The organism is Spiroplasma phoeniceum P40, from assembly GCF_003339775.1.
GTDB classification, from domain to species: domain Bacteria; phylum Bacillota_I; class Bacilli_A; order Mycoplasmatales; family Mycoplasmataceae; genus Spiroplasma; species Spiroplasma phoeniceum.
On the sequence record NZ_CP031088.1, the window covers coordinates 1 to 115,343 of the forward strand.

Consider the following 115,343-nt stretch of genomic DNA (forward strand, 5'->3'; position numbering starts at 1 on the left):
TTTTCCACATCTTTTATTTATAATTAATAACGATGAAAACTATTGGAGATGAAATTAATGAACACAAAAGAATTATGGATTGAAGTTAAAGAAATATTATCTCGTGATGAATCAGTTTCCCCAGAAATTTACAACTACTATATTAGTGACGCAAACTTATATACTGTATCTGATAATAACTGCTTAATTACAACAAAATCAGAAATTGCAATTGGTGTTTTTGAAGCAGGATTAAATGAAAAAATTAAAAATATCTTAAAAAAACTGACTGGAATCCAATATAATATTTCTTTTGAATTAGAAAAAAATATTAATAAACAAGCATCTGTAATTAGTAAAATTGATACATTAACAGAAAACAATAACATTGCTTATTATGAAAATTATACTTTTGAAAATTTTGTTCGTGGAGATTCTAATCATGAAGCAATGCAAGCAGCTTTAGCAGTTGCTCTAGATCTTGGAAAAAAATGAAATCCATTATTCATATATGGAGACTCTGGACTAGGAAAAACACATTTATTACACGCAATTGAAAATAAGGTAAATGAAATTTATAAAACAAATAACCGAGTAAAATATTTAAAAGCTGATGAGTTTGGAAAAATTGCTATGGATATTTTAAATCAAGGACATGAAATAATTGAAGCTTTTAAAACATCTTATGATATTTACGACTGTTTATTAATTGATGACATACAATTATTAGCAAAACGCAATAAAACAAATGAATTATTTTTTCATATTTTTAACTCATATATTGAAAAAAATAAACAAATTGTAATTACTTCTGATAAATATCCTGATGATCTAGGTGGTTTTGAATCTAGAATTATTTCTCGTTTTTCATATGGTTTAAGTATTGGTTTAGATTCACCAGATTTTGAAACAGCTCTTAAAATATTAGAACAAAAACTAAAACATCAAAATAACTTAGGATTATTTTCAGAAGAATCACTAGAATTTATTGCTTTAAATTTTAACAGTGATGTTAGAAAGTTAGAAGGAGCAATTAAGCGATTATTATTTTTAGCTGTTATGAACAAAAAACCAAATGAAATTATTACATTAGTTGATGTTGAAAAAGCATTTAAAAATGCTCCTCTGCAAAACAATGAAAAAATTACCCCTAAAAAAATTAAACAAATTGTTGCTGATAATTATAATATTACTATCAAAGCAATGATGAGTAAATCACGAGTTAGTAATGTAATGCAAGCACGACAATTAGCAATGTATTTTTGTCGAACATTATTAGATGAACCATTTACAAGAATTGGAACTGAGTTTGGTGGTAAAGACCACACAACTGTTATGAATAGTGTTAAAAAAGTTGAAGCACATATTAGCACAAACAAAGAATTTAAACATTTAGTAAATGCAATTCGTAGAAAAATTGAAGGAAAATAGCACAATGTTTTCCACGCTTGTTTTTTAATAAAAAATAATATTATTTAAAACTTTATCAAGTTTTCCACATTTTCTACATTATAATAGTAATAAATAAAAAACAATATTTTAACAATAGTATATAATTATTTATATATTACAGAATATACTAAAGTAAGGAGTAACAAAATGATTGTAAACATTAAAAGAGATAAAATATTAGATGAATTATTGAAAGTAAGTCGAATAATTTCTCAAAAGACTTTAATTCCTTCACTACTAGGAATTTTAATTGAAGTTAAAAAAGACAAAATTACTTTTACTACTTCTGATGGTGATACATCAATTAAATCAGAAATTATGGGCACTGATTTAAGTATTACTCGAATTGGAAGTGTCTTAATTAAAAATAAATTTATTGTTGAAGTTATTCGTAAAATTGAAGATGAATTTATTACTTTGGAAGTAGTTGAGGGTAATTTAATTAAAATCAAAGCAAGTAATTTTGATTCAGTTTTAAATACATTAAACTCAGCAGATTATCCACATTTATCATTTGAAACAGAGGGTAAAGAAATAAAATTTACAAGTATAGTATTAAAAGAAATTATTTCACAAACAAGTTTTGCAATTGGAGAAAAAGAAAAAAGAATAGTTTTTAATGGTTTAAATATTAAAACAGATCAAAATAATAAAGAATTAATAATTACTGCCACTGATTCATTTCGATTATCATGTAAAAAGATTGCTTATAGTAATAATTATAATTTTGATGTTATTATTCCTGGAAAATTTATTAATGAAATTGGTCGTTTAATTTCAGAAAATGACCAAGAAATTAAAATGAAAATTACTGATAAGTCAGTTAGTGTTATTATTAATAATACAATTGTTCAAACAAAAATTATTGAAGGAAAATATCCTGATACAAGTAAAGTTATTCCAACTTTCTTTAATACTTCATTAACAATCAATAATCGTGAACTAATTAAAATTATTGAGCGAGCTAGTGTTTTATCAAATGAGGCGATGACAACAATTGTTACATTAAAAATAAAAGAACAAAAAGTTTTAGTTACTTCATTTACTCAAGAAATTGGTAACACAGAAGAAGAAATTAAAGATTTTAAAGTTGAAGGAGCAGACCAAACAATTGCTTTTAATTCAAAGTATATTTTGGATGCTTTAAAAGCCTTTAAAACAAAAAAAATTATAATTAAAATGATTGATGAAACAAAACCATTAATTATTACTGCTAATGATGATCCAACATTACAACAATTAGTTTTACCAATTCGATCATATTAAAAACTCATTATTGAGTTTTTTTATTTTATAACTTTTTTATAGGGTTAAATTAGACACTAAAAATATAAAAATATTTTTTAGAATATTTAAAAATATATTTGATAATTTAGCCCTAAAATTAGGTAATAATGGTAAAATAAAAGAAAGCAGAAATGGAGAGAATTATTTATGAATGATAATTATAATTCAGAATCAATTCAAATTTTAGAAGGTTTAGAAGCAGTTCGAAAACGACCAGGGATGTATATTGGGGCGACAAATGCTAGAGGCTTACATCATTTAGTTTGAGAAATTGTTGATAACTCAATTGATGAAGTTTTAGCTAATTTTGCTAATAAAATTAAAATTATCATTAATAAAGATGAATCAATTACAGTTGTTGACAATGGCCGTGGAATTCCAATTGAAATTCATCCAAAAACAAAAGTTTCAACATTAGAAACTGTTTTTACTATTTTACATGCAGGAGGAAAATTTGATTCAAATACATATAAAATTTCTGGTGGCTTACATGGAGTAGGAGCCAGTGTTGTTAATGCTTTAAGTAAATATTTAAAAGTTAAAGTTAGAAAAAATAATAAAAAATATGTAATGGAGTTTCATAATGGTGGTCAAATTTTAACACCAATTAAAGAAGTTGGTTCAACTTCAGAAACTGGAACAACAGTAACTTTTTTACCAGATGAAAAGATTTTTAAAGAAATAACAATTTTTAGTTTTTCAACAATTCAAAATCGAATTAAACAATTAGCTTTTTTAAATAAAGGATTAGAAATATCATTAGTTGATTTACGAGAAGATGATGAAGAAAAAATGGTTGTTTATCAATTTAATAATGGAATTAAAGATTATGTTTTAGAATTAAATAAAACAATTGGTACACCACTAAACGATGTTTTTTATGTTGAAGGAATAGAAGATAATATTGTTGTTGAATTTGGGTTACAATATAATGACAATTATTCAGAAAATATTTTTTCTTTTTGTAATAACATTAATACCCATGAGGGTGGAACCCACGAAGAAGGTATTAAATTAGCCATTGTTCGTGAAATAAATAATTATTTTAAAAATATTAATAAAAATAATAAAGGTAACGAAGATAAATTTACTTGAGATGACATTAAAGAAGGAATGACAACAATAATTTCTATTCGTCATCCGGATCCGCAATATGAAGGTCAAACTAAAAAAAAGTTAGGAAATAGTGAAGTTAAAAAAATTGTTTCTAATATTGTTGGAAAAGGATTAAGTAGTTATTTGTTAGAAAATCCAGAAGATTCAAAAAAAATTATTGAAAAAATAAGTTTATCATTAAAAGCAAGAATTGCTGCACAAAGTGCAAAAGAAACAACACGTCGTAAGACCGTAATGGATAGTTTTTCATTACCAGGTAAATTAGCAGATTGTGAAACAAAAGATTCTAAAATAGCTGAACTTTATATTGTTGAAGGGGATTCTGCCGGTGGAAGTGCTAAATCTGGTCGAAATCGAAAATTTCAAGCAATTTTACCATTACGAGGAAAAATTTTAAATGTTGAAAAAGCAAAACAAATTAAAATATTTGAAAATAATGAAATTAATTCAATTATTACCTCATTAGGAGCAGGTATTAAAGATAATTTTAATGATAAAAAATTACGTTATCAAAAGGTAATTATTATGACTGATGCTGATGTTGATGGTGCACATATTCGAATTTTATTATTGACATTTTTTTATCGTTATATGAAAGATTTGATTGAAAATGGCAATATTTATATTGCTCAACCACCACTATACAAAATTCAAAATGGTAATCAGATTGAATATGCTTATAGTGATAATGAATTAGAACTTTATAAAGAAGAATTATTAAAACAAAATAAAAATTATACAATTCAACGTTATAAAGGATTAGGAGAAATGAATCCAGAACAATTATGAGAAACAACAATGGATCCAGAACAGCGTTTATTATTGAAAGTTTCTGTTAATAATGCATTTGAAGCAAATTTAATTTGTAATGAATTAATGGGTGAAAATGTTGAACCACGAAAAAAATTTATTCGTGAAAATGCAAAATATGTTAAAAATTTAGATGTCTAGAAGGGAGATATAATGATGAAATCAGAAAATGATGGATATGATTATGATGGTAAAATTCGTGATATTGATATTGCTGATGAAATGAAAAATGGCTTTTTAGATTATGCAATGTCAGTTATTGTTTCACGTGCAATTCCTGATGTTCGTGATGGATTAAAACCAGTTCATCGCCGTATTATTTATGCAATGTGAGATTTAAAAATGACTTACGATAAACAACATAAGAAATCAGCTCGAATTGTTGGTGAAGTAATTGGGAAATATCATCCCCATGGTGATACTGCTGTTTATGAAGCAATGGTTCGGATGGCACAAGATTTTTCTTATCGTTATCCTTTAATTGATGGGCATGGAAATTTTGGTTCAATGGATGGTGATGCTCCAGCGGCAATGCGATATACGGAAGCAAAAATGAGTAAAATTGCTGGTGAACTAATCAAAGATATTGAAAAAGAAACAACAATTTTTATTGACAATTATGATGGCAGTGAAGAAGAACCGACTTTTTTACCAGGATATTTTCCAAATTTATTAGTTAATGGTGCTAGTGGAATTGCTGTTGGAATGGCAACTAATATTCCACCTCATAATTTAAATGAAGTAATTGATGGTGTTATTGCGGTAACAAAAAATCCTGAAATAACAACTGTTGAATTAATGAAAATTATTAAAGGACCTGATTTTCCAACAGGAGCATTAATTACGGTTGGAAACGGCTTAATTAAAGCTTATGAAACAGGGAATGGAGCAATTACAATTCGTTCAAAAATTGATATTGAAGAAAATAATAATAAAAGACGAATTATTGTGTCAGAGATTCCATATCAAATTAATAAAGCAAAATTGTTGGAACGAATTGCAGAATTAATTCGCGACAAAATTATTAATGGAATTAGTGATCTTCGTGATGAATCAAACATGGAGGGAGTTCGTATTGTTTTAGAATTAAAACGTGATGCTCAAGAAAATGTTATTTTAAATAAGTTATATAAATTAACACCACTTCAAACTAATTTTTCGTTAAATATTTTAGCATTATACAAAAACCAACCAAGAGTAATGGGTTTAAAACAAATTTTAAAATATTTTATTGAACATCAAATTGATATTATTATTAAACGTAGTCAGTTTGAATTAAAGAAAAATTGTAATCGTTTAATCATTTTAGAAGGATTAAAAATTGCGCTTGATAATATTAATGAAGTAATTACAATTATTAAACAATCACAAACAACACAGATTGCATCAAATGCTTTAATTAATAAATTTAATTTGGTAGTTGAACAAGCACGAGCAATTTTAGAAATGCGCTTACAAAGATTAACTGGATTAGAAATTGAAAAAATTATTAATGAAATTAAAGATATTAAAGTAGCAATAACTGAATTAGAAGAGATTATTAATAATAGTGAAAAACAAATTAACATTATGATTAAGGAATTAACAGAAATCAAGAAAAAATATGGTGATGAGCGGCGTAGTCACATTATTAAGGAAGAGTTAACAGAAATTGATCCAGAAGAATTAATTCGCCGGGAAGACATTTTAATTATGTTAACACAAGATGGTTATGTTAAACGAGTAGCTGATGATACTTTTAAATTACAAAATCGTGGTGGAAAAGGGATTATTGGTTTAGCAAATATTGAAGATAGTTTAAAAAAAATTATTAGTGCTAATAGTATTGACTCATTATTAATTTTTTCAAATTTTGGAAAAGTGTATAAATTACGAGCTTATCAAATTGAAACATATTCACGACATGCACGGGGGTTACCAATTATTAATTTAATCGCAATTGATAAAACAGAAAGCATTCAAACAATTATTGCTATAGATGAGTCAATTTCAAAAGAGGATAATTTATTTTTTGTGACAAAAAAAGGTCTTATTAAAAAAACAAAGATAAGTGAATTTAATCAAATTCGTCAAACAGGAAAAGTAGCAATTGAGTTAAAAGATAATGATGAATTAGTAAGCGTGATTATTACAAAAGGACATGATGATGTTATTATTGGAAATAATATTGGAAAAGTAATTCGATTTAATGAAGAAGAAATTAGGCCAATGACACGACAATCAGTAGGGGTTAAAGGAATTGCTAACGATGCTGTTGGAGAAACCATTGGAGTGAGTTCAGGACGGTATGGTAAATATGTTTTATCAGTAACTGAAAATGCTTATGCAAAAAAAACAGCAATTGAAGATTATCGTTTAACAGGACGAAATACTAATGGTGTTAAGTCAATGAACTTAACATATAAAACAGGATATTTAAAATTTGTTCAAGCTGTAAATGGTGATGAAGATATTTTAGTAGGAACAAAAAAAGGAAATATTATTCGTGTTTCGCTAGAACAAATTCCATTATTTGGTCGAACAACATCGGGTGTTAAAATTATGCGATTAGAACAAGGTGATAAATTAGAAGTTATTGAAATTTTAAAAAAGAAAATTATCATTGAAAGAGAAAGATAAAAATGTTAGATCAGAAAAAAATTGTTGAAAATTTTGACAAAATAATGAAGAAATTAAACCGCCGGCATGATGATTTTTCATATTTACAAGATATTAAAAAATTATCAGTTCAACGTCGCGAATTAATTGTTAAATCAGAAAAATTAAAAGAAAAACGAAATATTGAATCAAAAAAAGTTGGAATTTTAATAGCAGAAAAAAAAGACCAAGAAGTACAAACAATTAAAGAATTAATTAGTACTATTAAACAAGAAGTGGAAGTAATTGATGAACAACTAAATAAAGTTGAAGAAAAAATTAAAGCAATTTTAGAAGTTACGCCTAACGTTCCAGATGATTTAGTTCCTATTGGGAAAGATGAAAACGATAATGTGGAAATTCGTAAATGAGGTAAAATTCCAAATCATAAGAAAGTAAAAGAACATTGAGAAGTAGCGACAGCATTAGACTTAATTGATTTTGATCGGGGAACTAAAATATCAGGTTCACGTTTTGTAGTATATAAAGGAATGGGAGCTAAATTAGAACGTGCTTTAATGAACTTTATGTTAGATGAACATGCAAAACGAGATTATATTGAAATTGAACCACCAATTTTAGTACAACCACAAATTATGTATGGAACAGGAAACCTGCCAAAATTTAAAGAGGATTTATATTATATTGAAAAAGATAATTTATATTTAATTCCAACTGCAGAAGTACCAGTAACTAATTTATACCGTGAAGAAATTTTGGAGAAAGATCAGTTACCAATTTATCATACTGCTTATACACCATGTTTTCGTCAAGAAGCTGGTTCTGCTGGACGTGATACAAAAGGAATTATTCGTTTACACCAGTTTAAAAAGGTTGAAATGGTTAAGTTTACTACCGAAGAAGCTTCATTTGAAGAATTAGAAAAAATGGTATTAGATGCAGAAAATATTCTTCAATTATTAGAAATTCCATACCGTGTAATCTTGTTGTGTTCAGGTGATATGGGATTTTCTTCAACAAAAACATATGATGTAGAAGTATGAATGCCTGGTCAGAATAAATATCGGGAAATTTCGTCTTGTTCAAATTGTCTTGATTTTCAAGCACGTCGGATGAAATTACGTTATCGTGATGATAATAATGAAATAAAATATGTTCATACTTTAAATGGATCAGGTTTAGCAATTGATCGTTTAATTGCTGCCATTTTAGAAAATTATCAAAATGAAGATGGGACTATTACAATTCCAAAAAAATTGCAGCCTTATTTTCAAGGTCAAACTGTTATTGTTTAAAATGTTTCACGTGAAACATTTTAAACAGTCAAGGAAAAGAAAAACCAAAAAACTGCAATGTTTCACGTGAAACATTGCAGTTTTTAATAAATAAAAGATATGCAAAATAAAATTATATGCTATAATTACTTATGTCATTACAATAGTTACATTTGAAATTGGTCAGGACCGGAAGGTAGCAGCCATAAGACTAAGGGCTATGTGTAATGACATTTTTTATGATAAGGGTGAATTTATGACAGATACTACATTAATTTTCAATAAATTATATAAGTTATCACAACGAGCATATAAGAAAAAACATGTTCCAATTTCTGCATTAGTTGTTGACCAAAATGGTAAAATTATTGCCATTGGATATAATAAAACAACAAAAAATTCAGTAACAACACACGCTGAGATTTATGCTTTAAATCAAGCATGTCGAAAAAAACGAACAAATAAAATTAGTGATTGTTCAATATGAGTTACTGTTGAACCATGTATGATGTGCCTAGGAGCAATAATTAATTCAGGAATTAAAGTTATTAATTATTATTTATCAAATGAAAAATATGGTTTTTTAAAGTCTAATCATACTTTTGATGTTTCAAAATTAAAAGTTCAACATGTTAGAAAACATGAGGAAAATATGATTTTAAAAGATTTAATGAAGAAATTTTTTGAACAATTAAGATAGAATATTTTTAATTAAAGGAGTAAAATAAATTTGTTATAACATAATATTGGACGGGAGCATAAAAAATGGATTATATTTCTTTATATCGTAAATATCGACCAAATAATTTTGATAAAATTTTTGGACAAATTGAAATTAGAAAAGCTTTAAAAAATGCAATTATAAATAATACATTTTCGCATGCATATTTATTTTCAGGACCACGTGGGACAGGGAAAACTTCGATTGCAAAAATATTTGCAAAATCAATTAATTGTATTAATTTAGATAAAGGGAATCCGTGTAATGAATGTGCTAGTTGTCAGGAAATAAACCGCGCCGGAGCAGTTGATGTATTTGAAATTGATGCTGCTTCAAATAATGGTGTTGATGAAATTCGAGAAATTAGAAATAACGTTCAGTTACTTCCTACGATGACAAAATATAAAGTTTATATTATTGATGAAATTCATATGTTAACTAATTCAGCTTTTAATGCATTATTAAAAACATTAGAAGAGCCACCAAAACATGTTGTTTTTATTTTAGCAACAACTGAAAGTCATAAGATTCCTGCAACAATTATTTCACGTTGTCAACAATATAATTTTCGTAAGATCTCAAAAGTTGAATTAGAAAATAATATTATTAATATTTTACAAAAAGAGGAAATTAAATATGATTTGGCTGCGATTAAAGAAATTGCTCTTTTGGCTGATGGTAGTGCTCGCGATTCATTAAGTATTTTAGAACAAGTAATTATGTTTTCTGATCGAAATGTTACCTTAGAAAATGTAAATATTATTTTTGCAACAGTTTCAAAAACCATTAAATTAAAATTATTAAAAGATATTTTAGAATATAAAACAACAGAAGTTTTAATGGCTAGTAAAAAAATTTATCAATCAGGTTCTGATTTTGAAATTTTAACATTAAATTTATTAGATATTTTAAAAGAAATTTTTGAGTTTAAACAAACAAATAATTCAATTTTTTTAAATTTATTATCAGAAGAACAAGCAAAACAATTTGCTGAACAATTAAGTTCAAAAGAATTAATTATGTTACTTGATTTGTTTACTGAAGCAGCAAGCAAAATGCGAAATAGTAAAACACAAGAAATGTATTTTGAATTAATTTTATTAAAAGCTTTAGCAATTTTTGAAAATAATACTAAGAATTTACAGAATTTAAAATTAAGTGATTTAGTGATTTTAGAGCATACAGAGGAAAGAGAAATTAATCATGATAAAATAGAACAAATTTCTAAAAATATAGAAATAATAGAAAATAATTATGAAAAAGATCAAGTGATACCATTAAAAAACAATGATGAAATAATTCATTTAAAAGAACCGAAATTACCTAATAACCAACCATTATTTCATAATTTTTCATTATTTAATGATAAAGAACCTAATGATAGTTCTTTTAGTAACATAGAACAACAACAAGATAAAATAATATTAGATAAAAATGATCTTCAAACTAATTTTGAACAAACAAAGGAAAAAGAAAGTTTTCAGTCAGTTGGATCAGAGCAAATTTCTTATGGAAAAGAATTAGAAGGAATAACTGACTTACAAAAATATCGTGACGATATGAAAAATAAAGTTAATATCTATGAATTTTCTAATATTAATTATTCTAATAATCAAATTTTTAATATTTTAATTAAAGCTAGTAAAGAAAAGCGAGAAAAATTTAAAAATAAATTTATGGAATTAATTAACGAAAAAGGTAAAGTAGTTCAATTAGATAAATTAATTAGTTTCTATGATGTTAAATATGCGGCTGCATCAGAACAAGGACTGATTATTGTAACTAATACAAAACCAGAAGCAAATTGAATTAGTTTTGAAATGTGTAATTGAGAATTTCGCAATAAGATTTTCCAAGCATTTAATTTTGATTTTATTATTATTGCCTTAAGTGAAACTGAGTGAACTAGTGTTCGCAATGATTATGTTAAAATTAGACAAGCAAATAAATTACCAAAGCCAACATTAATTGATGTTGAAGAGTTTTACCAAAATTTATTAGTTAAACAAATTGATAACTATGAAGAACATAAAGATGTTCTTGAAACTGGTAAACAGATTTTTGATAACATTAAGATAGTAGAATAATTGATTGGAGATTTGAAATGAACTATGAAGAATTAATTATGGAATTAAAAACTATTTTATGTGTTGGTAAAAAGACTGCGGAAAGGATTTTTAATAAATTAATTATTAAACCATCATTATTGGAATCATTAGAGCATGTTTTTAATAAAATCAAAAATAATTATCATCAATGCTCAATTTGTTCAACATTAATGCAAAATAATGTTTGTTTGTTTTGCCATAATAATTTACGTGAACAAACAAAGCTTTGTGTTGTTAGCATTTTTTTGATATTATAAAAATTGAAGCAACAAAAGTTTTTAATGGAGTTTATAATGTTTTAAATGGTGAAATTAATGTAAAAAATGGCATTACACCAGATAAATTGAATTTTTCTGCGTTAGAATCCCGAATGAATGATAAAATTATAAAAGAAGTAATTATTGCTGTTGGTACTACTTTTGAAGGAGAAGTAAAAGCTCAATACTTAAAAACATTTTTGCAACCTTTTAATATAAAAATATCACTTAATATAAAAATATCACGTTTAGCCCAAGGGATACCAATTGGTGCTTCCTTAGATTATATTGATGAGGTAACATTAAAACAATCTTTATAGGGACGTAAAGATGTTTAAGAACAGGGAGTGTAATGATGCTATTTATAACATTAGAAGGAATTGATGGTTCTGGGAAAACAACGATTTCAAAATTATTAAAAGAAAAATTACGGTCAGAAGGATATCAAGTTGTTTTAACACGAGAACCAGGGGGCAATGAAATTGCTGAGCAAATTAGAAATGTTATTTTAAGTAAACATAATTTAGGAATGGACCCATGAACAGAAGCTTTATTATATATTGCTGCTCGTAGGCAACATGTTGTTGAAGATATTTTTCCGGCGTTAAAACGAGGAGAAATTGTAATTTGTGATCGTTTTATGGATTCTACTTCAGCATATCAAGGATATGCTCGTGGATTAGGAATTCGAACATTAGATGAAGTACAATCCATTGTTTTGGGCACAACAAAGCCAGATTTAACTCTTTTTTTTGATATTCAACCAACAATGGCAAGTGAAAGAATGAAAGTTCGAAATGAGGTTGAAATGAACCGTCTTGATTTAGAAAAAAATTCGTTTCACAAGAAGGTATATGAAGGGTATCAAGTTTTAATTAGTGAAAATGCAGATCGCATTAAAGTTATTGATGCTAGTAAACCAGTGAATGAAGTATTAGAACAAGTATATTATTATGTTGATGAAATTATTCAAAAAATAAAGGACAAAGAAAATGGATAATTTATTTACAAAAAATGATGTTGAGAAAATGACACTATTTAAAAATTTAATTTTAAAAAATAATTTATCAAATCAACTTTTGATTTCTTGCAATAATAAAGTTAAATTAGAAAAATTTACAACAGAAGTTATTAAATTTTTATTGTGTTTAAAAAAACAAGGAGAAGATTGTGAATGTGATATTTGTCACCGCATTAATAATAAAACTTATTATGATTTAAAAATTAAAGGTGATTTTGAAACAACAATCAAAAAAGAAGCAATTCAAGAAATTATTCAAACCTTTAATTATTCTGCGTTAGAACAAACAGGAATAAAAGTATATGTTATTAATGGTATTGATTTATTAACATTAGAAGCTGCTAATTCATTATTAAAATTTTTAGAAGAGCCTAGTAAAAATACATACGCTTTTTTGTTAACAACTAATAAAAAAAATGTTATTGATACTATTAAATCACGTTGTTTAAATATTATTTTAGAAAATACAACTGATTTATTAGAAGTTGATGATTTTAAAAATGAATTTATTTCTACTTTTTTTAACAATTTTGCAAGTAACTCGACAAATAACTTTATTCATATGCGTCAGTTAAATAATTATGATAGTGTTGAATGCCGCCAATTTTTTTTAGCAATTGCTAATGTTTTAAAAAAGAAAGAATGAGAAAAATATCAAATTACAAATCAAGATTTAATTCAAAAACTAAATCATAAAAATAGCAAGTTAATTGAAATTTGTTATACTATTGCCAATTTATTATTGGAAAATTTAAATAAAGAATTAATTTTAGAAAAGGGATTGATTGATTGATATAACGAGGTGTAAAGTGAAAGTTTTAAATGATTTATTAGATTATGAGGGAATTAAAATTAACCAACGAACTGATATGTTTAATTTTTCATTGGATACAGTCCTACTGGCTCGTTTTGCAACATTAAATACAAAAATAAAAAATATTTTAGATATTGGTACTAATAATGCGGTAATTCCGTTAATTTTATCAACTTTAACTTCAACACCAATTACTGGCATTGAATTGCAAAAAGAAGCTGTACAATTAGCAGAGGAAAATGTTGCATTAAATCATAAAATTAAACAGATTAAAATTATTCATAATGATATTAATGAATATGTTAAAACTAATGCTAATGTTAAATATGATTTAATTGTCTGCAATCCGCCGTTTTTTAAAGTTGATGGAGCAAAATTAAATGAAAAAAATAAATTATTAATTCCAGCACGCCATGAAACAGATGTCACATTAGAAGAGATTATTTTTGCTGCTAAGAAATTAGTTGCAAATCGAGGGTATTTTGCGATTATTCATCGTACAACAAGATTATTAGAAATTACTGCATTATTAATTAAGTATGGTTTTAATATTAAGCGACTACAATTTATTCATCCTTTTGTAGAAAGTGAAGCAAATAATGTTTTAATTGAAGCTCGTTTTCAAAGTGGGGCAGGCCTTATTGTTGAAAAACCAATCATTGTTCATAATAAGAATTATCATTATACAGAACAAGTTTTAAAATTATTTCGAAAATAGGTGATAGAAATGGAAACTAAACTTTTAAAACAGAATGAAAAATATGTTATCGGGGTGTCTGGTGGTCCGGATAGTATGTTTTTACTTGACAATATTTATAATAATTCAGAGTTAGATATTAATAATTTCATTGTATGTTTGGTAAATTACCAGAAGCGAAAAGATAGTGACTATGATGAACAAATTGTTGTTGAATATTGCCAAAAACGAAATATTAAGTTCTATGTAAAAAAAGTGACAGCGAAAGACTATGAACAGTATCAGACTAATTCTCATAATTTTCAAGCAGTTGCTCGTAGCATACGATATGATTTTTTTTTACAAATTAGTGAAAAATATTGTTGCCAGGGTGTTTTAATTGCCCATAATTTGACTGATCATATTGAAACATATATTTTGCAAAAACAACGAAATGCGATTTTTGAATATTATGGTCTAAATAAAACTAGTTATTATTATTCTCAATTATTTAACAAAAAACTAAAAATATTGAGGATTATGTTAGAAATATCAAGAGAAGAAATTATTGAATATTTATTTCATCAGCAAATTAATTATGCAATTGATTCAACTAATATCTTAGCGATTTATAATCGAAATATTATTCGTAATGAAATTCAGGATATTAATTTACAAGATATGTTATTAGAAATTGAGGAAAAAAATAAGGAAAATGAACAATTAAAGTTAGTTGCAAAAAATTATTTGATTGAAAATTTTGGGCAAATTAATGTTACTAGTTTTAATGCTCTTAATAATATTCAGTTGCAAAAAATTATTATTTTTAATTATTTTAAAATTAATAAGGTTGTTTATTTAATTAGGAATAAAAAAAGAAAGTTTTTAGATGAAATAATTAAGGAATTAAAAAGTTTAAAACCAAATATTATTCTTAAAATTAATTCAAGATATTCTTTAATTAAATCATATGATAATTTTGAAATTGTTAATACTGAACTTTTAGAATTAACAACAATTCAAATAACACCAACAACTGTATTACCAATAAAATGAAAAGAAAATATTATTAATTGGGGAACTAAAAATAAGTATGATTTTATGATAGCAGCAGCACAATGACCAATCACAATTACCAACGATTTATTTTTGCTAAGAAATGCAATGATTAATAAGATGCGTTTAAATCGTTGATTTATCAAAAATAAAGTACCGCTTTTAGCACGAAAAAGTTATTTTGTATTAGATAAGGATAATAACCTTATTTATGCGAATAATTTAGTTGATTTAAAAATTAATAAATTTATTAATAATACTTTAGCGGAAAAATACAATTTATTTTTTTTTATGATAAAATAGTCTAGAATTGGGTCATTGTTTCAAATGACCGAAAAAGATTAATTTTAAAAGTCTTAATAGAGAGGAAACAGTTATGAATAAAAAAAGAATGTGATTTGCAATTATAAGTTCATTAATTTTTATTGGTTTGATTATTTTAACAATTGTATTATGAACAAAATCAGATATTACAAAAATTAGCGAAGGAGATATGCAAAAAATTGGTAATACTCAAAAGTATAACAATCAAAATATTGATGAAATTACTATTAAGGCTAATGTTGGTAAAAATACTGTAGTTATGGAAGGAGTAATTCGATATTCTGAGGGTGGTGTTATCAAAACTGTTCGCTATAGTTCGGAATGAAACCGTGAAGGTTTTAGAACTTATACTTACAAGGGCGAAATACCAACAAATACATGAGATGAAAATTTTAAAAATAAATTAAAAGGTGGTTTTGTTTCAGTTGACCGTGAGTTTGTTCCAATGTGACAAGCGATGTTAATACAATTAGTACCATGATTATTAATAATGGGAATCGCCGTCTTTATGATTGCTCGTTTATCAAAAATGTCTGGTGGGATGTCAGGTGCTAATCCCTTTTCAATGGGGAAAAATAAAGCACGTCAAATTCAATCGACTGTTAAATTTTCTGATGTTGCAGGAATTAATGAAGAAAAAACAGAGTTAGTTGAGTTAGTTGATTATTTAAAGAATCCACAGAAATATTCAAGTATGGGTGCTCGTGCTCCAAAAGGAGTTCTAATGGAAGGACCACCAGGTACAGGAAAAACTTTATTAGCAAAAGCTGTTGCTGGAGAAGCTAGTGTTCCATTCTTTTCAATTTCAGGTTCTGAATTTGAAGAAATGTTTGTTGGAGTTGGTGCTTCAAGAATTCGTGAAATGTTTATTGCAGCTAAAAAAGCTGCACCATGTATCATTTTTATTGATGAAATTGATGCTGTTGGTCGAAAAAGAACTGTTTCAATTGGGAGTGGTGCTAATGAACAAACATTGAACCAATTATTAGTTGAAATGGATGGTTTTGGAACTAATACGGGAGTTATTGTTATGGCAGCAACAAACCGAGTTGATGTATTAGACTATGCCTTATTAAGACCGGGGCGTTTTGACCGCCAGATTCAAATTTCATTACCAGATATTAATGAACGAGAAGCAATTTTAAAATTACATGCTCGAAATAAAGCAGTTTCAACAGAGGTTGATTTTAGACGAATCGCGGAAAGAACGCCAGGATTTTCTGGAGCTCAATTAGAGAATGTTTTAAATGAAGCAGCAATTTTATGTGTTCGTAAGAATTTAAAAATTATTACTGTTAATATTATTGATGAAGCGATTGATCGTGTTGTTGGGGGACCAGCAAAAGAATCACGTAAATATTCAGTAATGGATAAAGATATTGTTTCTTATCATGAAGCTGGTCATGCTCTAATTGGTTTACGTTTAGAAGCAGCTAGCAAAGTTCAAAAAGTTACTATTATTCCACGTGGACAAGCAGGTGGTTATACAATTATGACACCAAAAGAAGAAACAATGTTTCATAGTAAAGAGAACTTATATGCGACAATTACTGGTTATTTAGGTGGGCGTGCATCAGAAGAGATTATTTTTGGAAAAACAAAAATAACAACAGGAGCACATGATGATTTAGAAAAAGCAACTAATATTGCACGTCATATGGTTACTGAATATGGAATGAGTTCTTTAGGATTAGTTCAATTTGAATCACCAAAAGATGAATATACTGGAACAAGAAAACGTTATTCAGAAGATATTGCGGCTAAAATTGATACTGAAGTTCGTAAAATTTTAGATGATTGTTATGTAACAGCAAAAGCATTAATTTCTGAAAATCGTAGTTTATTAAATTTAATTGCTGAAAGTTTAAAAATATTAGAAACAATTACGGCAGAACAAATTGAATATATTGATAAATATCATAAATTACCTGATGAAGTAATTCATGAAAAAGAACGTGCAGCAAAGCATAAAGAAAAAGAAGCAAAAGGTGAAATTTTAGAAGTTAAACCAAAAGAACGAAAAAAAGATCACCCAAAAGATGATAAAAATAATGATCCAAATAAGAAGTAGGCTAATTAAGTCTACTTTTTGTTTTACTTTTAACGATGATTATACTATAATTGCAAAGTAAAGAAATTTATAAAGGAGTTTAAAGGAATGGACAAAGCAACGAAAGCAATTAGTAATGTTCATAATGTTAAAATGACAGTTGTTGATGCAACTAAATCATTAAACGATATTATTAAATTACATGCAACTAATCCGCTTGCAACAATTGTGTTGTCAAGAGTTGTTCTAGCCACTATTTTAATTGGTAGTGATATGAAAAATGCAACTGATAAAATGACAAGTATTATTAATGGAAATGGTCCAATTGGAACGATTATGGCAGAATATACTGGTCATAAAGTACGAGGATTTTGTGCTAATCCACAATTTGATGTTGATGAAATTGATCGTGAACATAATGTTATTTCCCAAGTAGTTGGTACAAATGGTTATTTACGCGTAATGAAATATTTAGGAATGAAAGAAAGTTTCTCAGGTCAAATTCAATTAATTTCTGGTGAAATTAATTTAGATTTTACTTATTATTTAGCACAAAGTGAACAAATTAAATCAGTTATTGCATGTTCAATTAAAATGAATGAAGATAATACAATTGCAAAAGCAGTTGGTTTTTTCGCACAGTTGTTACCAGAACATAAAGAAGAAGATATTGACTATTTAGAAGAAAAAATTGAAAATTTAGAAAACATTAGTCATAAATTAATTGCTGAAGATAATTTAATTAATATTTTTAAACTAATTGATCAAAATGCCAAAGTGTTAGAAGTTGATGAAGTTAAATTTGAATGTAGTTGCTCATACGAAAAAGTTTTAGAATCAGCAAAATTATTAGGTAATGAGCAACTTAATGAAATTTTAATAAATAATGGTGAAATTGAAATTGCATGTGATTTTTGCCGCAAAAAATATCATATTAGAGCAAGTGATTTAAAAAGTTTACTTAAAGAATAACGGCAAGATATCAGGGCAAGATATCTTAAATAAGTTTATAAAATTATAATAATTTTGTTATGATATTATTATGATAAAAAATAATTGTAAAATGTATTTTAGTATTTAAAGGGGAGGCACAACACAAGATGGCTGAAATTAAAGATGTACCTAGTACAGACCAAACAAAACCACATGGAAAAGAAGCTAAAGCAAAAAAACCAAATGACAAAAAACCAAAAGAAAAAATTGATTATACTTCCGTTAAAAAATTTAAACAAAAGTTAAAAGAGCAAAAGAAACAAACAAAGTTATATTCAAAACGAATTATAAAAGGGGAAATTATTTCAACAACAAATAGTAAACCAGATACAAGTAAATATGTAATTGAACTAGTTGATGTGAAAAAATCATATATTACTGGGGAAGTTGAAACACCAGTTTTAAAAGGAATTAATTTAAAATTAGAAAAAGGAGACTTTATTGTTATTCTAGGTCCTTCTGGATCAGGAAAAACTACATTACTAAACATTATTTCAGGTTTAGATAAAGTTTCAAGTGGTGATGTTTTTGTTATTGGCTATAACTTATCGTTATTAAAAGATGTTGATTTAACAAAATTTAGACGAGATAATGTTGGTTTTATTTTCCAACAATATAATTTATTAACTAATTTAACTGCCAAAGAAAATGCTGAAGTTGGGGAAAATTTAAGTAAAAACAAAAATAAGGATATGACAATTAAAGATATTTTTGAGACAATTGGAATGGAAGAACAAATGAACAAATATCCTCACCAAATGTCAGGGGGACAACAACAACGGGTTTCAATTGCTAGAGCATTAGCAAAAAATCCAGATATCTTATTTGGTGATGAACCAACAGGAGCTTTAGATGAAGAAATGGGTCGAAAAGTACTTGAAATTTTAGTTGATGTTAATAAAAAATATAAAACAATGGTTATTATTGTTACGCATAACCCAAATATTGCTGATATTGCTAATACAGTTATTCATGTTCGTAATGGATTAATTGACCAAATTAAGAAAAATACACATCCAAAGAAACCAAGTGAAATTGATTGATCTTAATTTGTAAAACGCTATTATGTGTTTTACATTTTTTTATTAAAATTATTAGAAATATTTTTTAAAATAATAAAATAATTTTACAATATCTTTAATGAATTATTGAAATTTGTTACAATTAAAAAGAAGTTATCGTTTAACTATTTACTTACAAGTAATATTTATTAAGCAATATTTTTGTAAGGAGGAAATTCAGATGACAGATTGTAGGTTATCTTGCCATGCTTGTAAATGTTCATGTTCAGGTACAAACAGTGATCATAAATGTTTTGAATGTGATTGCAACAAACCACATGGACGAAAATAATATTTTGTTTCTCATTTTTGAGAAACTTTTTTTGTAATATCATATATGAACTATAATAAGGAATAACTAGTCTTAAAAATAGTTTTTTTATTGAATTTATTGTTATTTTTGATTAAGATTTATCTAATGACTGTTAATTAAAGAAGGAATTAGAAAAATGAGAATTGGAAATATTGAAATCAAAGGGCAAGTTTTTTTAGCACCAATGGCCGGAATTACGAATGAAGCATTCCGAATTATTTGTCATGAATTAGGAGCAGGATTGGTTTATGCTGAAATGGTTAGTGATAAAGCAATTTTACAAAAAAATGAACGAACTTTACAAATGATTAAGGTAAATAAATTAGAACATCCAATTTCAATGCAAATTTTTGGAACATATATGGAAACTTTTGTTGCAGCAGCAAAATATGTTGATCAACATAGTGATTGTGATATTATTGATATTAATATGGGTTGTCCTGCATCAAAAATTGGGTAGTAAGAAAAAAGCTTAGGTTTTATAAAAAATATAAATAAAGTAATTAAATACAAATTAAAGTAATCGCTTATTAAAGCGTTTTTTTATTTGCATTATTCATTAGATAGTATCTTTAAAATTAAAAATTAACCCATTTTTCCCTACAAATTAGTTAATTTTTATAATTTCCTTTCTGTGATTTATTATATTTTTTTTCGGTTTAACAACTAATAATATCATTTTTAATAAAGGTACTATCTGATGAATAATGCAATCTAAAACTTAATATTTTGATGCTTAAAGATGGATAACTCATCTATGGCACGAAACCTTAAAAAAGTGTGAAAGCGATTGGATTTACTACTCCTATTTATTTCTTTAATTCTCGGCGGGGTTAGTCGCCCGCGAAATGTCAGAGCGTGTGTTTTTGCTTGTTTCATAAAAAGAGTGCTGTTAAACCGAAAAAAACAATATCGGACACTAAAAAACAAGAGGGAGGAGCTCCAAAAGGTTATTTTCTTTATATAAAGTTGTGTAGGGATGGATGAAGCGTAATTAATAACTGGGTAAACTGTTTTTTTGTTTATTTCCGTGGGGGGTAAACTCTATCAAAATATCCTATCCGCCCCCGCTCACCCCCGAAGTGAAGCGGGCGGAGAAGTAATTAAATACTAAAATAAATTATCTACTAAATATCAAAATATTAACCAATAAAGGAATATTATGTTTTTTTACAAAAAGAAAATTATAAAATGAAAATATTACAAGATATGATTAAAGATTTAACAGATATTACTGTTGAAGAACAAAAAATAAATGAATATTTAAGCAGAGAATTTTTAGATTTACAATGTTCTAAATTAAACGGTGCTGTTTTACGATGTGCTAAATTACAAGATGCTGATTTAAGAGGTGTTAATTTATCTTTTGCTGATTTACGAGATGCTGATTTAAAAAATATTGAAATCACTAAAAAACAATTAGACCAATTAATTGTTATTGAGGATGATGAATAATGAATATAACAGAATGAATTAAATATGAAAAGTTAGAAAAAGAAAATGAAGCACTTAATAGTAAAATACGAACACTTAAAGAAGAAAATGAAGCACTTAAAAAAGAACTTGCTGAGTTAAAACAACAACAATTATATAAAGAAGATTTTAAAGAATTTTATTATTGTATTAATTGTGTAGATAAATTATCTTTTGATCGGTGCAGAAATTGTGATTGAAAAAGAATAATTGATTTAAAAGATAATTCAAAATATAACAAATTACTTAGTAAGGATGTGAAATATGAAAAAGTTAAATAAAAAAACTATTAACAAAATAAATGAATTAATGCTTAGAAGTTATCCAGTTTCAAAAGACAAAATTACTGATGAACACTGAACATTAGGTTTACGCAAAAAGAATTAAGGAGTATAGATAAAATGACAGAATATAAAAGTTTGTATATTAATAAAACTTGAGATGAAATAACAACATCATTTGATTGAGTTAATTGTCAACCTATTAATTGCCGTATTTAACATCATAAAAAACATTATGATTTGCAATGTTTAGAATGAGCCAAAATGTATTTAAATTTATTTAAAAATAAATGAGATGTTATTGTTTCATATATGAAACATTATAAAATTAACGATATTTTAGATTTAGCATCAGATGAATGAAAAATATTACAAATTGACCAAAAAATCAAAGGAATAAATTAAAATATATTATTTCAATTGACCCTGCTGGAATTGGACAAACTGGTATTATTATTTATAATGTTTTGCAAAAGAAAATAATTAATAATATTACTTTTAGTTCTAATTCTGAAGAAGAAGCAATAAATAATATGTATTTAATATTAAATGAGTTCAAAAATAAAATTTGTTAAGAAAAATTATATTTATACTGGAAATATTAAAATGACAGAGCATGAATTAGATGCTTGGAAACATTTACAATATTTTTTATTAAAAGGAGTTGATAAAAATGGCACAAACAAAAAGTAATTTATCTAAAAAATCAATAACTAATAAACCTAAAATAAAAAATAAAAAAGTTAATAAGTTAGAATTAACTGTTAAATTATATGAAAATCCTATTAAAACTAAAATTAAAGCACTTGTTGCTGCTGGTATTGAAGTTGATGCTTGTTTTTTATCTTTTCGAGTAGATAGTTTTGAAATTATACAAAAAGCGATTAGAAAAAGAACAAATACAAATATTAAAAAATAGGAGGAAAAGCAATGGCATTAAAAAATGTAAAATATGTTCTTATCAATGAAGATAATGAACCAATTAAAAATGAAGATGGTAGTTTAGATATTAAAACTGCTGAAGTTGAAGAATTTAATGCAAGTAATTTAGAAAATAGTAATCAACAAATCAACGAATTACAAACAAAAAATACTGAATTAACTTCTCAAATTGAACAACAAACTATTCAATTAAAACAAATTGAAGTAATTGACTTTATTAATTCTTTAACTGATAATGAAGAATTTAAAAATGTTTTATTAAAGTCTTATGATATTAACGATGATATTGAAGTTATCAAAACACAATTACAAAGTGTTTATGATGAATTAATTAAGGTACAAACAGTTAATACTGGTGGAGTACCAAAAACAGAAGAACAAAAAAACAATATTTTAGATATTGACAATGTATTTAATAAATAGAAAGAAGGTATAAAATTATGGCACAAAATCCACAAAGAATTTTCGGTGATATTGCTAATCAAGCAACAAAACGAGAACGAGAAGCATTTGAAGAATGATATTTACAAACATATCAACAAAAATTTAGTTGAGAAGATTTATTTGCGTGAAAATAAGCAAATAAATTTGGTTTAACATATAAAAGAAAGAAAAATATTAAATATAAACAAGGCCTAGGAAAAGGTGGTCAAGTATTTAATACCGATGATAACTTATTAAAATACTCAACTGTTGAGTTTGAAGATGGAATTGTTGAATTAGATACAATTTTAACTTTTGCTCGTAAATTAGACCCAGTAGAAAGTGATTTTAATCCTAATCTTTGATCCGCTGATATTGAACAAGCAATGGATACTGAAATTGCTTATAAACGAAATAAAATTTTAGAAATTATTAATAATGGAGAAGTTACAACTATTCAAGGAAATAAAGCTGATGATACAAATGCTTTACAAATCCACGATGAAATTATGGACAAAATATATGAAAATGGTTTTACTCCATCAGAAACAGTTGTACTAGGTTCAGCAGATTTTATCCGTGGAATTCGTAATAAATTACAATTACAACTTGGATCAAATGACCAAATTAATAGTGTAATTGAAACAAGTGGAGCAATGAAAACTGTTGAAGGAACAACATACTATATGGTTCCTAAAAAATTACCCATTATTAATGAAGATGGTTCAGAAGGAACAATTAATCTATTACCAAATGGTGTTAATGCAATAGCTTTTAAATTTAGCAAAAAATATGACCCACTTATTTTACGTAAAAAAGACCATACCCCATTAAGAGTTGGTGCGGCAGATTTAGGTACTGGAATGGGTAATACTTTAATTATGGAAAGAGTTTTATATTTGGGTGGAGCAGTAGTTGAAACAAAAGGAATTATTAAACACATTTATTCAAAGCCTGCTTTATCAAAAGTTATTACAGTACCTAATTTAGGTCAAATTACAATGGCTGGTGATATCCCAAAAACAGCAGAATTAGAAACTGCTATTAAAGTAAAAATTCCTAATTATCAAACTGGAGATGCAACATTCTCTAATATTACATCTACTGGCGCATTAGCAACTGGAAATCCAAATAAATATAGTGGAACAGTTTCTCTAATTTATTCAAAGTAAGTAGCGCCATAGATATCCACGATAAAATTAAAAATGTTGATAGTTTAACAAACGATGAAATAATTAAAGGAATTATTGTACCGCAAAAAGTAGTTAATGAAGATTTAAGACAACTTTTAAATGATAAAGTTTTAAAAGCAGTTAAAACAGTTGATGCAAGTTTAACAGTTGATGATTATGATTGATGACCTTTATTTTATCAAGGTTCGCCTTCAACTTACGATATAACTACAACATATATTTATATTGATATTTATATTGAAGGTAAAAATAATGCCACTGGTTTATCACAAATTCAATATTATAAAGTTCAAAAAGTAAATCAAATGAGTATTAAATCTTTTAATAAAGATAATATTGGGTCTTTAAAAAACCTTGATATAGTGATGTACCTGATTTAATTAAAAAAGCAGATGTAATTGCTGAAATGAATACTGGTATTATTAAAGCAATTCAAAAACTTAATGCTGGTTTAAGAACATCAGATTATACTGTTAATATTTTAGATTATGAACATAAAATCTTTAATGATCGCGATGAAGGTAATGTTACATCGGATGTAACATTACCATATAGTTTAAATGGTAAAAATTGATTAAATGAAGAAACTGTGGGAATGGAAATTATTGTTCCTGACGCTACTAAAAAAACCAAAATAAAAAATAAAAATGCCAATTGGAACAACAAAAACTTCTCTTATTTATAGTATTAAAACTCCATCCAGATTATCAATTCAGCAACAACAAAAAAGTTTTGCTTTACAATTATTAGAATTTTTAGGAATACAAGTTTTAGCACTTGGTTTATCAGTTTTAACTGGTGGGATTGCTTCTGCTTTTGGATTAGGTGCGGGATTATCTAATTTTGCTGCTGCTCTTATATAGTTTGGAGTAGAAACAGCAACTGATTTTACAGTTAATCAAATATATGATAAATTAACCGCAGAAGTTACGGCAAAAAGTACCGCTTTAAATTTATTGCCAGCAATTGGGGGTATTGGTAAATTAAATAGTGCTGCTAGAATAACAAAAGTTTTAAAATTAGCAAAAGAAACTAAACTACTTGAAAAATTAGGAATAGTAACTGCTAAAAACTTAGAAGATGTTGTAAGACAAGTTGCGGGCAAAAAAATTTTATTTAACAAATTAATATTTGATTTTACTAAACAAGCAAATAATGATATTTTATCATATACAATTGGGAAGTTAGCACGTAATGATTTTGCTAAAGGTTTTAAAATTTCTAATTTAGGAAAAATTAACAATCTATTAAAAATTGAAAAAAACTTACAAAAAATAAGTCCAAAGTTGGTACAAAAAGCACCTAGATTAACAAAAAAATATCAAGGATATGTTAATAATTGATTATCTGAGTATGGTTTAAGTTTTGAAAAAATAACAAAAATAAGTACTGATGAATGATATAAAATTATGACTGATTTGCATAAAAAAGGTATTGGTAAAAAATTACTATTAAATTTTAATTTAATGCGGGCAAATAAAATATATAAAAATAAATTAGTTAATTTTATTCATAAAACACCAATTAAATTAAATAAAATTTTAGACAAATTAGATAAAATAAACCCAAATTTTTATATTCAAAAAGTAACTAAAAAATTATTAGCACCAATTGAAAAAAGAATAATTAATATTAAACAAAAAGCAATTAATAAAATTAATGAACAAACTAGAAAAGTATTATCTAAATTTGAAACCAAGGCTATTCAAAAAGGACAATTAAAGATTTTTTTGATAATATTACAAATGAAATTGCTTTTAAATTATTAGGTGAAATTGTTAAAAAAATTAAATGAGAAAAAGTAAAGATATCATATAAGCCTGATAGTGCTAAGTATATTGATATTCCTGAATTTTCAGAAGAATATCGTTATCAAGTTTGATTATCACCAACTAATCGTAAAGGTGCTGAAGGTATGTTATGACTTGAACCACCTTATTTTACAGAAACAAAAGAAAATAAAACTTTATCTAAACATCAAGCAACTTGTTTTATTGATGATATCGATAAAACCCCTTATAGTATTGCTTTATATAATGCTACTGGTCGGGTTTATTTAACTAATGGTTCAGAGGGTTCTAATATACCAATTAATAGTGTTCGGGTTTTACGACAAGAAGTATAGAAAGAAAGTGAGGTGTTATAAATGGATTTAAAAGAATATAAATCAGAAATTTTGTTATTAATTCTCAAAGTATTTATTTGAGGATTGGGTGCTATTTTAATAATAAGTGCAGTTGTATTATTTTTTTGTAAGGTATTTAAAGTAATTGATATTGAATGACCAGAATATTTTTATATTGGATTATCGTTGCTTATTACTGGGTCTTTTATTTATTTAATTGATAAAGTTTTTGATTTTTTTAAAAAAGACAAAAAACAAGATAGTATTGAAGATGTTATTAAAAAAGAAGATACAAAATAAGAGGTGCTATAAATGGGATTATTACCAGCAAAGAAAAAAATAAAAAAAGAATATGATATTGATAGTTATTATCTTAATTTAGCATCAACAATTACTAATCGTAAAAATGTTAATGTTCAAAAACATAATGAGATTTTAGAAAAAAGAATATGTGAGGATAATGCTAATTTTTTAAATCTGCGTGAATTAGAAATTAGCATTATTAATCCAGTTACTAATCAGCAATTAGATACTAAATTAATTAATAACTTTTTAAAAATGCAAGATTTTACTAATAAAAATTGATATAACGAATATAAAATTAATAAATATGGTAAGGGTGCATATTTTATTTTTGTTAATAATTCAAAACTTAATTTTATTACGATTGTTTTTTACAATGACAAGTATGACGAATTGGGCAATTTAGTTTCTTGTACTTTTTATTATGACCCATATATTAAAAATAATCAAAGTATTTTTATTACTGAAAAATTAGAAATTGATGCTATAACTAAACAAGTAAAAGTTATTAGAACATTAAAAACACGATTATATAGTACTATTACCGATTTATATATTGATGATACTAAATGGAATAACTATACTTCTTTACAACGCGAGGAAATATTACCACTTAATTTTATTCCGATTGAAATTATCCCTAATAATCCTAATTTTGAACCTTCTGCTCGTTATGGCAAACAATTTGCTAGTATTTTAGATATAACCATTTCTTTTGGTCATTTATTTCAAGGTAAATATTCACTATTACCACTAGGACTACTATTTTTTAAACGATCAATATCTGCTTTTCTTAATAAAATACCTTGATAATTTCCATTTTTATCTTTTGCAAAAGCATAAGCACCAATAATTTCATTATAATCACTAGTATTTGCATTAAAATTAATTTCATGTATTTTAGGGCATGAATTTAAACTATCTCATTCAAATTTTTCACCTTTAAATATAATTTCTTTTCTTGGACTATACCCTGCTTCTTCCATTCTTTTACAATAAACTTTACTATCAATAACAGTAGTTAATTTATTTTTAAATGGAATAATATTAAAATCTTTACCAAAAATTAATCCTTTATTACTTAATTTAATAATTCCTAATGCTGTTATTTTTGCATTATCAGCAGTATTAACTAATTGCATATAACTTTGTCCATTTTTCATTTTTAATTCTTCAAGTGCTAAAATATTTTCTTTTAAATATTTATCATTAACTTTTAATTCATATTTAATAATTGAACTTTTAATATATTGTTGTAATTCATTTACCATTTTATTTCACTCCTTTAATTTGAATATTTATTCCTTTAATACCAACTACTTTATTATCAGTATTTGTATATCATTGTGCTTTAATTGTGTTTTTAACTAACTTTTCATCAACAATTAAATATTTAATTAATTGTTTTAATTCATATTGATTATCATTTTCTAAAAAATCATCATCAATCCCTAATACTTCAATATCTTTTATTAATAATTTTTCTTTAATTAAATTAATACCAACTTTTTTAATTCTTTTGGTTCTAATGATTTATCAATTTGCTCAATTTGTTCCATTACACGAACTTGTTCATCTTGAATTTGGTCTATATCAAGACCCATATCTGGTGTTAAACTATTTGCTTTTTCAAGTAATTCTTGTTTTTTTAATTCTTGTTCTTTTAAAAACTTTTGTTGTTTTTGTTTACAAGCTTGTGTTAAACTATTTGCTTTTTCAAGTAATTCTTGTTTTTTTAATTCTTGTTCTTTTAAAAACTTTTGTTGTTTTTGTTTACGAGCTTGTGTTAAATTATTATTAATTTCAACTCTGTATCTTTCAATATAATTTCTATAATTAGTAATTATTTTACCGATTCTATTATGTTCATCTAATAATTTTTGAACAGGTTCTAATCATTCTTTAAAAACAAAATTATTTTTAGTAATAGCACTTGGAATATCTTTTAAATGCACACCTTGATAACCATTTAATGCATAATAATGATTAATATGTCTAAAAATATACTCAGTTAATTCTTGTTTATTTTCTTCTTTAAATTTTTGAACATTATATGCTAAAATACTTTCATTTTTAAAATCATCTCCTTTTAAAGGAAATTGAAATGTAATACTATTTACTCTATTTTTTACAATATCATTCATTATTCACCCTCCTTACTAGGTAATTTGTCATATTTAGAATTATCTTTTAAATCAATTATTTTTTTTAACCACAAGTTAAGCACCGATTAAAAAAATAATCATCTCCACAATTCATACAATGAGCAAATTCTTTAAAATCTTCTTTATATAATATTTGTTGTTTTAATTCATCAAGTTCTTTTTTAAGTGCTTCATTTTCTACTTTAAGTTTGTCAAATTTAATTGATTCTGTTATATTCATTATTCATCCTCCTCAATAACAATTAATTGGTCTAATTGTTTTTTTGTAATTCTAGCACCTACTAAACAAGCATTTTCTAAATTAGCACTTCGTAAATTAGCATATTCTAAATTAACACATCATAAATCAGCACCTCTTAAATTAGCACTTTTTAAATCAGCATCTTTTAAATTAGCACCTTGTAAATTAGCACCAGCTAAAACAGTACGATTTAAATTAGGGCAATTTAAAAAAGCATCTTGTAAATCTAATACTTCACATAATTATTTATTTCTTTTTCATTCAATATCTTTTAAATCAATAATTACCGTTGATAAGCCATAATTATTATTTTCAATTTTTTCTCGTACTTTTGCTTCTTCTAGTGTGTAATAAGAATAAGTAGTTAAATATTCATTTTTAATAATTAATAAGTATTTTTTATTCATAATTTAATTCCTCCTAATTCTTTTTATTTAATGCTCAATGTTCATCAGTAATTTCATTGTGGGTAAGGATATATTTATTTTGTTTATCACATTTAAAGCAATAACCTCAATATCTTTTTTTAAGACAATATTTCTTTTTCATATTTACCTCCTGATTATTAATTTTGGTAATTGTTGGTATATTAACTACAATGTTCTACAATTTGTAGTTTTTTGTATAGTTAAGACGCCATATAATTACATTTCTTTATCCGCACCATTTCAGGTCAAAGCGTTCAGTTTTTAAAATAAATTCACTCGCACCTTGAAGAACCTAATGCTAATCGCAAATTTATTTATAAAGCGACCATCTCTATTTTTATTTTGGTTTGATGTTGACCTCGCACTTATTACCACTATCGCTTATTAAAGCGTCTATTATTTCCAGACTGATTACTGTTGGGTTAGACCACCAAAATATCTATTAAATTGTTAGATTGTTTTTCAAATAAAAAAACAACCCTTTAACAAGAGTTGTTTTGTCCTATTTCATCCTTTATTCTACATAAATAAAAATGGTTTAGATAAAGTTTTATTAAATTATTTAACATATCGCTACAATTATGATAGAAAATTTCAAGGTGCAAAATACGATGAAAAAGGTAATCCCACAAATAAAGCGGCTGAATTACGCCAACAATTTGAAGGACAAAAGCAGATGATAATTATTATTTTGTTGTGTGGCGTGGTGATGAAAATGGTAATTGAAGAATTATTAAATTTCAAAATATTAATTTTTCAGAAAAAAGAAAAAGTTTTAGATACACAACAACCTTATGTATTAGCATTAACAAGAGTGGGCGATAACTTATTTCGTGTTAAAATAGGAGCTGTAAGACCTATAACATCTTGGTCACAAGATGATGGAAGTTATTTTAAATTTGTTTATCATTGAGAAATAAAAGGTCAACCAAATACCATAATCATTGACCCCAAAACAGGGCAAATTATAGATTGAAATTTAAAACAACAAACAAATGTTAATAACAACAAAGACAATGAAATTAAAGTAACTGTTAAAAACAAAGATATTTCAGAAAATCCTATTTATCAATTAGAAGCAAATTTTTTTAATTGATTATCAATAACAAGCGAATTAGAAACAAATAACATTCCTTCTCTAATTCCTGCTGAAATTAAATTATCAGATGGTGAATATGGTAAATATTTAACTAGTTTGATTGTTTCTAATGACAAAATAGAAGATTATTTAAACTATTTTTCGCAATGATATATATTACTTTATTCAAAAGCAAATTGAATAAGTATAATTAAAAATTTAGTTGAAGATAGTATTAAAATAACTTTTTTTAAACACAAAAAACTATTTATTTTAAATAAAGTTGAAATATCAGGGATATGGGGTTATGGTAACTATGATATTATAATTTTTACAGAAAAAGAACAAATTAATATTAATAATTTAGAATTATTTCATAGAAACAATGAAAAAATATCATTAATTACATTAGAAATATAAAAAGTCACTTATTAAACTGACTTTTTATATTTCTTCATTAACTTTTATATTACCATTATAATCAATAATTAAATAAGGTTGTTGTGTATCTAAATTTCAACGATAAACAAATTTAAAATAAGTTCCATCATCTTGTGACCAAGATGTTACAGGTCTTACAGCTCCTATTTTAACACGAAAAAAGTTATCGCCCACTCTTGTTAATGCTAATTCATAAGGTTGTTGTGTATCTAAAACTTTTCTTTTTTCTGAAAAATTAATATTTTGAAATTTAATAATTCTTCAATTACCATTTTCATCACCACGCCACACAACAAAATAATACTTATTATCAACTTCATTAAATGGTTTTTCTTGTGGTGCTATTCATACTAAATTGTCTTTAATTTCTTGGTTATCAGTATTTATTTTGTTTTCTGCTTTTAGTTTTGCTAATTCTTCGAAAGCGATATGGATAATAACCATAAAACAAAGCATCGTATGGATCGTGGTACATTTTACTATCGGGTATATTTGTTTTTGTATCGCTAAATCTTAATTCACTAATACATTTATCTAAAAATGGTAAATTATCTAATATGCCATATATCTTGTCTTGAACAAACATTTTTCGTATTCATGTTACACGATTAATTATTCCCGCTTCTTTATTAAGTGATGTTTGATGTTTTTTAGCTTTAAACATTTTAATCTTATAACCTAAATACGGGTAAATATCTTCTTGTAATTTTTGCATAAAGTCGTGGGCATTAATGTCATAATGAAATGTGGCATATTCAAAACCATCAAATTTATCAAATTTATTAATTATTCATTGTCCGTAATGCTCTACTAACTCATTTAAATTCATTGCATTTTTTGGTGTAATAACATTTTCTTCAATTAAATATTTATCATACTCGTTATTTTCATTAATTTTATATCCACTAAATAAAAATACGGTATGGTCTTCAGTTCCATTAGCATAATCAACACCAATTGAATAACTATCAAATTGATACTGTTTTGTATTTGCATTATAAAAATCCTTTTAAATTATATTCTTTAATATATTTACGATAATTTCGTAAAACATAAATACTATGGTCATTGTCGTTATATTCAAATCCGTAATATTCAAGTTCAAATAAGTCTGGTCTTTCTTCTTTGTTGGTTAAAACAAGTTTTTTAGTGATATTAGGTATTTTACTTCAAACAGCACCCATTGTTAATCGTATATTAAAAACACCTAAACCATTAAATGCTTGTTTATTTTCTGATTATATTTGGTTATGTTTCTTTAAAATATTTTTAATTCTTTCATTTAAAGGTAAATACGGTGTTATAAATTTTTCATAAAATACATGGTATTTATCAAAAGGATTAAAAGTAAATTGATTAGAATATGTTTTATGAAAATATGTTGTTATTGTTGTGTATTGTTTTGTTATATTATCTCATTCTTTAAATGTCCAGGATAATTCTTTTATAGGAATAGGATTGTCTAAATTATATTGTTCATTTTTATTTTCATCGGTGTATTTCTCGTAAGACACTTTTAAACTTTTAGAACGAAACATTGAAACTCTTAAATTATTATATCTTTTATCTAATTCTTTATCAGTTAAGATTTCTTTTTCTTCGGCATGTATAATTTCATCAGTTCACGCTGTTATAATCCCGCTACCTTTACCAACTTTACCCATAATTTTATTACCATTAGCATAACCAGCAAAAGCAATACGAACACCACTAGGAAAAACAATTTCTCCACCTTCTTTAACATTTTTGGGTCAAATAATACCATTTTCATTGTCTGGTCCTAAATCAATACCATATTTATCATATAAGTAATTACATACATTAATTGTATCTCCAAAAGTAGTGTCCTCATGTGTATTAGTATATCTTCGTAAAATATTAGATGAAGCATCAGTAAAATTACAAGCATAAAATAATTTTTCTGCTATATGATTTCATGTTTTATTAGTACCACGACCAGCAGAAACAAACTTAAAAAAACTTGGTGAAGTAAAATAACGGGCATAACTATCGCCAACAAAGTCTTTAAATACTTCTCAGTCAAAACCAAAATTATAGTCACTAAAATTTAAATCATATTTTTTTATTTAAATGTTCATAACTAGTAATTCGTTTTTTATTATTAATTTTAGTAAAGTCTTGCATTTTTTAGATATCCTCGCTTTCAAATTATGATACAATAATAAACATTATCAAATATCAAATTAAGTATTATTAATATCATATTAAAAATATTTTTTAAAGATAGGGAAATAATAAGATGGGGTTAAAACAAAATTTGTTAGGAAATTATAAAGAAAATAAAACAATCGAGACACAAAATGAAGTTAAAAATTTATTAATTAATAGAGATAATGAGATATTTAAATTATATCAACAAGGACAAATATTACAAGGATATAAGGTTGTATCAAAATTACCAAAAACAATTAAAACAGAATATGGAAATATTCCTATAAAAAGACGAAGATATGTTAAATATGATGAAAATAAAAAAGAAAATATTAATCGTTACCCATTAGATGAAGAATTATGTTTAAAAAAATATGAAAGAATTGAAAAAAATTAAAAGATAAATATATTTCTTTTATAGGCGATGGAAAAAGATATAAAGATGTTTTGCATACAACAGAAAATGCTAACATTAATGAAAGAACAATATCTAATATTTTTAAAAAAGCTGATTTAGAAAAAGTTGACTATATTAGCAACAAAAATAACAATAAAATTAAAATTACAAATAATGTTTTATATATTCAAATTGACGGTGCTTTTGTTCCTATGTGAGAAAATAAAAAAAGAGTTGAAAAGAAAATATTTTTTTCAACTATGCATATTGGTATTGATGAAGAAAAATCAACTAAAACAAGAAAAGTAATTAAAAAGAAAAAAGGTGTTTTTCAAATAATGGATAAAAATACTAATAAAAATGAAAAATATAGTTTTAATAATTTTATTGATAAAATTTTTAAACTAATGGATACTTATGATATTAATGAAAATACTATAATATTAGTATTAAGTGATGGTTAAAAACAAATTAAAAAAATTTACAAAGCCATAAAAACAAAATATAAAAATAACAATGTATTATATAGTTTCGATAAATTTCATTTAGTAAAAAGATTTAAAGACTTATTCCCATATAGAAATAGAAACAAAATTCGACTGTATAAATTATTTAAGGGTATTTAGTATATTTAAGAAATTATGGAATAAATAATCCATCTACTTAACTTAAAGATACCATGTTTAATTTTATTGTCAACAAATTTTTATATTTTTTTAAATTTAATCACAGCAAAAAATGCATTTTTATTAAAATTATTTAATTTAAAAATAAAATTAATAAAGATGTAAGTTTTGTTGTTCAGTTTTATTAAAATTATTATATAAAATACTATTATTTTCTGGTGGTTTTTCTGGTTGTTTAAAATCCTTAATATTATTTCTTAATTTTAGCATACTAGTATTCAATTTATTTTTAACAGTTTTTTCGCTATAAATTCCTTTTTTAGAAAATATGCCCTTACCATAATGGGAAACATCACCCTCCATATGACAACCAATATTATTTCATAATGTTTGATTTTTAATACCCTCTTCGTTATTTTTAATTAAGTTAATTGTTTCTCTTAAAAACTTTTTAGAACTAGGAATAAATGACTCACTTTCTTTTAAACATTGTAATAATTCATAATATTTTCCATTATAAAAATAATCAACAACTTGTTTAAAAGTTTCTTTATTTTCTTTAATTTTTCTTCGGTGGGGTAATAAATCCTTAAATCTTTTTACTAAATGAAATTTGTCTATTGTATAATGAACTTTGTTATTAGGAAAACGATTTGCAATAACTTTTTTAACCCCTTTAATTCAATCTGCTCCATCACCTAAAATCATAATTTCGGTATCATCTTGAATATTATAATTACTTATTATCAAAAGTATTAATTTAACAACAAAACGGGTTAATTTTGTTTTTTTAGAAATATAAATTGGAATATTATCTATTTCGTAAACACCTAACTTATTTGCAATTACATGTCTTTTTTCGGTTGATTTTTCTTGATCATATCCAGTGTGAACGGTAGAAATTAAGGTGTGTTTTTTAATCTTTTTTCCTTCATATCACACTTTCATTTTTAAGTATGTTCCATCCACTTGAATATATAAAGTATGCGGAACATTTATTTTGATATTGGTATCATTAATATAATATTTGTCGTTTGTTGTTGCGTTTTTTATTGTATTTGAAATTGTCATTAAACTAATTTTTGCTTGTTCTAATGCATCTGAAATATCGCGGTATTTTTTATCATCACTTAAAAACAATAAAATTCTTTCTTTGACGTCATTCCCCAGTCTTTGTCATTTTTTAATTCCTAAAAATTTATCTAAAATAAAAATATATTCTTCTTTCCCTGTTATTGGATTAATTTTATAATATCGTCGTCTGCGAAATGTTATTTTACCTTTTAAAGTAATTAATGTTTTTGTTCTTATTTCTTTTACTCGATAATGTTTAAATTTATCATATTTTTGATAATTTTGAAAAATAAGATCATCGTACTTTTCTAACCTATATGCAATTTCTCCAACAGCATATCTATTCAAATCTTCATATGTTTTATTAAAAAAGTTTTCACCATTAATAATATTATTAATATCCATTTTAAAGTTGTTTCCTTTCCTGATTTAAAAATAAATCATCACACACATTAAAATAAACACCTAAAAAAAGCAAGTTATTTTTAACTTGTTTTTCCAATATTTAATTTTTTTAATATTATTTAATACAATTTTGATAATTTTTTGATAACAAATATATTATATCTTAATTTAAAATAAAAAAACAAGATTTTTAATCTTGCTTAATTATTATTTTTTTGTTTATTTTGTAAATTCATTAATGTTTGATAAAATTTTTTAACGACTTTAAAATCTAAATAAAAATCATCATCTTTGTCTTGTTCCTTATATGTTTCTATATTTTCTTTTAAATCATTAGTTATTTTTCCTTTTTCATCAAAATTAACAAATATATAGTCATGATAAAAACTTCCCTCAGGAGTTATTTTAAATTCAATACCTGAAACATTATCATTTTTATCAAGATAAACAGTAAGAATTTGTATTCAAATATCTTGCTTAATTTTTTTGATTTCTTCAAAAAGTTCTAATATGTTGTGGTTTCAATTAATATCTTTAAAAAAACCACTTTTTTCGTCTTCTTCGTTATCATTTTCTTCATTATCATCATCTTTGTATATATTAAATTTATCCATAAAATGTTCTGATTCGGGTTCAAAAATTGCTTGTGGTGCCATATATATAATTAACTTCCTTTCTTAAAATTAAAATTGTTTTATAATACTAATATATTATCAAAATAAATATTATTTTTGAATATTTATATTTTAATATTTTAATTATATTTTCGATAAATAATCATTAAATTTGCATAATTCATTATATAATTTTTATATAAATAAAATATCAAGAAAGGACTGGGTTATTATGAAAAAATGATTAAGTTTTTTAGGAGCAATTACATTACTAGGAACAAGCACAACAAGTCTAGTTGCTTGTAATAATATACCACAATATAACGAAGATGAATTACAACAACTAAAAAAAGAAAACCAAATATACACAAATTGCAAAGAAATAAAAGAAAACTTAGAATGAATTTGCTCACAAGAAAAACCATTTAATACAGTGGATAATAAATATTATTTTGTAGTGTGGCGTGGTGAAAAAAATGAAGAATGAAAAATTGTTAAATTTTTAAATAATAGTAATTTATTAAAAATTGATAATTTTAATAATCGCCAGTTAGAAAAAACGGATTTAGCATATGGAAAGGATTTATATATTAGTAATAATTCTGGTTTTATTAAATATGTATCAAATTGACAAAGAGATGATGGAGCTTATTTTAAAGCAGTTTATCGTTGAAATGGTGATGAGCAAAAATTACCTGATTTAATTGTTGATAATAATGGCAATGTAAAAGTTAATAGTGAATAAAAAAAGCAATTTTTACTAAATTGCTTTTTTTAATTTATTTAATTTTCTTTTTCATCATCTTTTTTAATTATTTTGTTGATATTATTTTCTTTATTTTCATCTAACAAAATACATTCATTATTAATTTTTTCTTTTAATTTTAGCATTAGTTTATTAATTTCAGTGAATAAAATTGGCAATCCCAATGTTAAACCGTGAACTATTCAATATGCTAATCGTAGAAAAAATAACTTAGTCTTTTTCTTTTTCATTTTTATTACCATCCTTATTTTTTTGTCTGATATTTATTTTATTGTTATTAGCAAGTTTGTTATTTATGATTGTAATAACATCTAATTTTGTATTAATATTATTAATTTCAATTTTAATATCATTTATTTTTTCTTTTAATTCTTTGTTTTCATCTCTGATTTTTTGCTGTTTTTTACTCAAAATAGTTGCCGTTATGCCGGTTGTTCCACCAGTAAAAAGTGATATAACCAAAACAATAATTTCTAAAATAGTTTCACTCATTTTTTAATTCTCCTTATTATCAAATTAATGGTTCTCAACTTCCAAACGATAGCAAACCAATAGCGGCTGTTGTCACAATACCACGCTGTGCTTTATCTCATGTTTTAAAATCTTTTCATACTCAAAATTTAATCATCCCACCATCATATTTTAATATCGGTGATCATTCTTCTCCACCATTTCAACGATAAACTGCTTTAAAATAAGCTCCATCATCTCTTTGTCAATTTGATACATATTTAATAAAACCAGAATTATTACTAATATATAAATCCTTTCCATATGCTAAATCCGTTTTTTCTAACTGGCGATTATTAAAATTATCAATTTTTAATAAATTACTATTATTTAAAAATTTAACAATTTTTCATTCTTCATTTTTTTCACCACGCCACACTACATAATATCATTTATTATCAGTTGTTTTAAATGGTTGTTCGTCTGGTGTCATTTCTTTTAATCTGCTTTTGACATATTTGACGCTGCTTTCTATTTTGTAGGGCATTTCTCTAATTCTTTTGTCTAGTTGTGCTGTTTTTTGATCCATTTTTTCCATTTCTTTGGTTCATTTTTTATTGAATTCTTCTTTTTTTTCTTGGGCATATTCACAAAAATTAATAAAATTGCTAGGGTCTTTGATTGATTGATAACGAATGGGAACTCGTGCGGTATATTCTCAATTAAAGGATTTTATTTTTTCGCCTTTTAGGGGTAAATTAAAACTAAGGATAGGGAATTCATAAATTCCGTCTTTATGTCTTGTGTTTAAGTTATCTTGGGTTAATCTTCCTTTGTCTGTTCATACAAAATATTCGCTAGCACATTTATTTTGATAAATTGCTTGGTATTTAAAATCATTTACTTGATTAATGTTATCGATTATGGCTGTTGCTATTGTTTTTGAATTATCGTTTCAAGTCATGGCACTTTTAATATTTTTTCATGGTTTGTTTTCTTCTTCGTTGGTTTTTTCAAAATAGAATTTATTGTCAATTTCGCTTGGTTCAACTTCGTCAATTTTAGTGTTAATGGGACATTGTTCTAATAATTCTGTTAATTTTTCAATTTGTTCGCTTTTGTTTTCTCCTAAACTTTCAATAAATTTTTTATTAATATATTGGTAGTTTTCATCTGGGTTGTCTATATCGGGGATTGGATATACTAATGGTGCTTTTGACATATCTATTTTAATTGTTAAAAATATTGTTGTTGTTGTTTCTGCTTGGTTTTTTGCATACGGTATTAAGTCGTTGATATCGTTTGTGGTGTTGTTTTCTACTTTAATCATTCTTCCGCAAATGCTTAAATAAAAAAATGGTATTTCTTTGTTTCCTTTTTTTGTTTTTATTTTTGCTTGAATTCCGTTGTCTTCATATTTGAATTCTGCTTCTAAGTTTTCTTGTTCGCCAAATCCGTAAAATAAAAAACCAGTTGAATTGTTATCACATAGTTTTAACATTTCTTCGTTATAATTATCGCTATTACCCAATAAGTTTATAGCGTTTTTATTGCTTAATTCTTTATTAGCATAGTAGGGGATTGTTTGGTTTCTTAATAAAAAATCGTAATATATTGCTTGGTCGCGGTCTGTTAAATAATCTTCTGTATTGTCAAATGTTATAAATCTAAATGCCATTTTTTTGCCTCTCTTTTATAAATATTTTTTTTCTAATTTATTAGATGTTTTATCTCATTCACTATGTAATGCGTTATTAGCAATCATTTTTTTATTTATTGTTTCTTTAATGTTGTTAAAATTATTGTTTAGATTGTTGTTTAGTTTTGTGTGTGGTTTTAAGTCTTCTCAATATTTTTGATTTTCTTTTATATTGTAAATTGTGTTATTTTGTAATTGATAGGTAAATAATTCAATATCATAGCTTCATTCTTCGTTTTTAATATCTTCTCATGATAAATTACTTTCATTTAATAATTCGTTTGTTAGTGTTTTAATTTCATTCTTTTTTGTTCTTAAATTAATATTAAAAATAATTTTTTTAATTGAATTTCCACTGGTTGCTTGTAATTCATATTCTGTGTCTTCTTCAATTTCAATAATTCGCCCATAAATTAATATATATGTTTGATTAAAAACAACTTTATTTCCAAGGTGTCTTTTTATTAACTTTTTTTCTTCGTTTAAAAAAATAATATTTTTATCTTTAACAAAAAAACTAGCAAAAAAATCTTGAATAATTCCATCATCACACGCTTCTACATTACAATTAGGAAATGTTTTTAAAACTATTGCCATAATTTAACCACCTTATTATTTTCATTATTATCTAACATAAAAAATCACCAGCCTTAACAATAATAATTAACCCCATCATTTATTGTCGTCGTGATGATACCGTCATTAAAAATATTTGTCAAATAAAAAAAGACAATTTATATTGTCTTTAAAATAATTTATGTTATAATATATACAAATTTGTACTTATTCAGTCGTAACAAATTCCTTAAATATTATGTGAATAATCTTCTTGTCTGCCTGTTTGTGGTTGTCTAGGGGAACTCGGTTATGAGTTAAATTCATTCAAGTAGTTCAACATTATTTATTTACTATAATACGACTGAATAAATACAAATTTTTTTAATTTTAATAATTATAATTAGTATTGTTTAATTTTCAATAAGTAATAATTATTACTTATTATCGTGATGATACCGTCATTAAAATTATTTGTCAAATAAACAAATAAAAAAATAGATATTAAATCTCTTTTTTATTTAAAAATTTATTTTTTTTATTTTTATTTTATTTTTTTGTTTTAATTCTTTAATTTTATTTATTAAATTAATTTCAAAGAACTCACTATCCATTTTAAATTTAAATTCAACTTCTTCAAATTCATTAAAATCTTCTATTGATAATAAGTATATCTGATCACACTTAATATATCCATCTTTAACATTTCCATGTTTTAATGAATAATCTAAATTTTCTATTTTATTTTTTTTTTCTATTTTATGTTTTTCATCTTTATATGTAGACATTGGTAAAATTGCTATTTCAGATTCATAATAACCTAAAATACACATATATCTGTTTTCTAAAATAAAATTATCTATTGAACGAAATTTTTTTCCAATATGAATAATTCCACCTATGATGATATTTTTAATACTAATCATACCGTATTGTACTTAAATCTAATAATGTATAATTTTTTATTCCTAATAATTTAAATAAATCATTTTTAGAGTAATAATTTATAATTTTTTCATCACTAATATTTTTATTTTTTGGGGTTTCTTTTCATGGATCACATTCATGTGAAAAATCAATTAGTTTAGTTGTTGAAAATTTATTTAATTCAAATAATAATGAATCTAATTCTATTTTTTCTAAATTAGTTATTTTATTCAATTTTACTTTGTTTTTTGGAACTTCAATAGGTTTGTCTCTATATTTTTTATATTTACTATAAATGTTTTTAATTACTGGTCCTAGATCTCATCTTTCAAATTTATCATTAAAAAGTTTTTGTTGTTTGTTAACTAAAAAATATACATATATAAAATAAAGACTTTTTTGCAATTTTAATTGTGTAATTTCACATTTATGTTCAACACCGTTATTAATTTCATAAATACGCTGTATTATGTATTCGCTTAATTTATATGCTTTCATTTTTTTATTTCCTTTCTGATAAATATAATTAATTATATAATAAAAATAAAATATTGTTGCATATATTTTAATTTAATTAAATAAAAAAAGAGATATTAAATCTCTTTTTTGTATTGCTTAATAACTATTATATCTAGTTTTCATTCAATAGTTAATTTAAGGGTTAAAAAATAAGTAAAATCCCTTTTGGTTTACGAGTAAAAGCAATAGAACACCATAGATATTCTTACAACTAGAAACATAACTTATTTGTGGTGATGATACCGTCATTAAAAATATTTGTCAAATATATAATAAATGAAAATTTGTATATATAATACCATATTTTTTTATTTTTCCTTTAATTTTATAAAAACATGCTATAATTAAATAGCAAGTGATGTTGCGAGTTATTCTAGGTTCTACTTGCAAGTTTAAATAAAGAAAAGAAACCTTGCCAGTCAATAGTCTGTGCAATACTATAAATAAAAAAAAGAGATTTAATATCTCTTTTTTTATATTTACTTTTTATTAAATGGCGGAACAGGAGAGACTCGAACTCTCACATCGGTTACCCGACCTAACATCTTAGCAGGATGTCCTCTTGTCCAATTTGAGTACTGTTCCATATAGAAATACTAAAAATGTCATTTATAGTAAATCATTTTAATATTTACCTATATTCTTTCTATTTTTTCTCATTAATTATATAAAATATAATTGCTTGTAAATACCTTTATTACTTGTTTTAAGGGGCATATTAGTTAATAAATGTTAAAACTTACTTCATAATCTTACTTGGCCGAATATTAGAGTAATTGTGTTTTTATTGCTTTCTAAAATTATCCCAGATAAAATGCTGTTATATTCTTTATTGTTAAATAATAGGGTAAATTTATCTCTTAATTGTAAATTGTTTAAATTTAAAATATTGTTATCTTTTGTGATATCAAATTTTATGAGGTGTGAGTATTCACTTAACTTAAATTCTTGATTGCTAATAGTTATAATATTTTCTAAGGTAAAGTCTTTTTCTTCTAATTCATAAATTTTATTTTTTATTAAATTATTTTGTAAATTATTATTATTATTATTTTCATCATAAGAGATTGTATTATTTTTTAATAAGTTTGCTCTTGTGTAACTGCTTGAGTTGTTTTTTTGGTAAAAATCAATTCTGTTGATACTTTTTTGGTTTAATTCTTCAATTTCTATATTTGTAATACATTTAATATTATCTTTTACTTTATAATTATTTAATTTGATATCTTCTTGTCCATCTTTGCAAATGTCACAATTTAAAAAAAAATTTTTTAAATCAATATTAAATTTTAAAAATATATTTGTTATTTTAAATATTTTGTTAATAAATTGATAACAATTAAATTCTTTTTCTTCATTTTCTTCAAAAAATTTAGGATTATTATTATTTTCATCATTAATTTTTTTATTAAGTTTAATAAAGGGAAGATTTTTATAAATAATTTTTATTAAAGTAAAAAAATATATCAACTTTTATTTTTATATATGTTGTAAATTTTAAAATCAAAAATAGATTCAATATTTTTAGTAGTAAAGGTATATAAATTTTCATCTTTGTTTTTTTCAATATGAGTAATAATTCCAATATATAATTGATTTTCGTTATTCAAAATACAAACAATGTCTTCAATTTCAACATTAAGATTATAATAATTATAAGCATTAAAAGTTGATAGTTGCGGGGTATAAATATCTAAAAATATCTTATAATTTTCAACAATACAATTATCTTTATAAAATAAAGATCCTTTTTCAAAATCAACTCCAAATATAATTAATTTAGTTCTATTATCTTGATAAATATTTTTATCTTTTTTAATTTCTAATTTTAATAATTCATCTCTTGCTTTTTGTCTTGCTTTTTCTTCTGCTTCTTGTTGTGCTTTATTAATTTCAAGCACAATATTAGATAATTCATCAAGATAATCAATCATTAATTTATAATCAGGAATTTGTAATAATCATTCGGCATGTTGAGGATTTAATTTTACAACTTCATCAAAATTAATTTTTTCGTCATTAATTTCTTTTGTTAATTCTGATATTTCTTCTTTTAATTCTTGGATTTGTTTTACAATTTCTGCATTTAAAGTATTGTTTTTTAATTTATTAATAATTTCTTTTTTATCTTCTCTAATTGCAATTATTTCGTCACTTCAGTGTCTTTTTGTTGAACTTCCTACACCCATTTAATTTCTCCTTTTTCTAAATTAAAATATATTCTTCAAATTTTTTAATATTAATATTTCCAACTTGTTTGTCTTTTGAAAGGTTAGAAGAATATAAAATATGATAGTTTCCTGGTGGAATTTGAATAAAATTAGTGTATTTAAAATCTTGATATTGATATATGTTGTATGATTTTTCGTTTTTTAAATCAACTTTTATAATGCTTTGAGTTTTTATTCTACTATCTATTATTATTTTTTCATTTTCATTTATTTCAGCATTAATTTTAAGCTCACTTATTAATTTACCATTAATATTTTCTAATTTTAAATATGGGTCTTTTGTGGGACCATTGATTGTTATTAGAGTATCTGATGCTAAATAACTATTATTACTAATTTTAATTTTTTCATTATATTGATTGGTATATTTAATGCGATTTAACTTAAAATAATATTTGTTATTATGTTCATTGTATCTTTTTCCGCTTGTTTTATTTGGTTTAATTTCAAATAATTTATCTTCTTCTTTTTTTCAGTTAGTTAATTGTTCTAAAATAAAATCAACCTCTAAATCATTATTATTATTCAATTCTGTTTTAATAATACTTTTAATAATTACCTCACAATAATATTCCAATTTTGTTTTTTCATTTATTCAAAAACTATAAAATAATAAAAAGGGGGAAGATTTATTATCTAAATTAATATTTAATTTATTAATAAAATCATTAAATTTACCATAGGGATTTGGGCCTATAAATAATAATTTAAAATTTATTTGATTTAAAGAATGCTTACTATTATTTAAAATAAAATTATTATCGATGTTTAAATAATTATTATCAAAATTAATATTTAATCCATTAAATGATAAAATAATGATATTATCTAAATCACATAAATTAATTAAATTATCTTTACTATTACTAATTTTAAAAGTTCTAAATGGTAAATTATACATATTTTCTCCCTATACTCTATTATTTCATTGCCCTATATATTCGAGTATTTTTTCAGCTCGTTCTTTATCATTTTCTCCTTCAATAATAATTGTTGGTTTAAATTCATTTTTATTTTCAATTTTATTATAGTTATTAGTTTGGCTTTCTTGGTTAATGTTTTGTGGTGGTTTATTAAATTTATTATATAATCATACCCCACCAGCAGCTAAGGCAGACAAACTAACTAAAACACCATAAAGAATTGGGTGCTTTGCCATTCCTAATAAAAGTGTTTTTAATGAACTAATAACATTTATTATTTTTCCAATTGTGTAAACAACAGCCCCCAAACTTGCTGATATTCCCAAAATAATAAAAATAGTTTTTTTGGTTGTATCATTAAACATATTAAAAAAATTTGTTATTCCTTTAATAATTGGTATTAAACTGACTTCTAAAAAAGAAACCAAAGACTCAAACACGGGTAATAGGGCGGATGCTAAATTCATTTTTGTAATATTAATAACATGTTTAAATTCATTTCATTTTTTATTTAATATTGTTGTTTTGTCAACATTTTCATTTGAAACAATACCTAAATCTTTAATGTTGTTTGTCATTTTTTTAATTTCTTGATCTGATAAGGCAAGCATTGGAATAAGGTTTTTTCCTAACTTAGAACCAAAAATATCCATTATTAAATTATTTTTTTCAGTTTCATCACTTATTTGTTCTAATGATTTTTTTAATTCTAAAAAAATAGTTCCTGTATCTTTTAAAGATCCCTCATTATTTTTAATGTTAATTCCTAATTTATTAAAAGCTTCTGTTGTTTCATTTGATATTCCATAAGAAATAGCACTAATACCTTGTCGTAATTTTTTAAAACTCTTTTCTAATTCTTCGCTAGTAATTCCAGTTCTTTTTGCAATATAACGAAATATTTGTAAGTTTTCTGCTGTTATACCAATTTCTTTTGATGTTTTTTTAAGCTCACCAGCATATTTGGCGGTATCAACAGTTATTTTTGTTAAAATTCCTTTGATTGCTAAAATGGGTATTGTAATATGTGTGCTTAATTTTTTTCCGATTTCTTGACACTTTGTTCCAAATTCTTCAAATTTTTTAAAGGGAATATTTTTTATTTCTTGGGCAGTATTTTTTAATTTCTCATTAAAGTTGTTTAGACTGCGATTAGATGCATCAATATTTATTTTTGTATATTCATATTCTTTATTTAATTTATTTTGTTTTTGTATTAATTTTTCTTTTTCGGCAGTATCGTTTGTTTTTGATAATGCTTCTTGTGTTTCTAAAATGGCTTTATTTAATTGATTATATTTTTCAATTAAAAGTTCTTTTTTTTCTGAAATATTATCAATGATATTTTTATATTCATTAAATTTTTCATTTAAAATATCAATTTCATCACCGTTTTTAAATTTTAAATTATTATCAAAATTTTTTAATTTAGATCCTGATAGTTTTATGTTATCGGCTATTTTTTTAAAATTGTTATTTAATTCTAAAACATTACTATCAAGAGTTATGCTCATTCCTTTAATTTCTTTTGCCATAATTAACTATTCCTTTAAAAAAATTTATTAATATCTTGTTGTGTTGCTAATCTTTTATTTTGATTGTTATAAATTTCTATAATTTCTATTAATGTTTTTAATTTAATATATTTGCTGTCTATAATTGAAAACCCTAAATGACTAAGTCATAGTAATAAGTTAGGAGTAAATTTATTAAATTTATAATCTACTTTTTTGTTAATTCGCCGTATTCCTGTAAATTTTTGTCATTAACACTAGCACCTACAAATTCCATTATTAAGTTATTAATTTCATTAACATTTTCGGTAATTTCTTTAAATGTAATTTTTTGACAAAATTCCTTAAAATCTTTAAATTGATTTTCATCAGCTGCTTTCGCAAAAGAAAATAATAATTTTAAAATAAATGAAAATTCATATTTGTCTTTTTCTAATTTATTTAACAATTCTCCGTATGAACCAAATAAATCCTCATAAATAATTAATGCATAAGTGCTTATATTAACTTTTAATTTTAAACTTTCTAAATATCTATTCATTTTCGTTTTTTTCTTCTTTTTCTAATTTTGGAACTTGGGAAAAGTAGTTATTATAATTATTTTCATTAGCTTTTTTTGTTGTTTTAATTTTAATAACATTATCTTCAATTCGTGGTAAGGCGTTTAATTCAAAAGTATAAGTATCTGGGTTTACATTTTCGGTTTGAGTGTTATGAGTTTGGTTGGGGCGTTTTAAATTAACTCTTAAAAGTCAAATTCTTTTTTCTTCTAAATCACCTTTGATTTCAAACCCCAAAGCAATCTCACTCTTTAAACTAGTTGATTTTTCAATATAATTTCCATTTTTATCTTTTTCAATTCCTAAAATTTCTTGTTCAAAATCATCAGATGGTTTTGCTATTGTTAAACTACCACTATAACCTTGAAAAGAATGTGAAATATAGTATGGTTTATTATCAGCATAAAAGGTATTAGTGTTTTCGCTAACATTTAAACTTAAATTTACTGCTCCTAATATTTTTTGTGGGATTGCATATTCTGTTTTGTTTGTTGTTTGATTGTATTTTAATTTTGCATAATGAACATTTTCTAGTCCAAATTCAATAATGTTGTTATTCATTTGTATTTTCTCCTTTTATCTTTTTAGCAACAAAAATATTTCATAAATTACGATATATAAATTTTGTTCGTATAAATAAAACTCTTGTGCTAATTGATAATTTATTTTTTTATTTATTAATTCATTTTCTAGTTTTTCAATTTCATTAAAATTAATTTCATTTTTAAAATTAAAGCAAATTTGGAATGTTTGTCTTATAAAATTATTAATATTATCTGATGAAAAAAAGGTATTATCATTAATTCTATAAAAAGTTATATTATTTTCAATGTTATTGAAATTATCTTCATTAAAATTAAAAAATGTATATTTAATCTTTTTAGTTGGATAAAGTTTTTTTAATAATTCAATAATTAAATTAATATTTTGCTCTCTTTTATTATTAATAATCATCTTAACTAATATTTTAAAATAGTTTCTATTTTTTTAATATATTCATCAATATACTTATTATAAGCATTTCGTAAAAATGGGCGAGGATTAATTTTTTCATTATTTCAATGATTAATATATCCATATTCTAATAAGTGGATTATTTGATATTGTTTAGTGGCATAAATTACACCAATTATTTTATCTTTGGTTAATTTTATTTTAAAAACAAAATAATCTTTTAAATGTCTTCTTTTTGTTAAATGTTTATTGCTAATAGGGCAAGTAATTTTAATTTCTGCCAATATTTTTTCACCTACATTTTTAATTTCTGCTTTTATTTGTTCTTGGATATCATAAGTATATTGTTGGATTGAGTCTGCAACAAAATCAAATATATCAACTACTGAATTACTTTTTTTCATTTTTAACACCTTATCTTAAACTTAAAAATAGTTCTAAAAATCCATCTTGTCTGTCATAAGTTCTAATAATTTCATATTCTTGTCAATTATTTTGATATTTATAATCAATTAAAATAAATTTTTCATTATCATACATATATTTATCTATAAGTAATTTTATTTCTAATTTTATGCCCGCCATTCTAGCGGTGTAAAAATCATTAGCATAAATTGATTTAATATCACAAAATACTTGTTTTTTATTTTTAGTTATTTTTTTATGACTTAATGGATTTTCGTCATCTTCTTTATCAATTAGAAAAGCATAATCATTTAATAAAATTAAATTATCTTTCAATTTTATTTTTTTCTAGTTTTTTAATATCTTTTAATTTCTTTTTTAATTCTGTGAGTTCTTTTTCTAATTGATATATCGTTGTTTGTGGATAATTAGCATATTTATACATTAATTGTTGAATATTATAGTTAAGAATAGTATAAAATTTTTCTCCAATTAATTCACGCCCTAAATTTTCCTTAACATAAATAGAAATAATATTTTTTAATTGTTCATCATTTGCTTCTTCAATAATTTGAAAAGGAAGACCTGAATTTATTAAAATATTTTTAGCTGATTGAATTAAAGTTTTTATTTCTTCATCAAATAAATTATGCTGAATTCGTAAACTTAATTTAACAAAATTTAATAAGTCCATATTGATCCTCCTTTATTTTTAAATTACTCAGGTTGGAAATTTACAAAAGCATTTTTTTCAACAACTTTCCCGTCTAAAATGGCTGCTCCCACATAAGTATGTAAAAGTTTTTTAATTCCGATATGTTCAGAATATCTTAGAGTTAAAGGTTCTTGGAAATTTACATAATAAGTATTTAATTTTCCAAAAGAAATACAATTATTTTTATTTGTTTTAGAAAATGTAGGATATGTGTCTGTTAAAACAACTTCATAACCTAAGATTTTATTAGTGACTCCATCTGAACTTATATTGTGGTTTCAAATAGGGCGATCATTTTTATCTTTAATATTTTGAATAGTTCAGAATGTTTCGTTATTCATTACAAATTTAGCACCATTTGAATATCCTAATTTTAATGATTTAATCATTTCAATAATAGCATCGTAATTTAATTCTTTAATTTTTACACTTTTAATGCTTGTATCTGATAATATTCCAGTTGGTTGACCTTTTCCAGTTCCAGTGGCGATTGATTGTTCAATACCCTCTTTAATTCTGTTTGTAATTACTCTAATTACAAAAGCTTCAAAATCTTCAATCGTCATAAATCTTGTAGTTTCTGAAAATTCAAGCGAAGTGGCAATAATGTGACCATCAAATTTAATACTATCTAAGTTTGATTCTCCTTTTACTTCTTGCCCCTCTGTGACAAATTTAGCTGCTGTTGAATCTTTTTCATACGCAATATCTAATTTTCCTCGGTGCTCTAAAATAGTTATTTCATTAATTAAATTAGAAGTTAATTTAATTTCATTTAAGATGTTTTTTCATATTGTAGTAGGTACAAGCGGACTCGCATCTTCATTTCCAGTTGGATTTGTTCCAACTTGTAAGAATTTTGTTTCTTGTGGCGTTAATTGTTGTCTTTGCATTTTTTTTAATCATGCATTTTTATATTCTCTTGTATCTAAAATATCTTTTTGATTATAGATAGTTTTAATTTCCATTTGTTCTGTTCCCCTTAATGTTTGTAAAATTGTGCTATTTCCGTTTTCAATATTTTTAATATTTTTTTCTAAATATTCATTTCTTATTTTTTGAGTTTCTGTAATTTCTTCATTTAATTTTTTAATTGCAGTTAATAACTCTTTTTGTTCTTGTAATTCTTTATTAGATAAATTATTTTTCTTTAATTCCATATTTTCTAATTGTTCTTTTTTTTCTTCTAATTCATTGTTGGAATCAATAATTTTGTCATTTAATTCTTTTAAATTCACTTTTTCCATGTTTTTTTCTCCTTTGATATTTTTAATTTCTTGTATTTTACTCTGTGGATTTGCTCCTAATGGAACCAAAGAAATTTCGTCAACTTCAATTTGTTTTAAATAACGAACAACTTGGCCGTTTATTTCTGTTGGTTCTGATTTTAAAATACGATATCCTATACTTAACTGCATTGGTCTATTATCTTTTTGCATTTGTTTAGCAATTTCGTAAGTTTCTTTTCCATAATTAGTATTAGTATATATTTTAATTTTTGCCCATAATCCGTCTTTTCGGTTTTCTAAATCTGCAACACCCAAAATTTTTTCGTGATTATGAGATAAAAACACTGGCACAGTTTTACCATTTTTTAAATCATTTTCAAAACTTTTGTAGTCAGTAATGTCATTGTGATAATCAACTACATCATATTTATTTGCTATTCCGATAATTTCGTTTGTACTAAATTTATCTTCTTTTATTTCTTTTATTTTTTTTATATTAAAATCAATTTTTTTAGTAATTTCATTATTAATAATTTTATTGTTGTCCATTGTTTTCTCCATTTTTTTCATCATCTACTTTTCCATAATTTCAATTTAAAAAGGTATCTCCTCCCTCATAAGGATCTAAACCAAATAATAATTTTCTTATTTCATTTGGGTTTATTGCACCAAGTTCAACACCTTTTAAACTATTTGATAAGTTTAATATTATTAATCTACTATCTAATACAAACTCAAAATATTGCCCTAATTCTAATTCTTTTTTAGTAAAAATTTTAAAGGTAAATTCTTTTTCTAATTGTCTTAAAACTGGATGAATTACAGTAGATAAATAACTTAAAAATTGTTCTGAATTATAAGTCCCTTTAACAATCTCGGGTGCTATATTAAAAAATTTATAAATTAAATTTTCAGAATATTCATTTTGTTCTTTACTAAACTTTGATATATTACTATCAATTTTTTTAAAATCTTGTCCATAAGATAAATACGCAACTCTTTTATTACTAAAATTGGTATTTTTAAAATTAATATCTTCAACTGGTAAAACTGGCAACATTTGGGATCTCTCTTGGTTAAACTGCGTAGGAGCACCAGTTGGCCCCAGTGGCATATTTGTGGTAATTATCCCCATTAAAGAATTTGTTTCTTTAAAATTGTTAATAATAGAGTTTGTCATTTCTTCTAATATTCTTTTACTTGGTTCAAGCGAATTATTAGGATTATCCCCTAAGAAATTTTTATTATAAAATTTCCGTAGATGAATTATTTGAGAATACGGTAATATCTCAAATGCATTATTATTTTGATAAAATCTTATAAATAATTCATTATCCTTAGACAATAATTCAATAGTGCTGTATTCGATTGGAATTAAAGAAATGATTTTATCATTAATATCTTTTTCTATTTTAATAAAAACATTCCCTTGCAAAAATAAATTAGTAATTATCTTATAATAAAAATCATAACTACTCATTAAATTGTTTGGTCTCAAATTTAATAAATAATCAAAATTAGATTTTTTTATTTTTTCATTTTGGCGATATGTATTAACTGATACTTGTGCTATATCAGTAGCAATCCGATTAATTGTGCTTTTAATTACATCAATTTGATAATTATTCTGAAAATTAGTAAAAAAGTCTTTTCATTCAAACTTAACAATATCAACTTGAGAATTTTTAGGCGTTTTATTTACATCATTATTATTTTCTTTATTTTTTTTATATCAAAACATAATCACCAGCCTTAACAATAATAATTAACCCCATCATTTATTGTCGTCGTGATGATACCGTCATTAAAATTATTTGTCAAATAAAAAAAGACAATTTATATTGTCTTTAAAATATAACAATGATAAAATCAACTAGTGTAAAATTAAATAATTTTAACAAAAAAATATTTTTTAATTAAATTTATAATATATAGGGATAATAATAAATTAAAAAAGAAAATACATTAATAAAAATTTTTAAAAAAATTTAAATATATGAATAATTATTATATTTTTATAGATGATAGTGGCAATATTAATTTAACTAGTAAGGAAAGTTATTTTGTATATGGTGCATTAATTTTTAATGATTTTAATAAAGTTGTTGAATTTGAAACAAAATGAAAAAATAATTTACAAAGTAAATTTGGTAAAATAACCGAAAAAAAAGCTAGTGAAAAAATAAATCGAGGAGCTAGAAATTCATTTTATGATATAATAATTAATTTTTCTTACTCAAAAGCATATATAGTTGCCAATAAAAAAAATTATTATAAATTAAAAGAAATTGAATATAATTATAATTATATGCTAGAAAATATTCAAGATTCAAATAAGGATAAAATTAAAAGACTAATAAAAAAAGAAAGAAAAAAAATGTATGAAATATAAAAAACTTATTTAATATCAAGTTTAGTTTCTGAAATAATTAAAAAACTAAAAATAAAAAATAAATCAAATGTAAAAATTATTATAGATATTGATAATTTTAATTTTACTTTTAATGAATGAAATAATTATTTTAACAATATGCATCCTTATTTAAAATTTAAAAAAATTAATTATGAATTACAAATAGTTGATTCTAAAAAAAATTTCATTTTACAAGGATCGGATTTTTGAGCAAATGCTGTTTGAAGAAATTTTGAAAGAAATAATAATGATTTTTTTTCTTATTTTTTAATTGAAAATGATGATGAAAATATTTTTGAAGTTAAACACCCTTGAAATGAATGATAAATAGTATATAATATAATTATAGGTGGGTCGTATGGACTTGTCCGCTATCGGTAAGAGCATTGTTTGTTTCCCCACCTAAAAAAGAGATTTAATAATCTCTTTTTTATTTTTGAGAATATATTTTATATAATTCAATATAAATTCGGTCTTTATTATCGCGAAAGATTTTATAAGCAAATAGAAGGGCAATAAAACCGTCAATTCGTTTGTTTTTTGATCTTTTAATTGGCATCATATTTTCTTTTTCTTCATCAATAAGAACATCAACATTATTAAAGTGTAATTTTAATAAAGGGTTTTGATTAAAAACAAATTTATTGTCATCAAATTCTAATTTAAGGGCTTTTATAATTGGGCTAATTGTTCTTACTCCAAATCTAATTAAATTATTTATAAGATAAAATCCTGCATTATCTAAATGTTGTTTTAAAAGATATGAGTTAAAAGTATCATATCCTATACCATAACAAATTAAATTATATTTTTTCATTATATTTATAATATAATTAACAATTTCACTAATATTGATTTCTTCTCCTTTGCATAATGTTAATATTCCTTGTTCTTGGTAAAGTTTATATGGAATTTTATCTTCTGTTGTTTTTTCAATTATTCTTGCTTCTGGCATAAAAAATTGTGATAATAATATAAATTCATTTGTGTCTAAATTTGGGATTAAAAATACGACTGCACTTAGATCGTTTGTTTTTGATAAATCAATTCCAATAGTACAAATTCTATTTTTTATTAAGTATTCATCGGTATTAATAATTTTATTATTTTTAGTTTCTAAATCTAATCGACTAAAAAGGGCACTATCTAAATTGCTCTTTAAATTACAATGTTTAATTAAAAAATTTGGTTGTTGAGTTGGTGTAATTAATGCTTCTTGTCATTCGGCTTTAAAATTATCAATATATTTAGAAATACCCAAATTTGGATTAGCTTTATAAAGATTGTTAAAATTTTTTCATTCATTTCTTTCATCAAGTTCATAAATTCAAGGTAAAAATTTATTATCTTTTATTGTGTTTTCTAAAACTTTCTCAGCATAAGAATATCTTTCATCGAAAATATTTTCTCTAATAGATCCATTGGTTGTTATTAATAACATTAAATAATCTTTTCTTTTTGCGGTTGCTGTTCGCATAACATCATAAATGTCACGCTTTTCCATCATTGCTACTTCATCTAAAACAACAAAATAGGGGTTTAAACCATCTAATGTTTTTGTTTCTGATGATAGTGGTTGAAAAAAAGAATTATTATGTATAAACTCTATTTTATCTCGCTTAACTTTTAAAATTTTATTTAAGTTAGGATTAATAAAAATCATTCGCCGCATTTCTTCATAAACTCTTTTTGCTTGATCTCGTTTGGTTGCAATAGAATAAAGTTCGGCATTTGCTTCATTATCTAAAATTAAACTTTTTAAAGCGATTGCAGAAGCAAGGGCGGTTTTTCCATTTCCTCTTCCGACAATTAAGAGTGCTTCTTTAAATCTTCTTAAATTTGTTTTTTTATCATAAAAACCATATAATGCTTCTAAAAATGCTTTTTGCCATAATTCTAATTTAAAATTTTGTTTATTATATTCTCCAGTTGTATGAAAACAAGATTTTTCAATAAAGCTAATTGTTTTATTTGCTTCTTTGTGATTAAAATAATAATCTTTATTTGATTTTAATTCTTTTACTAATGTGGAAACAATTTTTTTAATTTTTATTCCAACTTTATTTTTATTGGAGTTTTTATTTATTCATTCATAATATATTTCTAAATTTGTTTTTTCATTATTTGCTTGCATTCTTATTTTTCCTCTGAATTATCATATAAATTATTAAAATTAAAAGTATCGGAATTATCTTTTTGATTAGCTATTTTTATTCATTGTTCTATTATTTCATATCCAGCTTTATAATCTTTATATGCTTGTCCATAAGAAATTAAAGCGGGGTGTCTTACTTCTTTTGGTTTTCCACGATTATTATCGGTTTCAGAAAATAATTTACCGTCATTAATTAAGGTTTGTATTTCATTATTAATGTTATTTAAAGTTAATTTAAGGGTACAAAATTCTTCTAAAAAATCAAGTTTAATAATATCTAAAATAACATTTTTTTCTTTTAAAAATCGTTTATATTTATTTATTAATTTTTCTTTATCTTTTTCTCAATTTAAAAGGTTTTCGTGTTGGTTTAAGTTATTGTTTTCTTTTGTTAAAATGCTTTCATTTTTTGTCAAAAAAGGGGAATTTTTTGTTAAATTTTGGCTATTTTTTGCTTGTTTTTTGCTATTTTTTAACTCATTCATTTATAAAAACTCCTTTATTTACGGGTTTTTTTATTATTTTTAGTATAAAAGTGCGGTTTTTTTCAAAATTAAAAAAAGTGTACACGGAACCCCACCACATCGGAACCCAAAAAGTCCTTATTTTAAAGGACTTATAGGGGGGTATATAAGTAAAATAAAATTAATATTTATATAACTAATTACACCGTGATGATACCGTCATTAAAATTATTTGTCAAATAAAAAACAACAAAATTAAATGTTGTTTTAAATAAGTAAAAAAATAAAAGAAATACCAAACATATATTAGATGTCTATATTTATTATAAAAATTTATAATATAAGTATAATACTAAAAAATTTTAAAATTTATATTTATTAATTATTTTTTATTTAGTTGTTTAATAATTTCAGTTTTTACAATATCAATTTTTAAAAGTTCTTGAATAAAATATTGTAAATTTTTATTTGCATGATTTCTACGTTCCAAATCTATTGAATAATAATCTAGACCTAGTAATTTACAAAATTCTTGTCCTATCATAATATCCTCTAAAGGTATCTTTTTCTTAAATCCTTTAAATATCTCATTTTTATCATTATTATTAAAACTACACATATAAATTTTAGTCTTAAAACTAACAATTTTAGAAATATCATTTTGAAATTCTAAAAGTTGTTCATATTCTCCAATTGCTTTTTTTGTATCAAAAACTCAACCATCTTTTAATTCAATAATATTTAATGTTTCGTTTGTTTTTTGAATAACTATAAAATCAGGTTCTTTTGAATTACTAACAGATGATTTTTTTACAATTTTTTTGGGAATTATTACAATATTTCAATTTATTTCTTCTCTTCTTAAAATTCTTTCAAATTCATTTACATTACTAATTACATATTCAGATTTTTCCAAAATAATTCTTTCTAGTTCATTACCGTTTGAAATAGAAGTTGAATGAATTTTTGTAATAAGTTCACCTAAATCTATATTATTAAAAACTCTTGCATATGAACCACTTGAATTAATTTTTTTCTTTCTTTCACTAATTAGTGCCATTTTCAGTAAAATCCTTTAAATCTGAACCTAAAAAAAGTCTATTTTTAACTATTGCAGAATCCATTACAGAAAAACTCCCAGCTGCTGGATCTAAAATAACATCTCCCTCATTAGAAACCGCTTCTATTAAAATTTCTTGCAAACCACGTGGTTTTTGGTGTGGGTGAATTTTAACATCAATTTTTTCTGATCAAACATCTCTAATATTACGTGTTTTTCAAATATTTTTAGCCCTAATTGGCGGTTTTTGTAAAATAAGAAGATATTCGCTTTGTTTCCGCGTCCTATAGCCCATTCCCATTCTTTCTTTATCTCATACAATCATATCAACTATTGTTAAATTTGTATTTCTAATTCAAGGTGCAATTCCTTGACATAAATGAAATTTATCTACCCATAAAAAGAGATGTCCTGTTTCCATCAAAACTCTATTTATTTCTTCCATAAATTTCTTAATAGTTATTTCATCCATTTGTTCTAATTCTGAACGTTTTATTTGCCGTTTTCCTTCATTGCCATATGACATTTTATCTAAAATACCTCTATATTGTGGATCAAAAAAAACTACAGGAATTGAGTCATCCTTTAAATTACTAAGTAATTCAAAACCATTTATAAAATATTTAAAATTAAATTTCATAATTTTATTTTTAAATATATCTATACCAAATGGCATTTTTTTTGTTCTAATTTTTGTAAAAACAGATTTATTATTTTCCATATATATTTACCTCATTTCATATTTAATATTATCATCTTTAATTTTAATATATTTAAAATTAAATTATTTTATTATTTTTTATTTAAAAACGATATTTATTATTTTCTTTTTCTTTTTCGGAGATACTGAAAAAATACTATTTTCATCAGTGATTTTTTTTACAGGTATTACAATTCGTTTATTTTCTTTAATAGTTGTTTTATCAAATTTATTAATTATATCGAATAACATTTCCTTAGTTTCGTTAGAAAAATTACCTTTTATATATAATTCATTAGTTATATTTCTTAAATTATCAAAATCAGAATTAATTACATATTTCATTATTTCATCTGATATTTCTTTATTTACTTTTTTCATTTGTATTTTCTCCTTTGTTAATTTTTCTTTTCTGTTTTAAACATTTTTATAAAAATATTTTCTAATACATCAATCACAATGCTATTACCAGCTTGTTTATAAAGTTGTGTTTCTGAAACAACTTTGCTTGCTTTATCAAAGTCTTTATTACTAAACCCCATTAATAATCAACATTCTCTTGGAGTTAATACTCGTAAAAAGTATTCTTTTTCATCAATTAAAAAAGATAATATTTTATTAGTATATTGATTTTGTATTTTATTATCAATCATAATTTTATTGACATTACTTGCTGCGATTGTTCCTATATAATTATTTTCTGTTTTTCAAAACCGATTATATGATCCATTAATTAGCAAACCATCTTTTGCTCGTGGTAAAACAATAAAATTACCATAATCCTTAATTGATGGAATTGCAATAATTCCTGCGTTTCCTCATCGCATTTGTTTTGTTGTAATTGTATAAGCACATTGTTCAATAATTTTAATTTTATTGTTCTCAACTGCTTTTTTCATTGATTCTTGTCTAATAAAATATTTTTCATTTACATTGTTTTCTAAAATATCTTTTACTAAAAATTTTAAATTACAAGGTTGGGAATATTGAAATTTAAAATCTTGCTTTAATGTTGAAATCATAAACAATCTTTTTCTATTTTGGGGAATTCCATAATCCTTGGCATTCATTGTAAAATATTGGTTATGATATCCTAATTTATTAAGTTGATTTTGTAGATTTTGAAATCCAACAAAAAACTTTTTACTTAATAAATTTGGCACATTTTCCATTAAAAGATATTGAGGTTTTATTGGCATTGTTTTTATTAAATCAACAACTTTGTAAGCTAAACCACTTCGATTACCATTTAATCCTTGTCCATTATTATTGGCGTTTGATATGTCTTGACATGGAAATGATCAAGTTATTAAATCGGCATACGGTAAAGTTTCTAATTTGGTAATATCACCTAAATTTGGTGTGTCATAATCATTAAAAATTGCTCGATATGATTTTTCAGCATATTTATCATTATCACAAATAGCAACTATCTTATGTTTAATTTCAATATTTTCTAATGCTTTTCTTTGACTTCCAATTCCAGCAAATAATTCTATTACTTTAATCATAATAACCTCTTTTTATTCTTCTTTATCGATTATTTTTACTTTGCCAGTTTTTTCGTCAATTATGACATTATCGCGATATCCTTTTTCGGTTTTGTGTTCTTTATTGTGGCATTTCATACATAATAGTTCTAAATTTTTTCAAGCAAAAAGTTTATCAATGTTTCAATTAATAAAATCTTGATCGGTAATATATTCTTTGTGATGAACAATAACGCCATTAACTATATATCTTTTTTGATAACATCGTTCACATATTCCCATTTTGCTATTAAAATAATCGTTTCTTATTTTTACTCATTTTTTATTGCGATAAAATTTATGTCTAATTGGACGATTTTTATCATAATCTTTTCAATTATTTTTCATTTTATTAATCAGAAAACATTTCATTAACAGCTTTAGCAATTTCTTCATCATCATTTATTTCATTACTGCTAAATTCTTGTTCTAAATTTAGATTTAATTCATCTTTTTTGTTATTTATTTCAATAACATTGTTATCTTCTTTATTTTTTATGTTAGGATTATCACTAAACTCTTTGCTGTTATTAATAATTATTGCTTGATCATGTTGATAGGCTTCTTGCATTTCAACTGACATAATACCTCATTTTCTTAAAAGTTGGGTTAATACTGTTTTAAGTGCCATTCCCTCATAACTTCCAGCCGTAAATTTTCCGTAAGTTTGATAATTCTTAGAATATGTTTTAAAATGATTTTCGCATTTTTCTTTACTTCAATATAAAGTTTTTTTATAACCATTTAGTAGTTTAAAAAACGCAACATATCCGATTGTTTCTTTTTTTGTTCGCTCATTTTCGTTGGTTATTCATTTAAAATTGTATTCTTGTTCTAATTCATCAAAATTTAATAATTCACCTTGTTTTACTTCTATTGCGTTTATTGTTAAATATTTTCCTGTTCGGATTGCTAACTGAATATAACCCTTATAACCAATTTGCAACTGTCCTTTTCCATTATATGGAACAATATAGGCATATCCTAAGTTAGGATCTAACGGTAAATCTAATAACATTGCTTTTACACAAGCAGATAAAACACTCATTAAATTTATTTTTTCTTTATCAAATAAATTGGGATTATTATTATAAATTGTTAAGATATTTTTACGAAATAAATTAATTTCTTTCTGATTTGTTAATTTTTCATTAATTCAATTATTAACTTTTGAATTATTTAATATTAATTCAATTTTATTATTCATTTTATTTTTTCTCCTTTTTTATTTTTCACAAATAACACAAATAGCAATTATATTTATGTAATTTTGTAAAAAAGCATAATTTTATATTTTTACATTTTAAAAAATGATTACGATATTTATTACATTTTTTCATTATATTTTTTTCTTTCTAAAATTAGATCTAACTTATCATCTTTACAAATAACTAAATTATTTTCACCATAATTTTTTTTAAAATATTCTCATTCCCAAGTTGAATTAATATTGACATCTTCAACATCAATACCAGTTATATATTCACCAAAATAAGTTTTACATGGTTGTTTACCTTTTTCAGAACGATAACATAAAATATATTTATTAGTTTCCATATTTAATCTCATAAAATCGCATCATCATTATTTTCAAATGATTTATTTGCTTCTATTTCTTCTAAACGAATATTTCTTGTTGCTGATTGGGTCTGATTTATTTTTGTGGGTGTTATGGGCGGTGTGCTATTTTTTAAATTATTATTAGTTTGTAAAAATTGACAACTATAAACTCTTACCGTTCACTGTGTTTTATTTTCTTTGTCTTTAAAAGATTGTAAAATACCTGTAATTGCAATTTGACTACCTTTTTGACAATATTGCTGTAATACACTTGCTTGTTTATTTCAAACTTGACAAGGAATAAAATCAGTTTCTTTTTGGGTTGAATGTGGTCTTGTTACTGCTAATTGAAACATGGCATATTCTTTACCATTTTGTGTTCTTTTAATTTCAATATCTTTTGTTGTTCTACCAATGGCAATAAATTGATTCATACTAATATTCCTTTCTAGTGTTTTGGTTTTTTATTTTCTTTGTTGCATTTAAAACAATAACCTCAATATTTTAATTTGGGACAATAGTTTTTAATTTTCATAGTTTCTTTTCTCCTTATTAGAATTATTTTTTAAAAATGTATGCATTATTTCTTGTCATTCTAACTTTAATTGATTGGTAATATTGAAACGATTTATATTAACACCATTTTCGTTAATTATTCAAATTTCACCAATATTACTAGTAAAAATATTATTTTTTTCAAGTAAATAATTATATGCTGTAATTTGTATTTTTGCTTTGTTAATTTTTTCAGCATTAAAGTATTTTCAAGTTTTAAAATCAACAACAATAGCTTTGTTATTTTCATAATAAATTAAATCGGGAGTGCCACACACTTTTCCGTCGGATAAGGGTGTTTCAAACATAATAATTGATTTAATAAAATCGTTTTTTATTCTATTAAAAAAATTATAGAATAACTCAATTATTTTTAAACTTTCTTTTATTGTTGATATTTTTTTACTATTTTTAATAATTGTTTTATAATTTTTTCTATTTTCTGTTTGGAAAATTGCATCATATAAAATCCGTGAAATAAACTCATGAATAATTTTTCCTCTTTCGGTTGCTTTTTTAAAAAGTTCATTATTTTTCATTAATTTATCGTATTGAATTTCAGTATTATTAAAATAACTAATAATAGCGGTAATGCTGGGGAAAACAATATTATCTATAAAATAAGAATGGTTATCTTTTTCAAAATTTACATTATATTTTAATTTAATATTATTACTAATAAATTGCATTATCTTTAAAAATGATGTTTCTTTTCATATAATATTTCTAAACCATTAATATTTGGAATTTCATTATTATTTTCTTTAATTGCTTTTTTAATCGCTTCTTCATCAATAGTTTTAATAATAAATTTTTCTGGCACTTTTTCAATATCAATAATATTTATTTTTAAATCTAATTTTGTTTTTAAACCTTTAACTTTTATGTCTTCTTTATTCAAAATTTCAGAAATTAAATTATTTTCTTTATTATTATTTAATTCTTTTAATTGATTTTCAGCCGCATTCATTCAATTAATTTGTTTAGTCAATATTTCAATTTGAATAACATCTGTTTCTAATTTTTCAAAAGATTTAGTAATGTATCTATACAAACTATCAATTATTTTAAGTTCTGATCGATTATTAACAATTGGAGTTATTATTTTTTTAATTGTAGATTTTAATAATATTTTTAATTCAGTACCATAATCTGCATCACTTTTGTTATTAACTTGAAAATTGTTAATATTTTTAATTAAATTATTCAAATTTTTTAAATCATTATCAATATTTTTTAAAAATAATAAATTATTTGCCACACATTTTTTTAATGTTGAGATAATAAATTCATCTTTATTTTTAAAATCATCTAAATCTTTATTTGTTTTAATAATTTGATTTATTTGATTTTCGCTTTTTATTACATCCATTATTTTTCCTCCTTATTAGGTAATTTGTCATATTTAGGATTATGTTTTAAAACATAATTTTCTTTTAAAACATAGTTGTTTCTTCAAGTATTTTCTGAACAACTTGATAATATACATCTGTCAACTTTTTCACAATTTATACAATATGATTGAGGTCAAAAATCTTCTTTATATAATATTTGTTGTTTTAATTCATCAAGCTCTTTTTTATATGTTTCTAAAATATTTTCAAATATTTCTTTATATGATTCAAGAATAACAGGAAAAGTCAAATCCCCATATTTCCCCGAATCATCTGCTCAATCTAATTGGTCTTTTATTAATTCTTTAACTGTTATATTCATTATTCATCGTCCTTACTAGGTAATTTGTCATATTTAGAATTATCTTTAAGATAAAATGTTATTCCATTATCGCAGCAAATTGAACTATGTTCTCATAAACAAGTTACTTTTTGAAAATCTTCTTTATATAATATTTGTTGTTTTAATTCTGTAAGTTCTTCTTTAAGTACATCATTATCACAAAATAAACAATAATCAGAGTTAATTTGATTAACAGGGCATTGACATTTTTTACAATATTTTGCCATTATTTATCCTCCTCACTAGCAATATGAAATAAGGCAATTAGCACATACATAATGCAATTTAGCTTTAAAATTTTGTCTTAATTCTCTAGCAGAACATTCGCTAACAATAAAATCAATTTCTTTTTGTGTATATCTTTCATCTGAAAAAGACCAATAATAACCATCATAAGGAATATTAAATCCGTCTTCTTGACAATCTTCACAATATTTTCTTTTTCCCATTATTCATCCTCCTTAATAACAGTTAATTGGTCTAATTGTTTTTTTGTAATTCTAGCACCTAATAAACAAGCATTTTCTAAATTAGCACCTACTAAACAAGCATTTTCTAAATTAGCACTTCGTAAATTAGCATATTCTAAATTAGCACATCATAAATCAGCACATCATAAATCAGTACCTTGTAAATTAGCACTTCGTAAATAAGCACCTCGTAAATCTAATGTTTTAATTGCTAAATATTTACTGATTTGATTTTGTTCAACATCAATTCCTGTTAAATCTTTAATTAAATCTTGTAATGTTTTCATTTTATAATTCCTCCAAATTCTTTTCTGCAATTAAAGTATCAATATAGTCATAAGCACTTTCTTCTGAATGACATTCTTCTAATGCTTCATTAAATAAATCTTCTTTTGTGTAAACTTTGCCATCTTCATCTTTTCACATATTATTTATTCTCCTTTAATATAAGTTCTAATAATTTAATAGTTTTTTTATGATTTTCAATGCTTTCAGTATATGGTTTACACATATTTAAACTTTTTTTAAGATATCCATTAAGATTTTCAATGCTTTTTTCCCTATTTTTTATTAATTCATTTATTGATACATAGTCGTCGCTACTTGATATTTCTAACAAGAAATTACCATCATTATCAATAATATTAATAGCGGTATCTTTATTTTGTTCTTGTGATGAAATTTTATAGCAGTACTCATCATCTAATTTATTAATAATTTCTTTTTGAAATTCTGATAATTGTAAATTTCTAATTTCTTTCATATTATTTATCTCCTTGTCATTTAATATTTTCGTTTTCTAAATCAATAATGGTTGTTAATCATTCATTTTCATTTTCAACACTAGCAGTAATTTTTGCTTCTTTTAATGTATAAAACGATTTAGTTAGAACTTCATTTTCAAATTTCATTACTAATAAGTATCTTTTTTCCATAATTTATTTCCTCCGAATATTCTTTTATAGTTATGCCACTATGTCTATGTTCCGTAATGCCACAATAACTATTAAATTTAAATGTCATTTCAAAATGACCATGTATTTTAATTTTTTTTAAAGTTTCTAAGGGTTTATTTTTAATTTCATAATCACTAGGAAGGTATATTCTTCTACATTGATTACAATGTTTATAACTTGCCATTTTTTTCTCCTAATTCTTTCTAGTATTTAATGCTCAATGTTCATCAGTAATTTCATCTTTTGAAACTAGATAACTTCTAAGCATTAATTCATTTATTTTTTTGATGGTTTTTTTATTTAACTTTTTCATCTTTACCTCCTTAAATTTCCTTGGTTAATTTTTTTTATTATTTTGATACTTAATAAATAAAAAGTTGGTAAGCATATTGTGTTTACAATTAAAACTCCGATTATTATTTGTTCTATATTTAAAATTCCAAGATTTAATCAAAAAAGTATAAAATCAATTGGAAAATAAATTATTAAATTTATTAATAATAGTAGGATAATTTTTCAGAAATTATGACATTTTATTAAATAAATAATCCTTAATAAAATTGCTAATAAACCAGTTCCTAAATTTCAACATAATGATCCTAGCGTAAAACCTCATAATGATAAATCAACTAATAAATGACCAACAAAACCAATAAATAAACATCAATATCAATTTAAAATAAAAGTACTAATAAAAACTGGAATTAAAAATAATGGAATTGATGTTCTTAAAATAATTTGTATTCGCATTACTTGGGATAATACAACCATCATCGCAATTAAAACTGCTATATAATTTATGTTTTTAATTAATAAAAAATAATTATTGTTTTTGCATTTTTTTATATTTAGCATAACTAAGGCCCAATTTTTTAGCTTGTCGTTTATCTTTTTGTTTTTGTTTATATTCTTCATCAATTAAATTAATGTTGTTTAATAATTCTGTTTTTTGTAAGTCAGACAAACCACAATTAGATAATGCAATTAAATAAAGTTTTTGTTTTTCTTGTTCTAATTCTATTTTTTCTAACTTAGTCAAAATTGAAGCAATATTCATTTTTTCTTTCCTTTCTCTTAAAATTCAAATTTAAACTGAATATCTTTTAATCTTTTTTTAATTATTTTGTAATATTCATTATTTATTTCACAACCCAATCACTTTCGTTTTAATTGTTCACAAGCATACGCGGTTGTGCCACTTCCCATAAAACAATCTAAAATTAAATCATTTTCTTTACTATATTTACTAATTAATCGATTAAATATATATAATGGTTTTTCTGTTGGGTGTCTCGTTAATTTTTTTCCGATTGAATAATTAAAAATTGTTTTTTTACTTTCATAATCATTTTTATAATTCGGAATTCGATGTTTTTTAGAATAAATTATCATACAATATTCTTTATCTTGATAAATATGATTATTAGTTGGCATTGGATTTGTTTTGTTTCAAAGGATAAAATCATAAAGCATATCTTTTTTACGAACTCAATCTAAATAATCTATAATTTGTTGTCTATTCATTCAAATTAACATAAATTTATTTTTTGAAATTCGATAAAACTCATCTAAATAAGTATTTATATCAAATGAATTATGTAAATTATTATCATAGATAGCATTAATATATTTATTTATGCTTTTGGTTATATTGCTTTTTTCATTTTTTTGTTCGTTTTCTCTTTTTGATAAATTATATAAATAGGGCGGATCAGTTAATATTAAATCAACGCTATCGTTTTCTAATGTCTTTATAAATTCCAAAGCATCTCCATTTATTAATTTTCCTAAATTTGTTTTAAACATTTTTTCACCCTTTGCCTTTCGCTTCACTTTAAAGGTGAACGCAGGCACTATACTATTGTGTTTTAAAATATGCAGTGAGCTTTATATGTTATGTCTATTTAATATATAATCTTAAAACTTTGTATATTATTTAAAACTTTTTTGGGAATATTTTAATTTAAACTTTTTAAGTCTTTAATTAATTGTTCTTTTTTTTCAACACTTAAATTTGTTAAATTATTTTTATTTGTTTTTACTTTTTTAGGTTCACTTGAAAATAATGCTTTTTTCATATTAGTAGAGTAATTTTGTTTATATTGATTATATAAATTAATTAATTCCGTTCCAGTTAAACTCTTTCAAATATTACGCTTTAAATTTTCATCATATTTTAGAATAGGATAAGAATTATCATAAATTAAACCGATTGCTACTTGATTACAATTTTTTTCACTCTGATAAATAAACTTATTACTCAATCAAAAACCAATATGACGATTATGATTAGGTAAATTTATAAAACTTGCTTTTTCTGTTGCAAAAGATATAAAATTCTTACTAATAAAACAATTTTCTATATTCTTATTTTTCTTAACAAAATTAATCAATTTTATCAAAATCTTTCTTTTTTTTACTTTCTTCTATTGTTCTTTTAAATTCTTTAATTTGTGATATATGCTTTTTAACTTCATAAAATAAAATAATAAATAATAAAAATAAATGTAAAGAAAGAAATAAAATATCGTATATTGTTCTTTTATTTGAAATAAAACCGAAAATAATTAAAATAAAACTAATTAAAGATAAAAAATATACAAAAGAATATAATAAATTATTAATAATAAACTGTTTTTTATTTTGTTTTTTCATTAGTTAAAACCTCCTAACTAAATATTTGTTTAATAAACATTGTTATATTTAATGTTTATCTATTGTTTTTTTTAATGTTTTTATATTGTTTATCTATAGTTTATTTATTGTTTAATAAACATTGTTATATTTAATGTTTATCTATTGTTTTTTTTAATGTTTTTATATTGTTTATCTATTGTTTATTTATTGTTTAATAAACATTGTTATATTTAATGTTTATCTATTGTTTTTTTTAATGTTTTTATATTGTTTATCTATTGTTTATTTATTGTTTAATAAACATTGTTATTAACATTATTAAAAATATAAAATAGTAAAAATTGGCACACTGAAAAATACTATTAACAAGTTTAATAAAAGAAATATAAAATTAAAATTAATAAATCAAATAACATAACTAGTGTGCCATAGATGAGTTATTCATCTTGTTATATTAGAATTATTTAATTTTACTAAAAAAGATTTTTAAATACCCAGTTTTTCAATCAACTTCTATCCTTGAATTTTCCAAATTATTATAAAGTCAAATTTTTTCTTTGTTTATATACTTAATTTGATTTAATAAAACTTTGTGATTTTCACAAGTTCATAAAATTTTATTTGTTTCAAATTCTTCGGTGATAAATGATGATAATTTATAACAATTAATAACATCACATATTTTTTGTTGTTTAATAATTTTCATTTTTATAAATCAAATTTAATATTAACCATAATAAATATCTTCAAATCATTCTGTTTTTCCGCGATGTTTAACTTTATGAATTCGCTTTGGCATTCCGCATTTACTGCATTTAATCATAATGTTGATTTTTTCCATTTTTAGTTTCTCCAATCTAATATTTAACGATTGATTTATTAATATAACTAAGTGAAACAAAACAAGGACAACACCTTTACTAAGTTAGTATGTGTATTATTTACTAATTTCTTAATTTAATATGGTTTTTTTCAGAAAGGAAACAACTTTTTTATTATTTTAAAAATTATAAATATATAAAGATGCTGTCCTTGTTTTGAATCAATTAGTTATTTTAGGTTTTTTCAAATAAAAAAACCATTTTAGTAAATGGTTTAATTATTCTTATTTAATTTCTTTATATTTTTATACCCTACTTTTTTTTATACAGTCTAGATTATTTTTATTCTAATGTTTTAAGAGTTATATTTGATATTTCTAATTTTAGAGAATTTATTTATTTTACATCTAATAATGGTAATTTAGGTTTTGTGTTTTTTGTAAAAAATGGTTTTTTATTATATCCAAAATCAATGGTTTTTAATATTTTAAGATTTCCTGATACAGATATTTATTATTTAAAACCACGAGTGCAATTATATAATGCCTATACGATAAATAGTACTAATGATTATTTTTCTTATTATTCAAATTGAGATTATAAGACTAATATTTTACCTTCTAATAATGATAAATATACTCAATCAATAAAATTATTAGATATGACAGATAGGTCAAAATATCAAGGTTTTAATTTAATTAGATTTAGTACAACTACATTAATAGAAAATAGATCTATTTCAATTAATGGTTTTAATTTTAGTCTTTATAATGCTACTGATTGAAATGGTGAATTTAATGATGGAAAAATTTGACAATTACCTTATAAAAAAGGTGCTTGATACCGTTTAGATATTCATATTGAAAATGCGGCAATTTGGATTGTAAATAATTTGCCTGGTATGAAAGAAATTTATAAATTTGTTAATGGGATAGTACATGTGTTTAGTAATGTTTCTGAATTGTTTAATAATATTGGTAATTTGTTTGCTTTTGATATTACATTTAAAATTATGTTAAGTTCTATTTTAGTTTTAGCAATGGTTAACGGACTTTTACGCTATTTTTAATAGTAAAAATAATGTTGTTGGTAAAAAAAGTAAGGTGGTGTGGTGGTTTATCCACGCACCACCTTACTTAAAGGGGTAAAAGTCGCGGAGCGACTTAGGGGCGAAGCCCCTTTCCTTGATTAAGTAACACAACTGTCCCAAAGGATTTTTAAGGACATTAAAAGTTTAAAAATTGACAACTAATCAAAAATAAATATAATAGAAATTAGAAATAAAAAGGAGGGAAAATGATTATTTTAAAAACTATTTTAGAATTTGGAGTTGCTTTTGCAACTATTACTGGATGAAAAAAATCAGATGATTTTAGAAAAGAAATGGATGCCTTATATGCTCCGCTTAACCAAACATTAAAAAAAGATAATGAAAAATATTGAGAACAAAAATATAAAGAATTAGATGAAAAAATTAAAAATCCAATTGAAAAAAGTACTTCAATTTCATACGATGATTTTATAGAACAAACAAAAGCAAAAATTCAAGGTAATAATAATACTGAGGATAAATAAAAATTAGTAAATAAATTAGAATAAAAAAACATTTATCCAAATGTTTAATGTATTCAAACCAATAAAGGTTTTCAGCCAGGAAACTTTAAATATAAGTAAATGTTTTTTTATTTTTGTTTTAGAAAGGAAATAAAAAATGAATGTAAATATAAATCCTTATAATCGTTTGACTGGAGAAGTTCTATACAGACCTTATATTGATAGTAGTAATTTTGTTAATCAAAAATATTATGTTAAAAAAGTATATTATGGTCCTTATATTAAAACGATTGTATTACCGTTAGAATGTATTAATAAATTTGGTAATGGCAATCCAACTGGTATTAAAAATACTGGTGAAAATGAAACTAAATTAGTAAATAGTCGTGTTCGTTCTCAAGCAAATTGTATTCGTAAAGCAATTCATAATTTTAGTGGTTGTAAAAATATGAGTTTTTTAACTTTAACTTATGCTGAAAATGTCCAAGATATTAAAAAAGCAAACCATCATTTTAGATTATTTATTCGAAGATTAAATTATTATTTTTCTAAATATAAAAAAAATAAATATAAAGACTTAAAATATTTAGTTGCTTATGAATATCAAAAAAAAGGAAGAATACATTTTCATATAATATTTAGTGAATATATCCCTAATAAAGTAGTTAGAAAATGTTGACCTTATGGATATAATAAAAATTTACCAGTTAAAACTGGTACAAATGAATTTGTTAGTAAATATGTTGCTAAATATATTGTAAAAGCACAAAGCGAAGAAAAAAGTAAAAATATTTATGACTTAAATATCAAAGCATATCGTTTTAGTACAAATTGTACTGACCCACTTATAAAGGTTGGTGTTATTGAAATGTGCGAAATGGAATTAATTGCATCTTTAAAAGGAACGAAACATAATTTTATGTTTAATAATAAAGATGGTTATTTAATGGGTGTTAGTATTGATAGTGATTGAAATAAAGATTATTTTTGACAAATGGAAGAATATGTTCCGTATGATAAAAAAATATTCCGGTTTTTTAATAAAATAACGGATATTGGCATATATAAAACACGAAAAAAATTAGATAAATACCTTAATTTAGGTAAACAAAGGTATATTAAAAAAAGTACCTTCCAAATGGAAAGTACTAATTGTGTAGCATAGTTCAGCCAGAACCTATACCACATAACTAATTAAAACAAAAAAAAAAAAAAAAACAAGGTGAGTATATAAATTTATAAATAAATTTATTTTTTGCTTTGAAATATGTACTAGTTGACATATTGATTTTGTTATGTAAAATTAAATTAGAATATTATATATAACATTTAGTTATATTTAAGTATTCAAACCAATAAAGGTTTTCAGCCAGGAAACTTTAAATATAGGTAAATGTTTTTATTTTGCATTTATATTTACATTCATTTTGTATTAATTTTTTATTAAATTAGTTTTTATTTTTTAACATTTATTTTATTTAAAGTTTTAAACCTTGTGAAACCTTTATTTACATATATGTAAATGAAAGGAATTTTTTAGTTATGTTTAAAGTTTATTTAAGTGATATTAAGTACAATCAAGTTATTAAAGATAAGTCAAATAAAGAAAATTATTATGATGTATATACATTTTTACGAGTTGAAGGTAAAAAAATAGTTGGTAAAGAATACCAAGATAAATGAGTTCGTAAAGATAGTGAATTTCAAAATAGTTTGCCTGAAATGATTGAAGGTAGTTTCTATAATGTAGAAATTGGTTTTAACGGTAAAATATCAAAAATATTGCCTTATGAAACCGAACAAGATTTTATTAATAAATATTCTAATAATTCAACAATAACAGAAAGCAATAGTTAATATGCAACAACAGTTATGTATGGTTTGTATTAATGATATTGTTTGAGAAAATGGGTCTCGTTATTGTTGGAATTGTGTTAATGAAAATGTTGTTTTAATTAATCAATATTATTCTAGGTTAGATAATGACTAAGAAAAAATCAGATTGTTATTTATGTAATAGACAAGATATTATTTGTCCTAAACATAAAAAAATTATTAAGGTTAAATAATGACAAAAAATAAAGATAAATTAAATATTAATTGAGACTGAATTATTTTTATAGTTTCTTGTTTATTGTTAGTTATTTGGTTTATATTGTTTTTTGTTTATGTTGGATTTTTTTAATGAAAAAGCAAACTAAGTTATATAAACAGCGATTAGAGTATTTAGTTAATGTTATACATCAATGTTTACCTACTAAAATACCATTATTTATGTTAAGAAAAGCAATTAAATTGTATCTTAGTCATAAAGTTATTAATATTGGTGTTATGGAAGAACAACATTTTAAATTATTAGTGGAGCAAGTCAAAAATTATATGTTAAATATAGAAAGCAAAAATTAAAAAAAGGTGGTGATAATTAATGACCGTTTTTGCAACAATTATTTTAGTAATTGCAATGTTAATGTTATTGATTTTTTTAACAGTTAATACAATATTTAGGTTTAAAAATAAGTATTTAATTTGTCCGCATTGTTCTAAAAAAGTAGAATTTAAAGAATGGGGAAAACGAAAAATTAAAAAAGCAGATAAGTCTGTTGAATAAGTTAATATCAATCAAATACCTTCGCAAGTATAAAAATTGATTTTAGTTTTTAGTGTTAATTACTAAAATCAAGGTTAGAGTATGCGAAGGTTTTATTATTAATAGAAAGTATTTTAAATGAGGTGTTATTAATGAATTTAAATTTATTAGCGGGCGACGCTGATGTTATTAAACAAATAGGCGATTTTGCTGCAATTCTTGCTGATTGAGCGATTGCTTTTACTAACTGATTTATTACTTTTTTAGGGTCACATATGTTATTAATTATTCCGTTAGTTTTAATGTTTGTGGTTTTGGGAATTGAAACAATCAGAAAGTTAATTCACGGAGTTTAATATTTAATAATAAACTCTAACCTTGATTTTAGTAGTTAACATTTAGGAAAGGAATAAGAAAAATGCAAAGTGTATGAGATTTATATTATGAATTTATGACAATTATTTTCGGAGTTAATCATCCTGTTATTTTAGATATTGTTATATTTGTTGTATTTTTAATACTTGTTTTTGGTATGTTATTTTTAATTTTAAGTTGTATTTTTAGGTGGATAAAATAATGGATTGAAATACTTTTTTGCAACGAGTATATCAAGGTCTTTTACAAATTTTTTATTTTATTCCGAAAACTGAAATTGATAACTTTGTTGGTAGTTCTATTGATAATATTACTTATGCAGTGATTATGATAGGTATTTGATTAGTTGTTTTTTTTCTAATTTGGTTATCAATATTTATTTTATATAAAACAATTAGATTGGTGGTGTAGATATATGTTTAAAAATTATTTTAATTTATTTAGAAGACAAAAAAATATTAAGGTTTCTTATTGATATGTAAATTGATTTATGGCAAATATTTTGTTCTATTTTTTTATTGTTTGTTTTAATTTACAGTTTATATATTTTAGTTCTACATCAGTTATAGATATTATCTTTTTTATTTTTTTAGTAATTTTTAATATTATTTTCTTTTGGTCTTTTTTTAGTGATTTTTTTCAAACACGGAAATTAATTAAAATTGTTAAAAGTAGTCCAATATCAATTATTAACGGTGCTTTGGGTACTGGTAAAACTTTATTGATGACTTATTTATCACAAATTGCTAAATTTGATAATGTTTATTCTAATTATTTTATTAATGATGAAAAAATTGGAGTTTTAGGTTTAAACCACTTAGATTTTAAAAATAAAAATTATAAGATACCGTCAAATGATAGTTTAATTTTATTTGATGAAATATTTTTGTATATGAATGGTGCTAAACCCGAAGAAAACAATAAAAAGTTTAGTGGTTTAATTCCATATTTTTTATTATGTCGTCAGTTTGATAATAACATTGTTTTTGCTGGACAACGAATTAATCAGAATTGAGTGGAATATAGAGAAATTACTAATATGATTATTGTTCCTATGCAATGTATTCCACCTAGTATATTTTTTCCTTATTTTAAAATGAAAATAGGTTTCTTTGATGATTTAGATGATTATTTAGTATGAAAAACGGAAACAGTTAAACGAACAGCAAACGGGAAAAGAGTTCGTAAAAAATCTAATAAAGATATTGGTATTAATTTTGTTAAGATAACAATTCCTTTATCTATTGCAATGCAATATGATAGTAAATATTTAAAATTTGTGCGTGATTTAAAAAATGATAAAGTACCAAGTTATATTAAACAAAATTGACCTAGTATTGTTAAAAAAGATATTACGCTTAATGAATTACGAGAGATGGGGATGGAACATTTATTAAAGAATTTGGGAGAGTTAGAAAATGATTAATTTACTTGCTAATGATGTATGAAATGGTGCTATTAATGTTGTGGTTGATATTTTTATGAAAATAATGGATTGAATGTGAACTTTAAAATTGCCAGGTACAAATATTCCTTTATTTGTAATTTGAGTAATTGGTGGTGTTATAAATGTCATTATGTTATTGGTTAATAGTTCTCGTGGTTTAAGTTCAGTTTCTCGTTCTTCTTTACAAGCAAGAAAGCAAATATCTAATGGAGTTAAAAATATAAGTAATAATTCTAAAAGTAATAATAAGGATAGTGATAAATAATGTTAAAGTTAATATTTTTCTTTGTTATTGGTTTAACTGTTGGATTTGGTTTTATTGCTAATATTGTTGTGGCAACAGATTTAGGTTTTTCTACTGTTAAAAATTATTTGGAGTCTGCTAATGATTTTTATAAATTAGTAGCACAGTTATTTATTATTGCGACACATCCTATTTTCCAGTTATATATGGCGTTTGGAATTATTATTATGGGTATTAGAATTATTTTTATTGTTTAGGGGGTCAAAACAATGCGAAAACGATTATTAGATATATTTATTATTTTTTATTTAATATTTGGTTGAATATTTCTTTTTTGTAGTGCTACAACTATAAATTATATTAGTAATGTTTGTAAAGTAGAAACAAGAAATAATGATAATTTTAGTGATTTAACTTATGCAAAAGCAAATGAATATGATTTTCAGTCTACTTTAATGTTGCGACAAGATTATTTTATGCAAGGTTTAGACCCTAGTAATTATGCATTTAGTTTTGGTGTTGAAACTCCTTTTATTCCAAATGTAAGTGCTGATAAAAATGATAGTAATTTTTGATTTAATAAAATTAAAAATACTGGTTGAAGTTATTTATTAAGTTGAAACCCAAAAGATATTTCTGAGGTGGGTTCTTTGGGTAGATTAATAATAGATTATAAAACGCCAAATAAATTGTTAGATATTTTTATTTATAAAAACAATATAAAATATGAATTTACTTTTAATTGAGAAATTATACAATATTTATTTATGCCAATTATTGCCAATCAGAGTTATAAACATTTTGATATGAATTATTTAGTTTTAAATTTTAATTATAAAGAATTGCTTAATATGGATATTCTTAAAAAATCTAACAGTAATTATTTTGTTAATGATGTTAAACAAAATTTTTATTCGTTGGATAATTTATTTCAAGTTTTAGATTATTTTTATTCTAATGTTTTAAGAGTTATATTTGATATTTCTAATTTTAGAGAATTTATTTATTTTACATCTAATAATGGTAATTTAGGTTTTGTGTTTTTTGTAAAAAATGGTTTTTTATTATATCCAAAATCAATGGTTTTTAATATTTTAAGATTTCCTGATACAGATATTTATTATTTAAAACCACGAGTGCAATTATATAATGCCTATACGATAAATAGTACTAATGATTATTTTTCTTATTATTCAAATTGAGATTATAAGACTAATATTTTACCTTCTAATAATGATAAATATACTCAATCAATAAAATTATTAGATATGACAGATAGGTCAAAATATCAAGGTTTTAATTTAATTAGATTTAGTACAACTACATTAATAGAAAATAGATCTATTTCAATTAATGGTTTTAATTTTAGTCTTTATAATGCTACTGATTGAAATGGTGAATTTAATGATGGAAAAATTTGACAATTACCTTATAAAAAAGGTGCTTGATACCGTTTAGATATTCATATTGAAAATGCGGCAATTTGGATTGTAAATAATTTGCCTGGTATGAAAGAAATTTATAAATTTGTTAATGGGATAGTACATGTGTTTAGTAATGTTTCTGAATTGTTTAATAATATTGGTAATTTGTTTGCTTTTGATATTACATTTAAAATTATGTTAAGTTCTATTTTAGTTTTAGCAATGGTTAACGGACTTTTACGCTATTTTTAATAGTAAAAATAATGTTGTTGGTAAAAAAAGTAAGGTGGTGTGGTGGTTTATCCACGCACCACCTTACTTAAAGGGGTAAAAGTCGCGGAGCGACTTAGGGGCGAAGCCCCTTTCCTTGATTAAGTAACACAACTGTCCCAAAGGATTTTTAAGAATATTAAAAGTTTAAAAAATTAGATAAAATTGACCGAGTCCAGTTTAATATATAAAATAATATATAAATTAATATTAATAAAAAATAATTAAATAAAAATAATAGTTTAGTTGAAATTTATATTATGTAATTAAAATTGTTTATTGACATAATCATTAATATTTTTTTGTTTTTAAAAAATAATGAACTTAGTAATATCATTTTTATCCTCTTTATACCTATTATAAATATTCTTATAAGGGTTTTAAAAAAATGGTATAATATTTGCAACTAATAAATTTATAAGGAGAAAAAAATGACATATAACACAGAAAATATAATAACTTTTATTGATAAATTTTTTAAAATTAAAGATAAAGAAAATAGTAATGTACAAAATAAAGAATATACCAACAACTTAAATATTAAAGGACAATGGGGGAGCGGAAAAACAACATATATTCAAAAATTAGAAAAAGAGTTAGAAGAAAAAGAATATCAAGTAAAAATATTTAATGTTTGAGAATATGAAATTTCTGACAATATTTTTGTAAGTGTACTATGTGATATATTAAGATTTTTCAATTATAAACCTAAAAATAAATTTGCTTTAAAAAAATTTGTAAAAAGTTTGATAACTGTTAGTGGTGAATATGCTATTAATTTTGCAAGTTATTATTTAAAAATTGAATCACCTTTAAAATATATCAAAAAAATAATTCATAAATCAAAAGACAAGGAAGATAATTTATTACAATTTAATAATTACAATGAGGCAATTAATGAAATTATTAGGCAAATAAATTTATATACTCAATATTCAAAAAATATCTTTATTTTTGATGAACTTGATAGATGTACTACACCGAAAATGATTGAATTTTTAAGTATTATTAAAAATATATTATTTAGATTAAATAATTGTTTTTTTATTGTTAGTTGTGATTCAGATAGAATAAACAAAATGCTTATCCAAAATGAAAATAATAACAATGAAATCCAAAATGAAAATAATAACAATGAAAGTTATACTGATAAGATTTTTTATAATACTATAAATATTGAAAATTTAAATTATTTTGATGAAGCAATTATTTGTACAAATAATGTAATGATTAAAAGTCATTTATTAAAATTTATTTTAATAAATGATCTAAAAAATGATTATAGAAAAGTAAACAAAGCAATTAATCGTGCCAACAATTTTATATTATCTTTTAAAAATAATGATAATAATTTTAATTGAGAACTTTTTGAATTTATTGCTTTTTGAATTTATTATAAAAATATTAATTTATTAAAAATTAATGGAAATTTATCAGATTTAAATTTATACTTATTATTTAGAAAATTTAATAATTCTACTAAAAATAATTTTTTTGAAAAAAATAAAGATTCAACTAAAAAAGAGGCAAATGAACTTTTTGAAATTGTAAATATTGATAGAAATTGTTTTATAAGAGTTTATAATGAAAAAAATATAAGTATACCGTTCGGTCTTTTTGCTCCATTTATAAAAGATATTAATAACTTTGATTTTGAAAATTTATGCAATATTACTGATATTGAAGACCCAGATAAATACTTAAGCAATAAAAAAAAATATTTAGGAGATTATTTAGAATATAAAAATATATATAAATATTTAGACAAAGACGGCCAAGAATTATTTGATAAAATTTTTAGTTATTGTTATTATAGAAAATGAATATATATAGAATTAGATATAAGAACTAAAAAATACTTTGAATATATGCAAAATATAATATAAATAAAATTTCTTATTTGTATTTTTTTCAATTTTTATAAGTGGGTAGATAATAAAAAATTAATTTAAAATTAAAAAAATTGTTTTATTTTTAAGTTAAAAAATTTATAATTTAAATTAGAAGAAAAAAACATTTATCCAAATGTTTAATGTATTCAAACCAAAATAAACGGTTTCTTCTGACGAAACTTTAAATATAAGTAAATGTTTTTTTATTTTTGTTTTAGAAAGGAAATAAAAAATGAATGTAAATATAAATCCTTATAATCGTTTGACTGGAGAAGTTCTATATAGACCTTATATTGATAATAGTAATTTTGTTAATCAAAAATATTATGTTAAAAAAGTATATTATGGTCCATATATTAAAACGATTGTATTACCGTTAGAATGTATTAATAAATTTGGTAAAGGCAATCCAACTGGAATTAAAAATACTGGTGAAAATGAGACTAAATTATTAAATAGTCGTGTTCGTTCACAAGCAAATTGTATTCGTAAAGCAATTCATAATTTTAGTGGTTGTAAAAAAAATATGGGTTTTTTAACTTTAACTTATGCTGAAAATGTCCAAGATATTAAAAAAGCAAACCATCATTTTAGATTATTTATTCGAAGATTAAATTATTATTTTTCTAAATATAAAAAAAATAAATATAAAGATTTAAAATATCTAGTTGCCTATGAATATCAAAAAAAAGGAAGAATACATTTTCATATAATATTTAGTGAATATATCCCTAATAAAGTAGTTAGAAAATGTTGACCTTATGGGTATAATAAAAATTTACCAGTTAAAACTGGTACAAATGAATTTGTTAGTAAATATGTTGCTAAATATATTGTAAAAGCACAAAGCGAAGAAAAAAATAAAAATATTTATGACTTAAATACAAAGGCATATCGTTTTAGTGCTAATTGTACTGACCCGATTGTTAAAGTTGGCGTTATTGAAATGTGTGAAATGGAATTAATTGCTTCATTAAAAGGTACAAAACATAATTTTATGTTTAATAATAAAGATGGTTATTTAATGGGTGTTAGCATTGATAGTGATTGAAATAAAGATTATTTTTGACAAATGGAAGAATATGTCCCATATGATAAAAAAATATTTCGGTTTTTCAAAAAAATATCTAATTTAGACATATATCGAACGCGAAAAAAACTTGATAAATACCTTAATTTAGGTAAACAAAGGTACATTAAAAAAAGTACCTTCCAAATGGAAAGTACTAGTTTTTTGCAGTATAGTCTTCTGACAACCTATACCACATAATTAATTAAAACAAAAAAAAAAAAAAAAAGCAAGTTGAGGATATAAATTTATAAATAAATTTATTTTTTTGCTTTAAAATATGTAGTAGTTGACATATTTATTTTGTTGTGTAAAATTAAATTAGGATATTATATATAACATTTAGTTATATTTAAGTATTCAAACCAATAAAGGTTTCTTCTGACGAAACTTTAAATATAGGTAAATGTTTTTATTTTGTATTTATATTTACATTCATTTTGTATTAATTTTTTATTAAATTAGTTTTTATTTTTTAACATTTATCTTATTTAAAGTTTTAAACCTTGTGAAACCTTTATTTACATATATGTAAATGAAAGGAATTTTTTAGTTATGTTTAAAGTTTATTTAAGTGATATTAAGTACAATCAAGTTATTAAAGATAAGTCAAATAAAGAAAATTATTATGATGTATATACATTTTTACGAGTTGAAGGTAAAAAAATAGTTGGTAAAGAATACCAAGATAAATGAGTTCGTAAAGATAGTGATTTTCAAAATAGTTTGCCCGAAATGATTGAAGGTAGTTTCTATAATGTAGAAATTGGTTTTAACGGTAAAATATCAAAAATATTGCCTTATGAAACCGAACAAGATTTTATTAATAAATATTCTAATAATTCAACAATAACAGAAAGCAATAGTTAATATGCAACAACAGTTATGTATGGTTTGTATTAATGATACTGTTTGAGAAAATGGGTCTCGTTATTGTTGAAATTGTGTTAATAAAAATGTTGTTTTAATTAATCAATGTTATTCTAGGTTAGATAATGACTAAGAAAAAATCAGATTGTTATTTATGTAATAGGCAAGATATTATTTGTCCTAAACATAAAAAATAAAATGAAAAAGCAAACTAAGTTATATAAACAAAGATTACAATATTTGGTTAATGTTATTCATCAATGTTTACCTACTAAAATACCTTTATTTATGTTAAGAAAAGTAATTAAGTTATATCTTAATCATAATGTTATTGATATTGGTGTTATGGAAGAACAACATTTTAAATTATTAGTGGAGCAAGTCAAAAATTATATGTTAAATATAGAAAGCAAAAATTAAAAAAAGGTGGTGATAATTAATGACCGTTTTTGCAACAATTATTTTAGTAATTGCAATGTTAATGTTATTAGTTTTTTTAACAGTTAATACAATATTTAGATTTAAAAATAAGTATTTAATTTGTCCGCATTGTTCTAAAAAAGTAGAATTTAAAGAATGGGGAAAACGAAAAATTAAAAAAGCAGATAAGTCTGTTGAATAAGTTAATATCAATCAAATACCTTCGCAAGTATAAAAATTGATTTTAGTTTTTAGTGTTAATTACTAAAATCAAGGTTAGAGTATGCGAAGGTTTTATTATTAATAGAAAGTATTTTAAGTGAGGTGTTATTAATGAATTTAAATTTATTAACGGGCGACGCTGATGTTATTAAGCAAATAGCGGATTTTGCTGCTATTCTTGCTAATTGAGCGATTGCTTTTACTAACTGATTTATTACTTTTTTAGGGTCACATATGTTATTAATTATTCCGTTAGTTTTAATGTTTGTGGTTTTAGGAATTGAAACAATCAGAAAGTTAATTCACGGATATTAATATTTAATAATAAACTCTAATCTTGATTTTAGTAATTAACATTTAGGAAAGGAATAAGAAAAATGCAAAGTGTATGAGATTTATATTATGAATTTATGACAATTATTTTCGGAGTTAATCATCCCGCTATTTTAGATATTGTTATATTTGTTGTATTTTTAATACTTGTTTTTGGGATGTTATTTTTAATTTTAAGTTGTATTTTTAGGTGGATAAAATAATGGACTGAAATATTTTTTTGCAACGAGTATATCAAGGTCTTTTACAAATTTTTTATTTTATTCCGAAAACTGAAATTGATAACTTTGTCGGTAGTTCTATTGATAATATTACTTATTCAGTAATTATGATAGGTGTTTGATTAGTTGTTTTTTTTCTAATTTGGTTATCAATATTTATTTTATATAAAACAATTAGATTGGTGGTGTAGATATATGTTTAAAAATTATTTTAATTTATTTAAAAGACAAAAAAATATTAAGTTTTCTTATTGATATGTAAATTGATTTATGGCAAATATTTTGTTTTATTTTTTTATTGTTTGTTTTAATTTACAATTTATATATTTTAGTTCTACATCAGTTATAGATATTATTCTTTTTATTTTTTTAGTAATTTTTTATATTATTTTCTTTTGGTCTTTTTTTAGTGATCTTTTTCAAACACGGAAACTTGTTAAAATTGTTAAAAGTAGTCCAATATCAATTATTAACGGTCCTTTGGGTACTGGTAAAACTTTATTGATGACTTATTTATCGCAAATTGCTAAATTTGATAATGTTTATTCTAATTATTTTATTAATGATGAAAAAATTGGAGTTTTAGGTTTAAACCATTTAGATTTTAAAAATAAAAAATATAAAATACCGCCAGATGATAGTTTAATTTTATTTGATGAAATATTTTTATATATAAATGGTACAAACCCTAAGGAAAATGATAAAAAATTTAGTGGTTTAAAAGCATATTTTTTATTATGTCGTCAGTTTAATAATAATATTATTTTTGCCGGACAACGAATTAATCAAAATTGAGTCGAATATAGAGAAATTGCTAATATGATTATTGTTCCTATGCAATGTATTCCACCTAGTATATTTTTTCCTTATTTTAAAATGAAAATAGGTTTTTTTGATGATTTAGATGATTATTTAACATGAAAAACGGAAACGGTTAAACGAACAGCAAACGGAAAAAGAGTTCGTAAAAAATCTAATAAAAATATTGGTATTAATTTTGTTAAGATAAAAATTCCTTTATCTATTGCAATGCAATATGATAGTAAATATTTAAAGTTTGTACGTGATTTAAAAAATGATAAAGTACCAAGTTATACTAAGCAAAATTGACCTAGTATTGTTAAAAAAGATATTACGATTAATGAATTACGAGAGATGGGGATGGAACATTTATTAAAGAATTTAGGAGAGTTAGAAAATGATTAATTTACTTGCTAATGATGTATGAAATGGTGCCATTAATGTTGTAGTTGATATTTTTATGAAAATAATGGATTGAATGTGAGCATTAAAATTGCCGGGTACAAATATTCCTTTATTTGTAATTTGAGTAATTGGTGGTGTTATAAATGTTATCTTTTTGTTAGTTAATAGTTCTCGTGGTTTAAGTTCAGTTTCTCGTTCTTCTTTACAAGCAAGTAAAAAAATATCTAATGGAGTTAAAAATATAAGTAATAATTCTAAAAGTAATAATAAGGAGAATGATAAATAATGTTAAAGTTAATATTTTTCTTTGTTATTGGTTTAACTGTTGGGTTTGGTTTTGTTGCTAATATTGTTGTGGCAACAGATTTAGGTTTTTCTACTGTTAAGCATTATTTGGAGTCTGCTAATGATTTTTATAAATTAGTAGCACAGTTATTTATTATTGCAACACACCCTATTTTCCAGTTATATATGGCGTTTGCAATTATTATTATGGGTATTAGAATTATTTTTATTGTTTAGGGGGTTAAAACAATGCGAAAACGATTATTAGATATATTTATTATTTTTTATTTAATATTTGGTTGAATATTTCTTTTTTGTAGTGCTACAACTATAAATTATATTAGTAATGTTTGTAAAGTAGAAACAAGAAATAATGATAATTTTAGTGATTTAACTTATGCAAAAGCAAATGAATATGATTTTCAGTCTACTTTAATGTTGCGACAAGATTATTTTATGCAAGGTTTAGATCCTAGTAATTATGCATTTAGTTTTGGTGTTGAAACTTCTTTTATTCCAAATGTAAGTGCTGATAAAAATGATAGTAATTACTGATTTAATAAAATTAAAAATACTGCTTGAGATTATTTATTAAGTTGAAACCCGAAAGATATTTCTAAGGGTCCTTTGGGTAAATTAATTATTAATTATGAAACCCCAAATAAATTGTTAGATATTTTTATTTATAAAAACAATATAAAATATGAATTTACTTTTAATTGAGAAATTATAGAATATTTATTTATGCCAATTATTGCCAATCAGAGTTATAAACATTTTGATATGAATTATTTAGTTTTAAATTTTAATTATAAAGAATTGATTAATATGGATATTCTTAAAAAATCTAACAGTAATTATTTTGTTAATGATGTTAAACAAAATTTTTATTCGTTGGATAATTTATTTCAAGTTTTAGATTATTTTTATTCTAATGTTTTAAGAGTTATATTTGATATTTCTAATTTTAGAGAATTTATTTATTTTACATCTAATAATGGTAATTTAGGTTTTGTGTTTTTTGTAAAAAATGGTTTTTTATTATATCCAAAATCAATGGTTTTTAATATTTTAAGATTTCCTGATACAGATATTTATTATTTAAAGCCACAAGTGCAATTGTATAATGCTTATACGATAAATAGTACTAATGATTATTTTTCTTATTATTCAAATTGAGATTATAAGACTGATATTTTACCTTCTAATAATGATAAATGAACTCAATCAATAAAATTATTAGATATGACAGATAGGTCAAAATATCAAGGTTTTAATTTAATTAGATTTAGTACAACTAGATTAACAGAAGATAGGTCTATTTCAATTAATGGTTTTAATTTTAGTTTTTATAATGCTACTGATTGAAGTGGTGAACTTAATGATGGAAAAATTTGACAATTACCTTATAAAAAAGGTGCTTGATACCGTTTAGATATTCATATTGAAAATGCGGCAATTTGGATTGTAAATAATTTGCCTGGTATGAAAGAAATTTATAAATTTGTTAATGGGATAGTACATGTGTTTAGTAATGTTTCTGAATTGTTTAATAATATTGGTAATTTGTTTGCTTTTGATATTACATTTAAAATTATGTTAAGTTCTATTTTAGTTTTAGCAATGGTTAACGGACTTTTACGCTATTTTTAATAGTAAAAATAATGTTGTTGGTAAAAAAGTAAGGTGGTGTGGTGGTTTATCCACGCACCACCTTACTTAAAGGGGTAAAAGTCGCGGAGCGACTTAGGGGCGAAGCCCCTTTCCTTGATTAAGTAACACAACTGTCCCAAAGGGTTTTTAAATTCTAAATATTATTATATTTAAATCGAATAATGTATAGTGATTTAAATTCAATAATTCAGATAAATTATTAGAGTAATAATTTATAATTTTTTCATCACTAATATATTCATTTTTTGGCGTTTGTTTTCATGGTTCACATTCATGTGAAAGATTAGCTAGTCCAAATGCTGAAAATTTATTTAATTCAAACAGTAATGAATCTAATTCTAATATTTCTAAATTAGTTAGTTCATTCAATTTTATTTTTTTTTCGGAATTTCAATAGGATTTTTTTCATATTTTTTATATTTATCATAAACATCTTTAATTACTGGACCATAATCTCATCTTTGAAATTTATCATTAAAAATCTTTTTTTGTTTGTTAACTAAAAAATATACATATATAAAATAAAGACTTTTTTGTAATTTTAATTGTGTAATTGCATCTTCATAAATACGCTGTATTATATACTCGCTTAATTTACATGCTTTCATATTTTCCAACCCCCTTTAAGTTAATATAATTATACAATAAAAAAATAAAATGGTTGCATATATTTTAATTTTTAATATTGTTGTTGATTATTTTTATATCCGTTCTAATTTAATTATTTTATTATTAATTAATAAAGTAAAAGGGCTATACAACCCCAATATGTACGCCTGCATTTCAGCAAGCGAGCCTCCAACAGTCTAAACTGAGGATTAAGTATATTATACATAAATATAATTGCTTGTAAATACCTTTATTACTTGTTTTAAGGGATATATTAGCAATTAAATATATTAAGTTTAGTATTTATATATAAAAAGTATTGTATTGGTAAAATAATAGTGTACAATAAAGGTAATGGTTTAATCTTTTGTTAAAAAAGCGTATTTCCGGTTTAAGCTTTCCGCCTTAAAAAGAGTTTATGCTGACTTGTTAATCGGACAAGAATAAAAAAAGAGAGGTTTATAAAAATGGCAATTACAAAAGAACAATTAATCGAACAAGGTTTAAGTGCTGAAATAGCAGATAATATATTAAATGAATTTAATAATGAAGCGAAACAAATTAGAGAAAGTTTGCAAAAAAGAACAGATACTATTTCAAAAGAAGAGTATTTAAAAGTTGCTAATGAATTAGATGAATTAAAAGCTTTTAAAGATGTTCCATCTACTAAAATTGAAGATATTAAAACTAATTTAGATAAAGTTAGTGGTAATTCTTTAACTGAAAGAATGCAAACTTTAAAAGAATTAAAACCTGATTTGTTTGTGCAAGAACAACCATCAGTTTCACCAACTAATTTTATTAAAGATATGATTGAAAAATCAACTGAAAATAAAAATGATGAAATTGAAACTATTAAATAAAAGGGTGCATATACCCTCAGTCATAGTTTTAGGTGTAGGTGCTGTTAAAAAATTAAACGCTGTTGTTAAATACATACCTAGCATTATTTATTACTCTCCTTTCTTTCAATTTCTTTTTTTTCTTTTTTCTTTCCTCGAATTTGTTTAATTTTTTGATAAATTGATAAACCAATTCAAGCAAAAATCCCTAATATAATAACAACACTAAATATTGTCGTTAATAAAGTTGGCATATTACATCTCCTCTCTAAAAATATTGCGGCACGCTTCGCGTGTTCGCTACGCTCAAAATAAACAATATTGAATAAATTACCGCTAATAAATTACGCGGATAATTTATTCATTTTCTTTTACATTATTAATTACTATTTTATTTACAGTATTAATAACAATATCTTTTCCATATTTAGTTACTAGGGACCGCAAAATAAAATAATGTTTTCTTTCCATTAAAAAATCAACTCCTTTCAAAGTTGATTTGTTGCACTTCGATTACAAAATGCATTTTAATAACTATTGTTAAAAATTAAATAGTATTTTTCAGTGTGCCAATTTTTATTATTTTTATATTTAACAATGTTTATTAACAGTGTTTATTAAAAATTAAATAAACAATATATTAGCATTATGTATAACATTGTTTATTAAACAAATATTTAGTTAGGAGATGATAAAATTGAGTAATTTTGTTAAGAAAAATCAGAATGTAGAAAATTATTTTATTAGTAAGGAATTTATACCTTTTACAACAGATAAAGCAAGTTTTATTAATTTACCTAATCATAATCGTCATATTGGTTTTTGATTGAGTAATAAGTTTATTTATCCGAGTGAAAAAAATTGTAATCAAATATCAATCGGTTTGATTTATGATAATTCTTACCCTATTGATGATTAGCCTGTTTTACATCTTGCATATTTTCTGCATAAGTTAAAGTCGTAAAACCCAAATTTTGACAACCATTAAAGTTATGAATTGCTTTTTGAATACAATTTCTTTGTGAACGAACACGACTATTTAATAATTTAATTTCATTTTCCCCAGTATTTTTAATCCCAGTTGAATTTTCTTTTCCAAAACTATTAATACACTATAACGGTAAAACAACTGTTTTAATATATGGACCATAATATACTTTTTTAACATAATATTTTTGATTAATATAACAATCAGGGTTTATATAAGGTTTATATAAATTTTCCCCAGTTAAACGATTATATGCATTTATATTTACATTCATTTTTATTTCCTTTCTAAAACAAAGTTCGAAGAAACCGTTTATTTTGGTTTGAATACATTAAACATTTAAAAAAATGTTTTTTATTCTAATTTAAATTATATTTTTTATTTTTTAGTTGTCAATTTAATTTTTTTGATCAAATATATGAATAATTCTTCCATTTTTATCTTCATTTTCATCTTCATTTATAATAATTCCAACACCATTATTATTTTTTATTAAAGGTTTTGAAAAAATTTCAGGAATATCTAAATAAAAATTATTATAAAAAATTTTATCTGAAAGTGATTTTCTATTCATTTTTGATACAAATTCATTAACATCATCATTAGAATTATTTGTTGCTACTTTTTGGATTATAAAATCTATCATTTGGTCTGATTTTTGAGCATGTAATATTGAATCATTAGTTGAAATTTTATTAAGATTTTGAATTGTTTCTGAAGATAAATAAATAATTCAAGGTGCAAAAAAAGTTTTTTTTGTTTTATCAACTGTATATATACTATTTTTTAATATTTTATCTTCTCCCCGAACAACAGAACTACTGCTTTCTCCTATTGAAAAATTTTGATTTTTATTATTTGGCATCATTGCCATTAATGGGGTTACTCCACTTGTTGTTATAGCAGTTGCTCCGATTAAACTTATTATTTTTTTCATATATATTATTCCTTTCTTTTTATTTATATGTATTTAATAAATACATAATTTAACTATATTTAATTATTTTTATCTTGTCAAATATTCTTATTTTTCCGTTTCTCCCGTTATGCTAGTTAATCTAGTTAATCAAGGAAAGGGGCTTCGCCCCTAAGTCGCTCCGCGACTTTTACCCCTTTAAGTAAGGTGGTGCGTGGATAAACCACCACACCACCTTACTTTTTTTACCAACAACATTATTTTTACTATTAAAAATAGCGTAAAAGTCCGTTAACCATTGCTAAAACTAAAATAGAACTTAACATAATTTTAAATGTAATATCAAAAGCAAACAAATTACCAATATTATTAAACAATTCAGAAACATTACTAAACACATGTACTATCCCATTAACAAATTTATAAATTTATAAATTTCTTTCATACCAGGCAAATTATTTACAATCCAAATTGCCGCATTTTCAATATGAATATCTAAACGGTATCAAGCACCTTTTTTATAAGGTAATTGTCAAATTTTTCCATCATTAAGTTCACCACTTCAATCAGTAGCATTATAAAGACTAAAATTAAAACCATTAATTGAAATAGACCTATCTTCTGTTAATCTGGTTGTATTAAATTTAATTAAATTAAAACCTTGATATTTTGACCTATCTGTCATATCTAATAATTTTATTGATTGAGTATATTTATCATTATTAGAAGGTAAAATATCAGTCTTATAATCTCAATTTGAATAATAAGAAAAATAATCATTAGTACTATTTATCGTATAAGCATTATACAATTGCACTTGTGGTTTTAAATAATAAATATCTGTATCAGGAAATCTTAAAATATTAAAAACCATTGATTTTGGATATAATAAAAAACCATTTTTTACAAAAAACACAAAACCTAAATTACCATTATTAGATGTAAAATAAATACATTCTCTAAAATTCGAAATATCAAATATAACTCTTAAAACATTAGAATAAAAATAATCTAAAACTTGAAATAAATTATCCAACGAATAAAAATTTTGTTTAACATCAATTTAAAGCAAAATGAATATTTAACTTTGATGGTTGGTGTTTGAATTGTGATTTTGTTTTTAACTTGGTTTTTCTTGTGAATGGTTTTTAAAATAGTTGGGTATTTTAAATAATGAAAAAATTTATATTTTTCTTTAAAAACTATTGTTATATTAGTGGTTCAATGCTTTTGTTTAGTTTAATTGATTTATTACTTTGGATAATTTCTTTGTATTGTGTTGGTTTAGTATTTTGATTGTTGTTTGCTTTGAAGTGTGTTTATTTTGTGTGATGATTGTGAAAAAATATTTTTTATCAGTTAAACGCTTTTTGGTTAGTAAATTTTGTTTGAGATAATCCGTTATCGGTAATTATTGGTAAGTTAGGAACTGGTAAAACATTACTTTTAACTTATTTGTCGCAAACTATGAAATTATTGACAGATAAAATTTATAGTAATTATCCGTTAGAAGATGATAAAGTTAAAGTTTTAACATTTAAAAATTTAGATTTTACCGATCAAACAAAACCAGCCCCACCCGATGATAGTCTTATTTTATTTGATGAAAGTTATTTGTATATTGATGGAACTAGTCCTCACGATGAGAAAAAAGTTCATAGTGGTAAAATACCGTGAATTGTTTTAGCGAGACATTTTGGACACCGTGCTTTATTTACAGCTCAGCGTGAGGGTATGATTTGAAATAATATTCGCCAGTTAGCAAATGAAATTATTATTCCAATTTCATTGAAAAAACCCGTTGCTAAGAAAGGATTTAATTTTTTTAATCGTTTCTTTATTATGCGAATTGGGATTTTCCAAGATATTACAGATTATGAAATTTGAAAAACAAAATCAGTAGAACGAACAGCAGAAGGTAAAAGAGCAAAACATAAGTCGGATGTTGGATTAGGAATTCGGTTTTTTAAAATAATAATTCCACTTGAATTCGCTAATAAGTATGATAGTGAATGGTTAAAATTTGTGCGTGATTTAAAGAATGATGAAATTATTGATAAAAAATATTATTATTGGTCGGAAATTACAAAATTAAGTGTTAAATAACGATTAGAATTGTTTGATATTGATATTTTGAAAAAGAATTTAAAACCTAAAAAAGAGAAAGGAAATGGTAAAGATGATTAATTTATTAGTTGAAAATAATAATAGTAATTGAGACAAGATTTTTAGTTTTGTTTTTGATATATTTTTGTTTATTTTTGATGTAATTTGAAATACAAAATTACCGATGACAAATACATCGATTGCTTATTTTTTAATCTTTTTTATGGTTATTAAGTTATATATTTATGCAATTCATGGCACATCAAAATTGAATTATGTAAAATGAAGTGCAACATATAACTCCTAAAGGTTGATGAGATTTAGAAACTCATATTAAAAATGCGGTGATTTGAATTGTCAATACTATTCCTGGTGTTAAACAAGTTAATGAGTTAGCGAGTGGTGTTGGAAAGGTTTTTGAAACAGTATATAGTTTTTTTAGTCAAATATTTGAGGTATGAAAATTTAATCCAGCATTGTATAGTACAATAACAAATATCTTTTTATTAATTATTTTTATGAAATTTGTACGATTAATATAAAAAAAGGAACTTGTTATTAATTAAGTTCCTTTTTGTTCTTTTCAATCATTAATTTCACCGGTTTTTTTATCTATAGTTGGTGTTTCGGGTTCACCATCCCCATCTCAACGATATAATCAATTAATTCAATATAATTCACCTTTTAAAGAAATATTAAAATTACCTCGATTACCTAAACTTCATAAATCATTAATATCATTATTTTTAAATTTAATAAAATCAAAATTATTAGTATTACGTTTTTTTGCAAACATTATATATCATTTATTTTTATTGTTAGAAAATTCCTTATTTCTTGATATTCAAATAGAACTATTTATATCAATTAATTTTCAATTACTACCTTCTGGTGGTTGTTGTGGATTATATTGTGGTTCTGGTTTATTACCCCCCCGTTTTCATTATTATTTTCTTTTTTACAACTGATTAATGTTGTTGTGCTTGTTGCGGTTAATCCAATTGCTCCTATTATGCTAAGTATTTTTTTCATATAGATTGCTCCTTTTATTGTTTTATATATAATTGACTTTATTATATATCAATTATATATCAATTATTTTGTATTAAATATTAATTTTATAAGTTAATGAAAGGTATATAAATGTTATGTATAGTCATTTGAGTTTTATGGATAAAGTTAAATTAGAACAATTATTATTATCAAAAATGTTTTTAAAAAAGAATGGTAAACAGAATATTTCTGCAATCGCTAAATTTTTGAATAGACATCGTAGTACTATTTTACGAGAAATTAAGCTTTTTAAAACTACTGATGAATATAGTTGCTTATAAGTCAAATAAAATGTATTATGAGAAAAGAAAAAAGAATAATAAAAGATGTAAATTTACGGAAGAGCAGATTAATTTTATGAAAATTGTCTTAATAAATATTGTGATTCTCCGAGAGAATTTATTTATTGTCATTTTTTAAAATTTGGTGTTAAATTCCCGGTTTGTGTTAAAACATTGTATAAATGAATTCGTTTAGGTTTTTATGGTTTTTTAAAACAGAATTTGCGACATCGTGGTAAAAAATATAAAAGAAAAGGAAAATTTGATAATCGTGGTAAATTAAATGATTTTAGATCAATTTGAGATATTGAAAATAAAGTTTCTAATGTTGGATGATTTGAAATGGATACTGTTGTTGGAAAAAACCATCAATCTAGTTGTTTAGTTTTAGTAGAACAATCAAGTAAAAAATATTTTGCAATAAAATTAGAAAATCATACTGCTAGGGAAGTTGAGAAAAAGATTAAAGATATTGTTATAAATAATAATTTAATTGGAAAAATAAAAGGAATAATAACAGATAGAGGTAAAGAATTTAGTGAATGACGAGAAATGGAAATATTTGCTGAAACACAAGTATATTTTTGTGATGCTGGTAAACCTCGTCAAAAACCTTTAATTGAAAATATAAATGGTGAGTTTAGAAAATGATTTCCTCCTGAAACTGATTTTAATAATGTTAGTCAAAAACAAATTGATTGAGTAGTTAATAATGTAATAAATGAAAAACTCCGACCGTGTTTAAATTGAATAAGTGCTAAAGAAATGTTTTTGCAGAATATATAAACAATAAATATTTAAAAATGTATATTAAATTATAAAATATGTCATTAAAATAATAAGATATGTATTTATTAATTAAAATTAATAAATTATTTTTTAGTGTGCTTAAGCTTTATCAATTTTATATCATACACCATTTTTAAGTTTATATGTTTTATTTTTTACTAGTTTACATTTTAATTGAATACCAAATTTAGAACCAGTTAAAGAGTTTATGTTTGGTCAGCACAATATAACTGATGGTGGTTTTTTTGGATATGCTGGGATTGTTATATCATATCCAATATTACATGGTACTGCTTGATTAACAACAAAAATACCTAAAATACCAGCAATTAAATTACCAATTGGTAAATGTTTAGAACAAATTTATAAAATACCAAGTTATATATTATATTTAATATTATTGGGTTGATTAATATTTCGTAAATATCTTAAAAAACATAATGTTAATATTTGTCATAATTGTAAACAAACAATAGAACAAGTTAAAAGTTGAAATGAATACTGTTTGAAAAAAAGATGAAATAAATAGACTATATAGGGGTGGTAGATATTTTTGGGTGGTTATATAGTCTATTTTATAAATTATTTTGTTCTGAAAGAATAGATGGCCACTGTTTTAGTAAGGATAGAAAGGAAATAAAAAAATGAATATTTCAACAGATACATTAATGATTGTTTTAATTGTATTAGCGGGTTCAGTTGGAACTGGTAGTCTTGGTGTTCTTGGTTTATCTGCTAAAAAAATTAAAAAATATAAAGCAGAAATTAGAGAATTACGAACTGCTGTAATTGCACATGAAAAGCATTTACGCGGTGCTGAAAGTGCAACAGAATTAGCAATTAAAACTGGACAAATTAAAAATGTAAAAAAACAAGTTAAAATTAACGATAAAGAATATTCTAAAAAAGAAGCGATTGAAAAACTTACAAATAGCATTTAAAAAAAATAACCTTAATTGGTTATTTTTTATTTTTCTTTATTGTGTTTTATATAAAAATTAATAAAGTATTCTACTTTTTCTGAAAAAGTATAGTTTTGGGGTAAATTATTTCATATTTTTTCTTGTTTTTGATTCAAATACAAATTAACTGTTTTTCGAATAAAGCTAGAATAATATATTTTCCGTTTTTGATTATATTTATCTTTTTTTATAAAATTATTAAATCCTTTCATAATTAGCAATAATAATTGCACCTCGTAAATGATTACTTATTTTTTGATTATTATAAAATCAACCTTTACCATATTGATAAGTTAAATTAGTATCTTTTTCAAATTTTCATAAACAACTATCATTATATTTACTTAAATTTTTAATATTTTTAACAACTGATTTAGTATATTTTGGTGATACTCAATTAATGTCACCTCAAAACTGTTTTTGTAAAACACCTAATAATCTCAATAAAACATCGCGGTCTTTTGAACCATTAGCACTTGTTGGTAAACAATCTTCAACATTAATAATCTCGCCTGATCGCTGATATTCTCAAATAATCTCAATAATATAATTATCATGATATTTTCAATCTTTATTTGTAAAATCTAGTTTTTTAATTAATTTATTATCTTCATATACAACAATAGCAGTAGTACCAGTTCCTGATGGGTCAATACCTATTTTTATCAAGTTGCTCACTCCTCATCATTATTAACTGCTGGTACTACCTAGGAAGTTTTAGTGAAATAATTGTTTTAATTGGTGATACCATTCATGATAATCAAAAAATAGATGGTATCACATTTGTAAAAAATGAATTTATTAAATAGAAAAATGAACTTATTATATTTACTATTAAAGTTCTTAATAGTTATTTTCAGTGTGCCAATTTTTATTATTTTTATATTTAACAATGTTTATTAAAAATGTTTATTAAACATTAAATAAACAATATATTAGCATTATATATAACATTGTTAATAATCAGTGTTTATTACAATTAAAAAACATTATATAAACATTATTTATAACATTGTTTATTAAACAAATATTTAGTTAGGAGACTATATTATGGATATGAAATTTAAAACAACTAAGGAATATAAAAAATTAAAAAAAGAATTTATTATTATGAATTTTGTTTTTGTTTCTATTTATTTTGCTATATTAATTATTTCTGGTCTTTGTATTGTTTTTATAATTTGGTCTTTAAATGTAGGAGATATTATAGGTATTTCAGGTTGTTTAATGCTTTTTGTTGTACTTTTACCATTTGTAATTATGGAGCATATATCAGAAGTTAAGGAATTTAAAGTTACAGTATTTAAGAAGCAATTATTACCGTTAGAAAATATAGTTGGAAAATTATGAGAAGGTAAAATGCTAAGAAGTGGAGATGATAAAATTGAGTAATTTTGTTAAGAAAAATCAGAATATAGAAAATTATTTTATTAGTAAGGAATTTATCCCTTTTACAACAGATAAAGCAAGTTTTATTAATTTACCCAATCATAATCGTCATATTGGTTTTTGGTTGAGTAATAAGTTTATTTATTCGAGTGAAAAACATTCGGAACAAGTAGCAATCGGTTTGATTTATGATAATTCTTATCCTATTGTAAAATATGATGAAAATTTAAAGCGAAATATTTGAAAATATTTAACTGGAACAGAATTAATCAATTTATATAATCAATATAAACAAAATTATTTTACTAAAATGAAAAAAGCGTTATTTTTAAGTGAACCTAAAAAAGTAAAAGCAAATAATAACAATAATAATTTAACAAATTGAAGTGTTGAAAAAGAAGAACAATTAATTAATGATTTAGAAAGTTTAAATTAAATGAGTTTATATGATTATTGAGTTCAATTTGTTAGTTATATTATTGGTTCAAATGCCCCCTGAGTTTTTATATGTTATATCGTTTGTGTTATTTATTGTTTTGTTTTTTGGAATGTTTTTTAAACTTATTCAAAAAATGTGGAGTTTTTAAAAATGCAAAATGATTGATAAGAATTCAAAGAGTTTTTTATTTATATCTTTTTGTTTATAGATAAGGCGAATGTTGAAAGTATTACAATGTGGAATTTAACGCAAAATGAATATTTAACTTTGATGGTTGGTGTTTGAATTGTGATTTTGTTTTTAACTTGGTTTTTCTTGTGAATGGTTTTTAAAATAGTTGGGTATTTTAAATAATGAAAAAGTTTATATTTTTCTTTAAAAACTATTGTTATATTAGTGGTTCAATGTTTTTGTTTAGTTTAATTGATTTATTACTTTGGATAATTTCTTTTTATTGTGTTGGTTTAGTATTTTGAATATTATTTGCTTTGCAATGTGTATATTTTGTGTGATGATTGTGAAAAAATATTTTTTATCAGTTAAATGCTTTTCGGTTAGTGAATTTTGTTTGAGATAATCCGTTATCGGTAATTATTGGTAAGTTAGGAACTGGTAAAACATTACTTTTAACTTATTTGTCACAAACTATGAAATTATTGACAGATGAAATTTATAGTAATTATCCGTTAGAAGATGATAAAGTTAAAGTTTTAACATTTAAAAATTTAGATTTTACCGATCGAACAAAACTAGTCCCACCCGATGATAGCGTTATTTTATTTGATGAAAGTTATTTGTATATTGATGGAACTAGTCCACATGATGAGAAAAAAGTTCATAGTGGTAAAATACCGTGAATTGTTTTAGCGAGACATTTTGGACATCGTGCGTTGTTTACTGCTCAGCGTGAGGGTATGATTTGAAATAATATTCGCCAGTTAGCAAGTGGGATTATTATTCCAATTTCATTGAAAAAACCCGTTGCTAAAAAAGGATTTAATTTTTTTAATCGTTTCTTTATTATGCGAATTGGGATTTTTCAAGATATAACGGATTATGAAATTTGAAAAACAAAATCAGTAGAACGAAGAGCAGAAGGTAAAAGAGTAAAACATAAGTCGGATGTTGGGTTAGGAATTCGGTTTTTTAAAATAATTATTCCCCTTGAATTTGCGAATAAATATGATAGTCAATGATTAAAATTTGTGCGTGATTTAAAGAATGACGAAATTGTTAATAAAAAAGAATATTATTGGTCGGAAATCACAAAGTTAAGTGTTAAAGAACGATTAAAATTGTTTGATATTGATATTTTGAAAAAGAATTTAAAACCTAAAAAAGAGAAATGAAATGGTAAAGATGATTAATTTATTAGTTGAAAATAATAATAGTAATTGAGACAAGATTTTTAGTTTTGTTTTTGATATATTTTTGTTTATTTTTGATGTAATTTGAAATACAAAATTACCGATGACAAATACATCGATTGCTTATTTTTTAGTCTTTTTTATGGTTATTAAATTATCTATTTATGCAATTCACGGTACATCAACACAATATAATAATTTAGGTTCGACAGTTAATAATGGTGTTTCGCAAGTATATTCGTCAACTGTACGAAAAGGTATTAATGTTGGTAAAAATGTTTATCAGAATAGTAATAAGCAGCAAGTTAAAAAAGAACTTAAACGACAAAGTATTAGATATCAAGCGAAAAATATTAGAAGTACTAAATTTAAAGGAGATAAAAAGTAATGATTAAATTAGTTTTATTGGTGGCGGCGATTGCGATATTTGGTACTGGTTTTATTACTGTTATTATTAATCAATTTACATCAGCAAAAAATATTATTATGGATTTATATAATTCTGATACTTGGTTGATTTGATTATTTGGTAGAATGGCAGTTTTGTTTAGTCATCCGTTAATGTTAACGATATCAAGTTTATATATTGTTGGGTTTATTGTTTCAAAAACATTGTATAGTTAGGAGTTGAGTTTATGAAAAAATCGTTATCTTTATTTGCCATATTTATTTTAAGTTTTTTGGGTTTGGTTATTCCATTTATTACTTTAACGGCGTTTAGACCCTTAAATGAGGAGCATTATATGCTTAAACAAGAGAATATAGTATTGACAATTCAAATCACCGCATTTTTAATATGAGCACCAAAATCTCATCAACCCTCTGGCGTTACATATTGCACTTGTCATCATTGTTTATCGGGAAACAACCCACCATTATTAATCTCTTGTCAGTTATAAATTCCAAAATTAAAATCATAATATCGGTACATATCATTCTCTTTTTGTGCTTGCAATTCAAAAACATTATAACCGATTTTTTGTTCTTCAATTTTTTTATATTGCAAACCATATTTATTTTGTAAATTACCGCCAAAAACATAACCAGAATTTAATTTAATATTATAATTATTAGCAACCGAAAAATCATAATTAAAAACACTACCATAATTATTAATCGTATAAAACCGATTTTTAAATGCTGAATATAATTTAATATCTAACTGTTCGATCTCCACAGTTAAACGGTAAGATTGAAAGATTTCATATTTGAAGAAAAAATATTAAATGCAGTTAGTTTACAGAATAAATTAAATGATTATTATTATTTTTATAATTTTGAAAGAGTACATAAGTCTTTAAATTTTCAGACACCATTTAATTTTTTGAATAGTTTAAGTTTAATTAAATAATTTTAAATTATTAAGTTTTTGTGTTTAAACTAAATAAGTTTATTATATTTTAATTAATTAATAATATGTAAATTAACTCATAAAATATGTTATTAAAATAATAAAATATGTATTTATTAATTAAAATTTAATAAATTATTTTTTAGTGTGTTTAATTTTATATTTTTTATTTATTTATTTTATGATATTTTTTTATTATAAATAAATATTTTTATTATTTTTGTTATTTTCTTGTAATCTTTAAAATGTGTGTGGTATACTACACTTATAGTGTTTTGCCCATATCCATCAAATTCACCATCATTTATTGAAATTAATAATTTAGCAATATTTCTTTTTATTTTTTCCATATTATTTACCTTTTTCATTCAATATCTTTTAAATCAATAATTGCCGTTGATAAGCCATAATTATTATTTTCAATTTTTTCTCGTACTTTTGCTTTTTCTAGTGTGTAATAAGCATAAGTAGATAAATATTCATTTTTAATTATTAATAAGTATCTTTTATTCATAATTTAATTCCTCCTAATTCTTTTTATTTAATGCTCAATGTTCATCAGTAATTTCATTGTGTGTAATAATATATTTATTTTGTTTATCACATTTAAAGAAATAACCTCAGTACCTTTGTTTAAGACAGATTTTTTTTCATATAAACCTCCTAGTTTTAACTCGCTGGCACTCACTCGCAAGTGAAAGTGCCGAAGCGAGAATTAGTTATATAAGTATTTATCTATTTATTTACTACGCCATCCGCTTCACTGGGGGTGAGCGGTGGCGGTATGTTAATTGTTCTATATTTTGTATTTTGTAAATATACAACTATTTTTATTTGTTTTCCACCAGACATATATTGTCTTCCTTCTTCCGTTCCCTTTTCAGGGATGCAACGCTCAGTTTTTGAAATTAAATTTACTTGCATCCATATGAAGGACCGAATGCTATCTTTTTTTTAAACTCCAACCAACCACACATTTCGCAAATTTAATTATTTAAGTCACTATCTCAATATTTATTGTCGTTCGATATTAACCTTGGACTTATCACGACTATGGCTTAGTTATTAACCAGCCCCGATTTTCCTTTTTTCTCATACACTATTTCAGTACTTGCCTCGGACGGATGTGGGAATGAGTATAAACTCATGTTCTTATGGAAGCACTTAGTTATTTAAAATAACCGTCCCACTCTGCATTAAGTTTTATAAAATCAAAGTTTTAAAAAACCAGTTTCATAATCAAAGATAATTTTTAAATTTTCTAGTTTTTGATAAAATTGCTTTTATGTTTTATCTTTTACTTTATTCAATAAATTTCTATGTTTTTCACAAGTTCATAAAACTTTATTTGATAAAAATTTTTCAGTAATGAATGATATTACTTGATAACAATCATTAACATCACATATTTTTTGTTGTTTAATTATCATTACCTCCTTTTAGGAGTTGTTTTATTTCAAATAAAAAAACAACCCTAACAAGAGTTGTTTTTTTGTCGCTTCATCGTACATTATACATACAAAATATAGCAAATGGAATTAATATAATTCACGCTTCACCTAAGAAAACCATTATCTCAGGTAAAATATTTGTTATACCTTCTTTAACTTTTCATAATGCACTAGTCAAACCAGTTCAAATCCCAGTCATACCCTCAGTCATAGTTTTAGGTGTAGGTGCTGTTAAAAAATTAACCGCTGTTGTTAAATACAATACCTAACATTATTTTTTATCCTCCTTTATTTCAATTTCTTTTTTTTCTTTTTTCTTTCCTCGAATTTGTTTAATTTTTTGATAAATTGATAAACCAATTCAAGCAAAAATCCCTAATAATAATAACAACACTAAATATTGTCGTTAATCAAGTTGGCATAATATATCTCCTTTCAAAATTTTTAAATATCGCGTCACGCTCTGCGTGTTCGCTAAGCTCAAAATAAACAATATTGAATAAATTACCGCTAATAAATTACACGGATAATTTATTCATTTTCTTTTACATTATTAATTACTATTTTATTTACAGTATTAATAACATTATCTTTTCCATACTTAATTACTAAGGACCGCAAAATAAAATAATGTTTTCTTTCCATTAAAAAATCAACTCCTTTCAAAGTTGATTTGTTGCACTTCATTTTACATAATTCAATTAAAAATTTAGATTTTACAGATCGAACAAAACTAGTCATTTTATTCATAATAATTTTTTTTATAATACATTATTAATAGTTTAAATTTAGTTGAACTATTAGAAAATTAGAAAGGAAAAAACAATATTAAAATGAAAAAACTGTTTATATTATTAACATCTTTCTCAATATCAACTTTAAGTACAATTTCAATGATAGCTTGTGGTTGTACTTATCCTAAAAATAACCAATTGGAAGAAGAAACAAAACTAGAAGATACAACTGATGATAAACCAGCAGAACCAAACAAGAATAAAAAAATAGATATAAGTAAAATAGAAATAATAAATTCACCAGAAAGAATACTAGCAAAAAATCCAACATGTGTTAGTAAAGATGAATGATGAGAACAAACGAAAATTAAAGTATATGAAGCACTTCATAATATTGATCAATCTTTAACAAAAGATGATATTAAAATACAAAATGCTGGTTATATTAAAAATTTTGAAAAAGATTTTCAACCATGTTATTTAAATAAAAATGTTTCTGAAAAAAATACTATATTAATTTAACAGAACCACGCACCATCCATTTGCAACTTGTAGGATAAAATCGTGCTACTGGTAAAACTAAAATAATAAACATTCTTTTACCAAAAGCAATTAAAAAGAATTAAATAAATTATTTCTAAAATTTTTAATTTTAGATGATAATTTACGATAAATATGATAATCTATAAAATGTATATGGTTTTAAAAATATTAACTATATTTTTAAATAAATGACTTTAATTAATTATTTTATTAGATTAATTAAACATAGAAAAAGAATAATTTAAGATGAAAATTACATCAAAAATTAAAGGATATTTAAAAGAATCTTATCGATCAATTAGAAAATCAATTAAGACAATGTTAACAAAACTTGGTCTTAATAAAAGTCAGGTTCAACAAGCAACAACACGAACTTTGAATGCAGTAGAAGTTGAAATAAGTAAATTTTTAAATGAAGAAATGCAAAAAGTTGATTTGTTATCTACACCAAATCCAGAAATTAAAGGTTTAGTAGAACCATTAAAACCGGAACAATTAAAATCAAACATTGATTTGTTATCTACACCAAATCCAGAAATTAAAGGTTTAGTAGAACCATTAAAACCGGAACAATTAAAATCAAACATTGATTTGTTATCTACACCAAATCCAGAAATTAAAGGTTTAGTAGAACCATTAAAACCACAAGTAAAGAAAACATATGGTAATGATCAAACAGAAGCTAATAAATATAAAGCTATGCTAACCGAATTAAATAGTTTTTTAGCAGAAGAAAAACAATCATCATTAAAAACAGTAGCAAAAGCACCAGTACCATTACCACGAACAAAATTTAATCAAAATTTAACAACAGAAACTGAAGAAGATGAATCATATGGTCGATAGTAAAAAACAAGATTTCTTTTTTATTAAAAATCAATTTTTTAATTGATTTTTTTTTTTTTTTTTTAGAATAGTATTGCGAGAAATGATTAAATATTGTATTATTTCTTTAGTATATGACTTTTATTATAAGTAAATAACTTAAAAAATTATAGAAAGTAATGCAAGAAATATGGCAAATAAAGATGAGAAAAAATTTTACAAAACTTCTTTTTTTATTTGTTCTTCATTTATATTTGGTCCGTTAGGTGCTTTAATTTCATGATTAATTTTAAAATTTCAAAAAAATAAAAAACTTAAAAATAAACAAAATGAAGAGCAATTGTTAGAAAAGTTAGCACTTTTAAAAAATAACAATCTTGAAAATGATTATAGTAAAGACGAAATTAATAATCAAAAACTTATAGAATTTTATAAAAATATTCTTGCTGAATTTGATACTTTATTTTCAAAGCAAAGTAAAGATGTACCAGACGTTAAAAATCAAAATACACAAACAACAGTTGTATCAAATCAAATTTTAGAACAATCAAAAACTAATGATTTATTAGGAGAAATTATGAGAGTAAAAAATAATTTAAGAAAAACAGAAATAAAATCAGAGAATCTTACTAAAAATACTAAAACTAATGATTTATTAGGAGAAATTATGAGAGTAAAAAATAATTTAAGAAAAACAGAAATAAAATCAGAGAATCTTACTAAAAATACTAAAACTAATGATTTATTAGGAGAAATTATGAGAGTAAAAAATAATTTACGAAAAGTGGAACCAAAACCAAGAAGTTTTACAAACAGAATAATTCCCAATCCTACCATTAAACCAAACTTATCAAATTGACAAAAAGAACAAATTAAATCAGTTAATGAACAATTAAATTCAATAGGACACGAAAATGAAAATAATAAAAATATTGATGAGAATACAAGATAAAATAAAAATTAGGTATTTTTTATATATAATTAATAAATTGCTGCAGCAAAAAACTAGTTTGTTTATCATTAAATATAAACTTTACAAAAAATATGGTAGAATAAATTTATTATATATGATTTTAAAATATTATTTAATATTTTAAAATAAATGACTTTTTATTAAAAGAAAAATTTAATATGAAAGTAAAAAACAAACTAAAAAGAGTAAGTTGGAAAGTGATTGGTGATCTATCACAAGTTTTTAAAGTAGCGCGTGGTGCAATTAATCATGTTTTAATTAAAATGGGTTTTGACAAAACTGAAACTATTAAGAGATCAGAAAATTTTATTCATCTCTTAAAATAATAAATAGGGTAGTATTCATTATTCTTATGTTTTTAATAAAATTAAGTAATTAGAAACAAATTAAGTTTTGCTTATGACAAATGATAACAAAATTTATAAAAAATTCAACTTTTTAAAAAAAATAATTTTTAATTAGATAAATAATTTTATAAAATTATGAATTTTACAACAATAAAAAGTACTTTTTAAAGTTATTACTAATTTTAAAAAGTTTTTTATAAAGATAAAAATTGGTTTTGTCTTTTATTTAAATAAAAAATATTAAATTTAATTTTTTCTTTATTTTGAATATTTTTTTAAACTTTAACTTCATTAATTTTGCTATTAAGTCTTAACATTGAAGCAAATAACATATTATTAAATGTTTATTTACAATATATTTTTGCATCACGATCTTTAACAGCCTTAATATATTGTGAAACATCGCCCTCCATATGACAACCAATATTATATTTTAATGCTTGATTTTCAATACCATCTTTATTATTTTTAATTAATTCAATAGTTTCTAATAAAAATTTCTTTTTGTTGTCAATAACATAGGGTAAATAACAAATTAAAAAATCTAATAAGGCTTCATAATTTCCAATAAAAAAATATATTTTTGCTAATTTATATTTTAATCTATGAATTTTGTTTCTATTTCGATATGGGAATAAGTCTTTAAATCTTTTTACTAAATGAAATTTATCGAAACTATATAATACAAGTGTTATTTTTATATTTTTTTTATGGCTTTGTAAATTTTTTTAATTTGTTTTTCACCATCACTTAATACTAATATAATAGGTTGACAATTAACTCAATCAAATGATGTTGTTATTTCATCTCAAGTTTTATTAATATACAAACTTTTATATTCTGTCATTTTATCTATACTCCTTAATTCTTTTTGCGTAAACCTAATGTTCAGTGTTCATCAGTAATTTTGTCTTTTGAAACTGGATAACTTCTAAGCATTAATTCATTTATTTTGTTAATAGTTTTTTTATTTAACCTTTTCATATTTCACATCCTTACTAAGTAATTTGTTATATTTTGAATTATCTTTTAAATCAATTATTCTTTTTCAACCACAATTTCTGCACCGATCAAAAGATAATTCATCTCCACAATTAATACAATAATAAAATTCTTTAAAATCTTCTTTATATAATTTTTGTTGTTTTAACTCAGCAAGTTCTTTTTTAAGTGCTTCATTTTATTCTTTAAGTGTTCGTATTTTGCTATTAAGTGCTTCATTTTCTTTTTCTAACTTTTCATATTTAATTCATTCTGTTATATTCATTATTCATCATCCTCAATAACAATTAATTGGTCTAATTGTTTTTTAGTGATTTTAATATCTTTTAAATCAGCATCTCGTAAATCAGCAAAAGATAAATTAACACCTCTTAAATCAGCATCTTGTAATTTAGCACATTGTAAATCTAAAAATTCTCTGCTTAAATATTCATTTATTTTTTGTTCTTCAACAGTAATATCTGTTAAATCTTTAATTAAATCTTGTAATGTTTTCATTTTATAATTTTCTTTCTGTAAAAAAACATAGTATTCCTTTATTGGTTAATATTTTGATATTTAGTAGATAATTTATTTTAGTATTTAATTACTTCGCCGCCCGCTTCACTTCGGGGGTGAGCGGGGGCGGATAGGATATTTTGATAGAGTTTACCCCCCACGGAAATAAACAAAAAAACAGTTTACCCAGTTATTAATTACGCTTCATCCATCCCTACACAACTTTATATAAAGAAAATAACCTTTTGGAGCTCCTCCCTCTTGTTTTTTAGTGTCCGATATTGTTTTTTTCGGTTTAACAGCACTCTTTTTATGAAGCAAGCAAAAACACACGCTCTGACATTTCGCGGGCGACTAACCCCGCCGAGAATTAAAGAAATAAATAGGAGTAGTAAATCCAATCGCTTTCACACTTTTTTAAGGCTTCGTGCCATAGATGAGTTATCCATTTTTAAGCATCAAAATATTAAGTTTTAGATTGCATTATTCATCAGATAATACCTTTATTAAAAATGATATTATTAGTTGTTAAACCGAAAAAATATAATAAATCACAGAAAGGAAATTATAAAAATTAACTAATTTGTAGGGAAAAATAGGTTAATTTTTAATTTTAAAGATACTATCTAATGAATAATGCAAATAAAAAAATCGCTTTAATAAGCGATTACTTTAATTTGTATTTAATTACTTTATTTATATTTTTTATAAAACCTAAGCTTTTTTCTTACTACCAGAAATAGCAGAATATAAAGAACATATTGAAGGTTATAAAGAATTAGTCAATAATTTAAAAACGACTAATGCTGAATTAGAAAAACAATATTATGAAGCCCTTGCTAAAATAGCAAAAGAAAATGGGGGAGATTTTGTTTTGCGAGAAAAAAAGATAAAATCTAATATTCCAAAACAAGACGAAATTGATAATATTGATGAAGGATATGTATCAGATAAAGAACATGAAATATAAAAAATAAAAACAACAACATTGTTGTTGTTTTTATTTTCTTTTTCTTTGATAATTGTAAACCGATGTTAATACTCAATTTTGGGGACTTCATTTTGTTAATTTTTTTACAATTTTATTAACACTACCTGTTACAATATAATTTTTTCTTTTTACTTTTAATCCTTTTAGTAAACTTTTTCGAGCATAAGTAGATGTCTTCATAACTTTCACTGTTGAATGATATTTTGCGTCTTTCTGGTTACTACTTCGATTTCAGAAATCAGTTTTTAACGGTCCTGGACATAAGGTAATAACTCGAACTGGTGATTTTGTTTTTTTCAATTCCGTATTAATCGCCACTCCCAAACTTCAGACATAAGATTTTGAAGCATAATAACTAGCAAAAACTGGGGCTGGCGTAAATGCCGCTAAACTACCAATGTTTAAAACACGTCCTTGTTGTTGCACTATAAAACGTTGTACAAATAATTTTGTTAAAATATGGAGCACTTTAATATTTAAATCAATCATATTCATTTCTTGCTCTAAACTAGATTCATTAAAATAACCTCATACACCATATCCAGCATTATTAATTAAAATTGTTACATTATCTTTTGCAACATCATTAAATAATTTTTCACAATTTTCTAAATTACTTAAATCATAATTAATCATTTTAATTGTTTGTGTTGGATATTTTTGTTGTAAAGCAGTAACAGGGGTTGTATCACGAGCAACAGCAACAACATTATAACCAAGTTTTAATAATTCTTCGCAATAACAATATCCTAATCCTTTACTAGCACCAGTAACAACAGCTCATTCTAAACTATTACTATTTGTTTTTTTCATTATTTTCTTGACCATTTTCTAATTTTGGTTTTTTAATAACTGTCATATCAAATAATGTTTTACGATTTAAGAAAATATAATTTCCTGCTGCCGCTAATGATAATACCGTTGCTAAATACATTGGAATCATAATAATTTGGTTTACTCAACCAAATTCATCTCATTGGCCTGTTTTTAAAGAATGACCATTAAACATACGAAAACCAATAAAAAATAAAATTGTCATTCCAAACATCTCCATTGCTGCTCGCACACGTCCTAATTGATTAGCAGCCATCACCACTTTTTGTGTTGCTAAAATTTGGCGAACAACATCAATTACAAAATCGCGAGCAATTAACAATACAACCATTCAAACTGGAATAATGTTTGCACAAGCAAAGACAATTAAAACAGTATTTGTTAGTAATTTATCGGCGATTGAATCAAAAAATTTGCCAAATGTTGTGACTTGATTGTAGCGACGAGCAATAAAACCATCTAATAAGTCAGTTAAGCTAGCAATAATAAATAAAATCCCAGCAATTAAATAACTAATTGGTAATGAATAAGTAAAATTATCTCCTTCAATTGTTAATCATTGATCTCATCCATTATATAAGGAACTATTTTCAAATGTAACAATTACCATTAAAGCAATAATAACTGGGATTAAAAAAATCCGAATTAATGTAATACGATTAGCTCAATTCATTTTAAGTCCTCTTTTCTAAAAATATCTTATTCTTGATATGTTAATATTACTTACATATTATATTATACAAATGTATAATATTAAAGAAAGTTTATGAGGTGAGGGGAAAAATGATTAAAGAACTAGTACAATTACTTCAACAAAAACAAATGACAATTGCAGCATATGAATCAATAACATGAGGTCTTTTTAGTCATTATATAACTAATGTTCAAAATGCTAGTCATGTTTTTTAGGCAGTATTGTTACTTATACTAATGACATTAAAATTAAACTTGGTAATGTTTCCCAATCAATAATTACTACAACAATAATTAAACATTTACAACAAATTTTAGAAAAAGAACAAGGAATTAGTAGTAAAAAAAGATAAAAATAAACAGAAAGGAGAATAAAATAATGGAAGATAATAAACCAGTTCCTCCTGAAAAAAAACCTTTGACCAAGATGAAATTTTAAAAACAGTAATGAAAGAAATCGAAAAAACATATGGTAAAGTCTCTATTATGAAATTAGGGGATAAAAGCAACCTAACAATTGAAGCTGTATCAACTGGAAGTTTATTACTTGATGAAGCAATTGGAGTTGGTGGTTATCCTAAAGGGCGAATTATTGAAATTTTTGGGCCAGAATCATCAGGAAAAACAACTCTATAATTACATGCTATTGCTGAAGTACAAAAAAATGGTGGGAGAGGAGCCTTTATTGATGCTGAACACGCTTTAGATCCAAATTATGTTAAAAAACTTGGTGTTAATATTGCTGAATTAATTATTGCCCAACCTGATTCAGGTGAACAAGCATTAGATATTTTAGAAACACTTGTTAAATCGAATGCAATTGATTTAGTTGTCATTGATTCTGTTGCCGCATTAGTGCCCAAAGTAGAATTAGAGGGATAAATGAGTGATGTAACAATTGGCGCACAAGCACGTTTAATGAGTAAAGCTTTACGAAAATTAAACGGAGTAATTAATAAAACAAATTCAATCGTTATTTTCATTAATCAAATTCGCTAAAAAGTTAGTGTTTTATTTGGTAATCCTGAAACAACAGCAGGGTGGCGTGCTCTTCCTTTTTTTGCTTCTGTCCGATTAGATGTTCGTCGTACTGAAACACTAACAACAGCAGGAGTAGCAACCGCCAATAAAGAAGTAAAAATTAAAGTGGTTAAAAATAAGGTCTCACCGCCTTTTAAAACAGCTCTTGTTGATATTAATTATAATGAAGGAATTGATAAATATTATGAATTAATTGATTTAGCAGTAAAATATGATATTTTAGCAAAAACCGGGGCATGATATGCTTATCAAAATAATAAAATTGGTCAAGGCCGAGAACGTGTAAAAGAATATTTAAAAATAAATCCAGAAGTTTTTTTGGAAATTCAACAACAAATTATTAATAACGTATTATGTAAATCTAAACTCCAATTAATCTCTTGTTATTTTGATAATAACATCATTTTTAATAAATGCAACTCTTTTTTTAAAAAATTAAAATATTTTATAAATATAGCTTAATTTAACCATATTTAATCACACTAAAAAGCATTTATTAAAATTTTAATTAATAAATTCTTTAAATATTCTGTAAAAACATTTCTTTTGCACTTATTCAATTTAAACACGGTCGGAGTTTTTCATTTATAACATTAACTACTCAATCAATTTGTTTTTGACTAACATTATTAAAATCAGTTCCAAGAGGAAAGCGTTTTCTAAATTCACGGTTAATTCTTTCAATTAATGGTTTTTGATTAGGTGAACCTGGGTCACAAAAATATACTTGTGTTTCAGTAAATATTTCCATTTCTCTTCATTTACTAAATTCTTTCCCACGGTCAGTTATTATTCCTTTAATTTTTCCAATTAAATTATTACTTATAACAATATCTTTAAACTTTTCTACAACTTCATTAGCAGTATGATTTTCTAATTTCATAGCAAAGTATTTTTTACTTGATTGTTCTACTAAAACTAAAACAGCAGATTTATGGTCTTTTCCAACAACTGTATCCGCTTCAAGTCATCCAACATTAGAAACTTTATTTTCAATATCTCAAATTGACTTAAATCTTTCATCTAATTTGCCACGATTATCAGGTCTTTTACTGAATATGATAATATTGATGAATTAGAAGCAACAAAATATTTTGAAAAAATTGAAAAATACTGAGATAAAATACAAACCAAAGAAATAGAACATAATAATAAATTACTAGAATATGATGAAACTGGTAATAATAAAAATGCTATCCAAGGTAGAACAGAAATAAAGGAGGATTAACAAATGAGTAGAATTAGTCCAGGTGTTATGGAAGAATTAAGAAGACAAGCCCACGATACTTTAATGGATATAAGAGAAGACATCCGAAATAATCGTCATTGAATGGTATTTCCTTTTAATGTTTATAGTTCATATATTCCTGATACTGAAACAGGGTGAAAACCTAATAATGCTAAACCTAGTGATTATGGTAGTTATACAAGAATATTTGATAATATGGAAAGTACTATTGCTCAATGACAAGGCAGTTTAAAAATAGTTCAAAAATATAAAGGTGAAGAAATTAATATTTTAACTATTGATGATTTTAAAAATCAACCAGTTAATTCAACGATATGAGCCAATAATGAAAAACCTTTTGCAATAAAATTAAAAGATGAAAATGAAAATAATTATTGAAAATTAATTGATGGTGAAAATATTTATGATATTAATAAAATGTTAGAATACTTAAAACAATATAAATTAAGTTATTTTATGAATAATGATAATAAAAATAATGATAATAAAGCAGATAATTTTTATACAAAAGAAGTTAAAGTTGGTAAATATTGAGATGCTTATATGATTGATGATAGAAGTTCTATTCAATTTGGTGAAGCAAAATTTGAACAAGTATTTACTCAACAATCAACAGAACGACAATATACTTTATTAATTTTAGATGAAGATGCTGATAAATTAAATATTAATGATTATTATAATTTTTATACTGTATTTAATGACCGTGGTTTAAATATTGGTGGTGGTGATATTAATTCTTCTCCCCAAGATAGACAATGATTATATCCCTCAAATGTTATTAATTATTATTCACCTTATGATGGTAGTTTTTTATGACAAGAAATTACCTTTTCAAGTATTAATGATAAAATTAGTCATAGTGGTTTATCAGTACGACAATTTATACAAACAAGTGCCCCAGGTGAGGGTTATTGTTTTCCTAAAATAACTTATGATGAAAAATTAAATAAAGGTATTGTTGAATTAGATGAGATTTTATTAAAAGACCCAGGTGTTAGAGCAATGGCAGTTAAATTTTATGGTAATCCTATTTTATTTGATATGCCTGTTATTGGGCGACCAATTATTAAGGGTGAATTTAATAAAAAAGTAATGAATTCAAGAGATTTATTAATGTATAATATGTTTCCTACACCACCTGATAAAATAAATACTTATGCATCACCCGAAGTAAGTTGAAATAACATTCAAGGAATTCAACCAACAATTATTACTGGTTATAAAGATTGAAAAGAACATATTCAATCAATGTCTGATTTTTGAATTGAAAAAAATAATGAAGGTATGATAATAACAGATAAAACAACATCAACAGCAACTAATCCAACTGTTGGAACAACTATTAGTGAAGAGGGGGCAAATTCTAAACCTTATTGGTCTAAAAGTTGAAAAATAACACTACCAAATAAAGTAAAAGTAAATAGTGGAACTATTAATAATATTATTAGTACCCAAGCATCATCTTATTTTAGAAGAAAAGATGAATTTGGTAATACTATTGGTCAAGTTCAAATTGAATATAATAAAATGGGTTCATGTAATATTTGAGATATTTTAAATATGAATAATTTTATTAATCGCCAAATTACCGTATTACCTTTAAACTATACGCAAAAATTAGTTTTTAATCCTTTTACGATACCTGCTATTGGAAAGTTTTTAAATTTTGTTTCGTTTGGTATTCCTTGGGACTGAATTGGTAATTTAACAATTACACAAGATGATAAATGACCTAATTTTCCATGACTTAATGGGTTTATGAGTGCTAACCCAATTGCTTGGGATTTAAGTTGTTCAAAATCGCTGGCATTGCCCACAAATTTAGTAATGGTAAGGTTATTATAATTGATAATTTCATTAATAAGTTTCTGACCCAATTTACCTTGAGCCCCAATCAATAAAATTCTCATATTTTACTCCTTTACTAATATCTTAACATATTTATTTTTTCTAGAATGGATAAATTAATAACTAAATTTTTTTCAAAAATCTTTATTTTATTGGCATCTTTAAAAAAGAAAAAATTATTTTTTTAAATCTTTTTTATAAAATAATTTGTTAAATTAAAAAATACTTGCAAAATTTTTGCAAATAAAATATAATAACAATGTAGTTAAAACAGGTTGCATAAAGACTAATTAGTTATTAATATGGTCCAATCTTAGTAATTAATTATGTTTTTAATTATATGTTTCCTTTGTAAAAAACTACAAAATGAAACCAACATTGCAAATAAGCACTCTTTATAATTGTATAATCATTTAACGGTCCAAAATATTACTTTTAAAGTAATTGTTTATAAAATTATTTAATAATAATAACTAATTGCAATGTTGGTGGAAAAAATCTATATGTTGCCTTTGGGCGTTTTACTGTTAGTAAAACGCTTTTTTTATAGCAAAATTAACTAGATAAGTTTATAATTATAATAGAGTATAAACAACAGAGGGGAATTATTTTACATGCAAAATGGATTAGAAAAGCAGTTGGAAGATACGTTTAAAAGTTCCGAGCAAGAAATGTTTGATGCTTTATTAAAAAGTTATTATTTAGATGATGATCAATTAGATTATTTGCATAAACATTATCGACCAATTTTTACTTTTGATGATAATGAAGCATGTATTTGTTTAAGTAATGAGCAATATGCAAATTGTTGCAAAACGAAGGTATTAAATTCAACTAAAAATCGTGCTCAATATATTTCAATTTTACAAGCAGTAGGGGACTTAACATTAAAAGAACAATATATTGAACAAGAAACAAAGCATTATCAACAAGTTTTAAAAAAATGTATTAAACAAAAATGTATTTTACAAGAATGTAATAATAAAGTTGGTCAGCATAATCTTTATTCGCTTGATATTAGTAAAAATCATTATTATTTAAATCGTTATCATTCTAAACATTTTTTTAAAAATATTAAAACATCTTTTTTAGATTTAAAATCAACAGAGAAAGTACCTTATTTTTTTAATGTTTTTTGTCAAAAACATTTGAATGAATATCTTCAGTCAAACAAAACGCTTGTACCGCAGTTAGAAGCATTATTAATGAATATTAACGATAATTTAGTGGATCATCAAGAAGTTTATGAAACATATATTAATTATTATTATAGTTTAAGTGTTGCTGAACAAGTGATTTTAACAATTAAACTTCGCCGAATTATGAAATTAGCGTTAGTTTATCAATTAGAATTATCACGTTTATTAAATGATTTAGATAATCAACAACATAACTATGTTGTTAAAAAAATAACTTTGCCAAAAGAAATTCATTCAATTGTCTGCAATGATATTCTATTAGCACAATTAACTCCAATCACTTTTCAAGCAATTAATTCACCGAATAATCCGTTTTTACCAAATAAAATTTTATACACAAGATTAGTTAATAATGCGAAAAAAGGGGAAATTCATTTTATTTATCATAAAAATAATCGGATTTTAAATACTTACTTTGCTGAATGAGAAGAAAAAAATAAAAATGAAAAACAATGACAAAATTATTTATCAAGTATTATCCTTAATCAAGGAACCCATTTTTTAATTAAAAAAAAATATTATGATAAACTAAATCAAAAAACAAAAGATTTAATTAATATTTATTATTATAATAGGTTTGAACAACCACGAAATTCAGCAGAAGAATTAATGCTCCAAACTTTTATTAATAATTTTAATAATGGCATTAATATTTTAAAATAGGAAGTTGATGAAAATGACAATCTTAGGATGAATTATAATTGGAGTTTTTCTTAGTTTATTATTTATTTTTATTGGTTTTTTAGGATGATTTTATCAAAAAAAACAACAACTTTTTTTTCAAATTTTTAAACAACTAGAAGTTGAAAATCAAGAATATATTAATAATAATTTATTAAAATTAACTTTGCAAGAAATTAACGTTAAATTTAAATTAGAGCCAGGTGAAAAAGTATTTAGTAATATTCCTGTTACTGTTTATCTTCAACATAAATTAAAAAATAATCAAACTCATTCCAAATATACAATTCCATTTGAAAATGGAATTAGTGTTGGTTATGGGCAAGGTAAAAGAATTAAAGAAATGTATCAAATTCCATTTCAAAATGGTCATATGTTTATTACAAACCAAAGAATTTTAATTATAAATGAAGACATTACTACAACTTGACCATTAAGTGAAGTTAATAATCTTGAATTAAGTATTTTTCGAATTAATAATATTCTATATCAAGGCTTTTATTTATATACGGAACAAAAACGTTTTATGATTATTGTAAAAGGTTTAGAAACGCCATATCTAATTTATAAGGTGTGAAAGCATGAATCATAATTATTTAATTGGAATTATTTTATTTAGTACTATTTTAGGTGTTGCAATAATTATTGTTGCTATTTTAGCTTTATACCAGCAAAAAAAAATAAAACATTTTAGACAAAAGAAAAATGAACTACAAAAAATGATTGATAACAATCAAACATTGTTAAATTATAATTTAGTCGTAATTAAAATTAAATATGAATTGCCAAAAAATGAAATTTGTTATTATCAAGCACCAATTATTGGCTATGAAATAACAAAACCAAAAGAACTTCAACAAAATATCTACTACTTAACTCAACAAATGAAAGAGCAATATTATATTGAATACTTGGATGGTTATTTAAATCTTACTACTAATAATGGTAAGGAAACAATTAATGGAACCATTTATGCTACAAATTACCGCTTAGTTTTTGAGACTAAAGATCAAAATCTTATTATTTGATTAAAAGATATTAATTTTGTTTTACCAAGTATTTTTAATCTTAATGGTTTTTATCAAATCGGTTTTTTTATTAGTACTACTGAAAAAATTTATCGTTTTATTACAAATGATGTTAAAATATCAATGACAATTTTTAAAACATGACAACAAAATAGGGGAGACTAAGTAAACAATGAAAATGCATATTATTTTATTTTTTTCATTAATCTTAATGTTAGCTTTATATACTTTTCATACTTTATTTTTTATTCATTATCAAAAACAAAAAGAAAATAATAAGGAAATTAAAGAATATAAATGAAAAGCAATGATATTTTTTATCTTTATTACCACCTATCTGCTTTTAACTCCACTTAATATTTTTATTATTATTGATTATATTTTATTAATGACTTTATCAAATATCTCAAATACATTTGCTTATTTATTTGTAATTATGGCAATTTGTAATTATGGCTTAATTTTAAGTTATTTAATTATTCAAACATTAGTTAATAATAGTTTATGAATTAAAGTAAATGATGAAACCATTTTCTTTTTAGATGAAGAAATTATCTTATCGCAAGTGATTGGTATTGATATCAATGGTTTGTTTAATAAAGTTATTTATAAAGTTGATGGAGAAATTGAAAAAAAAGTTATTGTTGGGAAAAAAACATTTGAATTTTTAGAACAAATTAAATTAACAAATTAAAAAGCAATCAACTGGTTTTCCCAACAGGTTGATTGCTTTTTTTCTGTTTGGGTAACAAAAATAATTATGTTGGCGAAATAAGGATTTATGTAAATTATTTTTTTATGTTAACTTAAATGTTAACTTAATTAGTTAACTTAATTAATAAAAAGAAAAGATAAGAGATAACCTAAAGGGGAGAGATAGTAGTAGTGTAATTATAAATCCTTTATATAATTATTCTGTTTACTTTAGAGATTTAGGAAAAATACTTTTCCTTACCCATAGTATACTATTAATATTAAAATAATACAATATTTTTTTTATTTTTTAATAAAATAAAATATTTTTCCAAATGTATAATGTACGATGAAGCTCCAAAAAAACAACTCTTGTTAGAGTTGTTTTTTTATTTGAAATAAAACAACTCCTAAAAGGAGGTAATGATAATTAAACAACAAAACTTAATGCAGAGTGGGACGGTTATTTTAAATAACTAAGTGCTTCCATAAGAACATGAGTATTAACTCATTCCCACAGCATTAGGTAAAAAGAATTAGGATTAAAAAATCTATGAAATGTCAAAGAATTAATTGTAATAATAAAAATGCTTATTTTGGAAATAATTATATTGAAAAAATTAGTGATAAATTAGAGTGAAATTTAGGTTATAAAAAAGAAATTATATTATGTGAAGAACATTGATTACAAACTTATCAATTAGAAAATTTAATTATAAATAAAAAAAATTAGGGGAAATATAAAATGTTAAAAAATGAAATTAATTATAAAAATGATTGATTAACAATTGAAAAGATAATTCTATTGAAATATTTACATTATCAGAATTATATTTTAATTTTAAAAATACAAGTGAATTAAATAATTTATTACGAGTAAAAATGATTAAGGAGGATTAAATTATGACTAAAAAATACTTATTAATAATGATATTTTATCTAAATCATTTTATACATTAGAAGAAGCAAAATTTAAAACCAGTCAAACTGACATTGATACTATTTGAGAAAAAAGTGACGAAGATATTAAAAAAGCAATAGATGAAGTTGTAAATAATCCATTATGAAATCAACTATTTAAGAATTTATCAAAAAATGATTAAAGGAGATAAATAATATGTGAAAAGATGAAGATGGCAAATTTTATACCGAAGAAGATTTATTTGAAGAAGCATTAGAAGAATGTTATTCAGAAGAAAGTGTTTATGACTATATTGAAAAATTAATTATGGAAAAGAATTTGGAGGAATTATAAAATGAAAACATTACAAGATTTAATTAAAGATTTAACAGGAATTAGTGTTGAAGAAGATAAAATAAATGAATATTTAAAAAACGAACGATTAGATTTACGAGGTGCTGATTTAAAAGGTGCTTATTTATGTGCCACTAATTTAAAGCATACTTATTCATTTTTCCATAATGTTAGTTATTTACCTTTATAAATTTCTAACGCTTTTTTAACAGACATTTTGTAATCAACAATTTTATTAATTGTGGGGCGCGGTTTTTTAAAAACTTATTACAATATTTTGCTGTTGGATCATATTTTTTTTGTTGTAACTCAGGATTAAAAATTCGAAAAAATGGTTGAGCATCAAATCCCGTCCCTGCTACTCATTGTCATGAGCATTGATTTATAATAGGGTCATAATCTATTAACTGTTGAGCAAAATATTGTTCGCCCTTACGTCAATCAATTTGTAAATTCTTAACTAAAAACGAAGCACAAACCATTCTTGCTCGATTATGTAATAACCCTGTTTCTTTTAACTCTTTCATTCCAGCATCAATTAAATCATAACCAGTTTCACCATTTTGCCACTTTTGTAATCATTCTGGATTATTTGTCCAGTCAATTGTTATTTTTTTATTTCAATTTTCACTAAAAGATCATTGTTGATGTAATTGCGCATTATAAGTTACTTGATAATAAAAATCTCGCCATGCTAATTGGCGCGCAAAAGCGTTATCAAAAACACCAAATTTTTCAATGCTTCAAAGATAACATTGTCGAATTGAAATAACACCAAATTTTAAAGCAGTACTAATTTTTGCTGTACTAGTTTCTAAATCAACAAAATCAAGAGTTTGATGATAGTTTTGATCTAACTGAAAAATTGCTGTTTTAAGTTTTTTCAGCTACTAATGGTAAATTAAAATCACTAGATTTAACATTTGTAATGTCTTGTAAAATCTCAATATTTTTTAATTGTTGGGGCAAAAAGGATTTAACCTTATAAGGAACAATCTTATTATCGTTAAAATGTCCTTTTAATTTATTTCAAAATGGTGTAAAAACAGTCAAGGTTATAAAATTAATAAAATATATACAAACCGTGATTATACAACATTTGCTCTTAACCGAAGTAAAGCAATGCGTCAGTTATCAAAAGAATATAATTTTATTTATCGTGAATTTGATGATTATGTATTAATATAACCATTAACAATAAAAACTACTCAAAATGGATATTTGGTCTAATAAAAATTTAATTCCGGTTTGTTCATTTTCACTTTTTAGAAAATTAACATGAACCTTTTTGCTTAATTGTTTTAAACAATGAACCATTGCTTGAAAACTACGAGGTAAAAAATAATTATTTGCTTTTATTTGTTCTTTTGTAAAAATAAATAATAAATAAATTTTATCTTCTTCATTAGCCAACTGAGCAAGACCAAGATTATCTTCAATTCTAAAATCACGATGAAAAATAAAAATGTTCATTA

General features: G+C 23.6%; 163 protein-coding genes, 1 tRNA gene, 1 other RNA gene and 11 pseudogenes. 95 read left to right on the top strand and 81 right to left on the bottom strand.

Features of this window, described 5'->3' with window-relative positions:
* Window positions 1–48 precede the first annotated feature (48 nt).
* From dnaA to SDAV_RS14230, 33 genes and pseudogenes are all read left to right on the top strand, one after another.
* Complete coding sequence (gene dnaA, locus SDAV_RS00005) at window positions 49–1,410, top strand: chromosomal replication initiator protein DnaA (RefSeq protein ID WP_245938600.1); 1,362 nt, start codon at window positions 49–51, stop codon at window positions 1,408–1,410.
* Between the two features lie 168 nt (window positions 1,411–1,578).
* On the top strand, window positions 1,579–2,697 hold the full coding sequence (gene dnaN / locus SDAV_RS00010; protein WP_114564056.1) for a DNA polymerase III subunit beta: 1,119 nt from the start codon (window positions 1,579–1,581) through the stop codon (window positions 2,695–2,697).
* Window positions 2,698–2,865: 168 nt separating this feature from the next.
* Window positions 2,866–4,785, top strand: a complete 1,920-nt coding sequence (gene gyrB, locus SDAV_RS00015) for a DNA topoisomerase (ATP-hydrolyzing) subunit B (protein ID WP_114564057.1) — start codon at window positions 2,866–2,868, stop codon at window positions 4,783–4,785.
* Window positions 4,786–4,800: 15 nt separating this feature from the next.
* The gene (gyrA, locus tag SDAV_RS00020; protein ID WP_114564058.1) at window positions 4,801–7,263 is read left to right on the top strand and encodes a DNA gyrase subunit A; all 2,463 of its coding nucleotides are present in this window, start codon (window positions 4,801–4,803) and stop codon (window positions 7,261–7,263) included.
* Between the two features lie 2 nt (window positions 7,264–7,265).
* Complete coding sequence (gene serS, locus SDAV_RS00025) at window positions 7,266–8,537, top strand: serine--tRNA ligase (protein WP_114564059.1); 1,272 nt, start codon at window positions 7,266–7,268, stop codon at window positions 8,535–8,537.
* A 128-nt stretch (window positions 8,538–8,665) separates the two neighbouring features.
* An RNA gene (ffs, locus tag SDAV_RS00030) (signal recognition particle sRNA small type) lies at window positions 8,666–8,756 on the top strand.
* Between the two features lie 16 nt (window positions 8,757–8,772).
* Window positions 8,773–9,216 (top strand): deaminase, encoded by a 444-nt coding sequence (locus SDAV_RS00035; protein WP_114564060.1) that lies wholly within the window; start codon window positions 8,773–8,775, stop codon window positions 9,214–9,216.
* Between the two features lie 65 nt (window positions 9,217–9,281).
* Window positions 9,282–11,324 carry a DNA polymerase III subunit gamma/tau gene (dnaX, locus tag SDAV_RS00040; RefSeq protein ID WP_114564061.1) on the top strand — a complete coding sequence of 681 codons (2,043 nt, stop codon included), beginning with the start codon at window positions 9,282–9,284 and terminating at the stop codon, window positions 11,322–11,324.
* Window positions 11,325–11,341: 17 nt separating this feature from the next.
* Window positions 11,342–11,602 (top strand): hypothetical protein, encoded by a 261-nt coding sequence (locus SDAV_RS12745; protein WP_245938430.1) that lies wholly within the window; start codon window positions 11,342–11,344, stop codon window positions 11,600–11,602.
* Between the two features lie 41 nt (window positions 11,603–11,643).
* The gene (locus SDAV_RS12750) at window positions 11,644–11,922 is read left to right on the top strand and encodes a toprim domain-containing protein (RefSeq protein ID WP_245938562.1); all 279 of its coding nucleotides are present in this window, start codon (window positions 11,644–11,646) and stop codon (window positions 11,920–11,922) included.
* Between the two features lie 35 nt (window positions 11,923–11,957).
* Window positions 11,958–12,602: a dTMP kinase gene (gene tmk / locus SDAV_RS00050; RefSeq protein ID WP_114564062.1), complete on the top strand. Its 645-nt coding sequence runs from the start codon at window positions 11,958–11,960 to the stop codon at window positions 12,600–12,602.
* Complete coding sequence (locus SDAV_RS00055; protein ID WP_114564063.1) at window positions 12,595–13,431, top strand: DNA polymerase III subunit delta'; 837 nt, start codon at window positions 12,595–12,597, stop codon at window positions 13,429–13,431. Before tmk ends, SDAV_RS00055 begins: the two co-directional genes overlap by 8 nt.
* Before the next feature lies 1 nt (window position 13,432).
* Complete coding sequence (locus tag SDAV_RS00060; RefSeq protein ID WP_114564064.1) at window positions 13,433–14,155, top strand: tRNA1(Val) (adenine(37)-N6)-methyltransferase; 723 nt, start codon at window positions 13,433–13,435, stop codon at window positions 14,153–14,155.
* 9 nt (window positions 14,156–14,164) lie between these two features.
* Window positions 14,165–15,472, top strand: a complete 1,308-nt coding sequence (gene tilS, locus SDAV_RS00065; protein WP_114564065.1) for a tRNA lysidine(34) synthetase TilS — start codon at window positions 14,165–14,167, stop codon at window positions 15,470–15,472.
* A 73-nt stretch (window positions 15,473–15,545) separates the two neighbouring features.
* Window positions 15,546–17,564 carry an ATP-dependent zinc metalloprotease FtsH gene (gene ftsH, locus SDAV_RS00070; protein WP_114564066.1) on the top strand — a complete coding sequence of 673 codons (2,019 nt, stop codon included), beginning with the start codon at window positions 15,546–15,548 and terminating at the stop codon, window positions 17,562–17,564.
* Between the two features lie 87 nt (window positions 17,565–17,651).
* Window positions 17,652–18,515 (top strand): Hsp33 family molecular chaperone HslO, encoded by an 864-nt coding sequence (locus tag SDAV_RS00075; protein WP_114564067.1) that lies wholly within the window; start codon window positions 17,652–17,654, stop codon window positions 18,513–18,515.
* 128 nt (window positions 18,516–18,643) lie between these two features.
* On the top strand, window positions 18,644–19,585 hold the full coding sequence (locus SDAV_RS00080; protein WP_114564068.1) for an ABC transporter ATP-binding protein: 942 nt from the start codon (window positions 18,644–18,646) through the stop codon (window positions 19,583–19,585).
* Window positions 19,586–20,046: 461 nt separating this feature from the next.
* Window positions 20,047–20,364: pseudogene (locus SDAV_RS00085) on the top strand (tRNA-dihydrouridine synthase); the annotation flags it as partial.
* A 737-nt stretch (window positions 20,365–21,101) separates the two neighbouring features.
* Window positions 21,102–21,365, top strand: a complete 264-nt coding sequence (locus SDAV_RS00090; protein ID WP_222611554.1) for a pentapeptide repeat-containing protein — start codon at window positions 21,102–21,104, stop codon at window positions 21,363–21,365.
* On the top strand, window positions 21,365–21,664 hold the full coding sequence (locus SDAV_RS00095; RefSeq protein ID WP_114564069.1) for a hypothetical protein: 300 nt from the start codon (window positions 21,365–21,367) through the stop codon (window positions 21,662–21,664). The genes SDAV_RS00090 and SDAV_RS00095 overlap by 1 nt, the downstream gene beginning before the upstream one ends.
* Window positions 21,648–21,770, top strand: coding sequence for a hypothetical protein (locus SDAV_RS13790; RefSeq protein WP_281268808.1), 123 nt, complete (start codon window positions 21,648–21,650; stop codon window positions 21,768–21,770). The genes SDAV_RS00095 and SDAV_RS13790 overlap by 17 nt, the downstream gene beginning before the upstream one ends.
* Before the next feature lie 158 nt (window positions 21,771–21,928).
* Entirely contained in the window at window positions 21,929–22,069 is a 141-nt protein-coding gene (locus tag SDAV_RS11570; protein ID WP_186823400.1) for a hypothetical protein, read from the top strand.
* The gene (locus tag SDAV_RS00100) at window positions 22,024–22,239 is read left to right on the top strand and encodes a hypothetical protein (RefSeq protein WP_114564070.1); all 216 of its coding nucleotides are present in this window, start codon (window positions 22,024–22,026) and stop codon (window positions 22,237–22,239) included. Before SDAV_RS11570 ends, SDAV_RS00100 begins: the two co-directional genes overlap by 46 nt.
* Before the next feature lie 98 nt (window positions 22,240–22,337).
* Complete coding sequence (locus tag SDAV_RS00105; RefSeq protein WP_114564071.1) at window positions 22,338–22,583, top strand: hypothetical protein; 246 nt, start codon at window positions 22,338–22,340, stop codon at window positions 22,581–22,583.
* Between the two features lie 11 nt (window positions 22,584–22,594).
* Window positions 22,595–23,029: a hypothetical protein gene (locus SDAV_RS00110; protein WP_114564072.1), complete on the top strand. Its 435-nt coding sequence runs from the start codon at window positions 22,595–22,597 to the stop codon at window positions 23,027–23,029.
* Between the two features lie 17 nt (window positions 23,030–23,046).
* Complete coding sequence (locus SDAV_RS11575) at window positions 23,047–23,184, top strand: hypothetical protein (RefSeq protein WP_186823401.1); 138 nt, start codon at window positions 23,047–23,049, stop codon at window positions 23,182–23,184.
* A 231-nt stretch (window positions 23,185–23,415) separates the two neighbouring features.
* Window positions 23,416–24,201 (top strand): hypothetical protein, encoded by a 786-nt coding sequence (locus tag SDAV_RS00115; protein ID WP_114564073.1) that lies wholly within the window; start codon window positions 23,416–23,418, stop codon window positions 24,199–24,201.
* 427 nt (window positions 24,202–24,628) lie between these two features.
* Window positions 24,629–24,907 carry a hypothetical protein gene (locus SDAV_RS00120; RefSeq protein ID WP_114564074.1) on the top strand — a complete coding sequence of 93 codons (279 nt, stop codon included), beginning with the start codon at window positions 24,629–24,631 and terminating at the stop codon, window positions 24,905–24,907.
* The gene (locus tag SDAV_RS00125) at window positions 24,870–25,085 is read left to right on the top strand and encodes a hypothetical protein (protein WP_114564075.1); all 216 of its coding nucleotides are present in this window, start codon (window positions 24,870–24,872) and stop codon (window positions 25,083–25,085) included. The genes SDAV_RS00120 and SDAV_RS00125 overlap by 38 nt, the downstream gene beginning before the upstream one ends.
* 93 nt (window positions 25,086–25,178) lie before the next feature.
* Window positions 25,179–25,991: a hypothetical protein gene (locus SDAV_RS00130; RefSeq protein WP_114564076.1), complete on the top strand. Its 813-nt coding sequence runs from the start codon at window positions 25,179–25,181 to the stop codon at window positions 25,989–25,991.
* 146 nt (window positions 25,992–26,137) lie between these two features.
* Window positions 26,138–26,347: a hypothetical protein gene (locus SDAV_RS00135; protein WP_114564077.1), complete on the top strand. Its 210-nt coding sequence runs from the start codon at window positions 26,138–26,140 to the stop codon at window positions 26,345–26,347.
* A gap of 21 nt (window positions 26,348–26,368) precedes the next feature.
* The gene (locus SDAV_RS00140) at window positions 26,369–26,647 is read left to right on the top strand and encodes a hypothetical protein (protein WP_114564078.1); all 279 of its coding nucleotides are present in this window, start codon (window positions 26,369–26,371) and stop codon (window positions 26,645–26,647) included.
* Between the two features lie 12 nt (window positions 26,648–26,659).
* A complete protein-coding gene (locus SDAV_RS14230; protein WP_114564079.1) occupies window positions 26,660–27,463 on the top strand; it encodes a hypothetical protein in 804 nt (267 codons plus the stop codon).
* Window positions 27,464–28,140: 677 nt separating this feature from the next.
* Here SDAV_RS14230 and SDAV_RS00150 read toward each other — a convergent pair.
* The 5 genes from SDAV_RS00150 to SDAV_RS13795 all read right to left on the bottom strand — a co-directional run bounded on the left by SDAV_RS00150 (window position 28,141) and on the right by SDAV_RS13795 (window position 29,605).
* Window positions 28,141–28,794 (bottom strand): hypothetical protein, encoded by a 654-nt coding sequence (locus SDAV_RS00150; protein WP_114564080.1) that lies wholly within the window; start codon window positions 28,792–28,794, stop codon window positions 28,141–28,143.
* A 64-nt stretch (window positions 28,795–28,858) separates the two neighbouring features.
* Window positions 28,859–29,035, bottom strand: a complete 177-nt coding sequence (locus SDAV_RS11580) for a hypothetical protein (protein WP_186823402.1) — start codon at window positions 29,033–29,035, stop codon at window positions 28,859–28,861.
* Entirely contained in the window at window positions 29,035–29,298 is a 264-nt protein-coding gene (locus tag SDAV_RS14550) for a pentapeptide repeat-containing protein (protein WP_114565570.1), read from the bottom strand. The genes SDAV_RS11580 and SDAV_RS14550 overlap by 1 nt, the downstream gene beginning before the upstream one ends.
* The gene (locus SDAV_RS11585) at window positions 29,299–29,463 is read right to left on the bottom strand and encodes a hypothetical protein (protein ID WP_186823403.1); all 165 of its coding nucleotides are present in this window, start codon (window positions 29,461–29,463) and stop codon (window positions 29,299–29,301) included.
* Window positions 29,464–29,476: 13 nt separating this feature from the next.
* Window positions 29,477–29,605, bottom strand: a complete 129-nt coding sequence (locus SDAV_RS13795; protein ID WP_281268810.1) for a hypothetical protein — start codon at window positions 29,603–29,605, stop codon at window positions 29,477–29,479.
* A 588-nt stretch (window positions 29,606–30,193) separates the two neighbouring features.
* On the opposite strand from SDAV_RS13795, the gene SDAV_RS00160 reads away from it, so the two are divergent.
* A complete protein-coding gene (locus tag SDAV_RS00160) occupies window positions 30,194–30,982 on the top strand; it encodes a DUF3688 family protein (RefSeq protein ID WP_114564081.1) in 789 nt (262 codons plus the stop codon).
* A gap of 24 nt (window positions 30,983–31,006) precedes the next feature.
* Here the strand turns inward: SDAV_RS00160 and SDAV_RS00165 are convergent, their stop codons facing one another.
* The 4 genes from SDAV_RS00165 to SDAV_RS00180 form a co-directional block, all read right to left on the bottom strand.
* A complete protein-coding gene (locus tag SDAV_RS00165) occupies window positions 31,007–31,447 on the bottom strand; it encodes a hypothetical protein (RefSeq protein WP_114564082.1) in 441 nt (146 codons plus the stop codon).
* Entirely contained in the window at window positions 31,377–31,832 is a 456-nt protein-coding gene (locus SDAV_RS00170) for a hypothetical protein (protein WP_114564083.1), read from the bottom strand. The genes SDAV_RS00165 and SDAV_RS00170 overlap by 71 nt, the downstream gene beginning before the upstream one ends.
* Before the next feature lie 166 nt (window positions 31,833–31,998).
* On the bottom strand, window positions 31,999–32,187 hold the full coding sequence (locus SDAV_RS00175) for a hypothetical protein (protein ID WP_114564084.1): 189 nt from the start codon (window positions 32,185–32,187) through the stop codon (window positions 31,999–32,001).
* 54 nt (window positions 32,188–32,241) lie between these two features.
* Complete coding sequence (locus SDAV_RS00180; protein ID WP_114564085.1) at window positions 32,242–32,667, bottom strand: hypothetical protein; 426 nt, start codon at window positions 32,665–32,667, stop codon at window positions 32,242–32,244.
* Window positions 32,668–33,263: 596 nt separating this feature from the next.
* On the opposite strand from SDAV_RS00180, the gene SDAV_RS00185 reads away from it, so the two are divergent.
* Window positions 33,264–33,572, top strand: a complete 309-nt coding sequence (locus tag SDAV_RS00185; protein WP_114564086.1) for a hypothetical protein — start codon at window positions 33,264–33,266, stop codon at window positions 33,570–33,572.
* Complete coding sequence (locus SDAV_RS00190) at window positions 33,536–34,036, top strand: hypothetical protein (protein WP_114564087.1); 501 nt, start codon at window positions 33,536–33,538, stop codon at window positions 34,034–34,036. Before SDAV_RS00185 ends, SDAV_RS00190 begins: the two co-directional genes overlap by 37 nt.
* A gap of 312 nt (window positions 34,037–34,348) precedes the next feature.
* On the opposite strand, the gene SDAV_RS00195 is transcribed toward SDAV_RS00190, so the two are convergent.
* Entirely contained in the window at window positions 34,349–35,677 is a 1,329-nt protein-coding gene (locus SDAV_RS00195) for an Mbov_0401 family ICE element transposase-like protein (RefSeq protein ID WP_114564088.1), read from the bottom strand.
* Window positions 35,678–35,877: 200 nt separating this feature from the next.
* Window positions 35,878–36,333, bottom strand: a complete 456-nt coding sequence (locus SDAV_RS00200) for a hypothetical protein (RefSeq protein ID WP_114564089.1) — start codon at window positions 36,331–36,333, stop codon at window positions 35,878–35,880.
* A 190-nt stretch (window positions 36,334–36,523) separates the two neighbouring features.
* Here SDAV_RS00200 and SDAV_RS00205 point away from each other — a divergent pair, with 190 nt between their 5' ends.
* Window positions 36,524–37,036, top strand: a complete 513-nt coding sequence (locus SDAV_RS00205) for a lipoprotein (protein ID WP_114564090.1) — start codon at window positions 36,524–36,526, stop codon at window positions 37,034–37,036.
* Window positions 37,037–37,074: 38 nt separating this feature from the next.
* On the opposite strand, the gene SDAV_RS00210 is transcribed toward SDAV_RS00205, so the two are convergent.
* The 19 genes from SDAV_RS00210 to SDAV_RS00300 form a co-directional block, all read right to left on the bottom strand.
* Window positions 37,075–37,287 carry a hypothetical protein gene (locus tag SDAV_RS00210; protein WP_071937516.1) on the bottom strand — a complete coding sequence of 71 codons (213 nt, stop codon included), beginning with the start codon at window positions 37,285–37,287 and terminating at the stop codon, window positions 37,075–37,077.
* Window positions 37,268–37,549 carry a hypothetical protein gene (locus SDAV_RS00215; RefSeq protein ID WP_071937173.1) on the bottom strand — a complete coding sequence of 94 codons (282 nt, stop codon included), beginning with the start codon at window positions 37,547–37,549 and terminating at the stop codon, window positions 37,268–37,270. The genes SDAV_RS00210 and SDAV_RS00215 overlap by 20 nt, the downstream gene beginning before the upstream one ends.
* Window positions 37,550–37,565: 16 nt before the next feature.
* Complete coding sequence (locus SDAV_RS00220; RefSeq protein WP_114564091.1) at window positions 37,566–39,185, bottom strand: hypothetical protein; 1,620 nt, start codon at window positions 39,183–39,185, stop codon at window positions 37,566–37,568.
* Window positions 39,186–39,200: 15 nt separating this feature from the next.
* Window positions 39,201–39,803: a hypothetical protein gene (locus tag SDAV_RS00225; protein ID WP_114564092.1), complete on the bottom strand. Its 603-nt coding sequence runs from the start codon at window positions 39,801–39,803 to the stop codon at window positions 39,201–39,203.
* A gap of 479 nt (window positions 39,804–40,282) precedes the next feature.
* Window positions 40,283–40,687 (bottom strand): hypothetical protein, encoded by a 405-nt coding sequence (locus SDAV_RS00230; RefSeq protein WP_114564093.1) that lies wholly within the window; start codon window positions 40,685–40,687, stop codon window positions 40,283–40,285.
* A complete protein-coding gene (locus SDAV_RS00235; RefSeq protein WP_114564094.1) occupies window positions 40,680–41,186 on the bottom strand; it encodes a Panacea domain-containing protein in 507 nt (168 codons plus the stop codon). Before SDAV_RS00235 ends, SDAV_RS00230 begins: the two co-directional genes overlap by 8 nt.
* A gap of 515 nt (window positions 41,187–41,701) precedes the next feature.
* Window positions 41,702–41,792, bottom strand: a tRNA-Ser gene (locus SDAV_RS00240).
* 147 nt (window positions 41,793–41,939) lie between these two features.
* Entirely contained in the window at window positions 41,940–42,677 is a 738-nt protein-coding gene (locus SDAV_RS00245; RefSeq protein ID WP_114564095.1) for a hypothetical protein, read from the bottom strand.
* The gene (locus tag SDAV_RS00250) at window positions 42,656–43,396 is read right to left on the bottom strand and encodes a coiled-coil domain-containing protein (RefSeq protein WP_114564096.1); all 741 of its coding nucleotides are present in this window, start codon (window positions 43,394–43,396) and stop codon (window positions 42,656–42,658) included. The genes SDAV_RS00245 and SDAV_RS00250 overlap by 22 nt, the downstream gene beginning before the upstream one ends.
* Before the next feature lie 16 nt (window positions 43,397–43,412).
* The gene (locus SDAV_RS00255) at window positions 43,413–44,339 is read right to left on the bottom strand and encodes a phage distal tail protein domain-containing protein (protein ID WP_114564097.1); all 927 of its coding nucleotides are present in this window, start codon (window positions 44,337–44,339) and stop codon (window positions 43,413–43,415) included.
* 9 nt (window positions 44,340–44,348) lie between these two features.
* Window positions 44,349–45,896: a phage tail tape measure protein gene (locus SDAV_RS00260; protein WP_114564098.1), complete on the bottom strand. Its 1,548-nt coding sequence runs from the start codon at window positions 45,894–45,896 to the stop codon at window positions 44,349–44,351.
* 187 nt (window positions 45,897–46,083) lie between these two features.
* On the bottom strand, window positions 46,084–46,416 hold the full coding sequence (locus tag SDAV_RS00265) for a hypothetical protein (protein WP_114564099.1): 333 nt from the start codon (window positions 46,414–46,416) through the stop codon (window positions 46,084–46,086).
* The gene (locus tag SDAV_RS00270) at window positions 46,409–46,996 is read right to left on the bottom strand and encodes a major tail protein (protein WP_071937186.1); all 588 of its coding nucleotides are present in this window, start codon (window positions 46,994–46,996) and stop codon (window positions 46,409–46,411) included. The genes SDAV_RS00265 and SDAV_RS00270 overlap by 8 nt, the downstream gene beginning before the upstream one ends.
* Window positions 46,997–47,011: 15 nt before the next feature.
* A complete protein-coding gene (locus SDAV_RS00275) occupies window positions 47,012–47,389 on the bottom strand; it encodes a hypothetical protein (protein WP_071937187.1) in 378 nt (125 codons plus the stop codon).
* A 5-nt stretch (window positions 47,390–47,394) separates the two neighbouring features.
* A complete protein-coding gene (locus SDAV_RS00280) occupies window positions 47,395–47,793 on the bottom strand; it encodes an HK97 gp10 family phage protein (RefSeq protein ID WP_071937188.1) in 399 nt (132 codons plus the stop codon).
* Between the two features lie 10 nt (window positions 47,794–47,803).
* The gene (locus tag SDAV_RS00285; protein ID WP_071937189.1) at window positions 47,804–48,130 is read right to left on the bottom strand and encodes a hypothetical protein; all 327 of its coding nucleotides are present in this window, start codon (window positions 48,128–48,130) and stop codon (window positions 47,804–47,806) included.
* Window positions 48,120–48,488 (bottom strand): phage head-tail connector protein, encoded by a 369-nt coding sequence (locus SDAV_RS00290; RefSeq protein WP_114564100.1) that lies wholly within the window; start codon window positions 48,486–48,488, stop codon window positions 48,120–48,122. Before SDAV_RS00290 ends, SDAV_RS00285 begins: the two co-directional genes overlap by 11 nt.
* A gap of 23 nt (window positions 48,489–48,511) precedes the next feature.
* The gene (locus SDAV_RS00295; protein ID WP_186823404.1) at window positions 48,512–50,299 is read right to left on the bottom strand and encodes a phage major capsid protein; all 1,788 of its coding nucleotides are present in this window, start codon (window positions 50,297–50,299) and stop codon (window positions 48,512–48,514) included.
* Window positions 50,274–51,479 carry a phage portal protein gene (locus tag SDAV_RS00300; RefSeq protein WP_114564102.1) on the bottom strand — a complete coding sequence of 402 codons (1,206 nt, stop codon included), beginning with the start codon at window positions 51,477–51,479 and terminating at the stop codon, window positions 50,274–50,276. The genes SDAV_RS00295 and SDAV_RS00300 overlap by 26 nt, the downstream gene beginning before the upstream one ends.
* A gap of 255 nt (window positions 51,480–51,734) precedes the next feature.
* On the opposite strand from SDAV_RS00300, the gene SDAV_RS00305 reads away from it, so the two are divergent.
* Together SDAV_RS00305 and SDAV_RS00310 are read left to right on the top strand one after the other, a co-directional pair.
* Window positions 51,735–52,130, top strand: coding sequence for a DUF3800 domain-containing protein (locus SDAV_RS00305; RefSeq protein ID WP_114564103.1), 396 nt, complete (start codon window positions 51,735–51,737; stop codon window positions 52,128–52,130).
* Between the two features lie 138 nt (window positions 52,131–52,268).
* A complete protein-coding gene (locus SDAV_RS00310) occupies window positions 52,269–52,478 on the top strand; it encodes a hypothetical protein (protein WP_114564104.1) in 210 nt (69 codons plus the stop codon).
* A 103-nt stretch (window positions 52,479–52,581) separates the two neighbouring features.
* On the opposite strand, the gene SDAV_RS00315 is transcribed toward SDAV_RS00310, so the two are convergent.
* The 25 genes from SDAV_RS00315 to SDAV_RS00430 all read right to left on the bottom strand — a co-directional run bounded on the left by SDAV_RS00315 (window position 52,582) and on the right by SDAV_RS00430 (window position 66,680).
* Window positions 52,582–54,285 (bottom strand): terminase large subunit, encoded by a 1,704-nt coding sequence (locus SDAV_RS00315; RefSeq protein ID WP_114564105.1) that lies wholly within the window; start codon window positions 54,283–54,285, stop codon window positions 52,582–52,584.
* 2 nt (window positions 54,286–54,287) lie between these two features.
* On the bottom strand, window positions 54,288–54,791 hold the full coding sequence (locus SDAV_RS00320; RefSeq protein WP_114564106.1) for a hypothetical protein: 504 nt from the start codon (window positions 54,789–54,791) through the stop codon (window positions 54,288–54,290).
* A 361-nt stretch (window positions 54,792–55,152) separates the two neighbouring features.
* Window positions 55,153–55,830, bottom strand: a complete 678-nt coding sequence (locus tag SDAV_RS00325; protein WP_105298385.1) for a type II restriction endonuclease — start codon at window positions 55,828–55,830, stop codon at window positions 55,153–55,155.
* Window positions 55,817–56,551 (bottom strand): DNA-methyltransferase, encoded by a 735-nt coding sequence (locus tag SDAV_RS00330; RefSeq protein WP_114564107.1) that lies wholly within the window; start codon window positions 56,549–56,551, stop codon window positions 55,817–55,819. The genes SDAV_RS00325 and SDAV_RS00330 overlap by 14 nt, the downstream gene beginning before the upstream one ends.
* A 78-nt stretch (window positions 56,552–56,629) precedes the next feature.
* Complete coding sequence (locus SDAV_RS00335) at window positions 56,630–56,911, bottom strand: hypothetical protein (RefSeq protein ID WP_114564108.1); 282 nt, start codon at window positions 56,909–56,911, stop codon at window positions 56,630–56,632.
* 17 nt (window positions 56,912–56,928) lie between these two features.
* Window positions 56,929–58,041, bottom strand: coding sequence for a DNA (cytosine-5-)-methyltransferase (gene dcm / locus SDAV_RS00340; RefSeq protein ID WP_114564109.1), 1,113 nt, complete (start codon window positions 58,039–58,041; stop codon window positions 56,929–56,931).
* Between the two features lie 12 nt (window positions 58,042–58,053).
* Window positions 58,054–58,407: an HNH endonuclease gene (locus SDAV_RS00345; protein ID WP_071937496.1), complete on the bottom strand. Its 354-nt coding sequence runs from the start codon at window positions 58,405–58,407 to the stop codon at window positions 58,054–58,056.
* A 4-nt stretch (window positions 58,408–58,411) separates the two neighbouring features.
* The gene (locus SDAV_RS00350; RefSeq protein WP_114564111.1) at window positions 58,412–59,266 is read right to left on the bottom strand and encodes a recombinase RecT; all 855 of its coding nucleotides are present in this window, start codon (window positions 59,264–59,266) and stop codon (window positions 58,412–58,414) included.
* Window positions 59,267–59,385: 119 nt separating this feature from the next.
* Window positions 59,386–59,628 carry a hypothetical protein gene (locus SDAV_RS00355; RefSeq protein ID WP_114564112.1) on the bottom strand — a complete coding sequence of 81 codons (243 nt, stop codon included), beginning with the start codon at window positions 59,626–59,628 and terminating at the stop codon, window positions 59,386–59,388.
* On the bottom strand, window positions 59,619–60,053 hold the full coding sequence (locus SDAV_RS00360; RefSeq protein ID WP_114564113.1) for a single-stranded DNA-binding protein: 435 nt from the start codon (window positions 60,051–60,053) through the stop codon (window positions 59,619–59,621). The genes SDAV_RS00355 and SDAV_RS00360 overlap by 10 nt, the downstream gene beginning before the upstream one ends.
* Window positions 60,054–60,143: 90 nt before the next feature.
* Window positions 60,144–60,863 (bottom strand): PD-(D/E)XK nuclease family protein, encoded by a 720-nt coding sequence (locus tag SDAV_RS00365; protein ID WP_114564114.1) that lies wholly within the window; start codon window positions 60,861–60,863, stop codon window positions 60,144–60,146.
* 5 nt (window positions 60,864–60,868) lie between these two features.
* Window positions 60,869–61,546: a hypothetical protein gene (locus SDAV_RS00370; protein WP_114564115.1), complete on the bottom strand. Its 678-nt coding sequence runs from the start codon at window positions 61,544–61,546 to the stop codon at window positions 60,869–60,871.
* On the bottom strand, window positions 61,546–61,890 hold the full coding sequence (locus SDAV_RS00375; protein WP_114564116.1) for a hypothetical protein: 345 nt from the start codon (window positions 61,888–61,890) through the stop codon (window positions 61,546–61,548). The genes SDAV_RS00370 and SDAV_RS00375 overlap by 1 nt, the downstream gene beginning before the upstream one ends.
* On the bottom strand, window positions 61,890–62,138 hold the full coding sequence (locus tag SDAV_RS00380) for a hypothetical protein (protein WP_114564117.1): 249 nt from the start codon (window positions 62,136–62,138) through the stop codon (window positions 61,890–61,892). Before SDAV_RS00380 ends, SDAV_RS00375 begins: the two co-directional genes overlap by 1 nt.
* 15 nt (window positions 62,139–62,153) lie before the next feature.
* Window positions 62,154–62,360, bottom strand: a complete 207-nt coding sequence (locus tag SDAV_RS00385; RefSeq protein WP_105298404.1) for a hypothetical protein — start codon at window positions 62,358–62,360, stop codon at window positions 62,154–62,156.
* Window positions 62,360–62,668: a pentapeptide repeat-containing protein gene (locus SDAV_RS00390; protein ID WP_114564118.1), complete on the bottom strand. Its 309-nt coding sequence runs from the start codon at window positions 62,666–62,668 to the stop codon at window positions 62,360–62,362. The genes SDAV_RS00385 and SDAV_RS00390 overlap by 1 nt, the downstream gene beginning before the upstream one ends.
* 1 nt (window position 62,669) lies before the next feature.
* Complete coding sequence (locus SDAV_RS11590) at window positions 62,670–62,807, bottom strand: hypothetical protein (RefSeq protein WP_157092848.1); 138 nt, start codon at window positions 62,805–62,807, stop codon at window positions 62,670–62,672.
* A 1-nt stretch (window position 62,808) separates the two neighbouring features.
* Window positions 62,809–63,144 (bottom strand): hypothetical protein, encoded by a 336-nt coding sequence (locus SDAV_RS00395; RefSeq protein ID WP_114564119.1) that lies wholly within the window; start codon window positions 63,142–63,144, stop codon window positions 62,809–62,811.
* A gap of 1 nt (window position 63,145) precedes the next feature.
* Window positions 63,146–63,316 (bottom strand): hypothetical protein, encoded by a 171-nt coding sequence (locus SDAV_RS11595; RefSeq protein ID WP_186823328.1) that lies wholly within the window; start codon window positions 63,314–63,316, stop codon window positions 63,146–63,148.
* 336 nt (window positions 63,317–63,652) lie between these two features.
* Entirely contained in the window at window positions 63,653–64,192 is a 540-nt protein-coding gene (locus SDAV_RS00405) for a hypothetical protein (RefSeq protein WP_114564121.1), read from the bottom strand.
* Window positions 64,161–64,394: a hypothetical protein gene (locus tag SDAV_RS00410; protein ID WP_114564122.1), complete on the bottom strand. Its 234-nt coding sequence runs from the start codon at window positions 64,392–64,394 to the stop codon at window positions 64,161–64,163. Before SDAV_RS00410 ends, SDAV_RS00405 begins: the two co-directional genes overlap by 32 nt.
* 17 nt (window positions 64,395–64,411) lie before the next feature.
* Complete coding sequence (locus tag SDAV_RS00415; RefSeq protein WP_114564123.1) at window positions 64,412–65,143, bottom strand: DNA-methyltransferase; 732 nt, start codon at window positions 65,141–65,143, stop codon at window positions 64,412–64,414.
* Window positions 65,144–65,295: 152 nt separating this feature from the next.
* Window positions 65,296–65,730 carry a DUF3627 domain-containing protein gene (locus SDAV_RS00420; RefSeq protein ID WP_114564124.1) on the bottom strand — a complete coding sequence of 145 codons (435 nt, stop codon included), beginning with the start codon at window positions 65,728–65,730 and terminating at the stop codon, window positions 65,296–65,298.
* Complete coding sequence (locus SDAV_RS00425) at window positions 65,723–65,992, bottom strand: hypothetical protein (protein WP_114564125.1); 270 nt, start codon at window positions 65,990–65,992, stop codon at window positions 65,723–65,725. The genes SDAV_RS00420 and SDAV_RS00425 overlap by 8 nt, the downstream gene beginning before the upstream one ends.
* 442 nt (window positions 65,993–66,434) lie before the next feature.
* Entirely contained in the window at window positions 66,435–66,680 is a 246-nt protein-coding gene (locus tag SDAV_RS00430; RefSeq protein WP_105298802.1) for a hypothetical protein, read from the bottom strand.
* Between the two features lie 545 nt (window positions 66,681–67,225).
* Here SDAV_RS00430 and SDAV_RS00435 point away from each other — a divergent pair.
* The 25 genes from SDAV_RS00435 (at window position 67,226) to SDAV_RS00545 (ending at window position 82,867) form a co-directional block, all read left to right on the top strand.
* On the top strand, window positions 67,226–67,864 hold the full coding sequence (locus tag SDAV_RS00435; protein WP_186823405.1) for a spiroplasma phage ORF1-like family protein: 639 nt from the start codon (window positions 67,226–67,228) through the stop codon (window positions 67,862–67,864).
* A gap of 227 nt (window positions 67,865–68,091) precedes the next feature.
* A complete protein-coding gene (locus tag SDAV_RS00440) occupies window positions 68,092–68,370 on the top strand; it encodes a hypothetical protein (RefSeq protein WP_114564127.1) in 279 nt (92 codons plus the stop codon).
* Window positions 68,371–68,506: 136 nt separating this feature from the next.
* Window positions 68,507–69,514 (top strand): rolling circle replication-associated protein, encoded by a 1,008-nt coding sequence (locus tag SDAV_RS00445; protein WP_114564128.1) that lies wholly within the window; start codon window positions 68,507–68,509, stop codon window positions 69,512–69,514.
* 377 nt (window positions 69,515–69,891) lie between these two features.
* A complete protein-coding gene (locus SDAV_RS00450) occupies window positions 69,892–70,206 on the top strand; it encodes a hypothetical protein (protein ID WP_114564129.1) in 315 nt (104 codons plus the stop codon).
* 1 nt (window position 70,207) lies between these two features.
* Window positions 70,208–70,339: a hypothetical protein gene (locus SDAV_RS13800; protein ID WP_281268771.1), complete on the top strand. Its 132-nt coding sequence runs from the start codon at window positions 70,208–70,210 to the stop codon at window positions 70,337–70,339.
* A 194-nt stretch (window positions 70,340–70,533) separates the two neighbouring features.
* Window positions 70,534–70,755, top strand: a complete 222-nt coding sequence (locus SDAV_RS00455; protein WP_114564130.1) for a hypothetical protein — start codon at window positions 70,534–70,536, stop codon at window positions 70,753–70,755.
* 19 nt (window positions 70,756–70,774) lie between these two features.
* Entirely contained in the window at window positions 70,775–70,957 is a 183-nt protein-coding gene (locus SDAV_RS00460; protein WP_114564131.1) for a hypothetical protein, read from the top strand.
* 131 nt (window positions 70,958–71,088) lie between these two features.
* Entirely contained in the window at window positions 71,089–71,292 is a 204-nt protein-coding gene (locus SDAV_RS00465; RefSeq protein ID WP_114564132.1) for a hypothetical protein, read from the top strand.
* A gap of 220 nt (window positions 71,293–71,512) precedes the next feature.
* Window positions 71,513–71,722 (top strand): DUF2649 family protein, encoded by a 210-nt coding sequence (locus SDAV_RS00470; protein WP_114564133.1) that lies wholly within the window; start codon window positions 71,513–71,515, stop codon window positions 71,720–71,722.
* Between the two features lie 4 nt (window positions 71,723–71,726).
* Window positions 71,727–72,737: a hypothetical protein gene (locus SDAV_RS00475; protein WP_114564134.1), complete on the top strand. Its 1,011-nt coding sequence runs from the start codon at window positions 71,727–71,729 to the stop codon at window positions 72,735–72,737.
* Window positions 72,730–73,023 (top strand): hypothetical protein, encoded by a 294-nt coding sequence (locus tag SDAV_RS00480; protein WP_114564135.1) that lies wholly within the window; start codon window positions 72,730–72,732, stop codon window positions 73,021–73,023. The genes SDAV_RS00475 and SDAV_RS00480 overlap by 8 nt, the downstream gene beginning before the upstream one ends.
* Window positions 73,023–73,259, top strand: coding sequence for a hypothetical protein (locus SDAV_RS00485; protein ID WP_071937724.1), 237 nt, complete (start codon window positions 73,023–73,025; stop codon window positions 73,257–73,259). The genes SDAV_RS00480 and SDAV_RS00485 overlap by 1 nt, the downstream gene beginning before the upstream one ends.
* Before the next feature lie 12 nt (window positions 73,260–73,271).
* Window positions 73,272–74,678 carry a spiroplasma phage ORF1-like family protein gene (locus SDAV_RS00490; RefSeq protein ID WP_114564136.1) on the top strand — a complete coding sequence of 469 codons (1,407 nt, stop codon included), beginning with the start codon at window positions 73,272–73,274 and terminating at the stop codon, window positions 74,676–74,678.
* A 449-nt stretch (window positions 74,679–75,127) separates the two neighbouring features.
* Window positions 75,128–76,582, top strand: coding sequence for a P-loop NTPase fold protein (locus SDAV_RS00495; protein WP_114564137.1), 1,455 nt, complete (start codon window positions 75,128–75,130; stop codon window positions 76,580–76,582).
* Between the two features lie 238 nt (window positions 76,583–76,820).
* Window positions 76,821–77,858: a rolling circle replication-associated protein gene (locus tag SDAV_RS00500; RefSeq protein ID WP_114564138.1), complete on the top strand. Its 1,038-nt coding sequence runs from the start codon at window positions 76,821–76,823 to the stop codon at window positions 77,856–77,858.
* A 354-nt stretch (window positions 77,859–78,212) separates the two neighbouring features.
* Window positions 78,213–78,527, top strand: a complete 315-nt coding sequence (locus SDAV_RS00505; RefSeq protein ID WP_114564139.1) for a hypothetical protein — start codon at window positions 78,213–78,215, stop codon at window positions 78,525–78,527.
* 1 nt (window position 78,528) lies between these two features.
* Window positions 78,529–78,660, top strand: a complete 132-nt coding sequence (locus tag SDAV_RS13805) for a hypothetical protein (RefSeq protein ID WP_277938382.1) — start codon at window positions 78,529–78,531, stop codon at window positions 78,658–78,660.
* A gap of 65 nt (window positions 78,661–78,725) precedes the next feature.
* A complete protein-coding gene (locus SDAV_RS00510; protein ID WP_114564140.1) occupies window positions 78,726–78,947 on the top strand; it encodes a hypothetical protein in 222 nt (73 codons plus the stop codon).
* Window positions 78,948–78,966: 19 nt separating this feature from the next.
* Window positions 78,967–79,149, top strand: a complete 183-nt coding sequence (locus SDAV_RS00515) for a hypothetical protein (protein WP_114564141.1) — start codon at window positions 78,967–78,969, stop codon at window positions 79,147–79,149.
* Between the two features lie 131 nt (window positions 79,150–79,280).
* A complete protein-coding gene (locus tag SDAV_RS00520; protein WP_071937734.1) occupies window positions 79,281–79,484 on the top strand; it encodes a hypothetical protein in 204 nt (67 codons plus the stop codon).
* Window positions 79,485–79,704: 220 nt separating this feature from the next.
* Entirely contained in the window at window positions 79,705–79,914 is a 210-nt protein-coding gene (locus SDAV_RS00525; protein ID WP_071937723.1) for a DUF2649 family protein, read from the top strand.
* 4 nt (window positions 79,915–79,918) lie between these two features.
* Window positions 79,919–80,929, top strand: coding sequence for a hypothetical protein (locus SDAV_RS00530; protein ID WP_114564142.1), 1,011 nt, complete (start codon window positions 79,919–79,921; stop codon window positions 80,927–80,929).
* A complete protein-coding gene (locus SDAV_RS00535) occupies window positions 80,922–81,215 on the top strand; it encodes a hypothetical protein (protein WP_114564143.1) in 294 nt (97 codons plus the stop codon). The genes SDAV_RS00530 and SDAV_RS00535 overlap by 8 nt, the downstream gene beginning before the upstream one ends.
* A complete protein-coding gene (locus tag SDAV_RS00540; protein WP_114564144.1) occupies window positions 81,215–81,451 on the top strand; it encodes a hypothetical protein in 237 nt (78 codons plus the stop codon). Before SDAV_RS00535 ends, SDAV_RS00540 begins: the two co-directional genes overlap by 1 nt.
* Window positions 81,452–81,463: 12 nt before the next feature.
* Window positions 81,464–82,867: a spiroplasma phage ORF1-like family protein gene (locus tag SDAV_RS00545; RefSeq protein ID WP_114564145.1), complete on the top strand. Its 1,404-nt coding sequence runs from the start codon at window positions 81,464–81,466 to the stop codon at window positions 82,865–82,867.
* Window positions 82,868–83,014: 147 nt separating this feature from the next.
* On the opposite strand, the gene SDAV_RS00550 is transcribed toward SDAV_RS00545, so the two are convergent.
* Window positions 83,015–83,257: a Panacea domain-containing protein gene (locus tag SDAV_RS00550; RefSeq protein ID WP_114564146.1), complete on the bottom strand. Its 243-nt coding sequence runs from the start codon at window positions 83,255–83,257 to the stop codon at window positions 83,015–83,017.
* 2 nt (window positions 83,258–83,259) lie between these two features.
* Window positions 83,260–83,496, bottom strand: a complete 237-nt coding sequence (locus SDAV_RS00555; protein ID WP_114564147.1) for a Panacea domain-containing protein — start codon at window positions 83,494–83,496, stop codon at window positions 83,260–83,262.
* Between the two features lie 468 nt (window positions 83,497–83,964).
* Here SDAV_RS00555 and SDAV_RS11600 point away from each other — a divergent pair, with 468 nt between their 5' ends.
* Window positions 83,965–84,360, top strand: coding sequence for a hypothetical protein (locus SDAV_RS11600; protein WP_186823406.1), 396 nt, complete (start codon window positions 83,965–83,967; stop codon window positions 84,358–84,360).
* Between the two features lie 83 nt (window positions 84,361–84,443).
* Here the strand turns inward: SDAV_RS11600 and SDAV_RS00565 are convergent, their stop codons facing one another.
* The gene (locus SDAV_RS00565) at window positions 84,444–84,593 is read right to left on the bottom strand and encodes a hypothetical protein (protein WP_114564149.1); all 150 of its coding nucleotides are present in this window, start codon (window positions 84,591–84,593) and stop codon (window positions 84,444–84,446) included.
* A gap of 434 nt (window positions 84,594–85,027) precedes the next feature.
* Here SDAV_RS00565 and SDAV_RS00570 point away from each other — a divergent pair.
* Window positions 85,028–85,249 (top strand): annotated as a pseudogene (locus tag SDAV_RS00570) (DUF3627 domain-containing protein); the annotation flags it as partial.
* A 202-nt stretch (window positions 85,250–85,451) separates the two neighbouring features.
* Here SDAV_RS00570 and SDAV_RS11605 read toward each other — a convergent pair.
* The 4 genes from SDAV_RS11605 to SDAV_RS00580 form a co-directional block, all read right to left on the bottom strand.
* On the bottom strand, window positions 85,452–85,601 hold the full coding sequence (locus tag SDAV_RS11605; RefSeq protein ID WP_186823407.1) for a hypothetical protein: 150 nt from the start codon (window positions 85,599–85,601) through the stop codon (window positions 85,452–85,454).
* 123 nt (window positions 85,602–85,724) lie between these two features.
* Window positions 85,725–86,264 carry a hypothetical protein gene (locus SDAV_RS00575; protein ID WP_114564150.1) on the bottom strand — a complete coding sequence of 180 codons (540 nt, stop codon included), beginning with the start codon at window positions 86,262–86,264 and terminating at the stop codon, window positions 85,725–85,727.
* A gap of 248 nt (window positions 86,265–86,512) precedes the next feature.
* Entirely contained in the window at window positions 86,513–86,641 is a 129-nt protein-coding gene (locus SDAV_RS13810) for a hypothetical protein (RefSeq protein WP_281268811.1), read from the bottom strand.
* Between the two features lie 5 nt (window positions 86,642–86,646).
* Complete coding sequence (locus SDAV_RS00580) at window positions 86,647–87,279, bottom strand: spiroplasma phage ORF1-like family protein (protein ID WP_186823408.1); 633 nt, start codon at window positions 87,277–87,279, stop codon at window positions 86,647–86,649.
* Between the two features lie 24 nt (window positions 87,280–87,303).
* On the opposite strand from SDAV_RS00580, the pseudogene SDAV_RS11515 reads away from it, so the two are divergent.
* From SDAV_RS11515 to SDAV_RS00595, 4 pseudogenes are all read left to right on the top strand, one after another.
* Window positions 87,304–87,417, top strand: a pseudogene (locus SDAV_RS11515) (DUF2649 family protein); the annotation flags it as partial.
* Window positions 87,417–88,430 (top strand): annotated as a pseudogene (locus SDAV_RS00585) (hypothetical protein). The pseudogenes SDAV_RS11515 and SDAV_RS00585, both read left to right, overlap by 1 nt.
* Window positions 88,423–88,653: pseudogene (locus SDAV_RS00590) on the top strand (hypothetical protein); the annotation flags it as partial. The pseudogenes SDAV_RS00585 and SDAV_RS00590, both read left to right, overlap by 8 nt.
* 7 nt (window positions 88,654–88,660) lie before the next feature.
* Window positions 88,661–88,891: pseudogene (locus SDAV_RS00595) on the top strand (spiroplasma phage ORF1-like family protein); the annotation flags it as partial.
* A gap of 20 nt (window positions 88,892–88,911) precedes the next feature.
* On the opposite strand, the gene SDAV_RS00600 reads toward SDAV_RS00595, so the two are convergent.
* Both SDAV_RS00600 and SDAV_RS11610 read right to left on the bottom strand, forming a co-directional pair.
* Window positions 88,912–89,145, bottom strand: a complete 234-nt coding sequence (locus SDAV_RS00600) for a DUF3688 family protein (RefSeq protein ID WP_186823409.1) — start codon at window positions 89,143–89,145, stop codon at window positions 88,912–88,914.
* A 71-nt stretch (window positions 89,146–89,216) separates the two neighbouring features.
* Window positions 89,217–89,381 (bottom strand): lipoprotein, encoded by a 165-nt coding sequence (locus tag SDAV_RS11610; protein WP_186823410.1) that lies wholly within the window; start codon window positions 89,379–89,381, stop codon window positions 89,217–89,219.
* Between the two features lie 116 nt (window positions 89,382–89,497).
* On the opposite strand from SDAV_RS11610, the pseudogene SDAV_RS00605 reads away from it, so the two are divergent.
* The 3 genes and pseudogenes from SDAV_RS00605 to SDAV_RS00615 all read left to right on the top strand — a co-directional run bounded on the left by SDAV_RS00605 (window position 89,498) and on the right by SDAV_RS00615 (window position 91,413).
* Window positions 89,498–90,469 (top strand): annotated as a pseudogene (locus tag SDAV_RS00605) (IS30 family transposase).
* A gap of 211 nt (window positions 90,470–90,680) precedes the next feature.
* Window positions 90,681–91,001: a hypothetical protein gene (locus SDAV_RS00610; protein WP_114564151.1), complete on the top strand. Its 321-nt coding sequence runs from the start codon at window positions 90,681–90,683 to the stop codon at window positions 90,999–91,001.
* Window positions 91,002–91,116: 115 nt separating this feature from the next.
* Window positions 91,117–91,413, top strand: coding sequence for a hypothetical protein (locus tag SDAV_RS00615; RefSeq protein WP_114564152.1), 297 nt, complete (start codon window positions 91,117–91,119; stop codon window positions 91,411–91,413).
* A 26-nt stretch (window positions 91,414–91,439) separates the two neighbouring features.
* On the opposite strand, the gene SDAV_RS00620 is transcribed toward SDAV_RS00615, so the two are convergent.
* Window positions 91,440–91,655 carry a hypothetical protein gene (locus SDAV_RS00620; RefSeq protein WP_151202485.1) on the bottom strand — a complete coding sequence of 72 codons (216 nt, stop codon included), beginning with the start codon at window positions 91,653–91,655 and terminating at the stop codon, window positions 91,440–91,442.
* Window positions 91,633–92,112 carry a hypothetical protein gene (locus tag SDAV_RS00625; RefSeq protein ID WP_186823411.1) on the bottom strand — a complete coding sequence of 160 codons (480 nt, stop codon included), beginning with the start codon at window positions 92,110–92,112 and terminating at the stop codon, window positions 91,633–91,635. The genes SDAV_RS00620 and SDAV_RS00625 overlap by 23 nt, the downstream gene beginning before the upstream one ends.
* Window positions 92,113–92,484: 372 nt before the next feature.
* Here SDAV_RS00625 and SDAV_RS00630 point away from each other — a divergent pair, with 372 nt between their 5' ends.
* From SDAV_RS00630 to SDAV_RS00655, 6 genes are all read left to right on the top strand, one after another.
* Window positions 92,485–92,826: a hypothetical protein gene (locus SDAV_RS00630; protein WP_114564155.1), complete on the top strand. Its 342-nt coding sequence runs from the start codon at window positions 92,485–92,487 to the stop codon at window positions 92,824–92,826.
* On the top strand, window positions 92,810–93,259 hold the full coding sequence (locus tag SDAV_RS00635; protein ID WP_114564156.1) for a DUF3627 domain-containing protein: 450 nt from the start codon (window positions 92,810–92,812) through the stop codon (window positions 93,257–93,259). Before SDAV_RS00630 ends, SDAV_RS00635 begins: the two co-directional genes overlap by 17 nt.
* A 189-nt stretch (window positions 93,260–93,448) precedes the next feature.
* Complete coding sequence (locus SDAV_RS00640) at window positions 93,449–93,616, top strand: DUF2649 family protein (protein ID WP_334199342.1); 168 nt, start codon at window positions 93,449–93,451, stop codon at window positions 93,614–93,616.
* Complete coding sequence (locus SDAV_RS00645; RefSeq protein WP_114564157.1) at window positions 93,616–94,629, top strand: hypothetical protein; 1,014 nt, start codon at window positions 93,616–93,618, stop codon at window positions 94,627–94,629. The genes SDAV_RS00640 and SDAV_RS00645 overlap by 1 nt, the downstream gene beginning before the upstream one ends.
* Window positions 94,622–95,017: a hypothetical protein gene (locus tag SDAV_RS00650; protein ID WP_114564158.1), complete on the top strand. Its 396-nt coding sequence runs from the start codon at window positions 94,622–94,624 to the stop codon at window positions 95,015–95,017. The genes SDAV_RS00645 and SDAV_RS00650 overlap by 8 nt, the downstream gene beginning before the upstream one ends.
* Window positions 95,017–95,253 carry a hypothetical protein gene (locus SDAV_RS00655; RefSeq protein ID WP_015967964.1) on the top strand — a complete coding sequence of 79 codons (237 nt, stop codon included), beginning with the start codon at window positions 95,017–95,019 and terminating at the stop codon, window positions 95,251–95,253. Before SDAV_RS00650 ends, SDAV_RS00655 begins: the two co-directional genes overlap by 1 nt.
* Window positions 95,254–95,389: 136 nt before the next feature.
* Here SDAV_RS00655 and SDAV_RS00665 read toward each other — a convergent pair.
* Window positions 95,390–95,797, bottom strand: a pseudogene (locus SDAV_RS00665) (spiroplasma phage ORF1-like family protein); the annotation flags it as partial.
* Between the two features lie 24 nt (window positions 95,798–95,821).
* Between SDAV_RS00665 and SDAV_RS00670 the strand changes: the two are divergent.
* Window positions 95,822–95,980: a hypothetical protein gene (locus SDAV_RS00670; protein WP_186823412.1), complete on the top strand. Its 159-nt coding sequence runs from the start codon at window positions 95,822–95,824 to the stop codon at window positions 95,978–95,980.
* A 179-nt stretch (window positions 95,981–96,159) separates the two neighbouring features.
* Here the strand turns inward: SDAV_RS00670 and SDAV_RS11615 are convergent, their stop codons facing one another.
* From SDAV_RS11615 to SDAV_RS13815, 6 genes and pseudogenes are all read right to left on the bottom strand, one after another.
* Entirely contained in the window at window positions 96,160–96,330 is a 171-nt protein-coding gene (locus SDAV_RS11615) for a hypothetical protein (RefSeq protein ID WP_186823413.1), read from the bottom strand.
* Between the two features lie 5 nt (window positions 96,331–96,335).
* Window positions 96,336–96,494, bottom strand: a complete 159-nt coding sequence (locus SDAV_RS11620) for a hypothetical protein (protein WP_186823414.1) — start codon at window positions 96,492–96,494, stop codon at window positions 96,336–96,338.
* 221 nt (window positions 96,495–96,715) lie between these two features.
* Complete coding sequence (locus SDAV_RS11520; RefSeq protein WP_151202486.1) at window positions 96,716–96,904, bottom strand: hypothetical protein; 189 nt, start codon at window positions 96,902–96,904, stop codon at window positions 96,716–96,718.
* 359 nt (window positions 96,905–97,263) lie between these two features.
* The gene (locus SDAV_RS11625; RefSeq protein ID WP_186823415.1) at window positions 97,264–97,410 is read right to left on the bottom strand and encodes a hypothetical protein; all 147 of its coding nucleotides are present in this window, start codon (window positions 97,408–97,410) and stop codon (window positions 97,264–97,266) included.
* The gene (locus SDAV_RS00675) at window positions 97,400–97,693 is read right to left on the bottom strand and encodes a hypothetical protein (RefSeq protein WP_114564159.1); all 294 of its coding nucleotides are present in this window, start codon (window positions 97,691–97,693) and stop codon (window positions 97,400–97,402) included. The genes SDAV_RS11625 and SDAV_RS00675 overlap by 11 nt, the downstream gene beginning before the upstream one ends.
* A 9-nt stretch (window positions 97,694–97,702) precedes the next feature.
* Window positions 97,703–97,853, bottom strand: a pseudogene (locus SDAV_RS13815) (hypothetical protein).
* Window positions 97,854–98,264: 411 nt separating this feature from the next.
* Between SDAV_RS13815 and SDAV_RS00685 the strand changes: the two are divergent.
* From SDAV_RS00685 to SDAV_RS13820, 4 genes are all read left to right on the top strand, one after another.
* Window positions 98,265–98,687 carry a hypothetical protein gene (locus SDAV_RS00685; protein ID WP_114564160.1) on the top strand — a complete coding sequence of 141 codons (423 nt, stop codon included), beginning with the start codon at window positions 98,265–98,267 and terminating at the stop codon, window positions 98,685–98,687.
* Between the two features lie 267 nt (window positions 98,688–98,954).
* Complete coding sequence (locus tag SDAV_RS00690) at window positions 98,955–99,554, top strand: hypothetical protein (protein ID WP_114564161.1); 600 nt, start codon at window positions 98,955–98,957, stop codon at window positions 99,552–99,554.
* Between the two features lie 169 nt (window positions 99,555–99,723).
* Complete coding sequence (locus SDAV_RS00695) at window positions 99,724–100,485, top strand: hypothetical protein (protein ID WP_114564162.1); 762 nt, start codon at window positions 99,724–99,726, stop codon at window positions 100,483–100,485.
* A gap of 218 nt (window positions 100,486–100,703) precedes the next feature.
* Window positions 100,704–100,832: a hypothetical protein gene (locus SDAV_RS13820; protein ID WP_281268814.1), complete on the top strand. Its 129-nt coding sequence runs from the start codon at window positions 100,704–100,706 to the stop codon at window positions 100,830–100,832.
* A 718-nt stretch (window positions 100,833–101,550) separates the two neighbouring features.
* Here SDAV_RS13820 and SDAV_RS11630 read toward each other — a convergent pair.
* From SDAV_RS11630 to pgsA, 5 genes are all read right to left on the bottom strand, one after another.
* Window positions 101,551–101,700, bottom strand: coding sequence for a hypothetical protein (locus SDAV_RS11630; protein WP_186823416.1), 150 nt, complete (start codon window positions 101,698–101,700; stop codon window positions 101,551–101,553).
* A 14-nt stretch (window positions 101,701–101,714) separates the two neighbouring features.
* Window positions 101,715–101,837, bottom strand: a complete 123-nt coding sequence (locus SDAV_RS13825; RefSeq protein ID WP_281268815.1) for a hypothetical protein — start codon at window positions 101,835–101,837, stop codon at window positions 101,715–101,717.
* 282 nt (window positions 101,838–102,119) lie between these two features.
* Window positions 102,120–102,353, bottom strand: coding sequence for a pentapeptide repeat-containing protein (locus tag SDAV_RS00705; RefSeq protein ID WP_114564164.1), 234 nt, complete (start codon window positions 102,351–102,353; stop codon window positions 102,120–102,122).
* Window positions 102,354–103,353: 1,000 nt separating this feature from the next.
* The gene (locus SDAV_RS00710; RefSeq protein ID WP_114564165.1) at window positions 103,354–104,157 is read right to left on the bottom strand and encodes an SDR family NAD(P)-dependent oxidoreductase; all 804 of its coding nucleotides are present in this window, start codon (window positions 104,155–104,157) and stop codon (window positions 103,354–103,356) included.
* On the bottom strand, window positions 104,141–104,851 hold the full coding sequence (pgsA, locus tag SDAV_RS00715) for a CDP-diacylglycerol--glycerol-3-phosphate 3-phosphatidyltransferase (RefSeq protein ID WP_114564166.1): 711 nt from the start codon (window positions 104,849–104,851) through the stop codon (window positions 104,141–104,143). Before pgsA ends, SDAV_RS00710 begins: the two co-directional genes overlap by 17 nt.
* A 110-nt stretch (window positions 104,852–104,961) precedes the next feature.
* Between pgsA and SDAV_RS12755 the strand changes: the two genes are divergently transcribed.
* The gene (locus SDAV_RS12755; protein WP_245938434.1) at window positions 104,962–105,087 is read left to right on the top strand and encodes a CinA family protein; all 126 of its coding nucleotides are present in this window, start codon (window positions 104,962–104,964) and stop codon (window positions 105,085–105,087) included.
* A 231-nt stretch (window positions 105,088–105,318) separates the two neighbouring features.
* Window positions 105,319–106,374, top strand: a pseudogene (recA, locus tag SDAV_RS14555) (recombinase RecA).
* A 58-nt stretch (window positions 106,375–106,432) separates the two neighbouring features.
* Here recA and SDAV_RS00730 read toward each other — a convergent pair.
* Window positions 106,433–106,960, bottom strand: a pseudogene (locus tag SDAV_RS00730) (IS30 family transposase); the annotation flags it as partial.
* Between the two features lie 183 nt (window positions 106,961–107,143).
* On the opposite strand from SDAV_RS00730, the gene SDAV_RS11635 reads away from it, so the two are divergent.
* The 9 genes from SDAV_RS11635 to SDAV_RS00765 all read left to right on the top strand — a co-directional run bounded on the left by SDAV_RS11635 (window position 107,144) and on the right by SDAV_RS00765 (window position 114,058).
* Window positions 107,144–109,009 carry a hypothetical protein gene (locus tag SDAV_RS11635; protein ID WP_186823417.1) on the top strand — a complete coding sequence of 622 codons (1,866 nt, stop codon included), beginning with the start codon at window positions 107,144–107,146 and terminating at the stop codon, window positions 109,007–109,009.
* Window positions 109,010–109,626: 617 nt separating this feature from the next.
* Window positions 109,627–110,874 carry a hypothetical protein gene (locus SDAV_RS00740; protein ID WP_114564167.1) on the top strand — a complete coding sequence of 416 codons (1,248 nt, stop codon included), beginning with the start codon at window positions 109,627–109,629 and terminating at the stop codon, window positions 110,872–110,874.
* 13 nt (window positions 110,875–110,887) lie between these two features.
* The gene (locus SDAV_RS00745; protein ID WP_186823418.1) at window positions 110,888–111,484 is read left to right on the top strand and encodes a hypothetical protein; all 597 of its coding nucleotides are present in this window, start codon (window positions 110,888–110,890) and stop codon (window positions 111,482–111,484) included.
* Window positions 111,474–112,085, top strand: a complete 612-nt coding sequence (locus tag SDAV_RS00750; protein WP_114564169.1) for a hypothetical protein — start codon at window positions 111,474–111,476, stop codon at window positions 112,083–112,085. The genes SDAV_RS00745 and SDAV_RS00750 overlap by 11 nt, the downstream gene beginning before the upstream one ends.
* Window positions 112,086–112,092: 7 nt before the next feature.
* Window positions 112,093–112,614 carry a hypothetical protein gene (locus SDAV_RS00755; protein WP_114564170.1) on the top strand — a complete coding sequence of 174 codons (522 nt, stop codon included), beginning with the start codon at window positions 112,093–112,095 and terminating at the stop codon, window positions 112,612–112,614.
* A gap of 552 nt (window positions 112,615–113,166) precedes the next feature.
* Window positions 113,167–113,346, top strand: a complete 180-nt coding sequence (locus SDAV_RS00760) for a hypothetical protein (RefSeq protein WP_114564171.1) — start codon at window positions 113,167–113,169, stop codon at window positions 113,344–113,346.
* A gap of 44 nt (window positions 113,347–113,390) precedes the next feature.
* Complete coding sequence (locus tag SDAV_RS13830; protein ID WP_281268816.1) at window positions 113,391–113,513, top strand: hypothetical protein; 123 nt, start codon at window positions 113,391–113,393, stop codon at window positions 113,511–113,513.
* A 217-nt stretch (window positions 113,514–113,730) separates the two neighbouring features.
* On the top strand, window positions 113,731–113,868 hold the full coding sequence (locus SDAV_RS11640; RefSeq protein ID WP_186823419.1) for a hypothetical protein: 138 nt from the start codon (window positions 113,731–113,733) through the stop codon (window positions 113,866–113,868).
* Between the two features lies 1 nt (window position 113,869).
* On the top strand, window positions 113,870–114,058 hold the full coding sequence (locus SDAV_RS00765; protein WP_114564172.1) for a hypothetical protein: 189 nt from the start codon (window positions 113,870–113,872) through the stop codon (window positions 114,056–114,058).
* A gap of 4 nt (window positions 114,059–114,062) precedes the next feature.
* On the opposite strand, the gene SDAV_RS12765 is transcribed toward SDAV_RS00765, so the two are convergent.
* Complete coding sequence (locus tag SDAV_RS12765; protein ID WP_334199344.1) at window positions 114,063–114,755, bottom strand: FAD-binding domain-containing protein; 693 nt, start codon at window positions 114,753–114,755, stop codon at window positions 114,063–114,065.
* A gap of 304 nt (window positions 114,756–115,059) precedes the next feature.
* Window positions 115,060–115,341, bottom strand: a complete 282-nt coding sequence (locus tag SDAV_RS12770; protein ID WP_245938435.1) for a deoxyribodipyrimidine photo-lyase — start codon at window positions 115,339–115,341, stop codon at window positions 115,060–115,062.
* Window positions 115,342–115,343 lie beyond the last annotated feature (2 nt).